This window comes from Pseudomonas gingeri (genome assembly GCF_013385635.1).
Lineage (GTDB): Bacteria > Pseudomonadota > Gammaproteobacteria > Pseudomonadales > Pseudomonadaceae > Aquipseudomonas > Aquipseudomonas gingeri_A.
On record NZ_JACAPR010000008.1, the window covers coordinates 56,009 to 171,351 of the forward strand.

Sequence of the window (115,343 nt, forward strand, 5' to 3'; positions counted from 1 at the left end):
GCCACGGCGCGCGGCTCCATCCACTTGAGGCTGTCCAGGCCGCTGGTGTTGCCACCGAGCAGGATGCGGTCGATCAGGCCGTTGGCCTTGTCCTCGCCGAGGGCCTGGGTGAGCATCTTGCGCACGTAGTCGTCGGAGCCGACGCCCAGGCTGGTCTGGTCGCCGACGATCTCGACGAACTCGCTCATGACCTGCTCGACCTGCTCGCGATGCACGTTGCGCATCTGCGCCATGGCCACGCCGACCCGCTGGACCTCCTTGGGACCCATATGGCGAAGAACCTGTGCGGCATCGGTGGAACCCAGCGACAGCAGCAAGATCGCGGCTTTATCGACCCGGGTCAGCTTCTGGGTGACGGCAGCGTTATTACTCATCGGCGTTAATCCACTCTTTGACGACCTGTGCCACACGGCCCGGATCTTCGGCTACCAGACTCTTGATGGCGTTCAGTTGAGCGTCATAACCTTCGCTCGGGCTTGGCAGGAGGATGCTTTGCGGACCGCCGAGGCTCACGCGGTCGTTGGCCAGCTCGCCGTCCAGACCGCCCATGCCACCGAGTTCGACATCGCTGCCCAGACCCGCCAGCTGCTTCTTGCCGCCGCCGGTGATGTTGTTGAGCACCGGACGCAGCACACCGAACACCAGCACCAGGATGAACAGCACACCCAGCACTTGCTTGACCACATCCCAGAACCAGGGTTGCGAGTAGAACGGAATGTCGGCGATCACTTCCCCGCGCTCGGCGGAGAACGGCACGTTGACCACACTGACGCTGTCGCCGCGGCTGGCGTCGAAACCGACGGCGTCCTGCACCAGACGGGTGAAGCGCGCCAATTCGTCGGCGCTCCACGGTGCACGGGTGGTTTCGCCGTTGGCGGCGTTGACCTTGACCTGATCGTCGACCACCACCGCCACCGACAGGCGGGTCAGCCGACCCTGCTGCTGCTTGGTGTGGCTGATGGAGCGATCCAGTTCGAAGTTCTTGGTGGATTGTTGACGCTTGTCCGCCGGGTACGGCGCCAGCATCGGCTGGCCGGTGGCCGGGTCCATGATCTGCTGGCCGTTGGCATCGAGCAGCGGTTGGCCGGGTTGCACGGGACCCGACGACGCGGTCGCGCCACCGGTGGTCTGCGGTGCCGAAGCCGGTGCCGGAGGCTGGTTGCTCAATGCCCCGGGCACCCCTTGCGGGCCGTTGCTGGCCGTACGCTGTTCGGTGGTCGACTGCTCGCTGCGCAACGCCGGCTGATCCGGGTTGAACTGTTCGGAGGTCGATTCGACCGCGCTGAAATCCACATCGGCGGACACTTCAGCCTTGTAGCGGTCGTTGCCCAGAATCGGCTGGAGGATATTGTGCACACGCTGGGTCAGCATGCTTTCCATGCGGCGGCTGTAGTCGAACTGCTTGCCGGCCATGGTCAATTCGGAGTTCTGCGCCTGGTCGGAGAGCAGGTTGCCCTTCTGGTCGACCACGGTGATCTGCGACTTGCTCAGTTCGGGAACGCTGGTCGCCACCAGGTTGATGATCGCCACCACCTGGCCCGGCTCCAGGGAGCGCCCGGAATACAGCTCGACCAGTACCGAAGCACTCGGTTTGCGTTCGTCACGGACGAACACCGAACTCTTCGGAATCGCCAGGTGCACGCGCGCGCCCTTGACATTGTTCAGGCTGGAGATGGTCCGTGCCAGTTCGCCTTCAAGACCGCGACGATAACGGGTCGCCTCCATGAACTGGCTGGTACCCAGGCCCTGATCCTTGTCGAGGATCTCGAAACCGATATTGCCATCGGTGGGCGTCACGCCGGCCGCCGCCAGTTTCAGGCGGGCACGGGAGACGTCATCGGCCTTGACCAGCAATGCACCGGAGTTCGGTTCGACGGTATAGGGGATATCCGCAGCCGCCAGGGTTTCCATGACCTGCTTGGCGTCCATACCGGCCAGGCTGCCGTACAGAGGCCGGTAATCAGGCTGCTGGGACCACAACACCACGGCAAAACCAATCGCCACGCTCGCGGCCAGGCCGACCATCAGGCCGACCTGACGCAGCATGGTCATTTCGGAAAGGTTTTCCAGGAAGGACAAACCAAACAGCGGCGGTTTGCCATCTGTCGGCGCGGCCTTGGCCGGTACGTTATCGGCGACTGCTTCAGCCATGACTCAATCTCGTCCTTAAACCGGCATCTGCATGATGTCTTGATACGCCTGGACCAACTTGTTGCGTACCTGGGTCAAGGCCTGGAACGAAACGCTGGCTTTCTGCGAGGAAACCATCACATCGGTCAGGTCCACGCCGCTTTTACCGATCTCGAAGGCGTTCGCCAACTGGCCAGCGGCTTGCTGGGTGTCGTTGACCTTGCCGACGGCCTTGCCGAGCAGATCGGCAAAACTGCTACCGCCCATTTCCGGCGCCGCCACAGCCGACTTCGGCTGGGCCATGGCGTCCATCTGCATGGCCCGCATGTCCAACATCAATCGATTAAATTCAATACCCTGGCTCATGGACTACTCTCTCCGGCGACCTGCAATTTTTTGACACTCGTGCAGCGGTTAATGAGGTGTTAGCAACAAGGGTGCCAGCTCCTACAGGTAAATCGACTCAACTGGCGAATAAATAAGCCTCGACGTCCATGCCGGCATCGCGCATCTGTGCCAGTTTGTAGCGCAGCGTACGCGGGCTGATACCCAGGCGCTCCGCAGCTTCCTTGCGACGCCCGCGCTCGGAGCGCAGGGTATCGATGATCATCTGGAATTCGCGTCGACGCAGGTCATCGCCCAGGGCACCGGCGGATTCGCCAGGCGCCACTTCGTTGGCAACCGCCTCGATCAGCGGAGCACGCATGGCCGGCAAGGGTGCACACCCCAACGGCCCGGCCAGACAGAAGTCCTCCGCCTGGATCAACCCGCTCTGCTGCAAAATCAACGCACGCTGGATCGCATTGTCGAGTTCGCGGACATTGCCCGGCCAGGCATAACCGATCAGGCAAGCCTGGGCCTGGGGCGACAATCTAACGGCGGCATGCTTCATTTTTGCGCTGTGCTTGGCCAGCAGGCGTTCGGCCAGCGGCAGGATATCGGCGGTGCGCTCGCGCAACGGACGCCAGGCCAGCGGAAATACCGACAGTCGATAATAGAGATCTTCGCGGAAGCGCCCCGCCGCCACCTCGCCGGCCAGATCACGGTTGGTGGTGGCAACCACGCGGATATCCAGGGTAATCGGCTTGCGCCCCCCCACCCGCTCGACCTCGCGCTCCTGCAATACCCGCAACAGCTTGGCTTGCAGACCGAGGGGCATTTCGGAAATCTCGTCAAGCAGGATGGTCCCGCCGTCGGCTTGCTCGAACTTGCCCGCCTGGGCGGCGATGGCACCGGTAAACGAACCCTTCTCATGCCCGAACAGGGTCGCCTCGAGCATATTGTCGGGGATCGCGGCACAGTTGATCGCCACGAACGGCTGATCGGCGCGATGGGATTGCTGGTGGATATAGCGCGCCAGCACCTCCTTGCCGGTCCCCGACTCGCCGGAAATCAGCACGGTCGAATCACTGCGGGCCACACGTGCCGCCAGCTCCAGCAATTGCGCACTGGCCGGCTCGGCCGCGATCGGACCCTCGCTCTCCACCGCCCCCAACCGCCCCAGCGCATGACGTGCCACCAGGTCGAGCAACGCCTTGGGTTCGAAGGGCTTGACCAGATAGTCGGCGGCGCCCTGGCGCATGGCCTCCACGGCCCGCTCGACCGCGCCGTGCGCCGTCATCAGCAGCACCGGCAACAGTGGCTGGCGTGCTCGCAGCAGGCCGAGCAACTGGTGCCCGTCCATGCCCGGCATATTCACATCGCTGATCACCAGGCTGAACGACTCCTGCGCCACCGCCTCCAGGGCATCCTCGGCACAGGCGACCGCACGGAACTCATAACCCGCCAGCAGCAAGGTATCCGCCAGCGCTTCACGCAGCGCCCGATCGTCCTCGACCAAAAGAACCTTGATCATCCCAACCATCATTGTGCCTCCATGGCGCCAGGAATCAGCGGCAGGCACAACATGGCGCAGGTGCCACGTCCCAGCCGTGAACGCAGTTGCATGTCGCCCTGGTGCGCCCGGGCAACAGCCTTGACCACGGTCAGGCCGAGGCCGGTCCCCGTGGTCTTGGTGGTAAAGAAGGGTTCACCAAGTCGCGCCAGCACTTCGGGCTCGATCCCGCTGCCGTTATCACTGACACTCAGGCGCAAGGTATTTCCCCGGCTGTACAGGTGCACCTTGAGGCGCACATCGCGACCGCTGGCCTGCATCGCATTTTCAATCAGGTTGAGCAGTGCTCCGACCAGGGTATCGCGATTGCACAGCAACTCACCGTCATGACTGTCGCACTGCCAACGGATCGCCACACCCTGCACATGGGTCTGGGCGGCACTCTGCAAGGCCTGCAACAACACCCTGGGCGCCAGGCGATCAGTCAGCGGCAGCTCGCCGCGGGCAAACACCAGCATGTCGCGGACCTGATGCTCCAGCTCATGCAGGCGCTCTTTCAGGCGCCCGGCGAAACGCTGCTGGGTTTCCACCGGCAAGGCCTGTTCGGTGAGATGACTGGCGTACAGCAGTGCGGCCGACAGCGGGGTGCGGATCTGATGGGCAAGGGAGGCGACCATCCGCCCCAGGGACGACAGCCGCTCATGGCGAGCCAACTGATCCTGGAGGCGACGGGTTTCGGTCAGGTCATTGAGCAGCACCAGTTGCCCCGGCTCGCCTTCCAGCGAACGCGTGGCAATCGACAGGCGCCGCCCGTCCTTGAGAGAGATTTCATGACCGTCATCTTCACGGGGAGCAAAACAGCGGGCAATCACCTGGCGCCACAACTCACCTTCCAGCGGCAAGCCCAACAGCTCGCGGGCAGCGGGATTGGCCTCGCTGACAAAGCCATGGGAGTCGATCACGATAACACCGCCAGGCAACAGATCCAGCAGGTTCTGCAGGCGATTGGCCAAGCGTTCCTTTTCCGCCAGTTCGGTCATGCGCTGGGCACTGACCACGGCCAACTCGCCCTTGAGCTCGGTGACCCGCGCCTCAAGCATGCTGTAGGAATCGGTGAGTTGCGTCGACATCTGGTTGAACAGGTCGAAGGCCTGCTCAAGACCCAGCCGGCTTGCCTGCTCTACGGACGACGGTTGTCCCGGGACTTCGGGGACAGGAGACATCTGGGCGGCTTGGGGCATCGTGCTCTCTCGCTTGACTGACCGTCATTTAAACGGAACGTTGCGAGAGACTTAGCAATACCCGTGCCTAAAAAAAACCGCCCAGTTTTCAGCGGGTTGAAAAACAGGCGTCAATCATCCGCCTGCTCATCGCCTTCACGACGGCTCATGCCGTACTTGCGCATTTTCTCCACCAGGGTGGTCCGGCGGATACGCAGGCGCTCGGCAGCCCGAGCCACGATACCGTTGGCGTCGTCCAGCGCCTGCTGGATCAGCCCCTGTTCCAGGCCGCCAAGGTAGTCCTTGAGGTCCAGGCCCTCGGGCGGCAGCATCGCCGAAGTGCTGAAGTCCGGTGTATGGCCATTGATCGCCACGCGCTCTTCCAGATCGCTGCGCAGGCTGTCGACCATCTGCTCGTCTTCATCGTCGACGTAACGGAATTTCTTCGGCAGCTCGACCACACCGATCACCCCATACGGGTGCATGATCGCCATGCGCTCCACCAGGTTGGCCAGCTCGCGAACGTTGCCCGGCCAGCCATGCCGGCAGAGGGACATGATCGCCGCCGAGTTGAAACGGATCGAACCACGCTTTTCGTGCTCCATGCGCGAGATCAGTTCGTTCATCAGCAACGGGATATCTTCGACCCGCTCGCGCAGCGGCGCCATTTCGATCGGGAAAACGTTCAGGCGGTAGTAGAGGTCTTCACGGAAGCTGCCGACCTCGATCATGCTTTCGAGGTTCTTGTGGGTCGCGGCAATGATGCGCACATCAACGCTCTGGGTCTTGTTGCTGCCCACACGCTCGAAGGTACGTTCCTGCAGCACGCGCAGCAGCTTGACCTGCATCGGCAGCGGCATGTCGCCGATTTCGTCGAGGAACAGGGTACCGCCGTTGGCCAGCTCGAAACGCCCGGCACGACTGGTGATGGCACCGGTGAAGGCGCCCTTCTCGTGGCCGAACAGCTCGCTTTCCAGCAGCTCCGCGGGAATCGCCCCGCAGTTGACCGGAACGAACGGCGCGTCGCGACGCTTGGAGTGATAGTGCAGGTTGCGCGCCACCACTTCCTTGCCGGTGCCCGACTCGCCGAGGATCAGCACGCTGGCGTCGGTATCGGCTACCTGCTGCATCATCTGGCGTACGTGCTGGATGGCACGGCTGGTGCCGACCAGGCTGCGGAACAGGTTCGGCTCGCGCTGACGACCACGCTCGCGGGCCTGGTCATACATCTCGCGATAGACCTGGGCACGGTGCAGGGAGTCGAGCAGCTTGCTGTAGCTGGGCGGCATTTCCAGGCTGGAAAGCACCCGGCGACGCAGGTCTTCGGGAAGGTCGGTGGAAGTATTTTCACCCAAAAGCAGAACCGGAAGGAACTCATCCCAGGTTCCGAGTGTCTTTAACAGGCCCGATAGCCCCGACGGCGCATTGACTGTCCCGATCAGGACACAAAGCACCTCGCGGCTGGAAGTCAAAGAGTCGACCGCCTGTTGCCAGTCAAGACTGCCACAGGACAGATTTTCTTCGCCGAGAAAATTTAAAATCACCGCCAGGTCACGGCGGCGAACGCTATCGTCATCGATCAGCAGAATTTTGGTTTCACGCCACATGCAATAGCAACTTCCCTAGTCAACTCGATGCCCGGGATGGGTGGGCAAGCTAGACGCCCGAGGTGGGATATCACCTTCAAAGACGACTTGAACCTGAAAAACAGCACTAGTTAAGTCAAAAATTCGTACGCAGTCAAATTTATGGCGCAATACGCTTCGATTAACCCTGCGTTAACCGAACAGATGGTAAACCTTTGCCGCGTTCTGTGCTTGCTGGATCTGTTGCATCTCGTCGACTATCGCCTGTCTTTCCGCCATCGCCGTTTCCAGCAACTCACGATAGACGTGCAGCAGCTCTTCCAGGCTGCTGCGCAAGGCGTCTTCATCCAGTGAAGCCTCGTTGAGCACGTCTTCCATGCAGGCACGACAGGCCAGGTCCAACTGGGCAATGCTTCCCCAGTCGCGCTCGGCCAAGGCCCTGACAAGGGCTTCGCGGGTATCCTGGATACGCTGCAGTACGAGGTTCATGAAGATGGACTCCTTAAAACTGTGGACCCGGGGTGCCGATGGCGTCCCAGCCCTCTTTGACCGTGCTGAGCAGGCCTGAGACTTCATCCAGGATCTTCGGATCGGACTTGATATTGGCCTCGGCCAGACGCTTCATCATGTAGGTGTAGAGGCTATCCAGGTCAGCGAGCGCATCCGCCTGTTTCTCCAGATCCAGGCCTTCGCGCAAGCCGCCGACAATGCCGATGGCCTTGCCGATCGCCACGCCTTTGGCGGGAATATCCTTGCGCTCTATGGCGCCCTTGGCCTGTGCGATGCGATCCAGGCCACCCTCCATCAGCATTTGTACCAGGCGGTGAGGACTGGCCTCGGAAGTCTGTGCTTGAGCACCCACCTTCTGATATTGCCGAAGGGCTAGCATCGGGTTCATGTTCTACCTCGTCACAACTCAAGAGTTCGTATACCCAGTGTATCGCCTTTGAGTCAAAAAACTTTAACCCAAAAGGCAAAAACCCGGCGCGCGATAAAGCGTAGCCGGGTTTTTGGCGTCAGCCCGAGAACTAGCTGGACTTCTGCGCGTTCAGGGAACTGAAGAACGAGGTGATACTGTTCGCCGTCGCCTTCATTTGCCCGACCAGCAGGTCCATGGCGTTGTATTTGGCGGTCAAGGTTGTCGTCAGGCTCTTGACCCGCGCGTCCAGTGCCGATTGTTGGCTCAACAGGCTCTTGGCCGTGCTCTGATAGCTGGTGTTGCGCTGATCGAGCATGCCGCCCAGGCGCAGACCGGTGGAAAGCGGTGTACCCAGATACGGGTTCAGCGCATTGCTCATGCGCGACAACAGGCCGTTGGTGGAGTTGGTACCGTTGAACAACTGCTGCACCTGACCGCTCATGCCATTGGTGGACATGGCCTTGTTGAAGGCGGCAGTGTCCAGGGCAAGGTTGCCGGAGTTGCTGGCGTCATTACCCGCCACGGTCAACACTCCAAGCTGCGACAGCACAGCCAGTGGGCCACCCGCGCCCGTAGCCGTGAGCTGACTACGGATATCGGAGATCAGCGAGCGCGGCATGGAGTCGCCGGTGAAGGCTGCCGCTACCGTCAGGTTGCCATCGGCATCCGCGGTCGCCTTGGACAGGCTGTTGATGGTATTCATCAGGGTGTTATAGGAGTCGATGAACGACTGGATCGAAGTCTGCAACCCCGACGTATTGGTCGTCACAGCCACGTTCGAGGTTCCGGGAGGCGTGCCGGCGTCAGCCGAAACCAGATTCATCGTAACGCCGCTGATCGCCCCGGTAACCGTATTGCTCTTGCTGGAAACAGCCAGGCCGTCGACCGTCAGATTGGCATTCTTGGCAATCCCGGTGACAGCCCCTGAACTCGAGGCAGAAGGGTTCGCCCCCATCTCTTGGGTACCATCGATTTCCAACCCGGCGATACCACTGACCGTCAGATCGGAACCCGCGCCCGTCTTGTTCGAGCTGATGACCAGACGCGCCGAACCCGAGCTGTCGGTCACGATGTTGGCCGATATACCGTTGGCGCCCTGGGCCGAGTTGATTGCATCCCGGGTGCTCTGCAACGTGGCATTGGCCGGAATCGGGACATTGTAATCAGTGCCATTTTGACTGATTTTCAGGGTACCACTCGGAATGGCACTGGACGCACCGCCGGCAAAAGAAGCACTGGCTACTTTCGAACTGGTGGCCAGGTTCTTGACGACAACCGTGTAGCTGCCCGCGACCGCCGTATTGTCGGAAGTGACCGTCATCACCGACGAAGCACTCGATGTCGCGGCATAACCCGCGAATGCCGGGGTCGTCGCGCTGCTCAGCGTGGTCAGCGTCGCCTGAAACGCAGCCAGCGCACTCTTCAGAGAAGCGATGCCGGAAATCTTCAGCGTGTTGGTTTTCGTCGCGCTATCGATCTGCGTCTGCTTGGCCGATTTGTCGGCGTTCACCAGCGCAGTCACGATGGAACCGATGTCCAGGCCGGAGCCTAAGCCCGTGCCCGGTAGAATTGGACTTGCCATTTGCCTCTCCCTTCAGATTGCTGCCGGTCTTTTGACCTTTACCAGCGCCCCAAGAACCCACAAACACTATTCATGCCAGCTATCAGACTTTGGCGTCGAACAACACGTGACTGGCATTGCTGAGGCTATCTGCCAGTTTGAGCGCTTCCGCGGAGGGGATCTGTCGCACCACTTCGCCCGTTTCGCTGGCGATCACCTTGACGATGACCTTTCCGGAATGCTCGTCTATGGAGAACTCCAGGTTGCGTTTGATCGACTGTACGAATTTCTCGATCTCCTGCACCGCCAACTTCAGCTTGTCGTCATCCGAGCCCTGGCTTTTATCCGCCGCCGGATCAGCAACACTGGCGACTTGAGGAGCGGCCTGAGGCGCCTCTGGCGGTTTATCGGTCACAGTGGTCGCTGGCTTGGGAGCCGGATAAGACAAGTTAAGCTTCACGCTCATGTCCATGTCCATCACCTCCTAACGTAAAAAAGCGAGAGAGCGCGACCAGCACACTCCCCCGCCGAAACTCATTCCGAAATTACTGAAGCAGCTTCAGTACAGCGGAAGGCAGTTGGTTAGCCTGGGCCAGAACAGAGGTGGAAGCCTGTTGCAGGGTCTGCTGCTTGGTCAGGTTAGCAGTTTCTGCGGCGAAGTCGGTGTCTTGTACGCGACCTTGTGCAGCAGTGGTGTTTTCGTTGATGTTCTGCAAGTTCTGGATGGTGCTGGTCAGACGGTTCTGCGAAGCACCGAGGCTGGCACGGGTAGCACCGATGGCAGCGATTGCAGCGTCGATCGCGGTGATCGCGTTGTCGATGTTCGAAGCGGCGGCGGCGGAGGTCGCACCGGTCAGAACTACAGTACCGCTACCTACCGACAGGCTGGCGGCGTCGAACTTGGAGCTCAGTACCAGGTCGATGTGGTTGGCCGAACCGGTGTTGGCGCCGACTTGCAGGGTCACAGTACCAGCCGAGCCGTCCAGCAGGTTCTTGCCGTTCAGGTTGGTGGCAGCCGAGATACGAGTCAATTCGTCAGACATCTGAGCGAATTCAGCGTTGGTAGCGGTCTGGTCAGCAGTACCGTTGGTACCGTTACGTGCTTTAACAGCCAGTTCACGCATACGCTGCAGGATGTCGGTCGAAGCTTGCAGAGCGCCTTCAGCGGTCTGGGCTACGGAGATACCGTCGTTGGCGTTCTGGATGGCCTGGGTGTTACCGCGGATCTGGGCACCCATACGGTTGGAGATCTGCAGGCCGGCGGCGTCGTCTTTGGCGCTGTTGATTTTCAGGCCGGAAGACAGGCGCTGCATGGAGGTAGACAGGGCATCGGAAGCGCGGTTCAGGTTCTTCTGAACGTTCAACGACGTGGTGTTGGTGTTTACTGTTAAAGCCATGACGAAATCCTCGTTGGTTGGGTACTGCGGCTTCCGGCCCTGGCAACCGCCGGGTGTGGCCTAGAGAACCTTCGTAATAGTTATCGTCGGGATAGCAGGTTGCTTGAGGGCTTTTTTCAAAAATTTTGCCATCAACCTGCCACCCCTCGAAAAACAAGGGCTTAGCGCACACCCACGAGGGAAAAATGGCGCCAGAGAATTGCCCGCAAACCGATTTTTTCCACCAGGACCTCAACGACTCGCCTGGACCGCCCCCAGCAGTTCCACCATTTCGTATTGCAGGGTATCCGCCAGCCCCAACCAGTCCTGACGTTCCTGGCAGCCGAGCATCAGCAACAATAATTGTGTCCATACCTGCTGGTGCTCGGACGATGCGTCGAGCAACAACGCCTGGACGCCATCGAACAACTCGACCATCAACAGTGCCGCTTCGACATCGCGCCCGAAGCGGAACAATGCCGAACAACGCCCGGCTTCATGGATGCTGTACTCGAAGGATTTCATTGGACGAACTCCTGGTCGAAGCCGGTACCGATGATCCGCGCGCCCGCACGACTGCTGTTGAGGAAGCTGACCTGCGGATGCCTGGCGATATAACGCTCCAGCTCACAGAGGTAACGGCGGAAATTCAACTGTGTCCTGACCCGCTGGCCATTGCCGTCCTGTACCCAGTAACGGGCCTCGTCGACGCCCGGGCCGAGTTCGCCATCCTTCCAGCCGGCATGGGTCCTGTTCATGGGAAAGGCGAAGTCGGCGCCAAACAGCGTCACGGTCGCGGCACCCATCTTCACCGCCAGGTCCACGGCCGGGTGCAGGACACTGCCACCGACATACAGCACGCCCCGCCCGACCTGCTGGCGAACCGTCTCATAGACAGGGCTGAGGGAATAAGCCCCATAACGCGGCCCCTTCCAGGCTTCCAGCACCTGAGGATCGCTCATCGGCATATAGACCAGCGGAATAGCCGCGGACGCCTCCGGCGGCAGATGCCGGAAGCCGATGCGCTTATCCACACTTACCACGAAGTCAGGCCGGATACCTTGCTCGCACAACGGCCGGTAGGCGGTATCGACGCTGATGAACAATGGTCGCTGCACCTGCTCACGTACAGCCCGCAACTTGTCGAACTGCTGCTCCAGGCTCGGCCCCGTACCGATCACATAGATGTGCTGCCCCGGCCGCGTCGCAAACAATTGTGCGACATCGCGATCAGCGGCAAAAATCTCATGAGTGTCCTGCAAGCGCTGGAGGATATCCGGGGATTGCGGGTCGAACTCACGATTGTTGAAACTCAGGTGCACCTCGCCGACCAGGCGATCGCGCATCCTGGCGTTGAAATCGTCGGCCAGCACCAGTTCCGCCGGCAGGGCAAAAAACGGAAAGAGGATTTCCGCGTGATCGGCGGCATAACTCAACTCGACCCGTGGATCGGCAAGCCACTGGCCCTGCTCCAACAACCCGAGCACCTGCTTGAACAGCGCGCCATTGAGAATATGCACAGCGAGACGCTGCAAACCCGGCGCCTCCAGCAAGACCTGCTGCAAGTCGCCCAGCCCGGTACCATAGACATGCAGCTGCGCGCTGCCAGGCGGCAGGCTGGAGGCCTGCAGGCGCGCCTCGGCCAACCGGTCATGGCGGCTGGTCAGTTGCACACCGCCGACACTCAGCGTCGAACCCTGCCCTTCGACCAGCTCCAGCGCCAGACTATCGCCATCCTCGGCCAGCAGACGGGGCAGCAACCCCGGCCAGCGCGCCTCGATGATCCGTGCATTCAGCTCAAAGCTATCGCTCATGTCGCCTCGCTCAATATCCGCGCAAAAAAAATAGCGCTCAAGGTTAACGTACCCGGAGCGCTACTTTGCAACCTTGTGGAATCAAGGTCGATGAATGATCGCCGAGCCCCACGACAGGCCAACGCCGAAACCACTGAGGGCGACGCGCTTCCAGGTGGAATCCAGGACATGCTTCTCCAGCAGCAACGGAATGCTCGAAGACACGGTATTACCGGTCTCGACCATGTCCTTGATGAACTTCTCCGGCTCGCCCTCGAAACGACGCGCCACGGCATCGACAATCGCCGCGCTACCCTGGTGGATGCAGAACGCATCGATATCCGCCGTCTGCAGACCGGACTCATCAAGCAGCTCATGCAGATGCGCCGGGACTTTCAGCAGGGCAAAGTTGAACACCTGGCGGCCGTTCATGAAGAACACCCCGTCGCTGACCTTCAGGTGCGGCGCGCCGGCACCGTCGGTACCGAACTTGGCCTTGCCCAACTGCCAGGGAGCGTCTTCGCCCATCCAGGTCGCGGTCGCGGCATCACCGAACAGCATGGTGGTATTGCGATCTTCGGGATCGACGATCTTCGAATACGGGTCGGCGGTCACCAGCAGGCCGTTCTTCAGGCCGGCGGCCTCCATGAAGCCTTTCATGGCATAGATGCCATAGACATAACCGGAACAGCCCAGGGAAATATCGAACGCCGCCACGGTGGTCGGCAGGCCGAGCTTGTCCTGGACAATGGCCGCGGTATGCGGCAGGCCTTCCTCGTCACCGTTCTGGGTGACGACGATCAGCGCATCGATGCTCTCGCGCTTGAGTTCGGGGTTGTTGGCGAACAAGGCGTTCACGGCTTCGACACACAGGTCCGAGGTTTCCTGCCCGGCGTCTTTGCGCGGCAGGAAGGCTGAACCGATCTTGCCCAGGATGAATTCTTCATCCTTGGCGAATTTGGCACCCTGGGCGTAGTTATCCACGCCGGCTGTCGGCACGTAACTGGCAATGCTTTTTATGCCAATCATTATGGCTTCCCAATAATAAACAGCTGAATATCACCGCTCGCAGGAATCGAGGGGCGCCGATCAACAGGGATTTGCCGCCCCTCCAAAATGGAGCGGAAACGGCGCAATCAAGGGGCAATCACCGACCGAAAAGGCTCAGGCGCCCGCATCCCCGGCAAATACAATACAGTGAAGATGCGCGTTATGACTCATAGGTCACGCTTATTTTGCCCGAATGCGTGCGCGAGGGGTTATTCGATCAACGACCAGTCCAGCGGCGTACCGCGTTTCAGGGACGTGCGGGCCTTGCGCCCGAGCACACCATCGACGTGTTTCGGCGCCAACCCCAGCCCGGGGCGGATGGCCCGTACGTTTTGCGAAGTAAAACACTCACCTTCGCGCATGTCCTGCACGACATAGAGCGAACGCCGGTAGACCAGTGATTTGCGCTCCGCCTCGGTCGCGCCATAACGCACCTGCCCCAGCGCCTGCCAGGCCCGTTCGGTTTCCACCACCAGGCTGGCCAGCTCCGCCGGCTCCAGGGAAAAACTGGCGTCCACGCCACCGGCGGCGCGATCCAGGGTGAAGTGTTTTTCCACCACGGTCGCGCCCAGGGCCACCGCCGCTACCGAGACGCCCACGCCCATGGAATGGTCGGACAGCCCGACCTGACAGCCGAACAGTTCCCGCAGGTGGGGAATCGTGCGGATATGACTGTTGAGCGGTGAAGCCGGATAGGTACTGGTGCACTTGAGCAGCACCAGGTCCCGGCAACCGGCCGCGCGAGCCGTGCGCACCGTTTCATCCAGCTCGGCGACACTGGCCATGCCGGTGGAAATGATCAGCGGCTTGCCCGTCGCCGCCACCCGACGGATCAACGGCAGGTCGGTGTTTTCGAAACTGGCGATCTTGTAGGCCGGCACATCGAGGCTTTCCAGGAAATCCACGGCGCTTTCATCGAACGGCGTCGAGAACGCCAGCATGCCCAGTGCCTTCGCCCGGGCAAAGATCGGCGCATGCCATTCCCAAGGCGTGTGGGCCTTTTCGTAGAGGGCATAGAGCGAGGATCCGGCCCACAGGCTGGCGGGGTCCTTGATAAAGAACTCGCCTTCCGCCAGGTCCAGAGTCATGGTATCGGCGGTGTAGGTCTGCAGCTTCAGGGCATGGGCACCGGCCCTGGCCGCCGCCTCGACGATCCGCAGGGCGACTTCCAGCGACTGGTTATGGTTGCCGCTCATCTCGGCAATGATGAATGGCGGCGCATCCGGGCCAATGGTTCGTTGGCCGATCTTGAAACTAGTCATGAACCTGATCCTTCACTACACGCTCGAAACGGCTGACCGACTGGATATAGCCGCCATGACGAAACAATTCGATCGAAGCCGGATTATCCGGCAGCACCTGCGCCTCAATCACCGTCACTTGCGGCCAGTGTGCACACATAAATTCGTCGCCACGGGCCAGCAGCGCCCTGCCCCAGCCAAGCCCCGCACGACCGTCGAACAGGTACAGCGATACCTCGGCACGGCTGGCCCCGAGGTCATAGCGCACCACCCCCACCGGACCATCCGCTGCCTCGGCGATCAACAGCAGTCGTCCCGGATCGCACAGGCTCGCCGTCAGCCATGCCTGATGCCCTTCCCAATCGATCGGGCGGGAATTCAAGGATGCCCGCCGCACCGCTTCGCGATTGCGACCGTCAAACAACAGGCGTGTATCCTCCAGCCTCACCGGCCGCAACTTCAGGCTTGATCCGGCCAGCGCCACGGCGAACCGCCGCGTGCCCAGGCCATCGACCAGGGATCGCGAGCGCTCGGCCAAGCTTTGTCGCAGGCCGATGTTGCCCAGCACAAAACCCACCGCCTGTTTCAGGTCGTCGACACTCACCGCCTGGCTGGTGCCGAGATAGATATGGCAGCCTGCCGCGGCCAGCCGCTCGGCGTTGGCCTGCTGGTTGTCCGCCACGGCAATGCACAGGGTCGGCAGCCCCAGGGCGGCGCGCTCCCAACTGGTACCGCCGCCGGCCCCGATAAACAGATCGGCCCGGGCCATCAGTGCGGCAAAATCCTCAACGAACGTCTGCACCCGCCAGAGCGGACGATCCGCCGCCATGGCCTGCAACTGCGCCAGCTTCGGATTGGCGGTACCGGCGACAAAGTCCACCTGCAGATCGTCGAAGTCGGCCAGCGCGCGCATGGCCTTCCAGGTTTCGCCGACGCCGTCGAGCCCACCGAAATTCACCAACACCCGCGTTGCCTGACTTCTGATGGGCACGGGAGCACGTCGGAAGTCGTCACGGATCAACGCATATCGCGGCCCCAGCAATTGACGGCAGGGGTGCAGAGCGCGCTGTGCAAACTCGGGATCGCCGGCCGTGAAGTTCTGGTCGAAGAGAATATCCACCGCATGCCGGCGGTTGTTCAGGTCATCGATGGCCGCGATCTGGCGAGTCCAGCGGCGCGCGGCTGCCTGCCAATGATGATCGAGTCCGTAATGGTCGACCACGATCCAGTCAAAACCGCGATCGCCCGCCAGGCAGGCCTCCAGGGCAGCAATATCGGCCTGCCAGGGCAACAGGGCCTCGATGCCGAGAGCCGGCTCCTCACCCGGATACCGGTCTGGCAGCACCAGCGCGGCAAAGCCCTCCTGCGCCAGACGGACGAACGCGTTGCCGGGCAGTTCCCGGCAGGCAAAAACCACTTCAGATCCCATATCACGCAGCACCCGGGCCAGGCTCAGGCAGCGCGCGACATGCCCGCTACCGATGACCGCCGAGGCGTCGGCACGTACCAGCACTCTCACGACTCCAGCTCTCCAGCCGCCTGCAGCGCCGTATACAGGTATTCCGCCCGACGCCAGTCCTCGGGGGTATCGATATCCTGGACCAGATGACGCGGCAACCGCACCGGCAGGCTCTGCTCGGAAAACAGCACATCGCCGCGCAACCAGGCAGCGCTGCGCCCCCAGTAGAACTGCCCGGCATCCTGAAAGGCCGGCGGCAGGTCCTGGGAGCGGGTCTGCCGATGCTCGGGGTAAAGCGCCGTCAGTGCTCCCTCCGCGGTCAGGGTCAGGGCCCGCTGGATCGGAAAGCCGAACTCACACACCGAAAACGCGAAGGACTTTTGCGCCTGCTGCTCCAGCAACGCCAGGCCCTGGCGCAGGAAGCGGCTTTGCAGGAGCGGCGCCGTGGCATAGAGGCAACAGGCGTAATCGAAGACCTCGCCCTGTTGCTCCAGCGCCTTGATGGCATGCACGATCACCGCCGCCGTGCCGGTGAAATCATCAGCTAGCGTCGCCGGTCGCACGAAGGGTACCGATGCCCCGTGCGCGCGGGCCAGGGCGGCGATTTCCGGATCGTCGGTACTGACCATGACCCGATCGAACAGGCCGCAGGCCAAGGCGAGCCGAATCGAACGCGCGATCATCGGCTCGCCATGGAACAGCTTGAGATTCTTGCGCGGGATGCGCTTGCTGCCACCGCGCGCGGGAATGATTGCAATCGCGCTCAAGGGCGTTTTTCCAGCAGAAACCAGTTCACATCGTCAATCGGGAACTGCGGGTCACGGTGATAACCGAAGCCGTAGTCCAGCAACTGCAAGTCACTGTAGCGGTCGAGCATTTCCCCGGCGAAATCGCGCTTGAACAGCTTGCCGCTGTTGCCGCGATAAGGCACCTCGACCGGTACCGGATTGTAGTACTCGGCAATCAGGATATAGCGCCCGCTCAGCGCATACAGTTGCTCATAGGCGGCGGCCAGCAACTCGGGGGCCAGGTGGATCAGCACGCCCTTGCTCAGGGTCAGGTCGAAGGTACGTTCACGCGGGTAGTCGAACAGCGACCCCTGCCAGATATCGGCGACACCCAGGCCACGCGCCTGCTCGCACGCCTTGGCATTGATCTCGACGCCTTGCAGGGCACAATCGGGCAAGAGCCGGTGCAAGGCCTGCAGGTTGTTCCCGGTGTTGGTACCCAGCTCCAGCAGCGTGCCGAGCCGCGAGGTTCGCGCCAGGGCCTTGGCGAACAATGCCAGATTGGCGGCAACCAGCGCCTGTCCCTGGTTACGGCCCACGTACTCATCGCCGAACTCGCCACGCCAGAAATGCTCTTGTTCGCTCAGTTCACGCATGGTGTTCTCTCAATGCCCAGAATCCGTCGTAATTGATCAACAACATAATCTTGCTGCTCGTCACTCAGGCCCGGATACATCGGCAGGCTGATCGCCTCGGCGTAGTATCGCTCCGCCTCGGGAAAATCCCCCTCGGCAAACCCCAGTTCACGGTAATACGGTTGCAGATGAACGGGAATATAGTGCAAGTTCACCCCGATACCCGCCGCCCGCAACGCCTCGAATACTTGCCGGTGGCCGGGTCCGACCAGCCCCGGCTGCAGCCGTATGACATAGAGGTGCCAGGCTGATTCCGCCTCGACCTGGATTCCCGGCAAGGTCACGGGCAAGTCCGCCAACAGACGCTCATAGCGGCTCGCCAGCAGCCGGCGCCGGGCGATGAACGGCTCCAGTTTGTCCAGTTGGGACAACCCGAGCGCCGCCTGTATATCGGTGATCCGGTAATTGAATCCCATTTCGATCTGCTGATAGTACCAAGGCCCATGAGCAGGTTCGGTCATCTGCTCCGGATCACGGGTCATACCATGGCTACGCAACCGTCGCAGGTGTTCCGCAAGATCCCCGCGATTGGTCAGCACCATGCCGCCCTCGGCAGTGGTAATGATCTTGACGGGATGAAAACTGAACACTGTCATGTCCGCAAAACGACCGCAGCCCACCGGACTCCCGGCATAAGATGCCCCGACTGCATGGGAGGCATCTTCGATCAGCGTGAAACCATACTCGCGGGCCAGTTGCGCGATAGCCCGCATATCGCAACTTTGTCCGGAGAAGGCAACCGCTACCACGACCTTGGGCAGGGTTCCCTTCTGCTCGGCCGTCACCAGCTTGCGCGCCAGCTTTCCAGCATCAAGGTTCCAGGTCAGCGGATCAATATCCACGAAGTCGACCTGCGCACCACAGTAACGCCCGCAGTTGGCCGATGCCAGGAAGGTATTGGGCGTGGTCCAGAGCCAATCCCCCGGCCCGAGCCCGGCTGCCAGGCAAGCGATATGCAGGGCAGCGGTTGCATTGCATACGGCAACGGCGTGCGTTGCCTGGCATCGGGAAGCCAGGGCCGACTCGAAACGCTCGATGGTCGGGCCCTGCGTCAGCCAGTCCGATTGCAGCACGGCAACGACCGCATCGATATCAGCCTGATCGAGACTCTGCCGCCCATAGGGAATCATGCAGACAATCCGTCGTGCAGCCTGGCGATCTCATCTACCGACAAGAATTGCGGATTGGTGTCGGAACGATATTCGAAATCTTCGTCCACCGGTCTACCACGCTCACCTACACCGTCCAGGGCGAAATCGACATCGACCTGAGTGAAGCGAATCGACGGCTGGATGGTGTAATGGTCTGCGAACTCCAGCGTCATCCGCGCATCATCCAGCGGTACCATCAACTCATGCAGCTTTTCGCCAGGACGAATACCAACGTTCTTGTGCGGCAAATGCCCGGCCATGCCCGATGCCAGATCGACAATACGGATAGACGGAATCTTCGGCACAAAAACTTCGCCGCCATGCATGCGCGCAAAACTGTCGAGAACGAACTGCACCCCATGATCGAGGGTGATCCAGAAGCGCGTCATGCGTTCGTCGGTAATCGGCAGCTCGCCGGCGCCCTCCCGGATCAGCTTGTCGAAGAACGGTACCACCGAGCCACGCGAACCTGCCACGTTACCGTAACGCACCACAGCAAAACGGGTTTGCTGATCACCGGCGATGTTGTTCGCGGCCACGAACAGCTTGTCCGACAGCAACTTGGTCGCACCGTAGAGATTGATCGGGCTGGCGGCCTTGTCCGTGGACAACGCCACCACCTTCTTCACACCGTTATCAATCGCCGCGGCAATGATGTTTTCAGCACCATTGACATTGGTACGGATACATTCCGTCGGGTTGTATTCGGCTGCCGGAACCTGCTTCAAGGCGGCGGCATGCACGACGAAATCGATGCCACGCATGGCCTGGCGCAACCGCTCGGCATCGCGCACATCCCCCAGGAAATAACGCATGCAGGGCGCATTGAAGGTCTGCTGCATCTCGTACTGCTTGAGCTCGTCCCGCGAGAACACCACCACCCGCTTGGGTTGATACCGCTCCAGCAGGCGACGGATGAAGTTGCGCCCGAACGAACCGGTGCCGCCGGAGATAAAAATCGATTTGCCGTTGAACATGTCGTGTCCTTTTAACCTAGTGCCTGGCTTAAACCAGCAACTGCAACCAATCCACGCGGGACGCATCGTCGAGGGCAAAGCCCTTGCCCGATAGCGACAGGTTCCGGTTGTACGCCGGGTCCTGCTCGAACGCGGCGGACCACTTCTCTCGCAATGCCGCCAGCGCCCGCGGTGCCTGTGGCAGAAGCCCGGGATGCAGGACCTGCACGTGTGGCGTCCAGACCACCAGGTAACCGGCCTGGCCCGCCTTCAGGCACAGATCGACATCGGCGAATGCGTCGGCAAACGCGTCTTCATCCAGGCCGTCGACACCCTCGTAGAGAGCCTTGCGGACCATCAGGCACACGCCGCTGACAGCCGAGTAGTCCTGTTCCACCAGCAGGCGGTTCATGTAGCCCTTGGCATCCTTCTTCTCGCCGACGAACGCCGAACCCACGCCGCCATTGAGCCCCAGGATCAACCCGGCCTGGGCGACCTTGCTGTCACGGCTGTAGAGCTTGGCCCCGACCACGCCGACTTCCGGGCGCAACGCCTGGTTGAGCAGCGATTCGATCCAGTTCGGGTTGACGATTTCAGCCGCGGCATCGAGCAACACCAGGTACTCGCCCCGGGCTTCCCCGGAGGCGGTGTTGTACAGTGCCGTCTGGCTCAGACGTTGATCGACGCGCAGGACACGTACCCTGGCATTGCTCTGCTGTTCGTCGAGCCAGCTGGAAAACGCCGCCGAATGACTCGCGTTATCGACGATCAGCACCTCGTACTGCAGGTAGCGGGTGCGCAACAGCACACTGCTCAGGCAGCGCTCCAGTTCTTCCTGATTGTCCTGGCCCTGAAGCAGGATCGACACCAGCGGTCGCTCGGTATGACGATAATCGACCATGTAGGTGCCCGGCTCCGGCGAGCTGACCTGTGCCTTGTAGCCACGGGTACCCAGATGGCGGATCAGCGCCGAACGCTCATCGGCATTCTCGACCGACTCCGGAGTACTGCAGATCAGCAACGGCTCATTCAGATGCGCCAGGCCACCCATGCCGTCCTGCTCGATCAGGCGCAGCAACAGGTCGAATTCCAGCGCCTTGCTGAAGTCGGCATTGAAACCACCGGCCTCGACCAGCACCTCACGGCGAATCAACCAGTGCCGGGCCATCTGGGCCGGGACGCTTTGCAACAGATCGAGGTTGAAACCAGGGCGGAAGACATCGGTCAGAGCGCCATTGACATCGCGCTGGATCTCGTCGGTGCAGACCGCACGACAACCCTCGGCATGGCGCAACTCCAGACCGGCTCGCAACAGCCCGCTGGCCGTGAACTCGTCCCCCGCTTCGGCCAGCAACAGCCAGTCGCAGGAAGATTGACGTGCGAACTGGTTCAGCTTGTCGACGTAGTTGGCCTCGGTCACACGCACGAAATGCAGGGTGTTCTGGATCGAGGTAGCGGCCTGCGGTTCGCCCGTGGTGAAGACAGCAATCCTGAAGGCCTTGCTGTGCCCTTCCAGCAAGCTGTCGAGGGTGACCTGCAACTTGACGATATCATCGCCCAGATCCAGCAGCATCAAGCCAAACGTCGGACCATTGCCCTGCTGCGCTTCATAGCTGGCAATCGCGTCCCGTGCGGCAACGTCGGGCTCGCGGGCGTCCAGCCACTTGACCAGGCGGCCCGACAGCATGGCGTCGTAGGTGGAGCTGTTGTCCTCGGTGGAGACAGCATCCAGGCGCTCGGCCCAGGCCGCAATGTTCCGGGACTCTTCATCTTCGCCCAACAGTTCGAGCTGTCGCGCCAGGGCCTTGACCACCCGACGGTTGAACAGGTTGCAGTCAAGCGCCTGCCACAAGCGGTCGACCACGCTTTCCGGGGTATCGTTGTTGTGCGCACGCATCAGCGCCTGCTGGCGGGTCCAGCTCGCCTCGAGGCGCTGCAGTTGCGCGCGGCCGGCCGGCATGGCGTGCAAGAGGAATTCATACTGGGTCAGTTGATCGAAGAATGCCTGGTTGTAGAACGGCATCTCCATGTACTGCTTGGGCCCGAAGCTACGCTGCGGAGGCTCCTGGATACTGTTCCAGGTCGAATCGAAGATCATCTCGGCGGTCAATGCCCGCCCGTGACGCAGGCTGTCGGCCATCGCCTCGAAGCTTTCCAGGGCGAAGACCCGGGTCTGCTCCCGGTCCAGCCCCTCGATAGCGGTGGGCAGGGTCGCCAGGAAATCGGCAAACGCCTCGCGTTCGAGCGTCGACTTGCGATCAGTGTAGGTCAGCGAATGGAAGACCTCGGTGCTGTGCTCCGAGTTGCCGTAGTTGATCTCGCGGACCACATAGGGAATCGGCAGGATGCGCGCCTTGGCCCGGGCCAGCATGTAGTAGACGTGGCCGATTTCCTGCCACTGGAAGCTGGTGCCCTTGGGCATCGCCAGGTGCCATTCGCGCAGCAGGTCCGTGCGATGCACCGCATAGAACGGCGGCAGGTACTGGTTCATGTAGCTCAGGACCCGATCCTCCGGCCGCTCGTCGTCGTAGTCCTCACGGACCTTCTTGTCGCGGCGGTAGTACAGGACGCTGTTGGCCAGCGTCAGGTACATCAGGCAGTAGCCGTGGCACATGCCGTAGTCGGGATTGGCCTCGAGGAACGCCACGGACTGGTTCAACGCGTCCGGCACGATGAAATCATCGTCGGCGGCAAAGACCATATACGGTGTCTTCACGCTCATCACGCCGTGGGCGAACTTGTCCTGCAGTTTCCAGTAGTCGTACTGCGGCACATGCACGTACTCGACCGAATCATAGCCATGCGCGACCTCGGCACAGGCCTGCGGCGACGAGTCCAGCACCAGCAGTTTGCAAGGCAGTGCGCTGTAGAACTTCACCGCCCGGCGCAGGAACGCCGGCCGGTTATGGGTGACCAGCACCACCGTCAACAAATCGCCCAGGACCAACGCCTGTTCAGTCACATACTTGCCTTGCATAACCTTTCCTCAAAACAGCCGAATCGACCCGTGAACCCAGGATGATGTTGTTACTCAGCGAACCCGACGCAGGTAGCCGTCCGGTGCAACGGTGACCAGCAGCTTGTTCTCCAGTTGCTTGTCGATCTCGAAATCACGATTTTCTTCCAGGTAGGCCCAGACCGCGGTCTTCGGGTTGTCACCCGGACCCCATGGACGATCCGGGAAGAACTCCGGAGGCATGTCTTCGACCACGGTGTCCATCACCACGCAGTAGCTGCCGACCGACACCAGCGGTGCGTAGAGACGCAGTTCCTCGAGCACATGGTCGTGGGTATGGTTGGAGTCCAGGACCAGGATCACCCGCTTGCCTTCGGCGGCCTTGCGCACCTGTTCGACGGTCGACAACTCGATACTCGAGCCTTCGATCATGCTGATGCGCTTGCTCATCGGATGGCTTTCGATGGCTTCGCGGTTGTGCGGGCGAATGTCGCGGTCGATACCCAGCACTTCGCCATGGCCTTGCAGTTCCAGCAGCGAGGCGTAGTAGATGATCGAGCCACCATGGGCAATACCGCACTCGATGACCAGGTCCGGCTTGACCTGCCAGATGATCTCCTGCATCGCCATCATGTCCTGGGGCAACTGGATGATCGGCCGACCCATCCAGGAAAAGTGGTAGCTGTACTTGTGCTTGGCCGATTCGTTGAAGAACTCGCGGGCCAGGCCCTGGAGTTTTTCATCCTGGCCCTGGGCGGCGATTTCGGCTTGGCATTCGGCTTCGAAAGCTTGCATAGCGGTATTGGTCATTGTTCGGTCTCGGCAAAAGTTCATTGAAAGGAGGCGCTGTCAACGGCGTGGTAGACGTAGCGTCCACCCGTCATGCGCTTGATTTCTTCGAGGTAATTGGAATTCATCACAAACAGGTTGGCACCTTCGGGCAAGGTCTCCAGGGCTTCTTGCGGCGACGACACGCGGACGCCGCTGAGTGGCAGGTAACGCCCCTGCTTGGCCGGGTTGATGTCCACCACCTGGTCGACAGCTACACCTGCCCGTTGCAGGAATAACGAATAGATCACGCCTTTGGACGATGCCCCCCAGATACAGGAACCCTGTTCGGGCGCCTCGCGGATAATGCGGATGGCCTTGTCCAGGCTGGCGGTGAAGTTGTCCGGCAACTGCTGGCGGACCACCGGCGCCGTCGGTGTCAGGCGCAGGCTGCCAAGATCGGCGACGATATACAGGTACTGCCCGCCAAACAGATGACCGGCCTCGTGCACGGTGCCGAACAGCCGACGCAGGTCGTCGAGACGGAAGTAGTTGACATGCTCGTAGAACAGGTCGAACCAGGCACTATGCTCGACGATCCAGTCGAAGCACGGCACCTCGATATAGATCTGCCCGCCCTGGTTGGCATCGGCCATTGCAGCAAGGAATACGACCGGGTCGGCGATATGTTCCAGCACATGACGCAGCACCAGGGCATCGGCCGCCAGGCCCAGGCCACGGGTGAACGGTGCCTTGATCACCTCCGGATTGCTACCCTCGTAGGCCGGGTCGATGCCGGTGATGGCATACCCCAGGCCGCGCAACAGTTCGAGAAAATAACCCTTGCCGCAGCCGACCTCGATCAGGCTCTGCCCCTTGAAGTGCCGGGCAATGATGCCCTCCACATCGTTCAGGTGCTGCTGGAACTGGCCGGAGTGGGCCTGTTCGTTCTGGTAATCGCTGTCGTAGCTCAGCTTGCCGGCGTCGAAGGCCTGGTTGAAGATCAGCCCGCTGACCTCATCCTGCACCAGCACGATATCGGCACAGGCCGAAGCCCTGGCGGATGCCACGTCGGCAAAGGTGCGGTTTTGCAGGACGGGCAGATCGCTTGCCCGATACAACTCATGCGCCATGTTCGCCTCCCAGTAACTGTTGCAGCCGCTCGGCCACGCCCCAGAACGCCATGGGCTCATGGCTGGCGTAACCGTAGTGACCCAGGTTCAGCGCAATCGACGCGCCGCGTTCACGCAGGCGCTGCTCCACCAGGGTCCTGACCGCTATCGGCCGGCCGCTGGCGCAATTGATCACACCGGAAAAATCCCGTAGCTCCAGCAGCCGTGCGAGGTAGTCGGCCGCCACTTCGATGGCCAGGTAATCGCGCAACTGCTCGCCCGCCGACATGTTGAAATGGCTGTCACCGGCCTCGATGGCACGGTCCAGGCTGGCCAGCAGGCTGTTGGGGTTCTGCCCCTCGCCATGGAGATAGAACAACCGTGCCCATTGCAGATTGAACGGTACCTGCTCGCGCAGCGTCTCCAGGAACAGGCGCAGGCTGTTCTTCGCCAGGCCATACGGATTGCTCGGTTGAGGTGCCACCGCTTCACTCAGGGGGCCGCTCTGCAGGCCGTATTCGAAGCAGGTGCCGGTCACCAGTACCTGGGGGACGCCGGCTTCGACCACCTGTTTGATAAAACGGTAATCGGCGAACAGATTGTGTTCGAAGTGGAATAACGCCTGATAGTTGGGCAAGCCCGGCCAGGCCAGATGAGCCAGGACATCGATACCGTCGGTCAGCGCGGCCACGTCCAGTCCGACGGCATGCACATCGGCGGTGATAAATTCCACGTCATCGATCCACGGCAGGCTTCGCGCCTTCTGCGCATCGCGAGCCACCGCACGGACCCTGTGTCCGCGCGCCAGCAAGGCCGAAACCAGGTGGCGACCGACAAAACCGGTCGCCCCCGTCACCAGCACCTTGAGGCCGCTCACAGGACCGTCAACTCGGGCACGGCGACCACGAAACGCCCGCCCCATTCACGCACAACCGCCTGCTGCTGACTGACTTCCTGCAGCAGGTTCCACGGCAACACCAGCACATAGTCGGGTTTCTCGGCTTCGATACGCTCGGGCGAGACCACGGGAATCCGACTGCCCGGCAGGAACTTGCCCTGCTTGTGCGGGTTGGCATCGGCCACCCAGGCCAGCAGGTCGGGCCTGACCCCGGCATAGTTGAGCAAGGTATTGCCCTTGGCCGCCGCGCCATAGCCGACCACGCGCTTGCCTTCGGCCTTGGCCTGCAAGAGGAAACGCAACAGGCCGTGCTTGATGCGTTCGGCGGCCGGCGCCAGGGTCGCGTAGAACTCCGGCTTTTTCACGCCGGTGACCAGTTCGGCTTCCAGCACCTGTCCAACCAACGGTTGTACCGCACGCCGCGAACCATCGGCACGCTGCACGAAGACCCGCAGCGAACCGCCATGGGTCGGCAAGCCGCTGACGTCGAAGATTTCCAGGCCGTTGCGCGCGCACAGTGCCTGCACCGCGGTCAGCGACAGGTAGGAGTAGTGCTCGTGATACAGGGTATCGAACTGATGCCCGGCCATCAGGGCAAGCAGGTGCGGAAACTCGAAGGTCGCCACGCCCGCCGGCTTGAGCAGGGTCGCGAAGCCCTGGAGGAAATCGTTGATGTCCGGCACATGAGCCAGCACATTGTTGGCCGCCATCAGGTCGGCCGCCCAGCCCTCTTCGCGCAACTGCAACGCGGTGTCCCGACCAAAGAACAGCTCACGGATCTCCAGGCCCTTGTCCCGCGCCGCCTGGGCGGTGCTGCGGGTCGGTTCGACCCCCAGGCAGGGAATGCCGCGCCCGGCCACATACTGCAGCAGGTAGCCATCGTTGGCGGCCACTTCCACCACGCGACTGTCGCGGTTCAACCCGAAGCGCTCGACCATCTCGGCCACATACCGCTCGGCATGGGCCAGCCAGGTGCTGGAAAACGAGCTGAAGTAGGCATAGTCGGCGTCGAACAGCATATCGGCGCGGGTGTAGTCCTCGGTCTGTACCAGCCAGCAACTCTGGCACACCGCGACTTTCAACGGCACCCAGGGTTCGGCCTGCTCCAACTGGTCGGCCCGCAGGTAGGCATTGGATGGCGGCGAGGTGCCGAGATCGATCAACGGCAAGACCAGGGGGGTGCCGCAACCTCGGCAGTTCATAGACGCACTCCAGGGAAAGACGCGTCGAGCAGTGGATGACCCGCATCCCTGGCCGACAGATTTTTGACAGCCTCGGGCCAGGCAATCGCCAGGCGCGGATCGAGTACCGACAGGCCGCCCTCACAGTCCGGCGCGTAGTCGGCACTGTGCAGGTACAACAGTTCGGCGTCGTCGCTCAGGGTCTGGAAGCCGTGGGCAAAGCCGGCGGGCAACAACAGGCTGCGACCGTCACCGGCGCGCAGATGCTCGGCGTGCCAGTGCAGGAAGGTTGCCGAGTCCGGACGCAGGTCCACCGCGACATCCCAGACCTCTCCCCGCAGGCAGGTGATCAGCTTGGCTTCAGGGGCCTGGGCATTCTGATAATGCAGGCCGCGCACGCTGCCGCGCTCGCGGGTGCAGGAATGATTGATCTGGCGAACGTGAAAGGCCTGGCCAAAGGCACTCAGGCTGCCTTCGCAAAACAGCCGGGAAAATTGTCCGCGCTGATCGGCATGACGTTTGTGCTGCACACTGAACAGGCCCTCGAGGGGCAAGGCACGAATCAGGAACTCGCTCACGGCGTCCCCCGATAGACACCCAATTGGCCCAGGGTCACGGCACGCATGTCTGCGCCGTTTTTCCACGCCAGGTGCCAGTCCAGGGTGTGTTCCAGGCATTGCTGCAACGACCAGCGCGGTTGCCAGCAGAGCAGTTGCCGCGCACGGCTGCTGTCCAGGCGCAACAGCCCGGCTTCATGCAGTTCGCTCGGCTCGACCCGCAGCCCCGGGGCCTGGGGCCAGCGCTCGGCGAGCCGCCCGACCACGTCACCGACACTGCACATATCGTCTTCGCCGGGCCCGAAGTTCCAGGCCCCGGCCAATTCCGGCCCGCGCTCATAAAGCGCGGCGGCCAGTTGCAGGTAGCCGGCCAGCGGCTCCAGCGCATGCTGCCAGGGGCGCACAGCCTGTGGATAACGCAAGGTCACCGGCTCATCCGCCGACCAGGCCCGGAGCACATCGGGAATCAAGCGCTCCGGTGAAAAGTCACCGCCGCCCAGGACATTGCCGGCCCGCGCGGTCGCCACCGCCAGGCCATGCACGTCGTAGCGCGCGGCGGGGAAAAAGGAGGCAACGTAGGACTGCGCCAGCAACTCGCAACAGGCCTTGCTGCTGCTATAGGGATCATGGCCGCCCAAGGCCTCGTTTTCCCGATAGGGCCAGGCCCACTCCTGGTTGGCGTAGACCTTGTCGGTGGTCACCAGCACACAGGCACGCACCCCCCCGACCTGGCGAATCGCCTCAAGCAGGTTGAGAGTGCCCATGACATTACTTGAGTAAGTACCGAGCGGGTCGCGATAGGCCTCGCGCACCAGTGGCTGCGCGGCCAGGTGCAGGACGATTTCCGGCTCGGTCTCGGCGATCAGTTCGAGCAATGCGCCGAGGTCACGCAGGTCGCCGCGCCGGTCATTGATGCCCTCGCCCACCCGGGCCAGTTCGAACAGGTTCGGCTCGGTCGCCGGTGCCAGGGCAAAGCCGCTGACCTCGGCGCCCAGGCTTTGCAGCCACAGCGCCAGCCAACTGCCCTTGAAGCCGGTATGACCGGTCAGCAGGACCCGCTTGCCGCGCCAGAAAGCCGGGCTCAGTCCCACTGCTTCCATGGGGCCTCCCCGCTCTGCCACAACTGCTCCAGGTGATTCTTGTCGCGCAGGGTGTCCATCGGATGCCAGAAACCATCATGCTGGAAGGCATTCAACTGCCCCTGGGCGGCCAGGCCCATCAGCGGTTCGGCTTCCCATACCGTGGTGTCGCTGCTGATCAATGGCAAGACCTTGGGTGACAGGACAAAAAATCCGCCGTTGATCCAGCCACCATCGCCACGGGGCTTTTCGATAAAGCCGCGAACCATGTCGCCATCGCGCTCCAACGCGCCGTAACGTCCCGGAGGTTGCACAGCGGTGACCGTGGCCAACTTGCCGCTGCTACGGTGGAAATCCACCAGCGCACCGATATTCAGGTCCGAGACGCCGTCGCCGTAGGTGAAACAGAAGGCTTCTTCGTTTTCCAGGTAACGACCGGCGCGACGCAGGCGGCCGCCGGTCATGGTTTCCTCACCGGTGTCGATCAGGGTGACGCGCCATGGCTCGCTGTAGTTCTGGTGAACGTCCATGCGGTTGTTGCACATGTCGAAGGTGACGTCTGAGGTGTGCAGAAAGTAGTTGGCGAAGAAGTCCTTGATGGCGTAACCCTTGTACCCCAGGCAGATCACGAAGTCGTGGATACCGTGGGCCGAGTACTGCTTCATGATGTGCCAGAGAATTGGCTTGCCGCCGATCTCGATCATCGGCTTGGGCTTGAGGTGCGATTCCTCGCTGATCCGCGTGCCCAGGCCACCCGCCAGAATAACTGCCTTCATCTTGTCCCCTCTTGTTCGTCACAGGGCGGGCTGAGGCCCTGTCGGACTTCCCAGACTGCCGGGTCAAATCGCTTGAAACAGCGCCGGACCAATTGGCCACGCCGTCGAATGCACGATTTATGGCGATATAAAGAGGGTCTTGCAGGAAACGCGCCAGCTCCAGGAGGCAGACTTCCGGCACAACATTAGGGGTCGATTACGGGCTATCCGCGAGAAAGGGAAACCGTGGAGCCGGCAGCCGACTCCACGGGTCTGGAGGATGCGTAAGAGCGGGAATCAGTCGGCCAACCAGCCGTTTTCCCAGTAACGCAGGTTATCGCCGCGCAGCATGTAGTCGCGCAACACCGTCTCGCGCAGCTCATCGCCCATGCGGTAGCTGGCGTCGGGATCGGACAGGTGCATACGGATAGCTTGCAGCCATTCATCCGTGGTGTTGGTCTTGATCCTGGTACAAGGCAGATAACCGTCGTAGGCCCGGGTATCGGTGCAAATGACCGGGTAACCACAGGCACCGTACTCCAGCAGACGCAGGTTGCTCTTGCAGTCGTTGAAGATGTGGAATTCCAGTGGCGCGAGCGCCAGGTCCAGGTTCAGGCTGGCGAGCTTGGCCGGATAGATGCCGAGGTCGATCACACCATGGAACTCATGCATGTAGGGACGCAACTCTTCCGGACACATGCCGAAGAACACCCAATCCACTTCGCTGGCCAGTTCCCGGACAACGTCGGCGATGATCGCCAGGTCGCCCGCATGACTGGTACCACCGCCCCAGCCGACCCGCGGCTTGGCCGAGGTTCGCCGGCGACTCACCAGCCCTTGCCACATATGCGTCGCCAGCATGTTCGGCACCACACGGATATCGTGATGCATCGACGACAAGGCATCGGCCAGCGAGGGCGTCGACACCACGACCCGGTCGCACAGCGAGATTCCGCGGCGCACCAGGTTCTCCATATCCGCGCTGCCCGGCAGATTGCGAATATGCCCGTTCTTGCGGGGCACATTGATCACATAGTCATCGAGTTCATAGATACGCCGGGCATTGCTGTAGGCTTTCAAGCCATGGATCTCGTTGATCGGCTGCTCGGCATAACGCCCCTGGAGGACGATCACGTCAGGCGACTGACGCTCCACCTCGATGATCGAAGGCAGATTGTAATAGGTCCGCCCTACCGCCCGACCCGCCGCCTCCAGCTCGATCAGCGGCTGGGTCACCCGATAATGCCCGATGGCCGAAGCGTTTACCGGCAGCCCCATGATCACCGGCAGGTGGCGACCGGCAAACGGCGTCCAGCCTGAGCGCAGTCCCGGCTCAAGACTGAAGCTGGAGCCGCCCAGGCCATCGAGGGTCAGGTTCGGGTTATAGGCCGGGTCGCGCGCAACGACAGGCAGCCAGCGCTGGTAGAACGTCTCCTGCTCCTGGACTCGCGAGGCCTGCTCGTCTTCCTCGAGCGTCACCGTCGGCAGCGCACCGAGGGCTACCTGGGCGTAAGGCGTCCAGACCACCAGGTAATGCTCCCGGGCAACACGCAGGCACAGATCCACGTCGTTGAGTGTCTGGGCAAAATGCGCCTCATCAAGCCCGCCGACGGCCTCGAAGACGTCCTTGCGTACCATCAGGCAATCGGAGCCGACGGCACTCAGGTCATGGACCACCTGCAAACGGTACATGTAGCCGCTTGCATGCATCAGCTCACCGTAGAAGGGCAGGCCGGCCGGACCGCGCAGGCCGAGAATCAGGCCGGCATGCAGCACCCGCCCGTCAGGACTGAACAGCTTGGCCCCGACCACACCGACTTCAGGACGCCGGGCCTGCTGCAGCATCTCATCCAGCCACTGGCCATTGGTGATCACCGCGAACGGATTGAGCATCAGCAGGTACTGACCCACTGCCTGTTGCGCGGCAAAGTTGCGCACGGCGGCCGCATTGCCCTGGCGGGGATACTCCAGCACCCGCACCCGGTCGCTGCCCAGTTGCACCATCGCGCCGAACCAGGCCTTCGCTTCGGCGCTTTCGCTGCCGTTATCCACCAGCAGCAACTCATATTCGCTGTAGGCGGTCTTTTCGAGCAGACTCTCGACACAGCGCTGAAGCGCCGCGCAATGATCCTTGCTGACAATGATGATCGACACCAGCGGCCGACCCTCATGCACATAGTTGACCCGATTGATCAGGCTCGCACCGCCAGACTGGATCTCGTGGGCAATCCCCATCCTGTCCAGGTGCGCTCGTACCACTTGCCGATTGAGACCGACCAACTCCGGCAACGACAGCCAGTTGGACAAGGCAAAGGCCGACTCCAGCAGGACCTCCGCGACATGCTCGACCGCACGGGTCCCCTCCTCCTCGACCAGGCGCCAGATCACATCATGAGGCGCCAGTTCTCCATGCAGCGCATCGAACCCGCCCAGCGCCAGGAAAGCCTCACGCTGGAAAGCCAGGGTGCGCCCGACATAGGGATAACCACGCAGCAGATCCAGGTTGAAGTCAGGCTTGAACACCGGCTCCACCGATTCACCTTCGCGCAGCCCGCCCTCATCGCTGTAGAAACACCGCGCATTGGGCAATATCGAAATGCGTTCAGCCATTATCAACAGCGCCGACTCGACCAGGCGATCGCCCGCGCGCAACAGATAAAACCACTCGACGCCATCGAGTTGCGGCAATAACTCGTTGACCTGTTGCTGCCAATCATCCTGCAAGGGCAGCCGGAACACCCGCCCATCCAATGCGGGTTCGGTACAGGCGCTGGACAACACCAGCGTCAGCTCGGGCGCATAGAGTTGAGCCTCAAGGCTCTGCAGCGTTATCCCCAGGGCAGCGCTGCTGCCCTGCTCGTCGAGTACGACGGGGACGATTTTCGGTCGGCTCGACCATCCGGCCAGATTGTCCGGCAGCAGCTTGCGCTGCGCCTCGCTCAGCACCCGGCACGCCAGCCATTCGCCGTAGAGCTGTGCAAAGCTTTCGCTGGCAATACCGACGCGCCAGTTTTGCGTGGTCTGCTTGGTACCCAGGGTCCGGCTCAAGGGCAGCTCTTCCCAGTCCCGCGGCAACGTATCGGCCTTCGCCAATTGCACATAACGGATCCAGCCCGGTGCAGGAGCGGGCTCGCCGCTACGCGCCTTGAGCATCTGCATCAGCCACTGCCTTTCGACCTCAGCGGCATCCAACTGGGTTTGCTGACGACTCCAGCGTTCTGGATACAGGCGCTCGACACTGAGAACGCCGTTGAGCACCGCCAGGTTGCCGCGACGCAGCAGGCAGACATAAAGGGCAAAATCCAGGCTGGCGACAAAGCAATGTCCGGGCTGGGTCAACGCCGGCAACAGTTCCAGCAGGTCCGAACGGCGAAACAGGGCACAACTCAAACCACCGAAAAAGTTGGCGGGAAAGCTCTCGCAGATGCCCAGCAGATCCTCACCCTTGAACACGCCGGAAACCGGCGACAGCGGGCTGTTCTCAAGACGGGACGGCAGTTGCAGGTCATCGGCGTCCCAGTACAGGCGCTGCACCAATACCAGATTGACGTCTGCGTGCTCGGTGAGCTGCTGCGCCTGCTGCTCGATGCAACCCGGGAACAACTGGTCGTCGTCGCAGAGAAACTTGATGTACTCGCCCTGCGCCAACCCCAGGCCAGCCTTGAGGTTTTCGACAACCCCCAGGGTCTGCGGGTTTGACACGTACCGAATGGTGATCCCTGCCTGCTCCTCCAGGGAACGCACCACTTTTTCGATCTCATCGCCGCGACTGTCGTCGCACACGATGATCTCGAGGTTGCCATACGCCTGGACCAGGGCACTGTTCAAGGCCTTGGCAAAAAACCGTGGATTGAAGGCGGGAATGACGATACTGACAAGCGGGATAGGGTTCACGGCGAGGTTCTCGAGCGACGGGAACCCTCCCGGTCGGGAGAGCCCCTGGGACCACTGAATGCAGCGATCGATAGACGACAGTTACAACCGGAGGGCGCTTGCGCGCCCACCGTCTTCAGATCTTGTTGAACAGACCGAGCTGGCTGATCTTGCTGAACGCCAACTGAGCCGCCTGCAGCATGGTCTGCTGCAGGGTCAGGCGGGTCATCACCTCGGCCGGATCGGAGTCCCTGATCGCCTGCTGGCTGCTGGTATTGGCCAGCGTGAGGCTCTCGTTGGTCGCTGCCTGTACATCCATCGCCGACCCACGCGTACCGACAGTGGTAGTCGCACTGCCCACCTGGTTCATCGCGCTGTCGATATTACTGATCCCCGCATTCATCGTTGCCAACTGCTTCTGCTGGGCCGTCGGAATGCCGTCGCTCGGGGTATTCAGGGCATTGATCATCGAACCCAGGGTGTCGAGGATATTCTGGGTCTGGTGATTGTTGGGCTGGACGATGAACTGGTCACCGGCCGATGCCGCACCGCTGAAGGTGAAAGTGACACCCGCGGCCGTTGCCGTCTGGGCCGCCGGCGGCGCGGGCATGGTACCCGAGGACACCGGCTTGCTGTCCGCTGATATCGGCGCGGCGTAAAGGTCATAGGCGCCGCCGGCACCAAACTTGATGATCGCCCCGCCACTCGGGAAGGTGCTGGTGTAGGCCGCCTGGTCGGTCGTGGTCGCGCCGGTGATCACCGATGTCGAGGTGTTGCCCGCGCTACGCGAGGTATTGAAGGTGTCCGGCTGCGCCGACAATGTGAAGGTATGGCCGGCGATCACCGTGTCCGGGACATCACCGGACTTCAGGTTGATGTTCAGACCCAGGTCGATGCCACGGAAATTCACCGTCTGGTTGGCACCGTTGCTGTTGTTGATGACACCGTTCTGGCTGGCCTCCGAGGTCACGTCATTGCCGCCGGCGTCGGTGATCTTCAGCTGCGTGCTGCTGAGGAACGTCACGGTGTAAGGCTGGCCCGCGGCGAACTTGGCATCATAGGTCGCACTGTTGCTGACCTGGCCGTTGGACAGGCTCACACGACCATCGTCAACTGCCGGGGCGGTCATGGTGACGTTCGTCCGAGCAGTGTTTATGGACTGCTGAAAGGCTTCCCAGCCAGTGATATTGCTACCCAGCGACAGATTGTCGCCGACTTGCAGGCTCAAGGTGGACTGGTCACCGTTGTAGCTGTAGGTACCGTCCGCATTGGCGGTATAGGGCGCAGTATTGGTCTTCGAGCCACCAAACAGGTAGTTGCCGTTGGAGTCCTGGCTGTTCATCAGGCCGAGAATCGTCTGCTGCAACTGCCCGAGTTCCTGGGCTGCGGCCTTGCGGTCGGCATCGGTCTTGCTGCCGGTGTTGGCAGCCACCGCCAGCTCACGAGCGCGCTGCATCGCAGTCTGGATCGAGTCCAGCGCCGTCTCGGTCTGACTGTATTGGGTCTTGAGTGCGGAAGCATTGGTCCCGTATTGAGTTAGCGCGGCGCTTTGCTGGCCCAGTTGCAGCAGCCGAGCGGCGCCGACCGGATCATCGGCAGCGGTGTTGACCTTGGTCAGGCTGCTGGCCTCGGCGGCGCTCTTGAGGGTGTCGTTGTAGCCACGCTGATAGTTGGCAGCGGTCGTTTCGTAATACTGGGCGGTGGAAATGCGCATGAATTACGACTCCTTAAAGACTGTTGATCAGCGTGCTGAAAGTTTCCTGCGCCGCCTTGATGATCTGCGACGAGGCGGTGTAGTACTGCTGGTACTTGACCAGGTTGCCGGTTTCTTCGTCGAGGTTGACCCCGGACAGAGAGTCTCGCGCGCCCTTGGCGTTGGTCAGTACCGTGGTGGTCGCATCACTGTCCGACTTGGCCGTGGCCGCCTTGGTACCGACATTGGAAACCAGCTTGCCGTAGGCGTCCGACAGACTGATGCCACCGCTCGCGGTGCCGGTGTCGACGGTTTTCTTGGTCTGCAGGCCGACCAGGGCGGTGCTGTTGCGGTTATCCGAGGAACCGGCGCCAGTCATGGACATGGTGAAGCTTTCGCCGGCTTTCGGATTGCCGCCCACCGTGGTCTGGACCGTGAAGGTCTTCTGCACGTTGGGCGTGACGGTAGTGTCCATCACCGGGTTACCCGAGGAGTCCACCATGTTGACCTTGAGGTTCAGGGTGTTGTTCTGGCCCGGTACGATGGTGCCGGTGCCCATGACATTGCCCTTGGCGTCGGTCAGGGTGTAGCTCTGGGTGCCCGCCGCGGCCCCGGTACCCGGGGCACCGAAGACGATCTTGGCCGGTGTCCCGTATTTGATCGCGTCCTGCAGTTGCGCATTGTTGGTCGCATTGGAGCCGCCCAACTGATCAACCAGGGTCGGCTGGGTGTAGGTCCCGCCGTTGTTGGCACTGGTCACGCCGGTCAGGGGCGCGGCCGCGGCGATATTCTTCGAGTCGGTCATCACCGTCTGGATATCGCTGGCGCCGCTGCGGGTCGGGGTGATCTTGAAGCTGTCGCCCGCGGTCATCGGCGTGGCGCTATTGGGATTCAGGGTGAAACCATCGATGACCGGCGGCGGCGTGGTGGCCGTGCTGAAGCTGCCCATGTCGGTGCCGTCGGAACGCTTGACCGAGTAGTTCGTACCACTGGTGAAGGTCACCTGGTAGTCGTAGGTGGTCAACGCGCCGGTGTCGTTGATATTCACGTTCAGGTTGCCGGACGCCGGATTGTTGGTCGACTTGGCGATACTGCGCTGGCTGACGAGAGCCGCGCTGTTGATATCGTTGAAGATCGCCGAACCGAAGTTGCCGTTCTTGTCGATACCCTGGGCGTTCTGCTTGTTCATCTGGTCGGCGACGACCAGGGCCACGCGCCCCAGTTCGTTCAGCGCCGGGTTCAGCACTTCGTTGCGATAACGGATCAGGCCGCCCATTTCGCCACCGGTCACCGAATCGGTGATATCGATGGTGCTCGACGCACGATTCAATTGCAGCGAGGAACGGCTCGGGTCGTCCTTGCTCGGCACCGCCGATATGGTGTTCGTACTGTTGCCCATGACCAGCGGCTGGCCGTTGGCGAGGTAGACATCGTAGTTGGAGCCACGCTCGGTCACCGAAGTGCCGACCAGCTCGGACAGTTGACGGACCGCCTCGTTGCGCTTGTCCATCAGGTCGTTGGGCGCGCCGGCGGAGGGGGAAATCCGCGAGATCTGGTCGTTGTAGCCGGCGATGCTGGACGCCAGCTTGTTCACCTGGTCGGCCATGTCCGCCAGGTTGGTGTTGATCCCGGTGTTCTGGTCGTTGAGTTGCTTGGCGATGGTGTTGAACTTGTCACTCAGGGCCTTGGCGCTGCTCAATGCGCTCTGACGGGACGGATCGTCGGTCGGCGAGGCCGAAACCGCTTGCAGGGAAGTGAAGAACTTCTGCAAGGAGGCGGTCATACCGGTGTTGGTATCGGACAGCATCGAGTCGGTCGGAGTGACCTGGGCCAGGTACGACGACGTATCGCTGTTGAGCGAGGTCGCGGTATGCAGCTGCGATTCCAGGTACGAGCTGTAGACCCGACGCACATCCGCCAGGGTGGTACCGGTGCCGATGAAGACATTGCCGTACTTCTGCGAGGCCCCCGAGCTCTGCACGGTTTGCTGACGCGAATAACCGGCGGTATCAACGTTGGCAATGTTGTTGCCGGTAGTCGATAGAGCCGAGCTGGCCGCGTTCAACCCCGTCATCCCGATATTGAGCAGACTCATGATTCATGACCTTATAAATTCGTGGAAGCGCCCGCCGCAGCGTAGTTCTGGTAGCTCTTCATCGTTTTTGCTATTTGCGAAATCTTGCTGGCGTAGTCCGGGTCGGTTGCATACCCGGCCTTTTGCAGCTCACGTACAAACTGTTCTGGGTTATCGGCCGACTTCAGCACATCTTGATAGCGATTATTGCTTTGCAGCATCGTCACCAGATCGTGGAAGCTGTCCTGGTAAGAGGCGTAGGAACGGAAGTCCGCCGTCTCCTTGACCATCTGCCCATTCCTGAATTCGCTGGTGATCGCCCGGGCCTGCGGCCCCTGCCAACTGCTGCCGGTCTTGATGCCGAACAGGTTATGACTGCTGCTGCCGTCCTGCTGGCGCATGACCGACTTGCCCCAGCCGGTTTCCAGGGCCGCCTGGGCCACCAGGTAACGCGGGTCGACACCGATTCGCTGGGCCGCCTGCTGCGCCATGGGCAGCATGGTCGCGACAAATTCATCCTGGGAACTGAACGCACGCCTGGCCGGCGCCAGCGGCGGCTGGGCCATGGCACGGCCATAGACCTGCATCCCCCCGGTCGGTACGGCAAGCCAGTCACCATTGACCACGGTGTCGCCGCCGGCAGGGCTCCGTTGCGGCAGCACGTTCCTGGCCTGTGCAGCCTGGGCGCCATCGACCGACGGGACCAGCCCGGCCAACAGGCGATCGGCCAGCTTGCTCGGCAACGCCAGGCGCCGCGAATTGAGTTTTGCCACATCGTTGCGCAGGGTGCCGTCAGTCGCGTTGTGGGTACCCACTCGCGACGCCCACAACGCGTGCTGGCCGTTGGAACGCAGGAACGGCGACCCCGGCGTCGCTGTCGTGGTGCCCGCGGCAATCGGCGTCTCGACCGGAGTCTCGACCGCGCCCGCAGGCGGTCCGACCTTGAGCCCGCTGTCCGATGGCCGGGTGGATTTCTCCTTGGACATCTGGCGCATCAACACGTCGGCCAGACCGATACCACCCCCCTGGCGGGACATGGTCACCGCCAGTTGCTGGTCATACATTTCCTGGTATTGCTTGGCCGCCGGGGTATTGAGCGGATTGTCCTGGCCCAGCACTTCGGTGGCCGAACGCATGGACTTGAGCATCTGGCTGAGAAACAGCGACTCGAATTCCTGCGCGACCTTGCGCAGGTTGCCGTCGCTGTTGCGATCGCCGACCTTCAGGTTGTTCAGGCGATTGAGGTCGGTATAGGCCCCCGAGTCGCTGGTACTGACGATCCCGCTCTTGCGAATATCCACCATGGAAACGGCCTCAGATCACGATCAGGTCGGCTTGCAGCGCGCCGGCCTGCTTCAAGGCTTCGAGGATCGCCATCAGGTCGCCTGGCGCCGCCCCCACCTGGTTCACCGCCCGGACGATCTCGTCCAGGGTCGTGCCCGGACCGAACTTGAACATCGGCTTGGCTTCCTGCTGGGCATTGACCCGCGAACGCGGGACCACTGCCGTGGTGCCATTGGACAGCGGGCCCGGCTGGCTGACGATCGGGTCTTCGGTGATGGTCACCGTCAGGCTGCCGTGGGTCACCGCCGCCGGCGAGACCTTGACGTTCTGGCCGATCACAATGGTGCCGGTACGCGAATTGATGATGACCTTCGCCACCGCCTGCCCCGGATCGACCTCAAGGTTTTCCAGGATCGACAGGTAGTCGACGCGCTGGCTCGGATCCAGTGGCGCGGTGACCCGGATCGAACCGCCATCGATGGCCTGTGCCACGCCAGGGCCGAGCATGTCGTTGATCTTGTCGACGATGCGCTTGGCCGTGGTGAAGTCGGAACGGTTGAGGTTCAGGGTCAGGCTGTTGCCCTGGTTGAAACCACTCGGCACCGCACGTTCGACGGAAGCGCCACCGGGAATACGACCGGCCGACGGAACGTTGACGGTGATCTTCGAACCGTCGGCGCCCGAGGCATCGAAGCCCCCCACCACCAGGTTGCCCTGGGCGATGGCGTAGACATTACCGTCGATCCCTTTCAGCGGCGTCATCAACAGGGTGCCACCACGCAGGCTCTTGGCGTTACCGATGGACGAGACGGTGATATCCACCACCTGCCCCGGCTTGGCGAACGCCGGCAGATCGGCGCTGATCGATACCGCCGCGACGTTTTTCAACTGCACGTTGCCGGAGCCCGGCGGCACCTTGATGCCGAACTGCGACAGCATGTTGTTGAAAGTCTGCAGGGTGAACGGGGTCTGGGTGGTCTGGTCACCCGAGCCGTTGAGGCCGACCACCAGGCCGTAACCGATCAACTGGTTGTTACGCACACCGGAAATACTGGCGATGTCCTTCAAGCGCTCGGCCTGCGCACCGAGAGCGGTAGACATGAGCAGCACAGCCGCCATCAGATGCTTGAAGTTGAACATGGTCATCGGCACCTAGAAAGGCCAGAGCGGGCTGAGGAAGAAACGGTCGAACCAACCCGGCTGGCTCGTATCGGCAAAGGAGCCGGTCCCCGAATAGGTGATGCGCGCATCGGCCACCCGGGTGGATGGAACAGTGTTATCGGTGGAGATGTCGTCGGCCCGGACCAGACCGGCAATCCGTACCAGTTCATCGCCGGTATTGAGGGTCATCCACTTCTCGCCACGTACCGCGATGATGCCGTTGGGCAACACATCGGCCACGGTGACGGTGATCGAACCGGTCAGGCTGTTGCTCTGACCGGCCTTGGCCGAGCCGTCGGTGGCACGGGTGCCACTGTAGCCGGCGCTCAGGCTCAGGTCGCCACTGCCCAACGGGTTGTTGGTGTTGGGCGTGCTGCCAAACAACGAAGTCAGGCCTATATTCGTGGCACTTTTCTTCGACAGGTTGGAGGTCGCGTTCTTGCTGGCCTGGGTCGCCTCGTTCAGGGTGATGGTGATGATGTCACCGACCCGGAATGCCTTGCGGTCGCCATACAGGTTCTGCTCGAAGCCGGCCTGGTAGATCGAACCGTTGTTCGCTGCCGACGGCAAAGGGGTACGCGGCAACACCGGCGCATAGTAGGGGTCATTGGGCTTGGGCGGCGGGCTCACACACCCCGCCAGCGCAGCAATCCCACTCAGCGCGAGAACAGAAAACAACCGATTCATGACCCTTACCTCATGGTGTTGCAGGCGACCCTCAGGCCGCCTCATAGACTTGATTACAGATTCTGCGCGACGAACGAGAGCATCTGGTCGGCGGTGGAAATCACCTTGGAGTTCATTTCGTAGGCACGCTGGGTAGTGATCATGTTGACCATCTCTTCCACGGTGCTGACGTTCGACGTTTCCAGGGTGCTCTGCTCGGTAGTACCGAAACCGTTGAGCCCCGGCGTACCGACCTGCGGCGCGCCACTGGCGGCGGTTTCCAGGAACAGGTTGCCGCCCACGGCCTGCAGGCCGGCCGGGTTGATGAAGTCGGCGGTCTGCAGGTTGCCGATCACTTGCGAAGCCGGGTTGCCGGCGACGGTGATCGAGACGGTGCCGTCCTTGCCCACGGTGAAGGTCTGGGCGTTGTTCGGGATGACGATCGCCGGCTCCAGGGCAAAGCCGCTGGCGGTGACGATCTGGCCAGTGTTGTCCAGGTGGAAAGTACCGTCACGGGTGTAGGCCGTGGTGCCGTCCGGTTGCAGGATCTGGAAGAAACCACGACCATTGACCGCCATGTCCAGCGGTTGATCAGTGGTCTGCAGGCTGCCGGCGGCAAAGTTCTTCTGCGTGCCGACGATCCGCACACCGGTACCCAGTTGCAGACCCGACGGCAGTTCGCTGTCCTGGGTCGATTGGGCGCCAGGCTGGCGTTTGATCTGGTACAGCAGGTCCTGGAATTCGGCGCGATCACGTTTGAAGCCGGTGGTCGAGACGTTGGCCAGGTTGTTGGAAATGGTGGTCAGGTTGGTGTCTTGCGCCGCCAAACCTGTTTTTGCAACCCATAGTGCCGGAAGCATTCTGTTCTCCTTCGCGCGCCTGTTTTACGGCGCTACGTTGTGGTGATTAGCTGATCTGCAAGACCCGAGCCATTGCCTGGTCATCGTCTTTGGCGGTGTTCATCATTTTGATATGCAGCTCGAACTGCTTGGACAAGGCCAGCACCGAGGTCATTTCCTCGACGGCGTTGACGTTGCTCGCCTCGAGGAAGCCGGAGACCAGCTTGACGTTGGCATCGGCCACCGCCGGCTGGCCGTCCTTGGTGTGGATCATCCCGTCCAGGCCCTTGGTCATGTTCTTCAGGTCCGGGTTGACCAGCTTGATGCGGTCGACCACGGCGATCACACGTGGGCCTTCACCCATGGCGCGGATACTGATGGTGCCATCCTCGCCCACTTCGACCTTCGACTCGGGCGGCACGGCGATCGGCCCGGCATTGCCCATTACCGGCATGCCGTTGCCGGCACGCAACACGCCCAACGCGTCAATATTCATGCTCGCGGTGCGCACGTAGCCTTCGCTGCCGTCGGGAGCCTGCACCGCCACCCAGCCGTCGCCGCCTACGGCCACGTCAAGATCACGCCCGGTTTGCTGCATCGCACCCGGAGAGAAATCGGTTGCCGGCCGCTCGGACATGGCAAACGCACGCGCCGGAAAGACGTCACCGAACACCGGCATCGAACGTGCCTGCTCCAGATCACGCTGAAAGCCGCTGGTAGAGATGTTCGCCAGATTGTTGGCATGAGCCTTTTGCGCCAGAGCATTCTGGCTGGCGCCGGTCATTGCCACGTAAAGGTACTTGTCCACAGTCTTTCCTCTTTCTGACGGACGTTTGCCGCCCACCGCTGTACTGCGAGAGCCCTAGCAATTTCCGAACCAACTTGCTTTCCTGGCGACAAGGCCCAGGCCGGCCGGGACTCCGGTGATCTTTCCAGGGTTTCAAGGTGTTGAGAAGAGACGAAAAAACGGCGGAGTTATGCCGCTGGCGGCAAGTATCGGTCAGCCTGCCCATCAATCATGCGTCAATGCGTCGATCAGGAACGGACCTTGCAAGCCCCTTGAGAAAGTGACTGATTTCAGTTTGCCAAGGTGCTGCCGACACCTAGATTAGCCACAGTATTCAGGAGGGCTACCGTGAACCTGTACATCAACCAGCTGCAGAAAAAGGCCGATTTCAAAGAAGCCATCTATTCAGGATCGGTATTCCTGGACACCCACTTGGCGACGGCCAAGGAACTCTGTGGCTTCGCCAAGGAAAGCATCACGGCAGCGTTCGACGGTGAAACCGATCACCAGTCCCTGCACAAGATGATGGCGGTCGAAGAATTCGTCAGCCGGGTGACCCGCCTCAAGGGCCAGTTCACCAACAGTCAGCGCGTCAAGGATCTGATCCTCGCTTTTATCCATGAGGTCGGCCTGGACCCACGCGAGTATATTTTCGACGTGCCACGCCTGCGCGTCGTGCCCAACTACAACTACCTGCACGCCGGTGTCAGCTACGCCTACAAACCGCACCGCGACACCTGGTATGGCAGTGTCGACTGCCAGATCAACACCTGGATGCCGGTCTACACCATCGCACCGGAACAGACGATGATGATCAACGCCGGCTACTTCGACAAGCCGGTGCTGAACACCTCGAAGGACTGGAGCCTGAACGACTGGATCAACAACCAGCGGCACAAGGCCAAGGACAACCTGACCGAAGAGGTACGCGTGCACCCGGTGCCGCTGGCCGACATCGACAGCTCGTCGGAAGTCCGCATTGCCGGCAACACCGGCGAGATCCTGACCTTCTCCGGTTCGCACCTGCACGGCACCGTGCCCAACTACACCGAACAGACCCGCTTCAGCGTGGACTTCCGCCTGATGCACCTCGACGACCTGCTACACAAGCGCGGCGCGCCGAACGTCGACAGCGCCTGTCCGGACGTCGGGGCCGGTTTCAAAGATTACTTCCACGCCCACGACTTCTCGAATTTCCAAGGAATCTACCAATGACCAAGCGCCGCCTTACGCCTGCCGAAGCCGAATACAACGAAACCCGCGCCGGCGTGCTCAAGCGGGTCGATGCCGAGTATGTGGCCGACGCACCGTTCGTCTTCGCCAACCGCATCAACGTGACCGCCGCGCTGTCGCGTATGGAGCTGTTCAAGAAGGTCATGGACATCCCCGGCGCGATCGTCGAGTGCGGCGTGTACAAGGGCAACTCGCTGATGCTCTACATGCACCTTTCGATGATCCTCGAACCCTACGCGATCAACCGCTCGATCGTCGGCTTCGACACCTTCGAAGGCTTCACCAGCATCAACAAGGATGAAGACCCCGCCGATATCAACGAGACCATGTTCTCCGATACTGACCAGTCGCTGATCCAGGACATGATCAATGCCAACGACCTGCTGCGCCCGGTCAACCGCATTCCACGCTGCGAGCTGGTAAAAGGCGATATCTGCAAGACCGTGCCGGAGTTCGTCAAGACCCGCCCGGACCTGGTGGTGGCCATGCTGATCCTCGACACCGACCTGTACGAGCCGACCAAGGTCGCGCTGGAAACCTTCCTGCCGTACATGCCCAAGGGTGCCATCGTGGTCCTCGACGAAGTTGCCTACCGTAACTTCCCGGGCGAAACCAAGGCCTTGCGCGAAGTATTCGACATGAACAAGATCGAGCTCAAGCGCCTGCCGTTTGACTCGTGCGTGGGTTACTTCCACATCTGATTAAGGTATGGGATCTGTGTGGGGACGGAGTCCATCAGGACGCCGCCCCTACTCATGCCTACTCCAGCCTGCCGACATCATGGGCCTTCAGCTTGTTGGCAATGGTGGTATGGGAAACGCCCAACCGCTTGCCCAGCAAACGACTGCTCGGATGCTCCGAATACAAGCGTTCCAGCACCGCCTTCTCGAATCGCCCGACAATCTCGTCCAACCCGCCCTCCAGGGAAAAATCCCCCAGGGGCTGGCGCACGCCGTAATCCGGCAGGCGAATATGCTCGACCTTGACCAATCCGCCTTCACATAACGAAACCGCCTGGAACAGCACGTTTTCCAATTGCCGGACATTTCCCGGCCAGTGGTAATGACTCAGGCGCTCCATTGCCGCCGGTGCCAGTTTCGGCAATGGACAACCGATCTGCCGGCTGGCCTGATCGAGGAAGTGCTCCACCAGCGGCGTCAGGCCGTCCAGGCATTCGCGCAGGGGCGGGATATGCAGCGACAGGACATTGAGCCGGTGATACAGATCCTGGCGAAACTCGCCCCGGGCACACAACTCCGACAGATCAACCTGGGTCGCGCAGATCACCCGCACATCGAGATAAACCTCCTCGTCACTGCCCACCCGACGGAAACCGCCATCCTGCAGAAAGCGCAGTAACTTGACCTGCAGGCGCGGGCTCATCTCGCCGACACCGTCAAGAAACAGCGTCCCGCCGGCCGTCAACTCCAACAGCCCGAGCTTGCCTTCCGCACGCGCGCCCTCAAAGGCACCAGGGCCATAACCGAACAACTCGGTTTCGGCCATCGACTCCGGCAACCCGGCACAATTAAGTGCCATCAATGGCGCCTGGCCACGCGGACTGGCCAGGTGACAGGCGCGCGCCAACAGTTCCTTGCCGGTGCCGGTCTCGCCCTCGATCAGCAGCGGTGCATCCAGCGGCGCCATGCGCCGGGCTTCACGCACCACCGCCGCCATCACCCGCGAGCTCTGGAAAATACTGTCGAAGCCGCGCAACTCCTGCTTGCGCACGTTATAGATCCGCTCGCCGAGCTGATCGGCGCGGTGCAGCGTCAACACCGCACCCGCCATCGCCTCGCTGTCGTCGTGTTCCGACTGCAGGGGGGCGATATCCGCCAGAAAGATGTCACCCTTGACCTTGACCCGCAGGCCATTGATCCGCGATTTGTTGGCCCGCACCAGTTCCGGCAGGTCGAAGTCCGGTGCGTAGCGGGACAAGGCAATCCCCGGCACCTCGTCGACCCGCACCCCGAGCAACTGCGCCGCCGCACGGTTGGCCGCGACAATCGAGCCACCCATGTCGATGGACAGCACCGGGAACTCCAGTGCCCCCAGCAACGCATTGAGTTCCATATGCCGACGTTCGCTGGGCATCAGCCCGACCCGCTTCACACCAAAGACGCCGGCAATGGTCTCGAACTTCGGTCGCAGGGCCTGGAACTGCAGGTTGATCAGGTTCGGGCAATGCAGGTAGATGGCATTGCCCTGGTCGCCGCCGACCTCGCCCCGGGCCACGTTGATGCCGTAGTCCACCAGCAGATTGAGAATGTCGCGAAGGATGCCGATGCGGTTCTGGCAATGCACTTTGATACGCATGGAAAGACCCAGGAAGGTGGTCGGGGCTGCGTCATCGAGAGTATTTCAGCCCGATTCCGGACAACTTTTTCCGTTGCCCCGCAGTTTTTCGTAAAGATTACGTGACAGATATCGACTTCGCTATCACGTACAAGCCCCGTCCTCTCGATAAAAACCGAAACTCGTAACGAATACTTTACGAATTGACCGCGCGACGCCGGTCACAGAGGCCGCCCACCCCGATGCATTTCCTCCTCCCGCGGGTCAACACTAGGGACAACGCTGGACATAACAAGAATGATCCCTCTAGCAGGAGAGTTGTATGAAGCAGACGCAATACGTGGCTCGCGAGCCCGATGCGCAAGGGTTTATCGACTACCCGCCCGCCGAACATGCGGTGTGGAATACCCTGATCACCCGTCAACTGAAAGTGATCGAGGGGCGCGCGTGCCAGGAATACCTGGACGGCATCGAAAAGCTCGGCCTGCCCCATGACCGGATTCCGCAACTGAGCGAAATCAACGCTGTCCTGGCAGCCACCACCGGCTGGCAGGTGGCCCGGGTACCGGCACTGATCCCCTTCCAGACCTTCTTTGAATTGCTGGCCAACAAGCAGTTTCCGGTGGCCACCTTCATTCGCACCGAAGAAGAACTGGACTACTTGCAGGAACCGGACATCTTCCACGAGATCTTCGGCCACTGCCCGCTGTTGACCAATCCCTGGTTCGCCGAATTCACCCACACCTACGGCAAGCTCGGCCTGCAGGCCAGCAAGGAACAACGGGTGTACCTGGCGCGCCTGTACTGGATGACCATCGAGTTCGGCCTGGTGGACACCCCACAAGGCCGGCGCATCTATGGCGGCGGTATTCTCTCCTCGCCCAAGGAGACGGTGTACAGCCTGTCCGACACGCCCGAGCACCAACCATTCGATCCGCTGGAAGCCATGCGCACCCCTTATCGCATCGACATCCTGCAGCCGGTTTACTTCACGCTGCCGAACCTCAAGCGGTTGTTCGACCTGGCCCACGAGGACATCATGGGCATGGTCGAGCAAGGGATGAAGCTGGGTCTGCACGCCCCGAAATTTCCGCCCAAACCCAAGGCCGCCTGATCCGCGGCTTTTGCCACTACCTGAGCCTTTCTCGTCCGCGCATTTTCCCCTAGCGTGGTCGAGTGGCGTCCACCGAACAAAAACGAGCACAGGAATACACCATGAACGCCTTGAACCAAGCCCACTGCGAAGCCTGCCGCGCCGATGCCCCACAGGTCAGCGACGAAGAACTGCCGGTATTGATCAAACAGATTCCGGACTGGAATATCGAAGTTCGCGACGGCATCATGCAGTTGGAGAAGGTCTACCTGTTCAAGAACTTCAAGTTCGCCCTGGCCTTCACCAATGCCGTCGGCGAAATCTCCGAAGCCGAAGGTCATCATCCGGGCCTGCTGACCGAGTGGGGCAAAGTCACCGTGACCTGGTGGAGCCACTCGATCAAGGGTCTGCACCGTAACGATTTCATCATGGCGGCACGCACTGACGAGGTCAGCAAATCCGCCGAGGGCCGTAAATAATGCATTTCACCGCCATCGCGCGCGTTCCTGGCGATCCGATTCTCGGTTTGCTGGAGGCTTATGCCCAGGACCCCAACCCGGCCAAGTTCGACCTCGGTGTGGGGGTCTACAAGGACGCCCAGGGCCTGACGCCGATCCTGCAGTCGGTCAAGCTGGCCGAGCAGAAGCTGGTGGACGGGCAGATGACCAAGTCCTATATCGGCGGCCATGGCGACCTGCGCTTCGGCAGCCTGTTGACCGAACTGGTCATGGGCGCCGACTCGCCGCTGATCGCCGGCCAGCGCGTCGGTGCCACCCAGACGCCGGGCGGCACCGGTGCCTTGCGCCTGAGCGCGGACTTTATCGCCCACTGCCTGCCGGGGCGCGGCATCTGGCTCAGCGATCCGACCTGGCCGATCCACGAAACCATCTTCGCCGCCGCCGGCCTGAAGATCAGCCACTACCCTTACGTCGACGCCGACAACCGCCTGGACATCGACGGCATGCTGGCCGCCCTGGAGCAGGTTCCCCAGGGTGACGTGGTGCTGTTGCACGCTTGCTGCCACAACCCGACCGGTTTCGATCTGTCCCACGACGACTGGTACAAGGTGCTGGATATCGTCCGCCGTCGTGAGCTGTTGCCGTTGATCGATTTCGCCTACCAGGGCTTTGGCGATGGCGTGGAGCAGGATGCCTGGGCCGTGCGTCTCTTCGCCCGGGAGCTGCCGGAAGTACTGATCACCAGCTCCTGCTCGAAGAACTTCGGCCTGTACCGCGAGCGCACCGGCGCACTGATCGTCTGCACCGCCGATGCCGACAAGCTGCTGGACGTACGCAGCCAGCTGGCCGCCGTCGCCCGCAACCTCTGGTCCAACCCGCCGGATCATGGCGCGGCGGTGGTCATGACCATCCTTGCCGATCCCCAGCTGAAAAGCCTGTGGGCCGACGAAGTGGAAGCCATGCGCCTGCGCATCGCGCAGTTGCGCAGCGGCCTGGTCGAAGCCCTGCAACCCCATGGCCTGGCGCAGCGCTTCGCGCATATCGGCGTGCAACGCGGGATGTTCTCCTACACCGGCCTCTCACCCGCCCAGGTCAAGCGCCTGCGCGATGAGTACAGCGTGTACATGGTCAGCTCCGGCCGGGCCAACGTCGCCGGCATCGATGCAACCCGCCTGGCCGCACTGGCCGAGGCGATTGCCGCGGTCTGCTAGTCGATGATGATCGCTCCCACGCTCCGCGTGGGAACGATCGAATCAATAACCCGCCACCGGGCAGATAAAAATCTTTCTGTCATTTGTACTGCTGTATCCTGCCCAGGCTTTTTAAAAGCGCGGATCTACCCAGCGATTTAAAAAACAGACCTTGCGAGGAGCGACGACGATGCACGAGATACCCAACTTCCCCTTCCCAAGCCTGCACGAGACTGAGCAGAAAGCCCCGCAACAAGCCAGTGCCCAACAGCCTGAAAAGACCGAGGCCGCAGAAAGCCTCAAGGCCGACAGCAAAGACTGAAACGCCTGAAACGCTGGCCGTGTGAAAAACCGCTCCTGGTGTTTTTCACACAGCCAGACACAGCCCTCGCGCCCCCGGACCCACGCCGTGACCGACACCTTCGACGAAACCCAAGCCAGCGTACTGATCGGCACCGCCGAAAAGATGATCGAGCTGTGGAATAATCTCAGCCCGGAAAAACAGGCCGTCCTGCTCGTCCGTTTCGGCAATCAGGAAAATGCCCTGGCCGCCCTGGTCACCACCCGACTGTTGGCTCCCGCCCAATCCTGAGCGCTCACCGCCCGGTATTTTTTTCGATTCAACACCCTGCAAGCCACCTCCCGCCGCTATCATAAGCAACCTACCTTTCTTATTCGCTGCCAGGGTGCCCGTTTTGCCTTCGCCAGAAACCCAGCGCCCGCTCGCGGTCACGCTGCAAGTCGTCTCCATCGTCCTGCTTACCTTTATCGGCTATCTGAACATCGGCATCCCACTGGCCGTGCTGCCGGGCTATGTCCATAACGAACTGGGCTTCGGTACGGTGATCGCCGGCCTGGTGATCAGCGTGCAGTACCTGGCCACGGTCCTCAGTCGCCCCTACGCCAGCCGGATCATCGACAACCTGGGCAGCAAGCGCGCGGTTCTGTACGGCATGGCCGGATGCGGCCTGAGTGGCATCTTCATGCTGCTGCCAAGCTTTCTCCACGCACTGCCGATCCTTAGCCTGGTCAGCCTGTTTGTCGGGCGCCTGGTACTGGGCGCCACGGAAAGCCTGGTGGGCTCCGGCGTCATCGGCTGGGGCATCGGTCGGGTCGGGGCACAGAACACCGCCAAGGTGATTTCCTGGAACGGCATCGCCAGTTACGGCGCCCTGGCCGTCGGCGCACCGCTGGGGGTATGGCTGGTCAACCAGTTGGGACTGTGGAGCATGGGCGCAAGCATCCTGCTGCTGTCTATACTCGGCTTCGTGCTGGCCTGGCCAAAACAGCCGGCACCGATCGTCGCCGGCGAGCGCCTGCCCTTCCTGCATGTGCTCGGCCGTGTCCTGCCCCATGGCACCGGATTGGCGCTGGGTTCTATTGGTTTTGGCACCATCGCGACCTTTATCACCCTGTACTACGCCACCCAGCACTGGAGCAACGCCGTGCTGTGCCTGAGCCTGTTCGGCGCCAGCTTTATCTGCGCACGACTGCTGTTCGGCAACCTGATCAACCGCCTCGGCGGTTTTCGCGTGGCGATTGCCTGCCTGTCGGTGGAAACCCTGGGCCTGTTGCTGCTATGGCTGGCACCGGACGCCCAATGGGCCCTGGCGGGCGCGGCGCTGAGCGGCTTCGGCTTCTCGCTGGTGTTCCCGGCACTGGGTGTCGAGGCGGTCAACCTGGTACCGGCTTCCAGCCGTGGCGCGGCGGTGGGGGCTTACTCGCTGTTTATCGACCTGTCGCTGGGGATCACCGGGCCACTGGTGGGCGCGATCGCGGCCGGCTTCGGCTTTGCCTCGATCTTCCTGTTCGCCGCGCTGGCCGCACTTTGCGGGTTGCTGCTGAGCGTTTATCTCTACCTCCAGACACCCAAACAGCGCGCGTTGCGGGACAAGACCTGAATCTGGCCGCCCCTCTCAAGAGCCCCCTGCCCCCTGTGGGAGCCGGCTTGCCGGCGATGGCGGTCGGATGATCACTACCTGCCTCAGGGACCTCTTCGCCGGCAAGCCGGCTCCCACACTGGCCGAATCTAGAAATCGACCTTGCCACGCCCGGCCTTGATCGCCCCGCGCTGGTTCTTGCTCTCCAGCCGGCGCTTCTTCGAACCCAGTGTCGGCTTGGTCGGACGGCGTTTCTTCTCGACTTTCGTCGCCGCCAGGATCAACTCCACCAGGCGCTCCAGGGCGTCCGCGCGGTTCTGCTCCTGCGTCCGGTATTGCTGAGCCTTGATCACGATCACCCCGTCACTGGTGATGCGACTGTCACGCAGGGCCAACAGGCGCTCCTTGTAGAACGGCGGCAGGGACGAGGCCGGAATATCGAAACGCAGGTGCACCGCGCTGGACACCTTGTTGACGTTCTGCCCGCCGGCGCCCTGGGCACGGATGGCCGTCAGCTCGATCTCGGCATCCGGCAGGTGCACGTTGTTGGAAATCACCAGCATGTGGAAAGCGTCCGACGTCAGGGTGTTCAGGATACCGAAATAACAAACCCGGCACAGGGCCGGGTTTGTCTGACAGCCGCGTTGCCTACTTCAGCGACGGTTCGGCCGCCAACATGGCCTGCTGGGCACTGCGCTTGTTCTTGATGCCGTAGCAGACCCACATGAACGCCAGCCACACCGGAATCGCGTACACCGAGATCTGGATGCCCGGGATCATCAGCATGATGCCAAGGATGAACACTACGAACGCCAGGCAGACATAGTTGCCGTAGGGGTACCAGAGCGCCTTGAACAGCGGCGTCTGTTGCGTACGGTTCATGTGCTGGCGGAACTTGAAGTGCGAGTAGCTGATCATCGCCCAGTTGATCACCAGGGTCGCGACCACCAGCGACATCAGCAGCTCCAGGGCATGCTGCGGGATCAGATAGTTCATCACCACGGCCACGAAGGTCACCAGCGCCGAAGCGAGGATCGAACGCACCGGCACACCGCGCTTGTCGATCCTGGCCAGCGCCTTCGGCGCATCGCCCTGCTCGGCCATGCCCAGCAGCATGCGGCTGTTGCAGTAGGTGCCGCTGTTGTATACCGAGAGCGCCGCGGTCAGGACCACGAAGTTGAGGATATGCGCGGCGGTATTGCTGCCCAGCATCGAGAACACCTGGACGAACGGGCTGCCGCTGTAGGCGTCGCCGGAGGCGTTCAGGGTGGTCAGCAGGCTGTCCCAGGGGGTCAGCGACAGCAGCACGACCAACGCGCCGATGTAGAAAATCAGGATCCGGTAGATCACCTGGTTGATCGCCTTGGGAATCACGGTTTTCGGCTTGTCGGCCTCCGCCGCGGTAAAGCCGAGCATTTCCAGGCCACCGAAGGAGAACATGATGATCGCCATGGCCATGACCAGGCCGCTGACGCCATTGGGGAAGAACCCGCCGTGCTCCCACAGGTTGCTCACCGAGGCTTGCGGGCCGCCGTGGCCGCTGACCAGCAGGTAGCTGCCAAGGGCGATCATGCCGACGATGGCCACCACCTTGATGATTGCGAACCAGAACTCCGCCTCACCGAAGACCTTGACGTTGGCCAGGTTGATCAGGTTGATCAGCACGAAGAACGCCGCCGCCGAGACCCAGGTCGGAACCTCCGGCCACCAGTAGTGGATGTACTTGCCGACCGCGGTCAGCTCCGACATACCCACCAGGATGTAAAGGATCCAGCAGTTCCAGCCCGACAGGAAACCGGCGAAACCGCCCCAGTACTTGTGGGCGAAGTGACTGAAGGAACCGGCTACTGGCTCCTCGACGATCATCTCGCCCAGTTGGCGCATGATCATGAAGGCAATGAAGCCACAGATCGCGTAGCCGAGGATCATCGACGGACCGGCGGATTTCAGCACCCCGGCGGAACCGAGGAACAGGCCCGTGCCGATGGCGCCGCCGAGAGCGATCAATTGGATATGACGATTTTTCAGGCCGCGTTTCAGCTCGCCCGAAGCAAGGGGTGTATCAGGGGTCATGCGTCACCTGTTTGTTTTTATCTGTGACGAAATCGAACCCATCACGCTTGTGGCGCGATGGAGTGAACAAGGCGGATAGCCTTGAGTGTCTTGGCCTTCGGGGCATCGCAAGGCAGCCGCCGGACAGCACAAAATGCGCGGGTACGCAGTTGGGTCACAGTTAAAACGCCGCGCATTGTACACCGCCAGGCCAGCACCGGCAGGCATGGGCGCATCACACCGTTACCGGTGCCGGGGGACAAGGGGACGGGCAGAAGGAAAAAGCCCGGTCGCCCGCGACCTCGGCAATTATTCCTTACAAGGCGTCAAAGCCAATGTTTTCAGGGGACTTGGCCGGTAAATACGTAAAATCTTCCTGACGGCATGTCACGAAAACTTGCCACACAAGCCCATCAAAAAAATGATCGCTGATCGTTCCCACGCACAGCGTAGGAACGATCAGCGTCCGGGCAAAAAAAAACGCCAATCACTGATTGGCGTTTTCCGTTCCAGCAGGGCGCTCAGCGCTTATTCCGGCTTGCGTCGGCCGAACCCTGGACGCTGACCGGAACCGGCCGGGGCACCACGACGCTTGCCCGACGGGGCATCCTTGTCCACCAGGCCGACGCCCGGACGCTTGGACTTCGGTGCCGGCTTGGCCGGACGTTTGCTGTCCACCGGACGATCCGCCACCGGCGTCCCGCGCGACTCGCCACGGCCAGCCGGACGTGGCGCACGGGGTGCGCGCTCACCGTCCTGGCGAGGGGCCGGCTTGCGGGCCGGACGCTCGCCCTCGATCTGCGGCTCGCGCGAGGTGCGTTCGGCGCCAGCCGCTGCACCGTTGGCCGGACGCAAGGTGCGCACGCGTTCGGTCTTGCCCATCGGACGCGAGGATTTGCGCTGCATCCGCTCCAGCTTGTCCTTGCTCTTGGCATTCAACTGCGGCATCGCCACCGGCGTCAGGCCGACCTCGGCACTGAGGACATCGACCTCGTACTGGGTCATTTCACGCCAGCGGCCCATCGGCAGGTCGGAGTTCAGGAACACCGGGCCGAAACGCACACGCTTGAGGCGGCTGACCACCAGGCCCTGGGACTCCCACAGGCGACGGACTTCGCGGTTGCGACCTTCCATCACCACGCAGTGGTACCAATGGTTGAAGCCTTCGCCACCCGGCGCCTGCTGGATGTCGGTGAACTTCGCCGGGCCGTCTTCGAGGACCACGCCGGCCTTGAGCCGCTCGATCATCTCGTCGTCGACTTCACCACGCACACGCACCGCGTATTCACGGTCCATCTCGTAGGACGGGTGCATCAGGCGGTTGGCCAGCTCACCGTCGGTGGTGAACATCAGCAAGCCGGTGGTGTTGATGTCCAGGCGGCCGATATTGATCCAGCGGCCTTCTTTCGGACGCGGCAGCTTGTCGAACACGGTCGGGCGCCCTTCCGGGTCGTCACGGGTGCAGATTTCGCCGTCGGGTTTGTTGTACATGATCACGCGGCGAACCGATTCGGCCGCTTCTTCGCGCTTGATGACCTTGCCATCAATGGTGATGGCATCGTGCAGGTCGACGCGCTGGCCAAGGGTGGCATCTTTACCATTGACCTTGATCCGGCCTTTGCTGATCCAGCCTTCCACGTCGCGGCGCGAGCCGACGCCGATGCGGGCGAGGACCTTCTGCAGCTTTTCGCCTGCCGGACCGATTTCCTGGTTGTCTTTCTGATCGTTGTCACTCATCTGGGCACCTCCCGGTGTGTCGATTCAGGCTTGGCCTGAAGAGATAAAAAACCTGTTCTGGACGATGGGATCGTCGAAGGGTCGCGAATCATACGCGGATCTGCGGCGTTGCGCATCAGAGAGTAGCAGTTTGTGGGAGCGCCGCCCCCACATGGAAAATCAATCTTCCCACTGGCGCCGTTCATTCTCGATGGCTTCGGCCAGGGCCTGGGCCTCCGCCTCTTCGTCGCTCAGTTCGGGCCGGGCGGCGGCGTCCAGCGCGGCAACCGCGGCCAGAAGGCGTTCGCGGGCTTCGGCGGCACCGACCAGATCCTCCTCCGGCTCATCAGGCACAACGTCGGCGCCCAGGTCAGGTTCCGGGTCCTCAAGCGTCTCGACTGCCTCAGGCTCCTCGACCTCCCCAGACAGCTCCAGTCCCGGTTCTTCCTGGAACTCCCCGCTCGGCAGCGGGCTTTCGCCATCCCTGAGCAAATCGTCGAAGTCGGTCTTGATACCTTCTTCCATCGAGTCCAGTTCCAGCAGCAGGGTATGGAAGCTGGTTTCTTCCTTTGGCTCTTCCACCGTTTCCGGATCGGCGCTGGCATCGGCCAGGGCTTGCAGGCTTTCGGGCACCGGCGCGTCCTCGAAGTCGAGCACCGGGTCCGGCTCCAGTTCGCGCAGTTCCGCCAGCGGCGGCAGATCGTCGAGGTTCTTCAGATTGAAGTGGTCGAGAAAGGCCTTGGTGGTGGCGAACATCGCCGGCTTGCCCGGCACCTCGCGATAACCGACCACCCGGATCCATTCACGCTCCAACAGGGTCTTGACGATCTGGCTGTTGACCGCCACCCCACGTACATCCTCGATCTCGCCCCGGGTAATCGGCTGGCGATAGGCGATCAGCGCCAGGGTTTCCAGCATCGCCCGGGAATAACGCTGCGGGCGCTCTTCCCAGAGCCGACCGACCCAGGGCGAGAACTTCTCGCGAATCTGCAAGCGATAGCCGGAAGCCACTTCCTTGAGTTCGAAGGCGCGGCCATCGCAGGACTTGGCGAGCAGCGCCAGGGCTTTCTTGAAGACCGGCGGCTCGGGGCGCTCGGCTTCCTCGAACAGCTCGTACAGGCGTTCCAGGGATTGCGGCTTTCCCGAGGCCAACAGAAAGGCTTCAAGCAGCGGAGCCAGCTCGCGGGGTTCAGTCAGGTTCATTGATTCGCTCGTTATTCGGCTCGGGCCCGCACATGGATCGCCCCGAAGGGCTCATTCTGCACCAGCTCGACCAGGGATTCCTTGACCAGTTCGAGGATCGCCATAAAGGTCACGACCACGCCGAGCTTGCCTTCCTCGGCGGTGAACAGTTCGACAAACGGCACAAAACCACCGCCCTTGAGGCGGTCGAGCACATCGCTCATGCGCTCGCGGGTCGACAGTTGCTCACGGCTGACCTGATGGCTTTCGAACATGTCGCCACGGCGCAGCACCTCGGCCATGGACAGCAACACCTCTTCCAGGCTGACGTCCGGCAACAATTTGCGCGCCCGTGCTTCCGGGGCGTCCAGCTTGGGCACGACGACATCGCGCCCCACCCGGCTCAACTCATCGATGCCTTCGGCCGCCGCCTTGAACCGCTCATATTCCTGCAGGCGGCGGATCAGTTCGGCACGCGGGTCGTCCTCTTCCTCCTCGACCTCGGCCGAACGCGGCAGCAGCATCCGCGACTTGATCTCGGCGAGCATGGCCGCCATCACCAGGTATTCGGCCGCCAGTTCCAGGCGCACCGACTGCATCAGCTCGACATAGCCCATGTACTGGCGAGTGATTTCCGCCACAGGAATGTCGAGGATATTGATGTTCTGCTTGCGGATCAGGTACAGCAGCAAATCCAGCGGGCCTTCGAAGGCTTCGAGGAAGACCTCCAGGGCATCCGGCGGGATATACAGGTCCAGCGGCATTTCCATGACCGCCTGGCCATAGACCATGGCGAATGGCAGTTCCTGCTGCGCTCCGGCCTGGCTGTCGACGGTTTCAACGGCGGACATTCAGGCCTCGACCATGAAGGGGGCCGGATCGCCGCAACCGACCCGCACCACTTCCGGCTCGCCATCGGCCAGGTTGATCACGGTGGACGCCTTGATCCCGCCGAAGCCACCATCGATGATCAGCTCGACCTGATGTTCGAGCAACTGACGGATTTCGTAGGGATCGATCATCGGATCGCTGTCGCCGGGCATGATCAGGCTCACGCTCATCAGCGGTTCGCCCAGCTCGGCCAGCAGCGCCAGGGCAATCGGATGGCTGGGGATACGCAGGCCGATGGTGCGCTTTTTCGGGTGCAGCAGCAGCCGCGGCACTTCCCGGGTCGCGTTCAGGATAAAGGTGTAGGGCCCCGGTGTATGAGCCTTGAGCAGGCGGAACAGGCCGGTGTCGACCTTGGCGAACAGGCCCAGTTGCGAGAGGTCGGCACAGATCAGCGCGAAGTTGTGCTTTTCGTCCAGTTGCCGCAACCGCCGTACACGCTCGACCGCATTCTTGTCGCCGATCTGGCAACCGATGGCATAGGACGAATCGGTCGGATAGATCACCACCCCACCCTTGCGAATGATCTCCACCGCCTGCTTGATCAGGCGCGCCTGCGGGTTTTCCGGATGAATCTGGAAAAATTGACTCACGTTTTCTACCTGTTCAGACGCGTGCGGTTGTTGGCTGGTCATATTTGAACCGACACCAGAGCGGCGGCAGATCTTCGGGAAGCGGGCGGTACTCACCGATCTCGGACCAGCCTCCGGGGCCATGGAAGTCGCTGCCGGCACTGACCAGCAGCCCGAACTCACGGGCCAGGATCGCCAGGCTGCCGACCTGCTCGGCCGGCTGGTGCCCGTTGACCACTTCAAGTGCCTGGCCTCCCGCTTGAATATAGTCGGCAATCAGCTTGCGGCGCTTGCTGCGGGTGAAATCGTAGTGCCAGGGATGGGCCAGGCTGACCCAGGCGCCGGCCGCGCGCAGGGTGCCGACGGTGTCTTCCAGGGTCGGCCAGTGCAGCTTCACGTCCCCCAGCTTGCCGGCCCCCAGCCACTTGCGAAACGCCTCGGCACGGTCCTTGACGAACCCTTCGCGGACCAGGAAGTCGGCGAAATGCGGGCGCGCCGGGGCATTGCCGCTGTCACCCAGCTCCTGCTGGATCGCCCGCGCGCCTTCCAGCGCACCGGGCATGCCCTTGAGGGCCAGCTTGCGGCTGATTTCCTCGGAACGCAGCCAGCGTCCCTCATGCAACCTGGCGATCGCCTCGACCAGCACCGGCGCATTGACATCAAACCCATACCCCAGCACATGGATGGTCGCACCGCCCCAGGTGCAGGACAACTCGACGCCATTGACCAGCCGCATGCCCAGCGCATCCGCCGCGGCACGGGCCTCGGCAAGGCCTTCGAGGGTGTCATGGTCGGTCAGGGCCAGGACTCGCACGCCTTTCTCGTGCGCACGGGCAACCAGGACCGCGGGCGCGAGGGCGCCGTCGGAAGCCGTGCTATGGCAGTGCAGGTCGATTTCCACGGGAACTGAATAACCTCTAGGTGGCGCTTTCGCTGGCAAGTATGTTTGTTATTATGCCGCTACATCCTGCTTCTGGCTGCCACTGTGAAACAATTCATCGATTTCATCCCGCTGTTCCTGTTTTTCATCGTCTATAAAATCGAACCCCGCATCGTCGACATCGCCGGCCAAAGTGTGACGGTCGGTGGTATCTACAGCGCCACGGCGATGCTGATCATCAGCTCGCTGGTGGTCTACGGCACCTTGTTCATCACCCAGCGCAAGCTGGAGAAAAGCCAGTGGCTGACGCTGATCGCCTGCCTGGTGTTCGGCAGCCTGACCCTGGCCTTCCACAGCGAAACCTTCCTCAAGTGGAAGGCTCCGGTGGTCAACTGGCTGTTCGCCCTGGCCTTCGCCGGCAGTCACTTCATCGGCGACCGCCTGCTGATCAAGCGCATCATGGGCCACGCCCTGAGCCTTCCGGAGCCGATCTGGACGCGCCTGAACCTGGCCTGGATCGTCTTCTTCCTGTTCTGTGGCGCGGCCAACCTGTTCGTCGCGTTCACCTTCCAGCAGTACTGGGTCGACTTCAAGGTGTTCGGCAGCCTGGGCATGACCCTGTTGTTCCTGGTCGGCCAGGGCATCTACCTGTCCCGCCACCTGCACGACGCCGACCCGACCACGCCAAAAACCGAGGACTGACATGCTCTACGCAATCATTGCCACCGACGTCGAGAACTCCCTGGAAAAACGCCTGGCCGCACGCCCGGCGCATATCGAACGGCTGCAGAAGCTGAATGACGAGGGGCGGGTGATCCTCGCCGGCCCACATCCGGCCATCGACAGCAATGACCCGGGCGCCGCGGGCTTTACCGGCAGCCTGATCGTCGCCGAGTTCGAGTCCCTGGAAGCCGCCAGGACCTGGGCCGAGGCCGATCCGTTTGTCGCTGCCGGCGTCTACGGCCACGTCCTGGTCAAGCCATTCCGCCAATCCATGCCCTGAGTCGGCGCATGCGCGATAACCCACCGGGGATCATCGCGCATGCAATCGCTCATTATTCTCGTTCGACAGCCGACAACGTTCTGAATACCGATTGGAATCAGGAGTTTCCGATGCGTAAAGGTCCGTTGTGTCTGCTGTGCGTCATGTTATCGATCGGGGCGACCGCCCAGGCGGAAGAAGGCGGCACGGGCAATTCCACGCCCCTGTCCTTGAGCGCCGGAAGCCAGATCACCGATTTGCAGCAACGCTTGAAAGAAAGCGAGCGACTGCGCGAAGAATTGGGCAAGCAACTGGCCGGTGCCGACGCCGAACGCGAAAGCGCCCAGCTGAGCCGGTTGCGCCAGGAGAACCAACGCCTCAAGCTGCAACTCAAGGAGGCGCAGGCCAGCCCCACTCCGCGCCTGCTGACCGACCAGCAGCAGTGGTTTGTCACGGGCGGAGGAGTTGCACTCCTGGCCCTGCTCTGCGGTATCTTCGCCAGTGGCGGACGCAGACAGCGTCGGCAATGGTTGAATTGAGAGCGCCATCGGGCGACCTGTTATCGAGAACTTCATGAGCGACTTGTTACTGATAGACGATGACCAGGAACTGTGCGAGCTCCTGACCAGTTGGCTGAGCCAGGAAGGCTTTCAGGTACATGCCTGCCACGACGGCCTCAGCGCCCGCAAGGCCCTGGCCGAAAGCGCTCCGGCGGCGGTGGTGCTGGACGTGATGCTGCCCGACGGCAGCGGCCTTGAGCTGCTCAAACAGTTGCGCAGCGATCACCCGGAACTACCGGTGGTGATGCTCTCGGCCCGTGGCGAACCCCTGGACCGTATCCTCGGCCTGGAGCTGGGCGCCGATGACTACCTGGCCAAGCCCTGCGATCCCCGGGAGCTGACCGCCCGCCTGCGCGCGGTGCTGCGCCGTAGCCACCCGACCGCGACGTCGAGCCAGCTGGAACTGGGCGACCTGTGTTTCAGCCCGGTGCGCGGCGTGGTCACCATCGATCAGCAGGACTTCACCCTGACCGTCTCCGAAAGCCGCCTGCTCGAAGCCCTGCTGCAGCAACCAGGCGAACCGCTGGACAAGCAGGAACTGGCGCAGATCGCCCTGGGCCGCAAGCTGACCCTTTACGATCGCAGCCTGGACATGCACGTCAGCAACCTGCGCAAGAAGATCGGCCCGCACCCCGACGGTCGGCCGCGGATCGTCGCCTTGCGCAGCCGCGGTTATTACTACGCCCCGTAAGCCACTGCATGATCGTTCCCACGCTAGGCCTGGGAATTGATCGTTCCCACGCTCCGCGTGGGAATGCAGCCCGTGACGCTCTGCGTCAAAAGAGCGAACGCGGAGCGTACAGCGAGGCATTCCCACGCTGGAGCTTGGGAACGATCATTATGTCAGCCTCCTCCCCGAACCTCTTTACCCAAGCTTTACCCTCCGCTGACCGCCGCTGACCTTGATCTCCTTAATCTGTACTCACCCGGACTGACCGGAACCGAGACAAGGAGAAACACCATGCGCAAGACCCTTATCGCCCTGATGTTCGCTGCAGCCCTGCCAACCGTTGCCATGGCCATGCCTGGAAGCGGTGGTCCGATGGACGGCCCGCACCATGGCGGCGGCGATCACTGGCGGGCACCTTACAGCCAACTGGACCTGACGCCTGATCAGCGCCATGCCATCGGCAAGCTGATGGGCGAGCAGATGCGCGATCGCAAGATGCTCGCCGAGAAGTACCTGGCCAAGCTCTCGCCGGCCGACCAGACCGCCTTCAAGAACGAGAAAGACGCCGCTCGCCAGAAAACCCAGGGCGAAATCCGTGCGCTGCTCAAGCCTGACCAACAGAAGACCTTCGACGAGATCCAGAAGAAACACGCCGAACGCCGTGCCGAATGGGCCGAATTCAAGGCCTGGAAAGCACAGCAGCCACAAAAAGCGCAATAATCCGCTCCACACCGAGCCCGACGGCCAACGCCGCCGGGCTTTCCCTGTTTGATTGGTCGAGGAATTGCTGTGCGATCACTGTTCTGGCGCATCCTCGCCAGCTTCTGGCTGGCCATCGCCCTTGTCGCGGGGTTGTCGATTCTGCTCGGGCACATGCTCAACCAGGACGCCTGGATCCTCAGCCGGCATCCCGGCCTGGCCACCCTGGCCGAAGACTGGACCCAAACCTATGAGAACCAGGGCGAAGACGCCGCCCAGGACATTCTGGAGCAGCGCAAGAAGCAGTATCACATCGACGTCCAGGTCCTCAACGAAAGCGGCGATCCGGTGGTGCGGGGCACCTTCCCCCGACGTGCGGCGGCCTTCGAGGCCCGGCAGAACAACGATGATCGGCGACTGCCGTGGCGGCGCCTGACCGTCGAGTACACCAGCCCGAAAAGCGGCGATACCTACCTGCTGATCTACCGTATTCCCCACCCGGAACTGGATGCCTGGCACCGCGAAAGCCTGCTCTGGCCCCTCAGCGCCCTGGGCATCGCCCTGGTGGTGCTGACCCTGTTCAGCCTGCTGGTGACCCTATCGATCACCCGCCCGCTGAGTCGCCTGCGTGGCGCCGTGCATGACCTCGGCCAGGCCACCTATCAACAGAACAGCCTGGCGAAACTGGCGGCGCGGCGCGATGAGTTCGGCGTGCTGGCCAAGGACTTCAACCTGATGGGGGCACGCCTGCAAAGCCTGATCGGCAGCCAGCGGCAGTTACTGCGTGATGTCTCCCACGAACTGCGCTCGCCGCTGGCGCGCCTGCGAATCGCCCTGGCCCTGGCCGAACGTTCGAGTCCCGAAGAGCGTGAGCGGCTCTGGCCGCGGCTGACCCGCGAATGCGATCGCCTGGAAGCGCTGATCAGCGAAATTCTCGCCCTGGCCCGGGTCGATGCCGACCAGGCCAGTGCCGAAGAGGTCGATCTCAACCAGTTGCTGACGCTCCTGCAAAGGGAGGCCGTGCTCGGTTCACCGGAGCAGCCGGTGCAACTGGACGCCGAACAGGCCCTGAGTCTCAGGGGCTGGCCGACCATGCTCGAACGGGCGCTGGACAACCTGCTGCGCAATGCCCAGCGCTTCAACCCCGAAGGCCAGGCCATTGAAGTCACGGCGCGGCGCCAGGGCGAGCGGATCGAAATCAGCGTCCGCGACCATGGCCCCGGCGTCGAAGCCGAACACCTGGCGCAGTTGGGCGAGCCGTTCTTCCGTGCACCGGGCCAGACCGCAGCCGGCCACGGCCTGGGCCTGGCGATTGCCCGCCGGGCAGCGGAACGCCATGGCGGCAGCCTGGTATTGGCGAATCATCCTCAGGGCGGCTTTATCGCCACCCTGGACTTGCCACTGGAGCCGGGAATAACAAACTGACCTCATCTCTTGCCGGAGCCGGCAAGAGTCCTGGGATTTCAGGCCGACCAGGCGCTGACAAACTCCGTCAGATCGACCTTGGGCGCCGGACGCAGCTCGTTCTGCGGCGTGCCCAGGTAGAGGAACGCAATCACTTCTTCGTCATTGTTCAAGCCCAGGCCCTTGGCCACATGACGCGAGTAGGACAGCTCGCCCGTGCGCCACACCGCGCCGATGCCCTGGGCGTGCGCCGCCAGCAGGATGGCGTGGGCGGCACAGCCGGCCGCCAGCAGTTGCTCGGACTTCGGCACCTTGAAGTGCTCCTGCAGACGCGCAACCACGACCACCACCAACGGTGCCCGCAACGGCATCGCCAGGGCCTTGTCGAGCGCCGCCTGGGTCACTTCGCCACCTTGCTGCCGCACCGCTTCGGCCAGCAATTGTCCCAACTGCTCACGGGCTGCGCCGTCCACCGTCAGGAAGCGCCAGGGCCGCAGTTGGCCGTGATCCGGCGCACGCATGGCCGCCGCGAACAGAATGTCGCGCTGGGCCGCCGTCGGCGCCGGATCCAGCAGGCGCGGTGCGGAAACACGGTTGAGCAAATTGTCGAGAGCCTCCATCGGCCACCTCCTCGGGAAAATGTGCGGCTATTCTAGTCATATCCGTGGCGGCCCTGGCGGTTTACATGAACAGGTCCGCAGGTAGAATGGCGCACCTCTCCTGCCCCGAGCTTATTTCATGGCGTTGCCGACCCTGCGCATCATCGGTTTCATCATCGGCATCTTCCTGATTACCCTGGCCATCAGCATGGTCGTGCCCATGCTGACCCTGGTGATTTTCGAACGCACCGGCGACCTGCCGTCGTTTCTCTGGGCCAGCACCATCACCTTTATCGCCGGCCTGGCCCTGGTCATCCCCGGCCGCCCGGAACAGGTGCACCTGCGCCCCCGGGATATGTACCTGCTGACCGTGTCCAGCTGGGTAGTGGTGTGCATCTTCGCCGCCCTGCCCTTTCTGTTGACCCTGCACACCAGCTACGCCGATGCCTTCTTTGAGAGCATGTCGGGCATCACCGCCACCGGCTCGACAGTGCTCAGCGGCCTGGACACGATGTCCCCCGGCATCCTGATCTGGCGCTCGCTGTTGCACTGGCTGGGGGGTATCGGCTTTATCGGCATGGCGGTGGCGATCCTGCCGCTGCTGCGGATCGGCGGCATGCGGCTGTTCCAGACCGAATCGTCGGACCGCTCGCAAAAAGTCATGCCGCGCTCGCACATGGTGGCGCGCCTGATCGTGACCGCCTATGTCGGCATCACCATCCTCGGCAGCCTGGCCTTCTGGTGGGCCGGCATGAACCTGTTCGATGCGATCAACCATTCAATGTCGGCGATTTCCACCGGCGGCTTCTCGACCTCCGACCAGTCCCTGGCCAAATGGCATCAGCCGGCGGTGCACTGGGTGGCGGTGGTGGTGATGATTCTCGGCAGCCTGCCGTTCACTCTCTACGTCGCGACCCTGCGCGGACACCGCAAGGCGCTGATCAAGGACCAGCAGGTCCAGGGCTTGCTGGGGCTACTGCTGGTCACCTGGCTGGTGCTCGGCACCTGGTACTGGTGGACCACCGACCTGCACTGGCTCGATGCCCTGCGCCACGTGGCGCTGAACGTGACCTCGGTGGTCACCACCACCGGCTTTGCCCTGGGCGACTACAGCCTGTGGGGCAATTTCTCGCTGATGCTGTTTTTCTACCTGGGATTCATCGGCGGGTGTTCAGGCTCGACGGCGGGCGGGATCAAGATCTTCCGTTTCCAGGTCGCCTATATCCTGCTCAAGGCCAACCTCAACCAGTTGATCCATCCACGGGCGGTAATCAAGCAGAAGTACAACGGTCACCGGCTCGACGAGGAAATCGTCCGCTCGATCCTGACCTTTTCGTTCTTTTTCGCCATCACCATCTGTGCGATTGCCCTGGCCCTGTCATTGCTCGGCCTGGACTGGATGACCGCCCTGACCGGCGCCGCCAGCACCGTGTCCGGCGTCGGACCGGGCCTGGGTGAAGTGATCGGTCCTTCGGGCAACTTCGCCAGCCTGCCGGATGGCGCCAAGTGGATCCTGTCCCTGGGCATGCTGCTGGGCCGACTGGAGATCATCACAGTGTTCGTGCTGTGTATTCCGGCATTCTGGCGTCACTGACCGTCGCCACCGTCCCCAGCAACCGCGCCCGGTATTCGCCGGGCGTCACCTCGAACCAGCGCCGAAACGCGCGGAAAAAGTTGCTCGGGTCGGCAAAGCCCAGCAGATAGGCGATTTCCAGCAGGGTCATGCGCGGCTGCGCCAGGTACTGCTCGGCCAACTCGCGACGGGTATCGTCGAGCAGGGTCTGGAAGCTCGTGCCCTCTTCCTGCAAGCGCCGCTGCAGGGTGCGCTGCGACAGGTGCAGGGTCTGCGCGACCATCTCGCGCTTGGGCTCACCCTGGGGCAGCAACCGGCACAAGACCTGGCGCGCCTTGTGGGTCACCCGGCTCTCGGAAAAGCGCGCCAGGTATTCGCCGGCGAAACGATCATGCAGCAGGGCCATCGCTTCGTTGGCTGTCGGTAACGGTGCTTCCATATCGGCTTTCTCGAAAATCAGCGCGTCGTAGGGCGCGTTGAACACCAGCGGCGCATGAAATACTTCTTTGTAGGGCCCGATGTCTTCCGGCTGGGAGCCCTGGACCAGGACCTTGCGCGGCTGCAGCGTACGCCCGGTCAGCCAGCCGCATAACGCCAGGGCACACGCCAGCGATGCCTCGGCGCTCTGCCGGGTCGGCGGCAAGTGATCGCCATGCACGGTCAGGATCAGCGCATAGCCCTCGGGCAGCAGGCGAAAGCTCAGGTCCGCGCTTTCGGCAATGATCCGCTGGTAACGCACCAGGCGCATGAAGCCCTCGGCCAGGGTCTGGCTGGACATCAGCGCATAACCGGCGACATGAAAGGACGCCGGGCGCACGACCTTGCCCATGTTCAGGCCAATCGCCGGGTTGCCGGAAAGCTCTACCGCGCGCTGCCAGAGGCGCGTCATGGAGTCCTGGGGGAAGCGTGCGTCGGGATCATCCAGCGCGGCATAATCGAGCCCGAGCTGCTTGAAAAGAGCACGGCAATCCAGACCGTCCATCTCCAGCGCTTTGACAATCCCCATCGCCCAGCTTGCAGAAGTCGTTCTTTCGCTCATGGCCTTTTCTTACATGGTAAGCCGCATATTACGACTGATGGCCTAAGGATACTAAAGTGGCGCCTATTGTCACTGGTCGTTACAGCTAATGACTCTAGACTCAAATAAGCTCCCCGTGGAACCGCCCTCAACCCGTCAGCCCAGTACGGAGAGTACGCAGTGGAAAACACCAGGAAATTCAACAGTTTTGCCGAATTCTACCCTTACTATCTGAGCGAGCATGGCGACAGCACCTGTCGTCGCCTGCATTTCGTCGGAACCAGCCTGGTCATCTTTATTCTCGCCATGGCCGTCGGCCGCTCGGCCTGGTGGTTGCTGTGGGTCCTGCCAGTGGCCGGCTACAGCTTTGCCTGGGTCGGACATTTCTTCTTCGAGAAGAATCGTCCGGCAACCTTTCAGCATCCTTTCTACAGCCTGCTGGGCGATTTCGTCATGTACCGCGACATGCTGCTGGGCAAGGTGCCATTTTAGGCGCCACGCTTCAGGCCTCGGCGGACAGCAATGCGTCCCATGCGGTCACTGTCAGGCCCGGCGCGCGGCCTAGACTGAAGGCAGGACCCACAGAACAAGAAAGGACCGTCGATGAATGTCCAGGCCCGCTTTACCCATATGCAGGACGGCACCGAGGAAGACTGGGCGATCATCGCCGCCGACTTCAGCGCCTACGCCCGGCAACTGCCGGCACGGATCCTGGCCCACCTGAAGCTGCTGGAAGGGGATTTCGGCGGTTTCCCGGTGGATCGCCTGACCCACTCGCTGCAAACCGCCAGCCGTGCCTGGCGCGACGGGCGGGACGAGGAGTACGTGGTCTGTGCCCTGCTCCACGATATCGGCGACACCCTCGGGTCCTACAATCACCCGGATATCGCCGCGGCGATCCTCAAGCCGTTTGTCAGCCCCGAGAACCTGTGGATGGTGGAAAAACACGGGATTTTCCAGGGCTACTACTTCTTCCATCACCTGGGCATGGATCGACACCTGCGCGAACAGTTCAGCGAGCATCCGCAGTATCAGCCGACCATCGAGTTCTGCGCCCGCTATGACGCCGCGGCTTTCGATCCGGCCTACGACACCCTGCCCCTGGACTTCTTCGAGCCGATGTTGCAGCGCCTGTTCGTCCAGCCGAAGCACTCGATCTACAAGGCGGCAATGGAACAGCAGTCGGCCTGAAGGCCATATGATCGTTCCCACGCTCCGTGTGGGAATGCCTCTCAGGACGCTCTGCGTCCGCTCCGGATCTGTGACGCGGAGCGTCACGGCCGGCATGCCCACGCAGAGCGTGGGAACGATCGTCAACCGGGCTGCGCGACCTTTTCCAACTCCAGCTTGAGCTGGGCCTCGCGAGCCTGGGCATCCGCCAGTCGATACAGCTCGATGGTGCCGTCCCAATGCTCGATCAGCGCCGTACAGGATTCGACCCAATCACCGCAGTTGAGGTACTCCACCTCACCGACCTGGCGGATCTCGGCATGGTGGATATGCCCGCAGACCACACCGTCCAGGCCACGCTTCACGCATTCGTGGGCAATCGCTTCCTCGAAGTCGCTGATAAAGCTGACCGCGGTCTTGACCTTGTGCTTGAGGTAGGCCGACAGCGACCAGTAGCCATAACCGTAGCGCGCCCGCCAGTGGTTCAGCCAGCGGTTGAGGGTCAGGGTGAACTCGTAGGCCGAGTCGCCGAGAAAGGCCAGCCAGCGGTGGTAGCGGGTGATGACGTCGAACTGGTCGCCGTGGATCACCAGCAGCTTGCGACCATCGGCGGTGACATGCACCGCTTCGTCCACCAGCTGGATATTGCCGAGGATCAGCTTCGAATAGCGGCGCAGGAATTCATCATGGTTACCGGTGACATAGATCACCTCGGTGCCGCGCTTGCTCATGGTCAGCAGACGACGGATCACGTTGGTGTGGGCCTGGGGCCAGTACATGCCGCTGCGCAGTTTCCAGCCGTCGATGATGTCTCCGACCAGATAGACCCGGTCGGCGTGGTAGCCCTTGAGGAACTGCGACAGATGCTCCGCCTGGCAATCACGGGTGCCGAGGTGCACATCGGAAATCCACAGGGTTCGCACACGTTGCTTACGGCTGGGTTTGGCGAGCTCCGCACGGGTCATGGGCATTCTCCGGATTTTTCCTGAGCTTGCACCGGGGCAGTTAATGCCCCATGACATTCCCACGACAGTCTGATGACAGCCGCCGAGCTGGTGTAACCGCTGTAAGTTCAACCGGTATAGACTGCGGACTTGCCGAGGAGACCGCCATGGGACCGTTCCTGACCCTGCGCCACTACAGCGACGAGTTGATCGTCCACAGCCACGCCCACGCCCAACTGGTGTTCGGGCTGTCCGGTCGGCTCGACTTCGAAATCGAGGGGCGCGGCAGCCGGGTGGTACGGCAGAGCGTCGCGGTGATTCCCTATGACGCCCATCACACCTGCGGCAGCCCGGACGGCAGTCGCTGCCTGGTGCTGGACGTACCGGACGAACACTGGCTGGTGCAATCCCTGGGCGACCATGCCGATGCCAGCCGGCGCCTGCTCGACAATCCCGGGCCCCGGCCGCTGAATGCCAGCCAGGACCAGTTGGTGCACTGGTTGGCCAGCAGTCCGGTGCATGACCCCCTGATCGCCCGGCAAGGTGCCGTGCTGCTGCTCGCCAGTCTGAACAGCGCCTCCGGTTTCAGCGACGGCAAGCGCCTGCCCATGGCGGCGCTGGACGCCCATATCGACCGCCATGCCGCACGTCCGCTGCAGGTCGCCGACCTGGCGCGGATCGCCGAGCTGTCCAATGCCCGTCTGCATGCGCGATTCATGGCCGAATGCGGACAGACGCCCATGGACTACATCCGCAGTCGCCGGCTGCGACTCGCCCTGGGCATGTTGCGCGAATCCACATTGCCCATCGGCGAGATCGCCGAGCGCGTCGGCTACAGTTCCCAGAGCGCCTTTTCCGCTGCCGTGCTGCGTGAGTTCGGTGCCTCGCCCGGCGCCCTGCGCCGCGAGCCTGGCGACAACTAGCGCGAGGCCCGCGACAGACGGCGGCGCGCCCGCCACTCTAGACTGCAGCCTTGTGAACCCGTGCTTCCAAGGACTGCAATGACTCCCCGTTCCGCCCTGGGCGCCCTGCATATCGGCGCATTGATGTTCGGCCTGACCGGTGTGTTCGGCAAACTCGCCGCCGCCTCTCCCGCCATCATCGTCTTTGGCCGTGCCGCCTTTGCCGTGCTCGCACTCGCGCTGTTCGCCGGTCTGGCCCGCAACGGCGGCTGGCAACGCCTGCAGGCCCGGGACTGGCGTCGATTGGCGCTCAGCGGCCTGTTGCTGGCGGGACACTGGGTGAGCTTCTTCATCTCGGTAAAAGTCGCCGGTGTCGCCATCGCCACCCTGGGTTTTGCCAGCTTCCCGGCCTTTACCGTGATCCTCGAAGGGCTGATTTTCCGCGAACGCATCCGCCTCAACGAAATCCTCCTGGTGCTGCTGGTGAGTATCGGCCTGGTGCTGGTCACGCCGGATTTCGACCTCGCCAGCGAGGCCACCAGCGGCCTGCTCTGGGCGGTACTGTCCGGGTTGCTGTTCGCCCTGCTGTCACTGGCCAACCGGGCCGGCTCGGCACGGATTGCGCCGGTGCAGGCGGCGCTGTGCCAGAACCTGGTGGTTGCCGCCTGCCTGCTGCCCTGGGCGGCACCCGGTCTGGGTGCAGTGCACGCGCTGGACTGGTTGTGGATCGGCCTGCTGGGGATCTTCTGCACCGGCGTCGCCCACAGCCTGTTCGTCGCCAGCCTGGCGGTGATCAAGGCCCGCACCGCCGCCGTGGTCTTCGCCATGGAGCCGGTATACGGCATCAGTGCCGCCTGGTTACTGTTCGGCGAGAACCCGAGCCTGCGCATGCTGCTGGGCGGCGCGCTGATCATTGTCGCCATCGTGTTGTCGAGCGTGCTGGGCCCGGCAGCCGCTCCGAAAACAGCGGAAATCGCCTCGACCCATTGATTTTCGGGGACTGTCCTATACTTCGAGCATCCGCAACAGCCAGCCGTCGTTATCCGGATACAAGGGCTGCTCGGCAACAGCGGCAGTATTCCAGGCAGTAGCTCGATGCCAGTTGCCCTCCTACTCAAACTGTGGAGGGTTTATCCATGGATTTCATCAGTCTCCTGATTCAACTGGTCAGCGGCGCGGTGGGCGGTAATGTCGCGGGCGCCGCCAGCGACAAGTACAGCCTGGGCCCCTGGTTCAATTCACTGGCCGGTGGTATCGGCGGGGTCCTGCTGACGCAGATACTCTCGGTCATCACCAACGGCAGCCTGGGGGGCAATGTCGGCGACATGGACCTGACCGCCATTGTCAGCAGCATCGCCGGTGGTGGTGTCGGCGGTGCGGTCCTGAGCCTGATCGCCGGGTTTATCAAGGCCAAGCTGAGTGCCCAGTAGACCGGCGCCGGGGGTCCCTGCGTGATGACGTCATTGCCGCCATTGCGCGGCAATGACGTCGACACTGCTCAACGCGACTCGTTGTGGCCCAGGTCACGCTCGGGGTCGATCTGGTCGCGTACGCGCTGCTTGAGCACCTTGGCCTCGGGAAAACCGCCGTCGACCTTGCGCTCCCAGATCTGCACCGCGTCGCAGGTGATACGGAACACCCCGCCGGTCCCCGGTTCCAGGGACACCTTGCCGAGATCGTCGGCGAAGGTGCTCAACAACTCCTGGGCCAGCCAGGCAGCACGCAGCAGCCATTGGCACTGGGTGCAGTAGGTGATGACGATTTCCGGTTTACCTGCGGACATGATTGGCTTGGGCTCCTGGCTGATCGGGCACCGCTATAATAGCGCCCTTTCATGCTTGCCCAGAGATCCGTGATGCGCCGCCTGCTGTCTTGCCTGTTGCTCTGCCTGCTCCCCCTCCTGTCGCATGCCGCCGAACCTCCGCGGCCGAAGGTCGGCCTGGTGCTGTCCGGTGGCGCGGCCCGTGGCCTGGCGCATATCGGCGTGCTCAAGGCCCTCGAGGAACAGGGCATCCACATCGACGCCATCGCCGGTACCAGCATGGGCGCGGTGATCGGCGGCCTGTATGCCTCCGGCTACAAGATCGACGAGCTGGAAAAGCTGGCCCTGGATATCGACTGGAAACGCGCCCTGTCCGATGACCCGCCACGCGAGGACATGCCCTTTCGCCGCAAACAGGATGACCGCGACTTCCTGGTGAAACAGAAACTCAGCTTCCGCGATGACGGCAGCCTCGGCCTGCCGCTGGGGGTGATCCAGGGCCAGAACCTGGCCCTGCTGCTCGAAAGCATGCTGGCCCACGCCAGCGACACCCGTGATTTCGACAAGCTGCCGATTCCGTTCCGTGCCGTCGCCACCGATATCGCCAGCGGTGAAAAAGTCGTCTTCCGCAAGGGTCACCTGCCCAAGGTGGTCCGTGCCAGCATGTCGATCCCGGCGGTATTCGCCCCGGTAGAGCTGGATGGCCGGCTGCTGGTGGATGGCGGCATGACCGATAACATCCCGGTGGATGTGGTGCGGGAAATGGGTGTCGATATCGCCATCGTGGTCGATATCGGCACTCCGCTGCGCTCGCGCAAACAATTGAACACAGTGGTCGACGTGCTGAACCAGTCGATCACCCTGATGACCCGGCGCAATTCGGAAGAACAACTGGCGACCCTGCACCGCGACGATATCCTGGTCCAGCCGGCCCTGGCGAGTTACAGCGGCACCGACTTCGGCCGCGCCAGGGAGATCATCGAGGCCGGCTACCGGGCGGCGCGTATTCTCGACGCGCGCCTGGCCGCGCTGCGCCCGCAGCAAAAAACCGATCCCGAATTGAATGCTGCCCGCACACCGGAACAACGCACGCCGATCATCACCGCCATCAAGATCGAGAACGACTCGAAAGTCGGTGACTCGGTGATCCGCTACTACATCCGCCAGCCCCTCGGCGAACCGCTGGACCTGGGCCGCCTGCAAACGGACATGGGCACGCTCTACGGCCTGGACTACTTCGAGCAGGTGCAATACCGGGTGGTGCACAAGGGCCAGGACCACACACTGGTGATCAGCGCACGAGGCAAACGCAGCGGCACCGACTACCTGCGCCTGGGGCTCAACCTCTCCGACGACCTGCGCGGCGACAGCGCCTTCAATATCGGCGCCAGTTATCGGGTCAACGGCATCAACCGCCTCGGCGGCGAATGGCTGACACGCTTCCAGATCGGCGACACACAGGATCTCTACAGCGAGTTCTACCAGCCGCTGGACGAGGGCTCGCGCTACTTTGTCGCGCCTTACATCAATGCCCAGTCACAGAACGTCGAGGCCACCCTCGACAGCGACCCGATCGCCGAGTACCGGCTGGAACGTTATGGTTTCGGCCTCAACCTGGGACGGCAGATCGCCAATAACGGGGAGATCCGTTTCGGCATCGGCGAAGCCTGGGGCAAGGCCGACGTCAAGATCGGCGATCGCGACCTGCCGCGGGTGAGCTTCAGCGAAGGCTTCTACCAGTTGAAGTATTCCTTCGACTCCCTCGACAACGTCTACTTCCCCCACACCGGCGAAGACATCGGCCTGACCCTGCGCCAGTTCGATCCCAGCCTCGGCTCCGACCAGCGCTACCGGCAGTGGGAGTTCAAACTGGACAAGGCCCTCAGCCAGGGACCGAACACCTGGATCCTCGGCGGTCGCTACGGGCGCACCCTGGACAAGGCCGAAGTGGTGACTTCGAGCTTTCTGCTCGGCGGTGCCCGGCAACTGTCGGGTTTCCGCCAGGATTCGGTCACCGGGCAGAACATCAGCCTGATGCGCGCCGTGTATTACCGACGCCTGACCCCACGCTCCTACCTGCCGCTGGATTTCCCTTTGTACATGGGCGCTTCGCTGGAGCGTGGCCGGGCCTGGAACAACGACAACCAGTTCGACAGCGGCTACATCAACGCCGCCAGTGTCTTCCTCGGCTTCGACACACCGCTGGGCCCGCTGAACTTCAGCTACGGGGTCAATGACGACAATCAGCAGGCCCTCTACCTCAACCTCGGGCAGACCTTCTGAAGCCGAAGACGACAACGCCGCACGGGTCAGGTGCGGCGTTGTCGGTGAAACGCTGATATCAGCGGATACTGGCGAGCAGCGTGCGAGCGGTCTGCTTCAAGGCCTCATCACCTTCTCGTAGCAACTCATGCAGCAGTTGGCTGGCATTGTCCAGGTCACCGATATTGATGCAGGTCTGTGCCTGTTCCAGCTTGCTCGCGGTGGCCTGTTCACGTTCCAGGCTGTCGAAATCCACTTCCAGCGGCTCGATATCCAGGGGCTGGTCATCGTCCATGAAGCTGTCGAGGAAATCGTCGTCCAGCGTATCGCCCACCAGCGGCAGGGTCAGTTCGGTTTCGGCAACCCGCTCGGGCTCCGGCTCGGCAAAATCGCTGAGGAACTGCTCGTCAGGCATCTCGAGCACTTCGGGGAGTTCGTTGAGGTTGCTGGCGAATACCGGATCGGCAGCGGCCAGTACCGGCGACTCGGGGGCCGTCTTGCTCCGCTGCTGCGGCGCATTGTCGAACGGACTGACCAGGTCCCAGTCGGCATCCATCGACAGGTCATCGAGATTGAGCTGGAATTCATCCTCCAGCGGCTTGGCCTCGGCCTTGGGCACCGTCTCCATCCATTCGGCGGCGAGCACCGGCGCGGCTACCGCGGCGACGGCCGCTGCAACCGGCACCACCGGAGCGCTCGCGGGCGTGGGCGCTGGTGCAGGGGACGCAACGGGGGTCGGTGCCGATACAGGTGCCGAAGCGGCTTGCAGTTTCGGGTGTTTGGAACGCAGGTCGCGCAAGGTCGACTCGCTGAAGCCGGACGCCAGCAGACTCTGCTCTTCGACCCCATAGCCGGCACTGTCGCCCTGCTGGGCCAGCACATCCAGCAGGCGCAGGCGCAGGTCCGTGCGCTGGGGCTCCTTGAGCATGGCTTCGCGCAGAATACCGGCGGCCTCGCTGAAACGGCCGTAGGCGATATAGATGCTCACGCCCTCAAGGGCGTCCGGAACTTCATTGGTCTCGCGCCGGGCTGCCGCCTGCGCTTCGACCACCGGCTCGATCCGCGCGGCGGCTGCGCTGGCGGCCACCGGCGCGACGGCGGGCACGACCCGACTGACCATCGGCGAATCCTGAAGCACCGGCGCAACCGGCACCGGCTCGATTGCAACTTCGGCCAACTGCCGCCGCCGCCGCACGATCAGGGCCGCGGCCAGTAACAGGACCAGCAAGGCCAGTGCGGCCAGGAGCAGCAGGCTGAAGCCGCCGGACTCTTCGGCGACGACGGGAGCCGGCACTACCGGCGGGGACACCGGAGCCGGTACGGCGACCGGCGCGGCAACCGCCCTGGTCTTGAGCTCCGCCAATTGGGCCTGCAATTCGCCCAGTTGCTTCTGGTCGCTGGCGATCTGCTCATCCTGGGTCTTCAGCCTGACCTGCAATTCATCGGCGTTTTTCTGCAACTGCTGGTTTTCCAGCGTCGCCACAGCCAACTGCTCGGCGGTTTGCGCAACTTCGGCCGCCGGGACCGCAGGAGCCGCCTGGGTCGCCGTCGTTGCAGGAGAACCCGGCACGACCGCCACATCCGGCAGCAACAGGCTCTGGCCTACCGTCAGCCGCTCGCTGCCGGGATTGAGGGCGCGGATACCCTGGGACAAATCATTGACGCTGGCCTGGCTGCCGGCCTCACGCAGGCGTCTGGCAATGATCCAGGCACTGTCGCCCTTGACCACCGTATAACGCTTGCCCTGGGTAGCTGGTGGTGGCGCGACGTCCACCAGCGGCGCCTGCGGCTCCAGCGCGGCACTGCGCGCCGGCAGGTTATAGGCGCTGGAACCACCACTGCCCGGCGGATCGAGCAGCACCGTGTACTCGCGCAGCAAACGACCGTTGGGGCGGTTGACCTGCACCAGGAAATTCAGGAAAGGCTCGCTGACCGGCTTGTTCGACTGCACCTGGATCACACTGCGGTTACCCCGCAGGATCGGCGTGAAGCGCAGGTCATTGAGGAAAAATACCCGCTCGACGCCAGCGCGGGTGAACTCTTCGGGCGTCGCCAGGCTGACCGAGAGCTCGCCCTCGGCCAGGTCGCCCGGATCGACCAGGGCTATTTCCGCATTGAGCGGCTGATTGAGCGCCGAATGCAGGGTGATATCCCCCAGCCCCATGGCCGAGGCCAGTGCCGAATGCAGCAGTGACACCGCTGCCACCGCCATCCAGCGCAAGCGGATTCTGGTCACCGGGGACTTTTCAGTGGAGCACCGCAACACGGACTGCAAACTCTCGAGCATGAGCTTCCCTTAAGAAGGCCGGAATACCAACACAATACACAGAACCAGTAACTCTTATAGTCTGCCGGCCGGAGATTCTCCAAATCCGGCAGAACGGGAACTACGTCAGGACTTTTCCAGGTTGGCCAGGATCCGGCTGTGAACCCGCATGCAGATCCGCAACTCTTCGTCGTCGACGCCCACGAACAGCTCATGGCGCAAGGCGGTGGCAATGGTTTCGATCTGTTCGATCAAGGGGCGGGCCGAGGGACAGAGTACGATCTTCTTGGCCCGACGGTCTTCGAGTACGGCCTGGCGCTGTACCAGTCCCTGGGTTTCCAGGCTGTCGAGCAGACGCGCCAGGGTCGGCCCTTCGACGCCGACGCTCTGTGCCAGCTCACGCTGGGTTGGCGCCTCGGAAAAACGTGCCAGGTGCAGCAATACCAGCCAGCGCGCCTGTGACAGGCCCAGGCCGGCGAGGCGGCGATCCAGCTCGGCGCGCCAGCCTCGGGACATGTGCGCCAACTGCATGCCAAAACGGTGTTCATCGGTTAACGACATAAAAGACTCATGGTTAGACTGAAAATAGACAAAACTAATTATTAGTCAGCTAAGCATGGAGCCCGGCTGGAGGCAAGGCCTGCGCTGTGTGCAAACATGACTTGTCGCAATTAAAACAGCGATGGTGTCGGGAATATTCCATTTCCCTCTCCTTATAGTTCGAATTCGGATTGCAAGGCTGCCCGCACACAGTACAGGACACCCTCGGGTACACGCCCGGCGAATTGCGCGGCGATCTCGGTCACGGCAGGCAATTCGCCTTCGCCGTCGAGGAACGCATCCTGCACCTCGCCGAGCAGATCCTCGGGCAGGTCCAGGGCTTGCTCCAGCGACAGTTGCTGGCGGCTGATGGCTTCGGCCAGCAGGGTATAGACGTTCTTTTCCGAGCATTGCAACTGGCCGGCAATCTGCAGCGGCGTCATACCGGCACGGGCCAGGCTGATCAGTTCGTGGCGGATATCGGCCACCACCTTGGGGGCCTCGACCTCGCCTCCCAGCACTTCGAGGAAGGCCTCGCCGTAACGCTCCAGCTTGCGCGCGCCGACGCCGCTGACCCGGGCCATCTCCGCCAGCGAGGTCGGCTGGCTGCGCAACATCTCCAACAGCGTGGAGTCGGGGAAGATGACATACGGCGGCACGCCATGCTCCTCGGCCAGCTTGCGCCGCAGGGCACGCAGGGCTTCCCACTGCTCGCGCTCCTCGCCGCGCACCAACTGGCTGGCCGGGCTGGCGGAGACGCTCTTGGCGCTGGTCTGCGGCTTGAGCTCGCGGCGCAATTCCAGGGTGACTTCACCGCGCAACAACGGTCGACAGCTGTCGGTCAGGCGCAGGCCGCCGTAGCCTTCCAGGTCGATATCCGCCAACCCGCGGGCCACCAGTTGCCGGAACAGCGAGCGCCACTCGCCCTCGCTGCGCGCCTTGCCCACGCCGAACACCGCCAGGTGCTGGTGGCCGAAACTGCGGACCTTGTCGTTCTCCTTGCCCAGCAGCACATCCACCAGGTGGCCGACGCCATAACGCTGCCCCGTGCGGTAGATCGCCGACAGTGCCTGGCGCGCCGGCTCGGTGGCGTCCCAGGTCTGCACGCCGTCGACGCAGTTGTCGCAATGCCCACAGGGTTGCGGCATGTCTTCGTCGAAATAGGCCAGCAGGGTCTGGCGCCGGCAACGGGTTTCTTCGCACAGCGCCAGCATGGCATCGAGCTTGTGATGCTCCAGGCGCTTGTGGCGCTCGTCGCCCTCGGAGTTCTGCAGCATCTGCTTGAGCATCACCACGTCCTGCAGGCCGTAGGCCATCCAGGCATCCGCCGGCAGGCCGTCGCGACCGGCACGACCGGTTTCCTGGTAGTAGGCTTCGAGGGACTTGGGCAGATCGAGGTGGGCGACAAAACGCACGTTGGACTTGTCGATGCCCATGCCGAAGGCAATGGTCGCGACCATGATCAGGCCTTCCTCGTTGAGGAAGCGCTTCTGGTTGGCCGCCCGGGTTTCGTTGGGCAGGCCGGCGTGATACGGCAACGCCGGAAAGCCCTGCTCGCAAAGGAGCGCGGCCACTTCATCGACCTTCTTGCGCGACAGGCAGTAAACGATCCCCGCGTCGCTACGGCGCTGCGAGAGGAACGCCAGCAACTGCTTGCGCGGCTGCTCCTTGGGCACGATCCGGTAGAAGATATTCGGCCGGTCGAAACTGGAGAGAAAACGTTCCGCGTCCTGCAGGTGCAAGCGGTTGACGATCTCTTCGCGGGTACGCTTGTCGGCGGTGGCGGTCAGGGCGATACGTGGCACATTCGGGAACATCTCGGCCAGTTGCCCGAGTTGCAGGTATTCCGGCCGGAAATCGTGGCCCCATTGCGATACACAGTGGGCTTCGTCGATGGCGAACAGGGCGATATCGAGGTTCTGCAGGAACGCCAGCATGCGCGGCTGCACCAGGCGCTCGGGAGCGAGATAAAGCATCTTCACCTCGCCACGACGGATCCGCGCGGCCAGGTCGCGTTGCTGTTCGGCACTCAGGGTGGAATTCAACGACGCGGCCGCCACACCGAGCTCTTCCAGTGTCGCGACCTGGTCGTCCATCAGCGCGATCAAGGGCGAGACCACCACCGCGAGCCCGTCGCGCAACAATGCCGGAACCTGGAAACACAGCGACTTGCCGCCGCCAGTGGGCATCAGGACCAGGGCGTCGCCGCCGTTGGCCACGCGCTCAATAATGGCACCCTGGCGACCACGAAAGCTGTCGTAACCGAAGATGTCCTTGAGGACGCGTTGAGCCTGTTCGAGCATAACCACTCCAAAAATCACCGAAACGCCCCTGCCTCAAGGCTGGTCGAAAACCCGTCATTTTCACGGAAAAAACCGTAAGCGGGGATTTCTCCAGCCATCGCCGCCATCGGCAGGGCATCACAAAACGCGGCAGTATACCCGAGCACTCCACGGCAAAGGGCAATGCCGCTCGGTCAAACCGGAGACTTATTCATCGCTAAAACCGCGCAAATCTACGTGCTTGCTGGCCTGCACGCTCAAGAACGCCTAGAATTCAGCATCGTTTATTCCCAAGGTAGCCCTCCATGTCCTTCGCTGAGCAACTCACCCGCCTGCAAGCCTTCCTCGACGCCGACGAGCTGCACGAAGAAGCGCTGGACTATGTGGCCGCCCATGGCTACCTGACCGCGCTGTCGATCTGTTCCGAGGTGGTGCCCGATCGCGAATGGATCGATGCCCTGTTCGCCGAAGAGCCGCACTACAGCGATGCCGCCCAGCGTGAAGAAATCGAAGCCACGCTGCTTCAGCTCAAGGCCCATATCGCCCGCCAGCTGGCTTCCGATGAAGAGTTCGAGCTGCCGTGCGACCTCGACCTGGGCGACGATCCGGACGATTCCGATCTGCGCGGCTGGTGCATCGGTTTCATGGAGGGCGTATTCCTGCGCGAAGCCGCCTGGTTCGAAACCGCCGAGGAAGAAGTCAGCGAAATGCTCCTGCCGATCATGGTCGGTTCGGGCCTGTTCGACGAACAACCGGAGTTCTCCGACATCGCCGCCGACGCCAACCTGATGGACGACATGATCGTACAGATTCCGGAAGCCCTGACCGCGCTGTACCTGCTGTGCAACGCGCCCGACGAGAAACCTGCACTCCTCAAGCCTCGCCACCACTGAGTCGCGACCCGTGGCGGCAAGCCCCACGGGCAAGCGCTCGCCGCTCGTGCGCTACGCACTGCTGGCCATCGGCTGGTTGAGCGTGGCGCTGGGGGTGGTCGGGATCTTCCTGCCGGTCTTGCCGACGACGCCCTTCCTGCTGCTGGCGGCCGGCTGTTTTGCCCGCAGCTCACCGCGATTCTACCGCTGGCTGGTGGAGCATCCGCGTCTGGGTCCGTGGATCCGCGACTACCTCGATGGCAACGGCATCCCGCTCAAGGGCAAGGTCTACGCCATCGGCCTGATGTGGCTGAGCATCGGTTTTTCCTGCTATCTGGTGCCGCTACCCTGGGCCCGCGGCTTCATGCTGACCAGCGCGGTCCTGGTAACGATCTATATCCTGCGCCAGAAGACCCTGGAACCGCGACGCTAGGCACCGTGATTGCGCTGGTAGGTGTCGCTGCCCATGGCCCGGATCTGTCCCTCGATCAGTGCTTCGAACGGTTTCAGCAAGGCACCGAACGAAGTCGGCCGTTCCAGGGTTTCCAGCGCCTGGACAATCGCCTCCACCGTCGACAGCGCCCCCGGTTCCGGAGCCTTGCGCAAGCGATAGCGGGACACCGCGCCCGGCCCCAGGGTGACTCTCGGCAAAGCCGCCAGCAACGGATTCAGGTACAGCAGCTTGCGCGCCTTGCGCCAGGTGCCGTCAGGAACCACCAGCAACAAGGGTTCAGCCTCCTCGGCCGGCCGGTAGGCTTGCAGCAACTGTGCATCGTCTGCCGGAAACAGCAGTCGCGCCTGATAGCCGGGCGGACTCAGCAACGCCGGCAGATCCTCGAACACTTCACCCACGCGCAACTCGGCATTGGTCAGCCCCAGGGTCGCCAACCGCGCCGTATTCAAGGCGTGGCCGACTTCGCTCGGATGTTGCAGCACCAGCACGCGGGTGCGGCTGTCGAGTCGCGGGATCAGTGCGCACAGGCAATGCGTTTCGGGGCGCAGGCAGCACTCGCAGCGAGCTCTGGACATGAAGAGGGCTCCGATCAGGACTGGTTGAGCTGCGCTTTGAGCAGGTCACGGAAGGTCTGGATCAACGGCTCGCGGCTGCGGCCACGGCGCAGGATCATCGAGAAAGGCGCCTGGTAACCGAAGGTCGCCGGCAGCAGCACCCGCAGGTCGCCCTTGTCCGCCCAGGGCTGGGCATAGTGTTCGGGCAGGTAGCCGATATAGGCACCGGACAGCACCAGGATCAACTGCGCCTCCATACTTTCGACGGTCGCCGCGCTGTGCTTGAAGCCATGGCGGGCCAGCTCGGCCTGGCTCCAGTAGCCACGGCCGACCATGCGCTGCTGGGTGATGACCTGCTCGGGGATCCTGCGCTCGTGGTACAGCGGGTGGCGATTGCTGCAATACAGCCAGTGCTGTTCGCGGTACAGCGGCTGGTAGACCAGCCCGCTCATGCGCGTGGAAAAGGCGCCGATGGCCAGGTCCAGGCGGTTGTCCTGCACCCCCAGTTGCAACTCATAAGGGCTCATCACCGACAAGTGCAGGTGCACCGCCGGGTGTTCCTGGCTGTAGGCGCCAATGGCTTCGGCCAGAGGCAACGCCGGCTCGCTGACAGTGGAGTCGATCACCCCGAGGTTGAGGGTGCCACGCAATTCGCCCTTGAGGGCGGCGGCATACTGCTCGAAGCCTTCGAGTTCGCCGAGCAGCCGCAGGGTTTCCTGATGGAACAGCTCGCCCTTGCTGGTCAGGCTGAAACCACCCCGGCCACGATGGCACAGCACCAGCCCCAATGCCGCTTCGAGCTGGCTCATATAGGTGCTGATGGCCGAGGTCGACAGATTGAGTTCCTGCTGGGCGTTGGCAAATCCCTGGTGCCGCACCACGCTGACGAAAATGCGCAATAGTTTCAGGTCGGGTAAAGCGTTGGCCATGTGGACTCCTATAGAAGACCTGAATGCCAAACACTGTGGCGAGGGGGCTTGCCCCCTCGTCACATGGGTATTCAGGTGAAACCAGTCTATCCCTCGGCCTGCAATTAGTTTAGAAAAATCTGAACTAAGTATTTGCCGACAGCGATTCTTCCCGCCCGCCACCTTTCGCAGAATCGCCACCAGATAACCAAAACAAATGATGAGGCTTACCCGTGGACAAGATTCTTCACCAACCACTGGGCGGTAACGAAATGCCGCGTTTCGGCGGCATCGCCACCATGATGCGCCTCCCCCACCTGCAATCGGCCGCCGGCCTCGATGCCGCCTTTATCGGCATCCCGCTGGACATCGGCACCTCGCTGCGCGCCGGGACCCGTTTCGGCCCGCGGGAAATCCGCGCCGAATCGGTGATGATCCGTCCCTACAACATGGCCACCGGCGCCGCCCCCTTCGATTCGCTGTCAGTCGCCGATATCGGTGACGTGGCGATCAACACCTTCAACCTGCTCGACGCGGTGCGCATCATCGAAGAAGCCTACGACGGCATTCTCGAACACGATGTGATCCCGCTGACCCTGGGTGGCGACCACACCATCACCCTGCCGATCCTGCGGGCGATCCACAAGAAACACGGCAAGGTCGGCCTGGTGCACATCGACGCGCACGCCGATGTCAACGATCACATGTTCGGCGAGAAGATCGCGCACGGCACCACTTTCCGTCGTGCCGTGGAAGAAGGCCTGCTGGACTGCGACCGCGTCGTCCAGATCGGCCTGCGCGCCCAGGGCTACACCGCCGAAGACTTCAACTGGAGCCGCAAACAGGGCTTCCGCGTGGTCCAGGCCGAAGAGTGCTGGCACAAATCCCTGGCACCGCTGATGGCCGAAGTCCGCGAAAAGGTCGGCAACGGTCCGGTGTACCTGAGCTTCGATATCGACGGTATCGACCCGGCCTGGGCACCCGGCACCGGCACCCCGGAAATCGGCGGCCTGACCACCATCCAGGCGATCGAGATCGTCCGTGGCTGCCAGGGCCTCGACCTGGTCGGCTGCGATCTGGTGGAAGTCTCGCCACCCTACGACACCACCGGCAACACCTCGCTACTGGGCGCCAACCTGCTCTACGAAATGCTCTGTGTACTTCCAGGCGTGGCCCACCGCTGAGGCGCTCCCATGAACGACCGTGACCAGGTGCTCAAGGCCGCCGCCGAGCTGGTAGCCGCCTTTGCCGCCAATGACCGCGAAGCTTACTTCGGTGCCTTCAGCGCCGACGCCAGCTTTGTCTTCTACACCCTCGAACAGCCGCTGCTGTCACGCGATGCCTACCAGGCCGTGTGGGACAGCTGGCGTTCGCAGGATGGCTTCGAGGTGCTGTCGTGCACGTCGAGCAACGCTTTTGTCAGCCTGCAGGGTGACGTGGCGATTTTCATCCATGACGTGGCCACCGAACTGCGCATGCAAGGGGAGCTTCTCTTCAGCCAGGAGCGCGAGACCATTGTGTTTCGCAAACAACAAGAACAGGGCCAATGGCTGGCCTGCCACGAACATTTGTCTGCGACACCCCAAGGACTGCCCTCCCCTTAGCCAACACCGGTAGCCCCCGCGGAAGATGGGGGCACCGCAATGATCGGAGCGATCATGAATAAAAATAACAATGAAAAGAGCCTTAGCAGCATTGAAACGAACGGGGTCGAGCAGATCCCCGACCACGAACGCGACGCCCGGCCCAGCGACCTGTTTCGCCTGATCTTCGGCGGCGCCAACACCTTTGCCACCGCCGTGCTCGGCAGTTTCCCGGTACTGTTCGGCCTGTCCTTCCAGGCCGGTGTCTGGGCGATTGTGCTGGGGGTGATTGTCGGTGCGCTGATCCTCGCGCCCATGGGCCTGTTCGGACCGATCAACGGCACCAACAATGCCGTGTCCTCCGGCGCGCACTTCGGTGTGCACGGACGGATCGTCGGTTCATTCCTGTCCCTGCTGACCGCCATCGCCTTCTTCTCGCTCTCGGTGTGGAGCTCGGGGGATGCGCTGATCGGCGGCGCCAAGCGACTGATCGACATGCCGGAAACCGACCTGACCCTGGGCCTGGCCTACGGCCTGTTCGCGATCCTGGTGCTGACGGTGTGCATCTACGGCTTCCGCTTCATGCTGTGGGTCAACCGCATCGCCGTGTGGGCCGCCAGCCTGCTGTTCCTGCTGGGCATCTTCGCCTTCGCGCCGGCCTTCGACAGCCACTTCGCCGGTACGGTCGCCATGGGCCAGGCAGGTTTCTGGGCAGCCTTTATCGGCTCCGCGCTGGTCGCCATGAGCAACCCGATTTCCTTCGGTGCGTTCCTCGGCGACTGGTCGCGCTACATCCCGCGTGAAACGTCGAAAGGCCGCATCATGCTGGCGGTGATCGCCGCGCAGATCGCCACTCTGATCCCGTTCCTGTTCGGCCTTGCCACCGCGACCATCGTGGCGATCAAGGCGCCAGACTACATCGCGGCGAACAACTATGTCGGCGGCCTGCTGGCCGTCTCGCCGAGCTGGTTCTTCTTGCCGGTGTGCCTGATCGCGGTGATCGGCGGCATGTCCACCGGCACCACCTCGCTGTATGGCACCGGGCTGGACATGTCCAGTGTGTTCCCACGGCTGCTGTCGCGGGTCAAGGCAACGCTGCTGATCGGCGTGCTGTCGATCGCCTTCATCTTCATCGGGCGCTTCGCGGCCAACCTGGTGCAGAGCGTGTCGACCTTCGCCGTGCTGATCATCACCTGCACCACCCCTTGGATGGTGATCATGCTGATCGGCCTGCTGGTGCGCCGCGGCTACTACTGCCCGGATGACCTGCAAGTCTTCACCCGCGGGGAAACCGGCGGTCGCTACTGGTTCAGCCACGGCTGGAACTGGCGCGGTCTCGGCGCCTGGATCCCCAGCGCGCTGGTCGGCCTGTGCTTCGTCAATCTGCCGGGGCAGTTCGTCGGTCCGCTGGGCAACCTGGCCAATGGTATCGACATCAGCCTGCCGATCACCCTCGGCCTGGCCTCGCTGATGTACCTGGCGCTGTTGAGCCTGTTCCCGGAAACCCCGGAAGTCTATGGACCGGACGATGCCCGCAGCAAGGGCCTGAATACAGCGGAGAAACCGGCCATGCGCCAGCCCGCCTGACCCTGTAGGAGCCGGCTTGCCGGCGATGAGGCCCCTGAGCCTTGCATCGCATGATCGGCCGCCATCGCTGGTAAGCCGGCTCTTACATAACCTACTGTTCCACCATAAAAAAGATAATCGGAGACACGCCGTCATGGCCCTGGATTTATTGGTTGTACTCATTTATGCCGCTGGCATGCTCGTGCTCGGTTACTACGGCATGCGCAAGGCCAAGACCCACGAAGACTACCTGGTCGCCGGACGCAACCTGGGCCCGACCCTGTACATGGGCACCATGGCCGCGACCGTGCTGGGCGGTGCCTCCACCGTCGGCACCGTACGCCTGGGCTATGTCCACGGGATTTCCGGTTTCTGGCTGTGTGCGGCCCTGGGCTTCGGCATCATCGCGCTGAACCTGTTCCTCGCCAAGCCGCTGCTCAAGTTGAAGATATTCACCGTCACCCAGGTGCTGGAAAAGCGCTACAACCCCATGGCCCGCCAGGCCAGTGCGGTGATCATGCTGGCCTACGCACTGATGATCGGCGTGACCTCGATCCTTGCCATCGGCACCGTGCTGCAAGTGTTGTTCGGCCTGCCGTTCTGGCTCTCGGTGCTGCTCGGCGGCGGCGTCGTGGTGGTCTACTCGACCATCGGCGGCATGTGGTCGCTGACCCTGACCGATATCGTCCAGTTCATCATCAAGACCGTCGGCCTGATGTTCATCCTGCTGCCGATCTGCCTGTACCGCGTCGGCGGTTGGGATGAGCTGGTGAGCAAACTGCCGGCGGCGAGCTTCAGCTTCACCACCATCGGTTGGGACACCATCATCACTTACTTCCTGATCTACTTCTTCGGTATCCTGATCGGTCAGGACATCTGGCAACGGGTGTTCACCGCCAAGGACGAGAAAGTCGCGAAGTATGCCGGCAGCGTGGCCGGGGTCTACTGCATCGCCTACGGCCTGGCCTGCGCCCTGATCGGCATGGCCGCCCACGTACTGATCCCGGACCTGGACAACGTCAACAACGCTTTTGCCGCCATCGTCAAACTGTCGCTGCCCGACGGCATTCGTGGCCTGGTGATCGCCGCGGCCCTGGCCGCCATGATGTCCACCGCCAGCGCCGGCCTGCTGGCCGCCTCCACCGTGCTGACCGAAGACCTGCTGCCGAAACTGCGCGGCGGCAAACAGTCGAGCCTGGGGATCAACCGCCTGTTCACCTGCCTGACCGGGATCGTGGTGCTGGGCATCGCCCTGGTGGTCAGCGACGTGATCAGTGCACTGACCCTGGCCTACAACCTGCTGGTCGGCGGCATGCTGATCCCGCTGATCGGTGCCATTTTCTGGAAACGCGCCACCACCGCCGGCGCGATCACCAGCATGGCCCTGGGCTTCATCACCGCGCTGGTGTTCATGATCATCGACGGGCTCGACGCGAATACACCGATCTACTACAGCCTGGCTGTCGGCCTGGTCAGCTTCGTGGTGGTCAGCCTGCTGTCCCCTCGTCCGGCGACAGTGGCCAGCGCCATCTGACAATGCAGTTACTTCAGCGGGTGCGACGTCGGTTGTCGCATCCGTTTTTTTTCCCATGGCCGCCGCTTCGGCGCCGACCAATGGTCACCGACACTGAACAAACCTGTGCTGTACTGGCAATCAGCGACTGCCTTGGGGAAGGTATTCTGGAATCAGGTTCCGGATGAGTCCCAAGGTACAAGGATCGCTGGTGTCGTCCTTCCGACAGCCATCGCAATGCCCTGGGAAAGGGTCGAACAAGAAGAAAGTACTTTCCTGCGAGGCATTCATGAACAGGCTCGAGATTCATCAACAGATCTGCCATTCCATAGAACAGCAATTGTCGTTGAAATGGCCCCGGGATCCCTCCCTGGCGGCGGATGACAGTTACTCCCTCGATATCGCCGCGCTGTTCCAGCACCTTGAATGTCAGTTCAATGTGCGGCTGGACCTCAACCGTGACTTGAGGGGTATCAGCACCATCGGCGACCTCAGCCGGTTCATCTACGAAAAGACCCAGCCCTCGCACTGAACCGCGATTGCAGGGTCATTGCCCGGCAGGGTGACGCGCGCGCTCAAGGAAACCACCACGGCTGGAGGGCTTGAGTCGGTATGAAAGCGTTACCGGCGCGGCTGCCGACGGCGGCGTTCGTCGTCCGTGCGAATCGGCACGGGTTGCAGCGGTGGCTCGATCAGGCCGAGGGCGACACCGAGGTCATGGAGCCAGGTTTGCAGTTTGTCTTTCATATAGCCCCCTTCAGGGTAATGCGAGCGACATAGTTCTGTAGCCGCTTCACACAGATCATAGCTCTAAGTCCTACGCAATGCTTCCTTTCCACGGGGTTGATTGCGCCAAATCATGGCAAAAAGCTTCAGGCCGACGCACGGACAGTCACGATCCCGGCACTCAGCTGCGCCTTGCGTTCCTCTTCCATCTCGATCCAGGCCGTCAGGTTCGCGCCCTTCATGCCTTTGCGCCACATCAGCCAGGTGGTGGCGGTGTCGAACGGTGCGGCCATCGGGTGCACCGAGACATTCTCGCGCCCCGGCAGGCTGGCCAGCATCGAGCGGGACATCATCGCCACGCCGGAACCGGCGGTCACGCAGGCCAGCATGCCCGGGTAGGACTCGATTTCGATGGCCCGCCCCATCGCCGCCTGATAATGCGCATACCAGGCCTCCAGGCGAACACGGTAGGAACAGCCGGGACGGAAGGTGAATACCGCCCGCCCCTCGATATCCCGTGCCGTGCGTATCGGCGGATGGTCGGCGGCGGCAATCATCACCAGCGATTCCTGGAACAATGCGATGCCCTCCAGCCCGGCCAGTTGCAGCGGGCCGTCGACCAGCGCGGCATCCAGGCGACCGCTGAGCACGCCCTCGAACAGCTCGGAACTGATGCTCGACTGCACCTGCAGGTTCACCGCGGGATAGGCGCGGTGATAACGCGACAGCAGCGGCGGCAGATGGATCGCCGCGGTGCTGTACATGGTTCCCAGGACAAAGTCGCCGCCCGGCTGGCCGCCCTGCACCGCCGCCTGGGCTTCGTCATGCAGCAGGAACAGCTTGGCGCAGTAGTCCAGCAGGACCTTGCCCGCCGGAGACAGCTGCAAACGCTGGCGCTCGCGCAGGAACAACTCGACCCCGAGTTGCTCTTCGAGCTGCTTGAGCCGGGTCGACAGGTTCGACGGCACCCGATGCAAACGCTCGGCCGCCCGGGTGATGGAACCCTCCTCGGCCACGGCCTGAAAGATCCGCAGTTGACTGAACTCCATGATCTTCTCCAAAAACGAACAAGTTACTTAATATTATTCATTTTTAAAGAAAGTCAATCAGTCCTAGCCTGACGGTCAATCGTCCCTTCTCCAGGAATTGCCGCCATGTCGCCGCTGATTCGTTTAGTCGCCTGTTTCGTCGCCCTGATGATGGTCATGGGCATCGGCCGTTTTTCCCTGACGCCGCAGTTGCCGCACCTGATCAGCGAAGGCCAGATCGATCTGACCGCCGGTGGCCTGATCGCCGCCGCGAACTACCTGGGCTATCTGCTGGGTGCCGCGGATGCGATGTTTGCCCGGCGGCCGGAGCAGATCCGCCAGCGCCTGCTCGGTGGCCTGTGGCTGTGCGTGCTGCTGACCCTGGCGTCGTTCTGGGCCCATGGTTTCTGGTCGCACCTGGCATTGCGCTTCGGCGCCGGGATCGCCAGTGCCTGGGTGGTGGTGATGATTACCAGCCTGAGCCAACCGCTGGCGGCCAGCAGCGGCCGGCATCGCCTGGGGGCGCTGGTGTTCGCCGGGCCCGGCCTGGGCATCGTGCTCACCGGCCTGCTGGCCATGGGCTCCAATCTGCTGGGGCAGACTTCATCCACCTTGTGGCTGGTGTATGCCGTCGCCGGCCTGTTGCTGCTGCTGATGATCCTGCCATTCCTCCCGCACTCGACGGCAACGCCCGCCACGGCGGTGCATATCGCCAATGCCTCGGCGGGCGGCAGCATCGGTCATCTGTGCCTGGTCTACTTCCTGTACGGGCTGGGCTACATCATCCCGGCGACCTTTCTTTCGCAGATGGCCAGCGCCCGTTTCCACGGCGAATGGCAGGCCGACCTGTTCTGGCCCTGCTTCGGCCTTGCCGCCGCCCTGGGGGTCCTGCTGGTCAGTCTGCGCCGGCACAATCCCCGGGTCACCCGTCACTGGCTGATGGCGACGCTGTGGCTGCAAGCCGCCGGTGTCTTCGCCTGCCTGTTGTCCAGCGGACTGGGACTGGTGCTGGGGGTGATTCTCTGCGGTGCGCCGTTCCTCGCCTGCATGCAACTGGTGATGCAGCGCTCGCGGGAACTGGCACCGCACACAACCCAGCGCAATGCCGGCCTGCTGACCGTCTGCTTCTCCGTCGGCCAGCTCAGTGGTCCACTGCTGGCCGCCTTGAGCAGCCATTGGAGCGGTGGCCTGCAGCCGGCGCTGATGGTCGCCGGCAGCGGCCTGGTGATCGCCGGACTGGTTTCGCTGCGGCCGGTTACTGTCCCAGTGCCTTACGCAAACGACGGCGTATCCACTGCTCGGCACTGACCAGGGTGATTCCCAGCAGCACCAGCACCGCGCCGATGACAAAGTTGAAGCTCAAGGGGTCGCCGAGCAGGACGACCCCGAAGGTCACGCCGAACATCGGCGTCATGAAGGAAAATACCGCCAGGTTCGACGCCAGGTAGCGTTGCAGCAGCCAGAACCACACCAGGTAGCTGAAGAACGACACCACCAGGCCCTGGAACAGCACGCTGCCGACGGCAACGGCGGTGAGGCTGACATGACCGATCTGGCCGGAGACGGCGGCAATCGCCAGCAGCCCGACGAAACCGACGATCAACTGGTAGAACAGCGTCAGTGTCACCGGTGCTTCCGACAACCGTGACGCGCGCACCACCACGGTGGTCGCGCCCCAGGCGGCACCGGCCAGCACCCCCAGGGCATCGCCCAGGAGCATGTTGCTGTCCATGTCGGAGAACGATACCCCGCCGGCAAACGCGAAGACGATACCGACAAAGGCCAGGCCGATCCCCAGCCATTGCAAGGGCTTCAGGCGTTCGCTGGGCAACAGCCAGTTCACCCCCAGGGCGGTAAAGATCGGCGCGGTGTAGAGAAACACCGACATATGCGCGGCCGAGGTCCGTTGCAGGCCTTCGGAGATAAACAGGAACTCCAGGCCGAACAGCGCTCCCGCCAGCAGGCCGCCGCGCCACGTCGCACCGATATGGCTCCAGCCGCCCTTCCAGCACATCAGCAGACCCACCAGCAGCGCCGAGATCCCGGAGCGCCCGGCCGCCTGCATGACCGGGGCGATATCCGCCGCGGCCCACTTGATCACCACTTGCTGGATGCCCCAGATCAGGCACAGCCCGAGCATCACCTGGATGGCAAAACGATCGGCGTTACGCCGCGAGGTGCTCATGGGCACCCCGGGCAAGAGAACAAAGACATGGCAGTTTCCGCAAAAGAGAAGACAAGGCCCCCTGGCATACGTGTGCAAGGGTTGATAATCAGGTGAGCGAATCCTACAGGCAGTTTTTACCCATTGGTCAGAAAAAAACCGTGGAAAAAGACTCGAAGATAGCCGAGAGCGTCCTCGAGTGCCGGGAAACGGATCAGGCCCCGGACCGCATCCGCCAGTACCCCACCAGGCTAACCAGGCCACTCACCAGAGTCCCCCAGGCCAGGTCCATGAGTGCCAACTGACCCGACCAGGCCTGCAATGTTGCCCAGTTGCTCAAATCGTAGGTCCCGTAGGCCACCAACCCCAGCAGGGCTCCGAGGCCGGCGGCGCGACGGCTGCTGCGCGAAGCCGCCGCCGGTAGCACGACCAACACCAGCATGCCCACGCCATACAGCAGGTAAAACAGGATCGCCGGCACCCAGCGCGGTTGCTCCAGCATCAGTGGACCGAGCAGGCTCCTGTAGGTGGAGCCCATCAGCACCCCGAGCCAGAGCCCGTCGAGCACGAGAAAGGCCAGCAGCATGGCCAGGTAGGCCAGCAAGGCTTTTCTCATGATCGAAGGCGCTCCCGGCATGGGATTCAGCTCAACTCGATGCGGTCGGCGTGAATAACGATCTGGCCCTGTTTGTACAAGGCACCGATGGCCTTCTTGAAGTTGCCCTTGCTGACGCCGAACAGGCCACTGATCACGGTCGGATCGCTCTTGTCGCTGACCGGCAGCACGCCATTGTTTTCACGCAACTTGGCGAGGATCTTCGAGTTCAGGCTGCCGGCGGCTTCTTCGCCCACCGGTTGCAAACTCAGGCTGATCTTGCCGTCGGCGCGGATCTCCTTGATAAAGCCTTTTTCCTGTTTGCCGGCACGCAGGAACTTGAACACTTCGTTCTTGTGAATCAGCCCCCAGTGCTTGTTGTCGATAATGGCCTTGAAGCCCATATCGGTGGCTTCGGCCACCAGCAGGTCGACTTCCTGGCCGACCTTGTAGTTGGCCGGGGTCTTGTCCAGGTAACGATCCAGGCGCGCGGTGGCAGTGATACGGCGGGTGTGCTTGTCGAGATAGACATGCACCACGCAGTACTCACCGGCGGTCAACTGGCGCTTTTCCTCGGAATACGGCAGCAGCAGGTCCTTGGGCAGCCCCCAGTCGAGGAACACACCGATGCTGTTGACTTCCTTGACTTTGAGACTGGCGAATTCACCGACCTGAACTTTCGGTGTTTCAGTGGTGGCAATTAACTTGTCAGCGCTGTCCAGATAAATGAAAACATTCAGCCAGTCTTCATCTTCACTGGGAATATCCTTGGGGATATAACGGTTGGGCAAAAGAATTTCGCCGTCCTGCGCACCGTCCAGGTACAAACCGAAGTTAGTGTGCTTAACCACTTGCAAGCTGTTGTAACGCCCGACTAAAGCCATTTCCAATACCCTCATTGCGTGGGCGCCATTCTACCCGAGTTTGGCGGTGCTGTTTCATGCCCCTTGCCCGGCACCGGAAAATCCCTGGCAATGCCGGTTTTCAAGGCTTGCCGGCCCCAATGACACCGCTCGTCAGGCTGTGGTCACCACCAGCAGGCGAAATCCGCCGCCCGGGAAAAACTTGACCGACCAGGGTTACGAATTAAAACAGCGGCTTAGCAGACAATAATGAGTTGAACTTGAAGACCGTGCGGATAATACCGCCGTGTATTTCAGGAGGATATTTACCAAGCTATTTTCAAGCTTTTCAGGTATGATGGTCGATCCAGTTAATATCTACAGGTTAATGGCCGCCATGCGCGTAAAAGCATCCAACAGCAAAGCAAAGCCAGCCCCAGCCGTTGAGACCAGCGACTCGATCAACGAGCAGATTGCTGCTTTCCTGAAATCCGGCGGCGAGATCCAGCAAATTGCCAAAGGCGTCAGCGGCCAGACTTTCGGCCCGTCGAAACAGATCACCCTCGGCAAGAAATAAGTCATCCCCCCCGAAGCCGTTCCCCCTCGCAACACCTTGGCCGCTATGCGCTTTGATCCTCAAGGCGCTAGGGCTGAAGCGACATACCTCGACGCTGATTCTGCCGCACAGACATCTTTCCATTGAACCGCCAGGCCACAAGGCGTTCTATGGGAAAACGCCTTCGCAAGGATTCGCTCATGTCGCGTCGATCCCTTTTTCTGTTCTGCTGCCTGATCCTGGGCCTGGCGCTTGCCGCCTGCACCCGGGTCGGCGTGGCCTATCGCAATCTTGATGTGATCATACCCTGGACCCTCGGCGACTACGTGGACATGAACCGCGAGCAGAAGGGCTGGTTCAACGAGCGCCTCAAGGAACACCTGCAATGGCATTGCACCACGCAATTGCCTGGTTATCTGGACTGGCTCGACCGCTTGCAGCACATGGTCGAGAACGGCCAGGTCAACGATGCCGAGTTGCAGGCACGCATCGTTGAGGCCAAGGCGGCGATTGGCCAGGTCGCCCGGGAAATCACGCCATCGGCCGTCGAGCTGCTCAAGGGCCTGGATGATCGCCAAGTGACGGAGATGAACGAGGCGTTCGCCAAGGAGCAGCGTGAGCGCCAGGCCGAATATGTCGCCCTGCCGCTGGATGAACAGATCCGCCAACGCGCCGAACGGATGAGCAAACGCCTGAAGGCCTGGCTCGGCCCGCTGAGCCTGGACCAGCAGCAACGGGTCATCGACTGGTCGACGGAGCTCGGCGAGCAGAACCGCTTGTGGATTGCCAACCGCGCGCACTGGCAGGCGCAACTGAGCGCCGCGGTCGCCACCCGCCAGAGCGCCGACTTCCCCCAGCGCATCGAGCAACTGTTGCAACATCGCGACAGCCTGTGGACCGCTGAATATCGCCGGGCCTACGACCACACCGAGCAGTCAGCCCGCCGCCTGCTGGTGGACCTGATGGCCGAGAGCACACCCGCCCAGCGTAGCCAACTGCTGAAAAGAATCGCCAACCTGCGCGGCGACTTCAGCGAGCTGAAGTGCCTGAAGGCAGCCTGAATCGCCAGAGAGGATGATCATTCCCACGCTCCGCGTGGGGTCCGCTTTTGTGACGCAGAGCGTCACGGGCTGTGTTACCACGCGGAGCGTGGGAACGATCATCAATGTAGGAGCCGGCTTGCCGGCGATGACGTCCGCGGGAGCGATGCAAACCCCCGGGACGATCATCACCGCATCACGTCATGCAATCTGTGCCCTGGACGCCACTTCGTCGAACACCTGCGGGTCCAGCGCATCGACCTGTTCATCCAGCACCTGGCGCGGATGGTCGTTGCCGGGAATGCAACTGTCGATCAGGCTCAACAGGCTGGAACCACGGGGCGTCAGGACAAAGTTCTCGCCATTGCCGCCCTCTTCTTCCGGCCGCGACTCGATAAAGCCGTTCTTCAACAACAGCCGCTCATACTCCGCCGCCAGGGCTTTCAGTGCGTCGAGGTTACCCGTGGGCTGGCCTTCGGCGGCCTGGGTGGTGGCATGCTGCTCGGCGTAGGCCCGTGGCGCGAAGCTATGGCCGGCGCCGTTCTGTACTTCATGGAGCAGACGCTCGATCAGCTCCCAGTTATAAGTCGTCATCCTGATGCAACCTCCAACCGTTGATAAGAAGAATCTCCCTTATCAGTAGGGACCGGCGGCGGCGGCCACCGTTCAGCCCGATTTCACGGTAGCGCCGACCGTTGGGCGGAACACTATCGGTTGCCACAACCGCCACGGGGCAGCCTGCGCTGCCCCGTGGTTCGTGGTCCTGACCCCGCTAGAGGCTGTCGCTGGTGGAGAAACCCTTCCCACTGGAGCGAGAGGAACTGAACGAGAAGCTGGAACTGGACTTGCTCGACGAACCATCGGTGCTGCTCGAACTGCTACTCCAACTGAACTTCGAATGCGTGCTGCTCGATGCACTGGAGACCACCTTGGCGGCCTGGCGGAAGCTGTCCACCTGATCCGCCACCTGCCCGATCGACAACCCTCCGCGCATGAAGCCGGCCAGCAAGGCTTCCAGGTCGATAGTGTCGGAATAGTTGTAGCGGGCACTGATATGCTCACCCGACTGCAGCTCGCGCTCCACCTGCTTGGCACGCTCATAGTCAGTGGTGGCGTCGCGGCACTTCATCTCCAGCAACGGTACCCGCAGTCGCAGCTCGTCCAGCTCGGTGCGCAAATCTCGTATCCGCAGCACCAGTTCATCATCCTCCAGGCTGGTGGTCTGCCCGGCCAGGCGCTCCAGGGTGACATGGCTCATCTCGGCCATTTGCCCCGCCAGCAGCTCGGAGGCCTTGGCGAAACAGGCGTCCTGACGAGTGACAAAAGGTTGTAGCTGCTCATGAAGCGCATTGGCCTGCGCCTTGCCCGCGTCCAGAGCCTGTTGCGCCTGCTGCCGACGCACCTGCACCACCGACATCTCGCTGCCGGAGACAACCGCATGGCGCAAGCGCTCGACCTCGGCCTCGTAGATACCGCGATTGGCGTCACGCTGCCAACTGGCGGCCTCATTGGCTTCCTGCACGGCCAACAGCGTCCGCTCGGAGGTGTGGTTCTCGATGAAATTGCACAGGCTCGCCAGCCAGCGGTCCAGGCTGCGCCAGGGCCCCCGGCCAGAGTAGCGGTCGGTGCCGAAGCCGCGCCCCTTGAGATAGAGGTAGAACGGATCGACCTGGAAGGCCGGCAGCTTGCTCCGACATTCGGCACGCAGTTCCTTGTAAGACCTGTCCGCCTCGGCACAGAGGGCGAGCGCCTCATTCAACAAGGCGACCTGCTGCTGGTACAGCGGATCCTGTTCAAGTCGCTGTTCGAGGCCCGCCGCCATGCCTTCGAGCTCATCGACTACGTTGGCTACCGCCTGTACTTGCAGGGCGATCGCCTCTTCCGTCCGCGCCAGGTCCTGGCGCAACTCGGCCTCGGCCTGCGTGCGCTGCTCCAGCAAGCGCTGGACCTCGGCGGACAAGGTCGCACCGCCGCTCAGTTGATGACTGGCCAGTTGTGGAAAGATGCTGCTCATCGTCTGTTGCAGGCGCAGTTCCTGCTCATGGGCATTGGACAGTTCAAGCTGGAGCTTACGCAGTTCGTACTCATATCGCCGGGAGTTCTCACTCAGCGATGCCATCATGCTGCTCGCGTTCATTACCACTCCAGGATGTAGTCAGGTTTGCCCTTGACGGGCCCCTTGAGGAACTTGAAGGACAGCGAGTTGGCTGCCTTCCTGCCTACCAGGCGATCATCGACATGGCCGTCCTGCTCCTTGTCTTTCCTGATCGCCTGATAGGTGGCCTGATTGACCCGCACGCCAAAAACCGCCGCATAACGCCGCTCGCCGCTCTCGACACTGGTGATCGGCACCGCAACCACATTGCCGTTCGCATCCGTCGCCTCGGTCAGCAGGTACCAGCTCTTGCTGCCATTGGGATCATAGTTGCGCTCGACCAGCGACTGTTCACCGGCACGGCTCACCACATCCAGGGTCAACGGCGTGGCCGCCACCTCACGCAGTTGCCCGGCATCCTTCAACGCCTGTTCGGCCGCTGTCGCATCCAGCACCTTGATGGCCTGCTCGGCCTTGGCGAACAACGGTTGGAACTGCTCGTTATCCGCGCCGCTCAAGCCCATCCCGCGCACGCTATCGCGGACGTCCAGCAATTGCTTGAGCAAGGGCCGGGTGGCGATCATCTGGGCGGTCAGCGTATCCAGCTGCCCCGTCAGCACCTGCAGGTCGGCGTCATCCTTGTCCAGAAGCTCGGTAACCGCGTTCTTGAGCTTGTACTCGGCATCGCGATTCTCGTTGCTGAAATGCTCGGGCAACGCGGCCAGCTTCAGAGAACGGGACTTGTCCAGCGCCAACCGGGCCTGTTCGAGCAGCCGCTGCGCAGTCGGGGTACTTGCCAACAAGGGGTCGGCTTTCAGCGTGGCGACACGTTTATCCAGTTGTTCAACCCGACCGGCATGGCTGATGACCTGCTCGCGAGCCTTCTCCAGGCCTACCTGAGAGCCCTCGCGTGTGATCCTGCCGAAGAAATTCGAAACCGGATTGCCGATGACCAGCACGACCACAAACGCCGCCAGGACAAAGATTGTCGGCCGCAGCCAGCGATCACGGACGATATAGGCCCGCGCGAGCCGCCTGGACAGCGAGCCGATCTTCGGCTCCTGGTAGGTCAGGCGACTGACGAAGAAGCTGCGCACACCCTCCTCGACCAGGGCATCGTCGACCTCGACCCCCTTCGAGCGGTAGAACTCGCGGATACGCTCGGCCACCTGCCGGCGATGGCCGGGAAGATCCAGGTGCTTCTGGACCTCGGCCTGGCTGTAGCGCAACTCATCGACAAGGGCCATGACCCCCATCTGGTCGCTGAGAGAAACGTTACTCACCTCAGACTCCTTTTTGCAGGAGTGCGGTGAAGCGACGCTTGCTGTCCTCGGTGATCGACTCGATCTCGGCCGCCGCCGCGGAGGACTCCTTGCGCAGCTCCTGGATCAGGTTCAGGCTGCTCGCCTGAAAGTCCACCACGGCGTCGGCCAGGGCCTTGACCGAACTGGCTTTCAAGGTGCCGCCGTAACCGGCCTTCAGCGCCGCATTCAACTGGTCGCCACCGACCTTGGCCTGAATTTCGAGGCTGGAGTTGATACCATCGTTCATCGCATTCAAGGTGTTGGTGACTTCCGCCAAACCGCCGGACGAGGTAAAGCCCGCCGCCAGACCGGTCAGCACGATCTCGTTGGTGGCAAAGAAACTGACGGCGCGCTGATACAGCCGCTCCTTCACCGAGTGGTACTGGCTCAGGCGCGCGAACACCAGTTCCGCGGCGTTGTAGGCAGTCTTGAGCTGGTCGGCGATGTCGGTGATGATCTGGTAGCGCTTGTCCTCGTCCTGCAGGTCACGCAGGGCAATGTCCCGGGCCAGCTCCAGCTTGACCCGCTCCGACGCCTCGATCTCGGCAGGTTCCAGGGCCGCACCGGCATCGGCAAGGGTCTTGCGCCCGCTATCCATCTTCGCCTGGGCAATCTTCTGCACCTCGCTGGCATCGACTTCGGCGGTCTTCATGGCCAGGCGATAGTCCTGATAAGCCTCCAGGATCAGGGTTTCCAGGCGGATCTGTTCGTTCGCCGACTTGGCGACGTCCAGGTAGTTCTTGCGAATATCCTCGAAGCGATCCGGGATCGAGCCCCGGCGCATGTTCATCCAGCCCAGGCGGATACGTTCAGAGAATTGCAGCTTGCCGTCGGCCATCCACTCCATCATCTGCTTGGCATCGGACTGGATCGAATCGAAGCTGGTGGCGATATCGGCGTAACGGGTGCTGATGTCCATGCCCTGCAACTTGTCGCGGACCGCGGCGTTGAACACCGTGGACTGTTGCAGGGTGGCGGCGATATTGGTGACACGGTTGGCGTCATACACCGACACCTTGTCCAGCAGCACCAGTACCGGAGCATTCTGGTCAGGGAAAGTGATGCCGATGGACCGCAGAGCGGACATGGAGCGTTCGAGGTAATTCATGAGCATATTCCCTATACGGAGCCTTCCAGGGCTCCATCATCCTGCCGACGTGAGGGCGAAATACTATCAGAGCATGTTGATAGTTCCCACGCGCAGCAAAGGAATGACTCACGGATCGTAACTGATCGTTCCCACGCTCCAGCGTGGGAATGCAGCCGTGACGCTCTGCGTCACAAAGCGGACGCAGAGCGTCCATAGAGGCGTTACCACGCGGAGCGTGGGAACGATCCCTACTACAGCGGGTTATTCCGCCGCTGGTGCTTCCGGCTTGCGACGCTTGAGCGGCGCCATGCCGTCCTTGCTGACCAGCGACAGGGCGTCGGTCTTCGGCCGGTTGGCGATCTTGCGCTTGGTCGGTGCCTTGGCGGCCGACTTCTTCTTGTCGCCCTTGGCGTCGGTCTTTTTCTTCTTCACGCCCACGGCCTTGCCCGAAGCCTTGACCTTCTTCGGTCCGCCGTAGGTGCCTTTGACTTCCTTGATGGTGCGGCGCTCGAAGCTCTGCTTGAGGTAGCGCTCGATGCTCGACATCAGGTTCCAGTCACCGTGGCAGATCAGCGAGATCGCCAGGCCATCGTTGCCGGCACGGCCGGTGCGGCCGATGCGGTGCACATACTCGTCGCCGCTGCGCGGCATATCGAAGTTGATCACTAGGTCCAGGCCTTCCACGTCCAGGCCGCGGGCGGCGACGTCGGTGGCCACGAGGATCTTCACCCCGCCCTGCTTCAGGCGGTCGATGGCCAGCTTGCGGTCCTTCTGGTCCTTCTCGCCGTGCAGGACGAACGCCTTGTATTCCTGGGCGACCAGGCGACCGTAGATACGGTCGGCCATGGCCCGGGTGTTGGTGAAGACAATGGCCTTCTGGTAGGTCTCGTTGGCCAGCAACCAGTTGACGATCTGTTCTTTGTGCTGGTTGTGGTCGGCGGTGATGATCTGCTGGCGCGTGGTGTCGTTCAGTTGGCTGACCGCGTTGAGCTGCAGGTGCTCGGGGTTGTTCAGGACCTTGGCGATCATCTCGCGCAGGCCGGAACCACCGGTGGTCGCGGAGAACAGCATGGTCTGCTGGCGGTTCGGGCATTCTTCCACCAGGCGCTGCACGTCTTCGGCAAAGCCCATGTCGAGCATGCGGTCGGCTTCATCGAGCACCAGCACTTCGACTTCCTTGAGGTCGAGGTTGCCGGCGTTCAGTTGCTCGATCATCCGCCCCGGGGTACCGATCAGGATATCCGGGACCTTGCGCAGCATGGCGGCCTGGACCTTGAAGTCCTCGCCGCCGGTGATCAGGCCGGACTTGATGAACGTGAACTGAGAGAAGCGCTCGACTTCCTTGAGGGTCTGCTGAGCCAGCTCGCGGGTTGGCAGCAGGATCAGGGTCTTGATGCTGACACGCACCTTGGCCGGGCCGATCAGGCGGTTGAGGATCGGCAGGACGAAGGCGGCGGTCTTGCCGCTGCCGGTTTGCGCCGTCACCCGCAGGTCACGCCCTTCGAGCGCGAGCGGGATGGCCGCTGCCTGCACGGGCGTTGGCTCGACAAATTTAAGCTCGGCCACGGCTTTGAGCAGGCGTTCGTGCAGGGCGAATTGGGAAAACACGGGTGCTACCTCGAAGAAATGCAAAATATTCAGCTGCATAGGGTAACGGTTTCGAGCGCCGAGGCCGAGTTTCTTTGCACTTTGAGCCGCAAACAGTGACGTTTTTGTGAGCAGGTTTGTCTTCAACCGTCACATCCGCGGGCTTAAATGCTCTAATCGATCCGTTATTTCCTTCAGAAGATTCTTCCTTTCCCATGGATATGAAACAGCTCTGGCTCAACGCCCAGGACCTCTGGGGCGCACTCGACCGACATCCCCTGCTGCACACCGGCCTGGGCCTGGTGTTCCTGCTGGTGATGGCGCTGCTGCTCGGACGAGTGGCGCGTTACCTGATCCTGCACGCGACCAAATTGCTCGGGCGCCAGCCGGCGATGCACTGGCTCAATGATCTGCACCAGAACAAGGTGTTCCACCGCCTGGCCCAGATGACGCCGTCACTGGTGATCCAGTTCGGCCTGTACCTGGTGCCGGAGCTGAGCAAGACCGCCCTGCTGTTCCTCGGCAACGCGGCGCTGGCCGTCACCCTGCTGTTCCTGGTCCTGGCCCTGAGCGCCCTGCTCAACGCCCTGCTGGATATCTATGCGCGGACCGAACACGCGCGGACCCGCTCGATCAAGGGCTATGTGCAACTGGCGAAAATGGGGCTGTTCGTGCTCGGCGCGATCGTCATCGTCGCCACGCTGATCGACCGCTCGCCGCTGTTGCTGCTGTCGGGTCTTGGCGCCATGTCGGCGGTGATCCTGTTGGTCTACAAGGACACCCTGCTGTCGTTCGTCGCCAGCGTGCAACTGACCAGCAACGACATGCTGCGGGTCGGCGACTGGATCGAGATGCCCCAGGTCGGTGCCGACGGCGATGTGGTGGATATCACCCTGCACACGGTCAAGGTGCAGAACTTCGACAAGACCATCGTCTCGATCCCGACCTGGCGCTTGATGTCCGAATCCTTCCGCAACTGGCGCGGCATGCAGCAGTCCGGCGGTCGGCGGATCAAGCGCAGCCTGTTTATCGATGCCAGCGGCGTGCGCTTTTTACATGACGAGGAAGAACAGCGCCTGAGCCAGGTCCGCCTGCTGACCGACTACATCGGCCGCAAGCAGGCCGAGCTGAAAAGCTGGAACGAGGCCCAGGGCAATGTCGCGGCGATGTCGGCCAACCGTCGGCGCATGACCAACCTCGGCACCTTCCGCGCCTATGCCCTGGCCTACCTGAAAAGCCATCCGGAGATCCAGGCCAACATGACCTGCATGGTCCGCCAGATGCAGACCACGGCCCAGGGCGTGCCCCTGGAAATCTACTGCTTCACCCGCACCACCGCCTGGGCCGACTACGAACGGATCCAGGGCGATATCTTCGATTACCTGCTGGCGGTGCTGCCGGAGTTTGGCTTGAGCCTGTACCAGCAGCCGAGCGGCGGCGACTTGCGCTCAGGGATGTTGCCGGCGTTGCTGGGCGCCAGCCATATTCCAGGCCCGGAACACCGTGCCCTGTAGGAGCCGGCTTGCTGGCGATAGCGTCCCTTGCGCCGGCATCGCGGCACGAAACGCTCAATACTTGTCGACGATGCCCAGCCTCAGCAGGCCCGGCGAACACCCAGCCGACTGATCCACACCGCCGCCAGAATCACCCCACCGCCCAGGAACAGCCGCCCCAGGTCTTCGTGCTGGTTCCAGATCAGCAGGTTGATCAGCAGTCCCACCGGGACGTGCAGGTTGTTCATCACCGCCAGGGTGCCGCCGTTGACCAGGCAGGCGCCCTTGTTCCACCAGTACAGGCCCAGCGCGGTGCTGACCAGTCCGAGGAATACCAGCACGCCCCACTGCAACGGTGCTTCCGGCAGATAGTGGGTCTTGCCGAACAGCAGGAAAGCCGGCAACGCCACGGCCAGTGCACCCAGGTAGAAATAGCCGAAGCGGCGGTAGTGCGGCAGGTCGCTGGGATGACGCGCCACCAGGTGTTTGTAGAGTACCTGGCCGGCGGCATAGGTGAAGTTGGCCAGTTGCAGCAGCAAGAAGCCCATGAAGAAGTCCGGGTTGATCCGGTCATAACGGATCACCGCCGCGCCGCCCACCGCCACCAGCGCCGCGACCAGGGCCCAGGGGTTGAAGCGCCGATTGAGGGCATCCTCGATCAGGGTCACGTGCAGCGGCGTGAGGATGGTGAACAGCAGCACTTCCGGCACCGTCAGCACACGGAAGCTCAGGTACAGGCAGACGTAGGTCACACCGAACTGCAGGGCGCCGATCAGCAGCATGCCGCGCATGAACGCCGGCTCCACCTGGCGCCAGCGAGTCAGCGGGATAAAGACCAGCCCGGCGAGCAGCACCCGCACCAGCACGGCGAAATAGCTGTCGACGTGACCGGCCAGGTATTCACCGATCAGGCTGAAGGAAAACGCCTGGATCAGCGTGACGAAAAGCAGATAACCCATGAATGCCTCACCCATGTTGTGCGGTATGCCGACATCCTGTGTGGGAGCGGGCCTGCCCGCGAAGAGGCCCTGGCGGTCGCCAACAGCTTCGCGGGCAAGCCCGCACACAAGGGAAACCGGCCTGGACAGATAGATGGCGGCGACCTTAACGGCTTTTCGGAGGGAGTGAAATCTCGGGCGAAAAAAAACCCGATCGGGCAGGGCTGCCGGATCGGGTAACGTGCACCAGGGAGCAACCAGTGCAAAGGGAGGTTCGATGCGCAAACAACTTGAAGGGGCTATTTCGCTGAGGACCAATAGAACATCCGGCGATTAGCTGAAGATTAAGGTCTCAGGCAATCTGCGCGATCCGGGCCTTGGCCTGGTTCAGGCCTTTTTCCTGGAAGTCGCCGCCCATGTTCAGGCCTTCGGCATGGATGAAGCTGACGTCGTGGATACCCACGAACGACAGCACCTGACGCAGATACGGTTCCTGATGATCGTTGGTGCCACCGGCATACAACCCGCCGCGGGCGGTCAGGACGTACGCTTGCTTGCCGGTCAACAACCCCTGCGGGCCGGTTTCGGTGTACTTGAAGGTCACGCCGGCCCGCAGCACATGGTCCAGCCAGGCCTTGAGGGTGCTCGGAATCGCAAAGTTGTACATCGGCGCGGCCAGTACCAGCACGTCCGCAGCCAGCAATTCGTCGGTCAGCAGGTTGGAACGTTCGAGGGAGGCCTGCTCGATCTCGTTGCGCTGTTCGACCGGTTTCATCCAGCCACCCAGCAGGTTGCTGTCCAGATGGGGCACCGGGCTTTTCGCCAGGTCGCGCACAGTGATCTGGTCGGCCGGGTGTGCCGCCTGCCATTGGCTGATGAACTGCTGGGTCAGCTGGCGGGAAACCGAGTCTTGCTGGCGGGCGCTGCTTTCGATGATCAGTACGCGGGACATGGGAGGTGCTCCATCGGTGAGTGCGGTAAGTCGATGGAGTGAAGATTAAACAGCAGGATATCGATTAAAAAGCGGAAAAATCTGCTACAACCTATCTATAAATTTGTTTATAGACGGAGCATGCTTGTCGGCAATGCCCCACTGCTTTCATTTCGCCGAGCAGGACAGGTCCATGCGCAGCCGGATGATCTTGCGGTTGAACTTGGCGGTGACGTTGGTGTTCCTGCCGGCCAGTACTTCCACCTGCCGGGCCCGCGGTGCTTCGGGACCGTTGCGGAACACCACCTTGCACACCGCGTCGGTCTTGCCGTAGTTGCTCAGGTTGATCGAGCCGATGTCTTCATCGGTGTCGTAGGTGGTGTAGTCGATACTCAGGCCATTGAGTTGCTTCTCGACATCGATGGGATAGGCAAACGCGCTCAGCGGCAACAGCGCCAGCAACACACAACAGATCTTTCTCATTCGGCGGTCTCCAATGTGGACCGCCAGCTTAGGACAAGAGGAGCCCAACTTGAAAGCGCCCCGCGTGACCCTCGATCAATGGCGAACGCTGCAGGCCGTGGTCGATCATGGTGGCTTCGCCCAGGCGGCCGAAGCCCTGCATCGCTCGCAGTCGTCTGTCAGCTATACCGTGGCCCGCATGCAGGACCAGCTCGGCGTGCCGCTGCTGCGCATCGATGGACGCAAGGCGGTGCTGACCGAAGCCGGCGGCGTGTTGCTGCGCCGCTCCAGGCAACTGGTGAAACAGGCCAGCCAGCTCGAAGACCTCGCCCATCACATGGAACAGGGCTGGGAAGCCGAGGTGCGCCTGGTGGTCGATGCCGCCTACCCCAATGCCCGCCTGGTGCGGGCCCTGACCGCCTTCATGCCGCAGAGCCGCGGCTGCCGTGTGCGCCTGCGCGAGGAAGTGTTGTCCGGCGTGGAGGAAGTGCTGCTCGAAGGGGTCGCCGACCTGGCCATCAGCGGTTTCAATATCCCCGGCTACCTGGGCACCGAAATGAGCGCTGTCGAGTTCGTCGCCGTCGCCCACCCGGAACACGCCCTGCATCGCCTGCAACGGGAACTGACCTTCCAGGACCTGGAAAGCCAGCTGCAAGTGGTGATCCGCGACTCCGGCCGCCAACAGCCTCGGGACGTCGGCTGGCTCGGCGCCGAGCAGCGCTGGACCGTCGGCAGCCTGGCCACCGCCGCCACCTTCGTCGGCAACGGCCTGGGCTTCGCCTGGCTGCCACGCCACCTGATCGAGCGGGAAATCCGCGAAGGCCTGCTCAAGCAACTACCCTTGGACCAGGGCGGCAGCCGCCACCCGACGTTCTACCTGTACTCGAACAAGGACAAACCCCTGGGACCGGCGACGCAGATTCTCGTCGAGCTGCTGCGCACCTTCGACACCGCGCCACTGGACGCCCCTTTTGCCGCGCCCCAGCAAGCCTGACAGGACGTTGACCGATGGCCTATTTCGAACATGACGGTTGCAAGCTGCACTACGAGGAACATGGCCGGGGCACGCCGGTACTGCTGGTACACGGCCTGGGCTCCAGCGGCCAGGACTGGGAAATGCAGGTCCCGGTGCTCGCCGAGCACTACCGGGTGATCGTCATGGATATCCGCGGCCATGGCCTTTCCGACAAGCCCCGTGAGCGCTACAGCATCGGTGGGTTCAGCGCCGATGTGGTGGCACTGATCGAACACCTGGAACTGGGCCGCGTGCATCTGGCGGGCCTGTCCATGGGCGGGATGATCGGCTTCCAGATCGCCGTGGACCAGCCACAGCTGCTTCATAGTCTGTGCGTGATCAACAGCGCCCCCGAGGTCAAGGTGCGCACGCCCGGTGATTACTGGCAGTGGGCCAAACGCTGGAGCCTGGCACGCCTGCTGAGCCTGAACAGTATCGGCAAGGCCCTCGGCTCGATGCTGTTTCCCAAGCCGGAACAGGAAGAATTGCGACGCAAGATGACCGAGCGCTGGGCAAAAAACGACAAACGTGCTTATCTCGCCAGCTTCGATGCCATCGTCGGCTGGGGGGTGCAGGAACGACTGTCACGTATCGCCTGTCCAACCCTGATCGTCAGCGCCGACCGCGACTACACGCCGGTCGCGCTGAAGGAAAGCTATGTCAAACTGATTCCCGATGCGCGGCTGGTGGTCATCGCCGACTCCCGTCACGCGACACCACTGGACCAACCCAAGGTCTTCAACCGTACCCTGCTCGAGTTTCTAACCGCAGTCGAAACCACCACCCAGGATCACTGAACCATGCTGAAAAAAATCGCCCTCTTCACCGGCTCCGTACTGTTCGCCGCCAACCTGATGGCCGCCGACGCCACCAAGGCACCGCATGTATTGCTGGACACCACCAACGGCCAGATCGAAATCGAACTGGACCCGGTCAAGGCACCGATCAGTACCAAGAACTTTCTCGCCTACGTGGACAGCGGCTTCTATACCAACACGATCTTCCACCGGGTGATTCCGGGCTTCATGGTCCAGGGCGGCGGCTTCACCCAACAGATGCAGCAGAAAGACACCAAGGCGCCGATCACGAACGAAGCCAGCAACGGCCTGCACAACGTACGTGGCACCCTGTCGATGGCCCGGACCTCGGATCCGAACTCGGCCACCAGCCAGTTCTTCATCAACGTCGCCGACAATGCCTTCCTCGATCCGGGCCGCGACGCCGGTTATGCCGTGTTCGCCAAGGTCGTCAAAGGCATGGACGTGGTCGATATCATCGTCAATTCGCAGACCACCACCAAACAGGGCATGCAGAACGTGCCGGTGGATCCGGTGTTCATCAAGTCGGCCAAGCGCATCGACTAAAGGCAGGCGCCAGCCGCGACGTGCGGCTGGCGCTGCTTCACTTTCAAGGAGAGCCCGCCTGACGGGCATCAGACCCCATGCTCTATCGTCGTTTTGAACAACTGATCGATATCTTCCGCGACGCCCCCACCGCCGCTCCGCCAAACACGGTCCTGCCCTTCTACCTGTATTACCTGCGCCAGGTCTGGCCCAGTTTCGCCGCCCTGTTGGTGGTCGGCCTGTTCGCCGCATTGATCGAAGTGGCGCTGTTCAGCTACCTGAGCCGGATCATCGACCTGGCCCAGGGTACGCCCAATACCGATTTCTTCACGATCCATGGCGGCGAGCTGCTGTGGATGACGGTGGTCGCCCTGGTCCTGCGACCGATCTTCTTCGGCCTGCACGACCTGCTGGTACACCAGACCATCAGCCCGGGCATGACCAGCATGATCCGCTGGCAGAACCACAGCTATGTGCTCAAGCAGAGCCTGAATTTCTTCCAGAACGATTTTGCCGGACGCATCGCCCAGCGCATCATGCAGACCGGCAACTCCCTGCGCGACTCCGCCGTCCAGGCCGTCGACGCGCTCTGGCACGTGCTGATCTACGTGATCAGTTCCCTGGTGCTGTTCGTCGAGGCCGACTGGCGCCTGATGATCCCGCTGCTGGTCTGGCTCGCCGCCTACTGCGGTGCCCTGTACTACTTCGTGCCACGGGTGAAGGAACGCTCGGTGGTCTCCTCCGACGCCCGCTCCAAGCTCATGGGACGAATCGTCGACGGCTACACCAACATCACCACCCTGAAGCTGTTCGCCCATACCCATTTCGAACAGCAGTACGCCCGCGAGGCGCTGGTGGAACAGACCGAGAAAACCCAGCTGGCCTCCCGCGTGGTGACCAGCATGGACGTCGCCATCACCAGCATGAACGGCCTGCTGATCGTCAGCACCACCGGCCTGGCCCTGTGGCTGTGGACCCAGTCGCTGATCTCGGTCGGCGCCATCGCCCTGGCCACCGGCCTGGTGATCCGTATCGTCAACATGTCCGGTTGGATCATGTGGGTGGTCAACGGCATCTTCGAAAATATCGGCATGGTCCAGGACGGCCTGCAGACCATCGCCCAGCCCGTCAGCGTGACCGACCGCGAGCAGGCCCCGCGCCTGGCGGTCAGCCAGGGCGAAGTACGCTTCGAGCATGTGGACTTCCACTACGGCAAGCGCAGCGGAGTGATCGACGACCTCAACCTGACGATTCGCCCTGGCGAGAAAATCGGCCTGATCGGCCCTTCCGGCGCCGGCAAGTCGACCCTGGTCAACCTGCTGCTGCGGCTCTATGACCTGCAGGGCGGACGCATCCTGGTGGATGGCCAGGACATCGCCGAAGTCGCCCAGGAAAGCCTGCGCGAGCGCATCGGCATGATCACCCAGGACACCTCGCTGCTGCACCGCTCGATCCGCGACAACCTGCTATACGGCAAGCCCGATGCCAGCGATGCCGAACTCTGGGAGGCCGCGCGCAAGGCCAGGGCCGACGAGTTCATTCCCCTGCTGTCGGACGCCGAGGGCCGCACCGGCTTCGACGCCCATGTCGGCGAGCGCGGGGTGAAACTCTCCGGCGGCCAGCGCCAGCGCATCGCCATTGCCCGGGTACTGCTCAAGGACGCGCCGATCCTGATCATGGACGAAGCGACTTCGGCGCTGGACTCGGAAGTCGAGGCGGCGATCCAGGAAAGCCTGGAAACCCTGATGGAGGGCAAGACCGTGATCGCCATCGCCCACCGCCTCTCGACCATCGCCCGCATGGATCGCCTGGTGGTCCTGGAAAACGGCCGTATCGCCGAAACCGGCAGCCATGCCGAGCTGCTGGCCCATGGCGGTCTGTATGCGCGGCTGTGGCAACACCAGACCGGCGGCTTCGTCGGTATCGACTGATTCACGCCAGCTCTTCCCCGATGATGCCACGGCCCTTTGAAAACAAGGGCCGTGGTCGTTTCCAGGCACTGGAATTGTCGGTAGATCCTGCTGTACTCATCCCAGGTTCCGGCATGGAGCCTGTTGTCAGACTGCACGGATGCATCATCGCGTTATCGAAGCGATAGGCTGACCTATCAAGGACGGGACGCATGTCTCTGTTCAAACGTTCTATCACCGAAGGAATAGGTACTTTCTGGCTGGTTCTGGGAGGTTGCGGCAGCGCGGTACTGGCTGCGGCATTTCCCGCCGTGGGCATCGGCCTGCTCGGCGTCTCCCTGGCGTTCGGGCTGACGGTGCTGACCATGGCCTTCGCCATCGGCCATATCAGTGGCTGTCATCTGAATCCGGCGGTTTCCGTCGGGCTGGTGGTCGGCGGGCGCTTTCCGTTGCGGGAACTGCCGGCCTATGTGTTCGCCCAGGTGATCGGTGGCATCGTCGCAGCGGCGTTGCTGTACTTCATCGCCAGCGGCAAGCCCGGCTTCGAACTGGCCGGGGGCCTGGCCGCCAACGGCTACGGCGCGCACTCTCCCGGGGGGTATTCGGTCGTCGCGGGGTTTGTCTGCGAGCTGGTCATGACGGCGATGTTCTTGTTGATCATTCTCGGCGCCACCGACCCACGCGCTCCCGCCGGACTGGCGCCCATCGCCATCGGCCTGGCACTGACGCTGATCCACCTGATCTCAATCCCGGTGACCAATACGTCGGTCAACCCGGCCCGCAGCACCGGACCGGCCTTGATCGTCGGCGGTTGGGCGCTCCAGCAGTTGTGGCTGTTCTGGCTCGCACCACTGCTCGGGGCGCTGTTCGGTGGCCTGGTCTATCGCTGGCTGGGCAAGGACGATGGCTGATACGGCAACGGCGAAGGTCAGGCCTGCCGGTAAGGCAGCGCCGTCCTCGCCTCTTCGGCATAGGCCAGGATGCCGACCCGCTCGCGTGCCAGGAAATCGCTCACCGCCGCCTTGAGGCCGGGATGGCGCAGGTAATGCCAGGAGTGGGTGACCACCGGTTCGAAACCGCGAATCAGCTTGTGCTCGCCCTGGGCCCCGGCGTCGAAACGTTGCAGGCCGTGGGCGATGGCGTAGTCCATGCCCTGGTAGAAACAGGTTTCGAAATGCAGGCGATCGAACTCGGCGAGGCAGCCCCAGTAACGGCCATAGAAACTGTCGTCACCGATCAGGCTGAAGGCCATGGCCACCGGGCGTGCATCCTGGCGGGCCAGGACCACGCGGATCGCCTCGGGCATGCGCTCGGCCAGCAGGCTGAAGAATTCCCGGGTCAGGTACGGCGTCTGGCGGCGCACCGCGTAGGTGTTGGCGTAGCAGGCGTAGACGAAGTCCCACTGCGCCTCGCTCAGCTCGCGACCTTCCATCCATTCGAACTCGAAGCCCTGGGCCGCGACCTGCTCGCGCTCCTTGCGCATCTGCTTGCGCTTGCGCGAACTCAGGGCATCGAGGAAGTCCTGGAAGTCGCGGTACTCGCGGTTCTGCCAGTGGTATTGGCAACCGAAACGCTGCAGCCAGCCCGGTTGTTCCGCCAGGACGGCATCGGCCAGGCTGTCGGTGAAGTTGATATGGGCGCTGGACAGTTCCTCGATCTCCAGGTACCCCGGCAGCGCCGCCAGCAGTTCGAAACCGTCCGCGGCACTGGCCGCCAGCAGGCGTGCGCCACTGACCGGACTGAACGGCACCGCCGTCAGCAGCTTGGGATAGTAGGCGATGCCGGCGCGCTCACAGGCGTCGGCCCAACCATGGTCGAACACATACTCACCGTAGGAGTGCCACTTGCGATAACTGGGCAGCGCCGCGATCAGCCGTCCCTGTTCGACATGCAGCAGGTGCTCCGGCTGCCAGCCGGAATGTTCACCCAGGCTGCCGCTGTCCTCCAGGGCGCTGAGGAAGGCGTGGCGCAGAAAGGGTTGTCCTGCGGGTACCAGCGCATCCCAATCCTCGGGAACGATCTCGGCAAGGCTGTGCAGACGTTGTAGCGGCATCGGTATCCCCAGGCAGGTGCATAACGCCGTGGGAGTATCGCGCAAGTGCCCGGTCATGAGAACCAGCAGTCCTGTGCCGGCCCGATGTTAAAAAGTTCTTCATTGGACTTGCGGGAGCGGCGGGGGCAATCTTGCTCTCATCTTGAAGGGCGGCGACAACGGCCCGGAACGCCTCGGCGAGCGTACGATTGTCAAGGCAAAAAAAGACCCCGCCGAAGCAGGGTCAAGGAGCCGTGGAAGCTTTAACGGATGAAGAAAAAGCTTGGAATCACGAAGTCGCCCGGCCTTGGAACCAGGCGACCCTTACGCTGAAGCTTCCCGGATTACAGGAAGTTGTAGGTGTAGTTGAAGATCAGACGAGTCTGGTCTTGCGCCGCAACGTTGGTGTCGCCGCGATAGGTACCGGTACGCAGGGTGGTACCGAAGCCCTTGAGCATGCCGCTCTGGATAACGTAGTCCAGACGCAGGTCACGTTCCCACTCGGTCTGGTCCTTGCCGACACCGGTGGTGGCCTTGATGTCGGTACCGCGCAGGTAGGCGACCGATGCCTTCAGGCCAGGCACGCCGAGCTTGGCGAAGTCGTACGAGTACTGACCGAAGTTGGTCTTCTCGCCAGCACGGATGAAGCTGCCAACCACGCTGTCGGTGAACAGGTAGAAGCTGGAACCGCCGTTGCCTTCGGCACGACCGTTGCCATCGACCACGTTGCCTTCGTTGTTGAACACGAAGCCGCCGTCGTCGCTGACGCTCTGGTGACCGAGCATGAATGCGTGGCCGCCCAGGGTATAAGTGAACATGGCGGTCCAGGTCTTGTTATCGACCTCGCCCTTGTTCTTGGCATAACCACCGTTGTTGTTGAACTGGTAGCCAGCGTCGCCATTCTTGCCATCGGACCGGCTGTCGAAGTAGCGCAGGTCAGTCTTGAACGACTGGTCGTCGCCGATCGGCAGTACGTGGACCAGGCCGAGGAAGTCCTGTTTGTAGAAGTCCTGCATCTCTGCATGGTAGTACTGCACGAGCAGGTCTTTGGTAATTTTCCAATCACCACCGGCGAAGCGGAACTGGTTGCTGTCTCGAGTAGCACCGGCCACCGAAAAACCGGTGTCGTTGCTCGAGGCACGGCCATAGACGTGCTCGAGTTGACCGGCGGTCAGGGTGACGTTGTCGATTTCCTTGGAGGTGACGATGCCACCGTCGAAGGTTTGCGGCAGCAGGCGGCTGTCGTTGGAAACCAGGATCGGCAGGTTTGGCGCCAGCGCGCTACCCACGTGGGCTTCGGTCTTGGAAATGAGGAACTTGGCGTTCGCGCCTACGCGACCCCAGGTGTCCGAGGCCGAACCATCGCTGTCGCTAGGGAAGAAGGAGTTGCTGTCCGGGTGATGGCCACGGCCACCGTCCAGGTGAATACCCATCAGAGCCTGGGCGTCGAGACCGAAGCCAACGGTACCCTGGGTGAAACCCGACTTGTAGTCGAGCTTGAAGCCTTGCGCGGTTTCATCCTGGTCGTTCGCAGTGCCTTCACGGGTGTCCGCGCGATAGTAGAAAGTACGCGAGCTGATGGAAGCCTTGCTGTCTTCAAGAAAACCGGCGGCGCCAGCATGCTGCGCCAAAACCCCTACGGCCACGGCCAGGGCCAAGGTGGACTTCTTCATTGATTCGCTCCTCTAGGTTCAAAAGCTTCTGTTCTGGGCGGCATCCATTGCCATGAAACGCCTGCGCGGTCGTTGCATAGGGCCCGACCAGCTTTGTTGGGAGGGAATCTTGGCTCGGGGTTATTTCAGCGGAGTTGCTGGTAGATTAAGGTTTTATGACAGCGGAACTTTTTGAAACACATTAGAAACCGCGCAAAGCCACGGTTCCAGAGGCTTTGCGCAAAAAATAGTGGCTTTTTGAGATTATCGAAGCTCAGGGTTTTTCTGCGTTTTGCTGCTCGGCGGACAACTGTCGGGCCATGGCGTCGAGGTTTTCGACCGGTGGTTCCGGCATTTTCTTCAGCACGCCCTGCATCAACCGCATCTGGCGAATGAAACGCCGGCAGTTGGGGCAGAACATCAGGTGGTGACGCACCATCAGGCGCTCACGAAAGCTCAGTTGGCCATCGAGGTAGTCGCTGGAGCGTGCCACTTGTTCCTTGCAGGTCAGCATTCGCCGGTTTCCTCAAAATGCTCCACGGTCGCGAAGACTTTCAGTCGGGCCCTGTGCAGCAGTACCCGGACATTAGAGAGCGAGATCTCGAGAAGATTACAGATCTCCTCCAATTCCAGCCCCTGGCGCTCGCGCAGCAGCAATACGCTGCTCTGCAACTCGGAAAGACTCAACAGCGTGTGTTCCAGGCATTCACGCAGTTCGTCTTCGCTGAGCAAGGCTTCGGGGGTATCTTCATGCCAGGAGAACGGCGCCAGCGCCCAATGCCCGTCACTGGCGAAACGTTCGTCGCCAATGGTGCCATGGGGTGACGGCAGGTCGTCGAGCAGGACTTCCCGGCGATTCTGCTTGTAACGGTTCTTCGCTGCGTTCGCGGTGATGGTCAACAGCCAGGTCTTGAGACTCGAACGTCCCTGGAATCCCGCGAGATTACGCACCACCGCCAGCCAGGCGTCCTGCACGGCTTCATCGGCCTGGCGACTGCCGACAATGGCGTAGGCCACCGCGCGCATCGCACTCTGGTAGGTACTGACCAACTCCTTGTACGCCCGCTGTTCGCCTGCGAGCAGGCGCTCAAGCAGTTGAGTATCGTCCATCGCCGCCATTCACAACCTCGCGTTCGGATTTCCGGGACATCATGGAGCATCAGTTTCTGCCGCTGCTCTATACCCATGTTCAACACGAGAATAGCGATCTATCCCTGAAACGCATCGGAATATGGACATCGTCCTTCCCGCCTGGCGCGCACACGATGCCAGACGGGAAGACACCGATCAACGTTTGCGCAGGATCACGCTACCGATCGAGTAACCGGCGCCGAACGAGCTGAGCACGGCCAGGGAACCGGCCGCCAGGTCGTCCTGGTTCTTGTGGAAGGCGATCACCGAACCGGCCGAGCTGGTGTTGGCGTAGCTGTCGAGAATCACCGGTGCTTCGGTTTCCGAGGCTTCGCGGCCCAGCAGCTTCTTGACGATCAGGTGGTTCATGCTGAGGTTGGCCTGGTGCAGCCAGAAGCGTTTCACGTCGCCGACATTCAGCTGATTCTCCTGCAGGTGGGTGCCGATCAACTCGGCGACCATCGGGCAGACATCCCGGAACACCTTGCGGCCTTCCTGGACGAACAGCTTGTCCGGCGCGTCGACGCCCTCTTCCGCCGCGCGGTTGAGGAAGCCGAAGTTGTTGCGGATATTGTTGGAAAACTTGGTCAGCAGCTTGGTGCTGACAATGTCGAACTGGTACGGCGAGGTCGCCAGGTCCGCCCGCTCGATGATTACCGCCGTCGCGGCATCACCGAAAATGAAGTGGCTGTCGCGGTCGCGGAAGTTCAGGTGACCGGTGCAGATTTCCGGGTTGACCATCAGGATCGCCCGGGCCTGGCCCAACTGCACGCTGTTGGTCGCGGCCTGGATGCCGAAGGTCGCCGAGGAGCAGGCCACGTTCATGTCGAAACCGAAACCCTGGATGCCCAGGGCTTCCTGGACCTCGATCGCCACTGCCGGGTAGGCCCGTTGCAGGTTGGAACAGGCGACGATCACCCCGTCGATATCCGCGGCGGTCTTGCCGGCACGCTGCAAAGCCTGTTCGGCGGCGCCGATGGCCATCTGGCACAGGATTGACCATTCGTCGTTGCTGCGCTCGGGCAGGCGCGGCTTCATGCGCCGGGGATCGAGAATGCCGTCCTTGTCCATGACGAAGCGGCTCTTGATGCCGGAGGCTTTTTCAATGAACGCCGCGCTGGACTCGGTCAAGGCCTGAACCTCGCCCCGCTCGATGGCTGCCGCATTTTCGTCATTGAACAGCTGTACATAGGTATTGAAAGACTGCACCAGCTCTTCGTTGGAAATGCTGTTGGCCGGGGTGTACAGGCCGGTGCCGCTGATGACGACGTTATGCACGGTCGTTCCTCTATATTCTGTTCAGGCAGAAAGCATTGGCACCGTCGTACCAATACATAAAAGGGCCAGCCCCTGACAGCGGAGATGACGCCTGGCGTGTTTTTTCCCGGTCCAACCGCTGAACCGGGCATTTATAACCGCCAATTGTGCCATAAATGCTGGGATTTCGCCGCAGCGCCGAGATTAACGGCTAGCCGTCGACCTGACTCCATTGCTTGCCCAGGCGCTTGTCCGAGATCGGTACCCTGGTCCCCAACTGCTGGGCGAACAACGACACCCGGTACTCTTCCAGCCACCAGCGGTACAGCTCCAGTTGCGGATCACGCTTGCCTTCCTGGGCATGCTTGGCCGCACGGGCCTGGTACTGGCTCCACAACCCCGTCAACTCGGTACTCCAGACCCGGTCCTTCTGCACCTGGCTGCCCAGCTTCTCCAGGCGCAACTCAATGGACTTGAGGTAGCGCGGCAGTTCCTTGAGCCAGACACCCGGGGTTTCCCGGACAAATCCCGGGTAGACCAGTTGGCTCAGTTGCTGCTTGATGTCATTGAGCGCAACGGCCTGGGCCAGGTCGATCTTGCCTTTGAAACGTTTCTGCAAACCGTGCCAGAGCTTGAGGATCTCCAGGGTCAGGCGTGCCAGGCGTTCGGCATGCTCGGTCCAGCCGCCACGCTTGCGCTCGGCCAGGGACGCCAGGCCGGCACCGTCACGGGGCAACGGGTCTTCACCTTCGAGGACGCAGCTGTCGAGGCTGGCCAGCAGGATGTCTTCCACCAGCGCCTCGATGCGCCCCAGTTCGCGATACAACAGGCCCAACTCGGTCAGCCCTGGCAGCTTGCCGCGCAGGAACTTCGCCGACTCCGCCAGTTGTTGCATCAACAACCGCTGCAAGGCCCGGCGATGCTGGTACTCGGCTTCCGCCGGAGTGGAGAAGCGCCCTTCCTTGACGGTGCCGCCCTCTTCCACCAGCGCCGGGTAGACCGTCATCGACAGCCCGGCGATCTTCTGCTGGGTGGTCTCGGCAACGGCGGCGAAGACCTTGGCCTCCACCGGTTGCTGGCTCTTCGCGGTCTGCGGCACGGCCAACGCGGCCTGGCTGGCCTGGGCAAAGCGCGCCGTCAGTTCCGCCAGGTCACGGCCTTCGCCAAGGAACTTGCCTTGGGCATCGACCACTTCCAGGTTCATCTTCAGATGGTTTTCCACCTGCTGCGCCGCTTCGGCCCAGGCTTCGTCGCTGACCCGCGCCCCGGTCATGCGCAGTAATTCGCGTCCCAGTGCCTGGGGCAACGACCCCTGGGCGAACTCGATACGTTGCAGCGCTGCCTTGACGAAGTCCGGCACCGGCACGAAGTTCTTGCGCAGGGCCTTGGGCAGGTTGCGTACCAGGGCAATGCACTTGGCCTCGATCACGCCGGGTACCAGCCACTCCAGGCGTTCGGCGGGCAGCACCGGCAACAGCGGCGCTGGCACGCGCAGGGTCACGCCATCACGAGGATGGTTGGGTTCGAAGTGATAACTCAAGGCCAGGGCCAGGTCGCCCAGGTGCAGGGTGTCCGGGTAATGCGCGGCGGTGACTTCACTGGCTTCGCGGGCCAGCACGTCTTCCTCGCGCATGATCAACAACTGCGGGTCTTTCTGGCTGTGGACCCGGTACCAGCTGTCGAAGGTCGCGGTCTGGTGGATCTCCGCCGGCAGGCGCGCATCGTAGAAGGCGAACAGGGTTTCCTCGTCGGCCAGAATGTCCCGACGCCGGGCCTTGGCCTCCAGTTCGTCAAGCTGTTCGAGCAGGCGGGTATTGGCACTCAGGCAGCGCGCCTTCGACTGGATTTCACCACGTACCAGCGCCTCGCGGATAAACAGCTCGCGGGAAGCGACCGGATCGACCGGGCCGAAATGCACCGGCCGTCGTCCGACCACGATCAGGCCGAACAGGGTGATCTGCTCGAAAGCAACCACCTGGCCGCGCTTCTTCTCCCAGTGGGGTTCGAAGTGATTCTTCTTGATCAGGTGCCCGGCCAGCGGTTCGATCCAGTCCGGCTCGATCTTGGCGACCATGCGCGCATAGAGCTTGGTGGTTTCCACCAGTTCGGCCGCCATCAGCCATTGCGGACGCTTGCGGCCCAGGCCCGAGGACGGGTGGACCCAGAACCGCCGCTGGCGCGCGCCCAGGTAATCGCCGTCCTCGGTCTTCTGGCCGATCTGGCTCAGCAACCCGGACAACACGGCCTTGTGCAGCTTGGGATAATCCGCCGGTTCCTTGTTGACGCTCAGTTGCAGGTCGCGACAGATCAACCCCAACTGCCGGTGCGAATCACGCCACTCGCGCATCCGCAGGTAATTGAGGAAGTTCTTCCTGCACCAGTTGCGCAAGGCGCTGGCACCGAGGGCCTGGCGCTGTTCCTCGAAGCCGCGCCAGACATTGATCAGACCGGCGAAATCCGAATCCACGTCCTTCCACTGTGCATGGGCCTGGTCCGCGGCCTGCTGGCGCTCGGGTGGCCGCTCGCGCGGATCCTGTACCGACATGGCACTGGCGACGATCAGCACTTCCTGCAGACTGCCGAGGGTGGCCGCTTCCAGCAACATGCGCCCCATGCGCGGGTCCACCGGCAGGCGCGCCAGTTGCCGACCCAGCGGGGTCAGCTGGTTCTCGCGAGTCACCGCCGACAACTCTTGCAGCAGGTTGAAACCGTCGCTGATGGCCTTGCCATCCGGCGGCTCGATAAACGGGAACGCAGTGATCTCGCCCAGGCGCAGATGGAGCATCTGCAGGATCACCGCCGCCAGGTTGGTGCGCAGGATTTCCGGGTCGGTGAATTGCGGCCGGCCGTTGAAATCCTCTTCGCTGTACAGGCGTACGCAGATCCCTGGCTCGACCCGTCCGCAGCGGCCCTTGCGCTGGTTGGCGCTGGCCTGGGACACCGCTTCGATGGGCAGGCGCTGGACCTTGGCCCGGTAGCTGTAACGGCTGATACGGGCGGTGCCGCTGTCGATCACATAACGGATGCCCGGCACGGTCAGCGAGGTTTCCGCGACGTTGGTCGCCAGCACCACACGACGCCCCGGATGGGACTGGAAAATCCGCTGCTGCTCGGCCGGTGACAGCCGTGCATATAAAGGAAGGATTTCGGTGTGCTTGAGCTGGGCCTTGCGCAGCATGTCCGCGGCGTCGCGAATCTCCCGCTCGCCGGGCAGGAACACCAGCACATCGCCGGGACTCTTGCGTTCGCTGCGCTCGAAGGCGGCGATCTCGTCGAGGGTGGCGAGAATCGCCTGGTCGACCGTCAAGTCGTCCTCGACGCTGTTGCCCTCTTCATCCTGTTCGCAGGTCAGCGGGCGATACCAGGTTTCCACCGGGAAGGTCCGACCGGAGACCTCGACGATCGGCGCATCGTTGAAGTGCTTGGAAAAGCGCTCCAGGTCGATGGTTGCCGAGGTGATGATGACTTTCAGGTCCGGACGCCGCGGCAGCAGGGTCTTCAGGTAGCCGAGCAGGAAATCGATGTTCAGGCTGCGTTCGTGGGCTTCGTCGACGATGATCGTGTCGTAGCGTTCGAGGTAGCGGTCATTCTGGGTTTCCGCCAGCAGGATGCCGTCAGTCATCAGCTTGATCAGGGTGTTGGAGTCGCTCTGGTCCTCGAAGCGCACCTGATACCCCACCAGCGCCCCCAGCGGGGTCGCCAGTTCGTCGGCCACCCGGCTCGCCACGCTGCGGGCAGCGATCCGGCGTGGCTGGGTGTGACCGATCAGGCCATGCTGGCCGCGACCGATTTCCAGGCAGATCTTCGGCAACTGGGTGGTTTTGCCCGAGCCGGTTTCACCGGCGATGATCAGCACCTGATGCTTGAGCAGCGCCGCCTTGATCTCGTCGCGCTTGGCGGCGATGGGCAGGCTGTCGTCATAACGAATCAGCGGCACGCTCTGGCGCCGCGCCGTGACCTGGGCACAGGACGCCTGGACCTTTTCCGCCCACTGCGCCAGCTTCGCCTCATCGGGCTTATTGCGCAGCTCATGCAATTGCCGCCGCAACCGGTGGCGGTCGGCAATCATGGCGAGGTCGAGGTTTTTCAGCAGTTGCTCGATAGCGGGCGATTCGTCAGTCATCAGGTGCGCAAGGTCGTCTATTTATGCAGGGGGCGGATTGTCGCAGATTTGCCTACCGGAACACGACCTTGAAAACCAGCGGGCTGAGTCGGTCTACCCCTGTGGCGAGCGGGCTTGCCCGCGCT

Annotated in this window: 109 protein-coding genes (1 of these 109 cut by a window edge); 37 read left to right on the forward strand and 72 right to left on the reverse strand. The window is 62.3% G+C overall.

What is annotated here, in order from left to right; genetic code table 11:
- The 36 genes from fliG to HX851_RS36725 all read right to left on the reverse strand — a co-directional run.
- Positions 1-374 carry the beginning of a flagellar motor switch protein FliG gene (gene fliG / locus HX851_RS36550; protein WP_017124426.1) on the reverse strand. It extends 646 nt beyond the left edge of the window, so 374 of the gene's 1,020 nt are visible here — the first part of the coding sequence; the start codon lies at positions 372-374; its stop codon lies off the left edge, out of view.
- A complete protein-coding gene (gene fliF / locus HX851_RS36555; RefSeq protein ID WP_177060393.1) occupies positions 367-2,151 on the reverse strand; it encodes a flagellar basal-body MS-ring/collar protein FliF in 1,785 nt (594 codons plus the stop codon). The genes fliG and fliF overlap by 8 nt, the downstream gene beginning before the upstream one ends.
- Positions 2,152-2,166: 15 nt before the next feature.
- A complete protein-coding gene (gene fliE / locus HX851_RS36560) occupies positions 2,167-2,496 on the reverse strand; it encodes a flagellar hook-basal body complex protein FliE (protein WP_177060391.1) in 330 nt (109 codons plus the stop codon).
- 97 nt (positions 2,497-2,593) lie between these two features.
- Positions 2,594-3,985, reverse strand: a complete 1,392-nt coding sequence (fleR, locus tag HX851_RS36565; protein WP_177064833.1) for a sigma-54-dependent response regulator transcription factor FleR — start codon at positions 3,983-3,985, stop codon at positions 2,594-2,596.
- 8 nt (positions 3,986-3,993) lie between these two features.
- Positions 3,994-5,187: a sensor histidine kinase gene (locus HX851_RS36570; RefSeq protein WP_177060507.1), complete on the reverse strand. Its 1,194-nt coding sequence runs from the start codon at positions 5,185-5,187 to the stop codon at positions 3,994-3,996.
- A gap of 128 nt (positions 5,188-5,315) precedes the next feature.
- Positions 5,316-6,791 (reverse strand): sigma-54 dependent transcriptional regulator, encoded by a 1,476-nt coding sequence (locus tag HX851_RS36575; RefSeq protein WP_177060387.1) that lies wholly within the window; start codon positions 6,789-6,791, stop codon positions 5,316-5,318.
- Positions 6,792-6,962: 171 nt separating this feature from the next.
- A complete protein-coding gene (fliT, locus tag HX851_RS36580) occupies positions 6,963-7,259 on the reverse strand; it encodes a flagellar protein FliT (protein ID WP_017124431.1) in 297 nt (98 codons plus the stop codon).
- A gap of 13 nt (positions 7,260-7,272) precedes the next feature.
- On the reverse strand, positions 7,273-7,668 hold the full coding sequence (gene fliS, locus HX851_RS36585; protein WP_177060385.1) for a flagellar export chaperone FliS: 396 nt from the start codon (positions 7,666-7,668) through the stop codon (positions 7,273-7,275).
- A 130-nt stretch (positions 7,669-7,798) separates the two neighbouring features.
- Complete coding sequence (fliD, locus tag HX851_RS36590) at positions 7,799-9,271, reverse strand: flagellar filament capping protein FliD (RefSeq protein ID WP_177060383.1); 1,473 nt, start codon at positions 9,269-9,271, stop codon at positions 7,799-7,801.
- Positions 9,272-9,353: 82 nt separating this feature from the next.
- On the reverse strand, positions 9,354-9,722 hold the full coding sequence (locus HX851_RS36595) for a flagellar protein FlaG (RefSeq protein ID WP_177060382.1): 369 nt from the start codon (positions 9,720-9,722) through the stop codon (positions 9,354-9,356).
- 73 nt (positions 9,723-9,795) lie between these two features.
- A complete protein-coding gene (locus tag HX851_RS36600) occupies positions 9,796-10,647 on the reverse strand; it encodes a flagellin domain-containing protein (RefSeq protein ID WP_042934627.1) in 852 nt (283 codons plus the stop codon).
- A gap of 231 nt (positions 10,648-10,878) precedes the next feature.
- Complete coding sequence (locus HX851_RS36605; RefSeq protein ID WP_177060379.1) at positions 10,879-11,151, reverse strand: hypothetical protein; 273 nt, start codon at positions 11,149-11,151, stop codon at positions 10,879-10,881.
- Positions 11,148-12,440, reverse strand: coding sequence for a motility associated factor glycosyltransferase family protein (locus HX851_RS36610; RefSeq protein WP_177064831.1), 1,293 nt, complete (start codon positions 12,438-12,440; stop codon positions 11,148-11,150). Before HX851_RS36610 ends, HX851_RS36605 begins: the two co-directional genes overlap by 4 nt.
- 81 nt (positions 12,441-12,521) lie before the next feature.
- Complete coding sequence (locus HX851_RS36615) at positions 12,522-13,448, reverse strand: ketoacyl-ACP synthase III (protein WP_177060375.1); 927 nt, start codon at positions 13,446-13,448, stop codon at positions 12,522-12,524.
- 230 nt (positions 13,449-13,678) lie between these two features.
- Positions 13,679-14,731, reverse strand: a complete 1,053-nt coding sequence (gene pseI, locus HX851_RS36620) for a pseudaminic acid synthase (protein WP_177060373.1) — start codon at positions 14,729-14,731, stop codon at positions 13,679-13,681.
- Positions 14,724-16,229 carry a UDP-2,4-diacetamido-2,4,6-trideoxy-beta-L-altropyranose hydrolase gene (pseG, locus tag HX851_RS36625; protein WP_177064828.1) on the reverse strand — a complete coding sequence of 502 codons (1,506 nt, stop codon included), beginning with the start codon at positions 16,227-16,229 and terminating at the stop codon, positions 14,724-14,726. The genes pseI and pseG overlap by 8 nt, the downstream gene beginning before the upstream one ends.
- Positions 16,226-16,936 carry a pseudaminic acid cytidylyltransferase gene (pseF, locus tag HX851_RS36630; RefSeq protein ID WP_177060369.1) on the reverse strand — a complete coding sequence of 237 codons (711 nt, stop codon included), beginning with the start codon at positions 16,934-16,936 and terminating at the stop codon, positions 16,226-16,228. The genes pseG and pseF overlap by 4 nt, the downstream gene beginning before the upstream one ends.
- The gene (locus tag HX851_RS36635) at positions 16,933-17,553 is read right to left on the reverse strand and encodes a pseudaminic acid biosynthesis-associated methylase (protein ID WP_177064820.1); all 621 of its coding nucleotides are present in this window, start codon (positions 17,551-17,553) and stop codon (positions 16,933-16,935) included. Before HX851_RS36635 ends, pseF begins: the two co-directional genes overlap by 4 nt.
- A complete protein-coding gene (gene pseC, locus HX851_RS36640; RefSeq protein WP_177064818.1) occupies positions 17,541-18,722 on the reverse strand; it encodes a UDP-4-amino-4,6-dideoxy-N-acetyl-beta-L-altrosamine transaminase in 1,182 nt (393 codons plus the stop codon). The genes HX851_RS36635 and pseC overlap by 13 nt, the downstream gene beginning before the upstream one ends.
- Positions 18,719-19,720, reverse strand: a complete 1,002-nt coding sequence (gene pseB / locus HX851_RS36645; RefSeq protein ID WP_177064808.1) for a UDP-N-acetylglucosamine 4,6-dehydratase (inverting) — start codon at positions 19,718-19,720, stop codon at positions 18,719-18,721. Before pseB ends, pseC begins: the two co-directional genes overlap by 4 nt.
- A 28-nt stretch (positions 19,721-19,748) precedes the next feature.
- Entirely contained in the window at positions 19,749-22,676 is a 2,928-nt protein-coding gene (locus HX851_RS36650) for a TIGR00180 family glycosyltransferase (RefSeq protein WP_177064800.1), read from the reverse strand.
- A gap of 54 nt (positions 22,677-22,730) precedes the next feature.
- Positions 22,731-23,465 (reverse strand): cephalosporin hydroxylase family protein, encoded by a 735-nt coding sequence (locus HX851_RS36655; protein WP_177060353.1) that lies wholly within the window; start codon positions 23,463-23,465, stop codon positions 22,731-22,733.
- 20 nt (positions 23,466-23,485) lie between these two features.
- Positions 23,486-24,556: a class I SAM-dependent methyltransferase gene (locus HX851_RS36660; RefSeq protein ID WP_177060351.1), complete on the reverse strand. Its 1,071-nt coding sequence runs from the start codon at positions 24,554-24,556 to the stop codon at positions 23,486-23,488.
- Positions 24,546-25,412, reverse strand: a complete 867-nt coding sequence (locus tag HX851_RS36665; protein WP_369680884.1) for an NAD-dependent epimerase/dehydratase family protein — start codon at positions 25,410-25,412, stop codon at positions 24,546-24,548. The genes HX851_RS36660 and HX851_RS36665 overlap by 11 nt, the downstream gene beginning before the upstream one ends.
- Positions 25,409-26,635 carry a class I SAM-dependent methyltransferase gene (locus HX851_RS36670; RefSeq protein WP_177064796.1) on the reverse strand — a complete coding sequence of 409 codons (1,227 nt, stop codon included), beginning with the start codon at positions 26,633-26,635 and terminating at the stop codon, positions 25,409-25,411. Before HX851_RS36670 ends, HX851_RS36665 begins: the two co-directional genes overlap by 4 nt.
- Positions 26,632-27,192: a dTDP-4-dehydrorhamnose 3,5-epimerase family protein gene (locus HX851_RS36675; RefSeq protein ID WP_177064794.1), complete on the reverse strand. Its 561-nt coding sequence runs from the start codon at positions 27,190-27,192 to the stop codon at positions 26,632-26,634. Before HX851_RS36675 ends, HX851_RS36670 begins: the two co-directional genes overlap by 4 nt.
- Positions 27,189-28,271 carry a CDP-glucose 4,6-dehydratase gene (rfbG, locus tag HX851_RS36680; protein WP_177064792.1) on the reverse strand — a complete coding sequence of 361 codons (1,083 nt, stop codon included), beginning with the start codon at positions 28,269-28,271 and terminating at the stop codon, positions 27,189-27,191. Before rfbG ends, HX851_RS36675 begins: the two co-directional genes overlap by 4 nt.
- Positions 28,253-29,026 carry a glucose-1-phosphate cytidylyltransferase gene (rfbF, locus tag HX851_RS36685; RefSeq protein ID WP_177064790.1) on the reverse strand — a complete coding sequence of 258 codons (774 nt, stop codon included), beginning with the start codon at positions 29,024-29,026 and terminating at the stop codon, positions 28,253-28,255. Before rfbF ends, rfbG begins: the two co-directional genes overlap by 19 nt.
- A 276-nt stretch (positions 29,027-29,302) precedes the next feature.
- Entirely contained in the window at positions 29,303-32,899 is a 3,597-nt protein-coding gene (locus HX851_RS36690; protein ID WP_177064788.1) for a glycosyltransferase, read from the reverse strand.
- 115 nt (positions 32,900-33,014) lie between these two features.
- Entirely contained in the window at positions 33,015-34,592 is a 1,578-nt protein-coding gene (locus HX851_RS36695) for a flagellar hook-associated protein 3 (protein WP_177060337.1), read from the reverse strand.
- 13 nt (positions 34,593-34,605) lie between these two features.
- The gene (gene flgK, locus HX851_RS36700) at positions 34,606-36,666 is read right to left on the reverse strand and encodes a flagellar hook-associated protein FlgK (protein ID WP_177060335.1); all 2,061 of its coding nucleotides are present in this window, start codon (positions 36,664-36,666) and stop codon (positions 34,606-34,608) included.
- An 11-nt stretch (positions 36,667-36,677) separates the two neighbouring features.
- A complete protein-coding gene (flgJ, locus tag HX851_RS36705) occupies positions 36,678-37,946 on the reverse strand; it encodes a flagellar assembly peptidoglycan hydrolase FlgJ (protein ID WP_177060505.1) in 1,269 nt (422 codons plus the stop codon).
- A gap of 13 nt (positions 37,947-37,959) precedes the next feature.
- Complete coding sequence (locus HX851_RS36710) at positions 37,960-39,069, reverse strand: flagellar basal body P-ring protein FlgI (protein WP_177060333.1); 1,110 nt, start codon at positions 39,067-39,069, stop codon at positions 37,960-37,962.
- A 12-nt stretch (positions 39,070-39,081) separates the two neighbouring features.
- On the reverse strand, positions 39,082-39,777 hold the full coding sequence (gene flgH / locus HX851_RS36715; protein ID WP_177060331.1) for a flagellar basal body L-ring protein FlgH: 696 nt from the start codon (positions 39,775-39,777) through the stop codon (positions 39,082-39,084).
- 53 nt (positions 39,778-39,830) lie between these two features.
- A complete protein-coding gene (flgG, locus tag HX851_RS36720) occupies positions 39,831-40,616 on the reverse strand; it encodes a flagellar basal-body rod protein FlgG (RefSeq protein ID WP_177060328.1) in 786 nt (261 codons plus the stop codon).
- Between the two features lie 46 nt (positions 40,617-40,662).
- Positions 40,663-41,403: a flagellar basal body rod protein FlgF gene (locus HX851_RS36725; protein ID WP_177060326.1), complete on the reverse strand. Its 741-nt coding sequence runs from the start codon at positions 41,401-41,403 to the stop codon at positions 40,663-40,665.
- 327 nt (positions 41,404-41,730) lie between these two features.
- On the opposite strand from HX851_RS36725, the gene HX851_RS36730 reads away from it, so the two are divergent.
- On the forward strand, positions 41,731-42,597 hold the full coding sequence (locus tag HX851_RS36730) for a 2OG-Fe(II) oxygenase family protein (protein ID WP_177060324.1): 867 nt from the start codon (positions 41,731-41,733) through the stop codon (positions 42,595-42,597).
- The gene (locus tag HX851_RS36735) at positions 42,594-43,316 is read left to right on the forward strand and encodes a TylF/MycF/NovP-related O-methyltransferase (protein WP_017124463.1); all 723 of its coding nucleotides are present in this window, start codon (positions 42,594-42,596) and stop codon (positions 43,314-43,316) included. Before HX851_RS36730 ends, HX851_RS36735 begins: the two co-directional genes overlap by 4 nt.
- Before the next feature lie 58 nt (positions 43,317-43,374).
- Here HX851_RS36735 and HX851_RS36740 read toward each other — a convergent pair whose 3' ends face one another.
- Positions 43,375-44,931, reverse strand: a complete 1,557-nt coding sequence (locus tag HX851_RS36740; RefSeq protein ID WP_177060322.1) for a sigma-54-dependent transcriptional regulator — start codon at positions 44,929-44,931, stop codon at positions 43,375-43,377.
- 301 nt (positions 44,932-45,232) lie between these two features.
- Between HX851_RS36740 and phhA the strand changes: the two genes are divergently transcribed.
- The 6 genes from phhA (at position 45,233) to HX851_RS36770 (ending at position 49,552) form a co-directional block, all read left to right on the forward strand.
- The gene (phhA, locus tag HX851_RS36745; RefSeq protein WP_177060320.1) at positions 45,233-46,024 is read left to right on the forward strand and encodes a phenylalanine 4-monooxygenase; all 792 of its coding nucleotides are present in this window, start codon (positions 45,233-45,235) and stop codon (positions 46,022-46,024) included.
- A 101-nt stretch (positions 46,025-46,125) separates the two neighbouring features.
- Positions 46,126-46,482 (forward strand): 4a-hydroxytetrahydrobiopterin dehydratase, encoded by a 357-nt coding sequence (locus tag HX851_RS36750; RefSeq protein ID WP_177060318.1) that lies wholly within the window; start codon positions 46,126-46,128, stop codon positions 46,480-46,482.
- A complete protein-coding gene (locus HX851_RS36755; protein WP_218170656.1) occupies positions 46,482-47,672 on the forward strand; it encodes an amino acid aminotransferase in 1,191 nt (396 codons plus the stop codon). Before HX851_RS36750 ends, HX851_RS36755 begins: the two co-directional genes overlap by 1 nt.
- A gap of 169 nt (positions 47,673-47,841) precedes the next feature.
- A complete protein-coding gene (locus HX851_RS36760) occupies positions 47,842-47,973 on the forward strand; it encodes a hypothetical protein (protein ID WP_256262490.1) in 132 nt (43 codons plus the stop codon).
- Positions 47,974-48,060: 87 nt separating this feature from the next.
- The gene (locus HX851_RS36765; protein ID WP_177064786.1) at positions 48,061-48,243 is read left to right on the forward strand and encodes a hypothetical protein; all 183 of its coding nucleotides are present in this window, start codon (positions 48,061-48,063) and stop codon (positions 48,241-48,243) included.
- A gap of 103 nt (positions 48,244-48,346) precedes the next feature.
- A complete protein-coding gene (locus HX851_RS36770; RefSeq protein WP_177064784.1) occupies positions 48,347-49,552 on the forward strand; it encodes an MFS transporter in 1,206 nt (401 codons plus the stop codon).
- Positions 49,553-49,680: 128 nt separating this feature from the next.
- Here HX851_RS36770 and arfB read toward each other — a convergent pair whose 3' ends face one another.
- From arfB to HX851_RS36805, 7 genes are all read right to left on the reverse strand, one after another.
- Positions 49,681-50,094 (reverse strand): alternative ribosome rescue aminoacyl-tRNA hydrolase ArfB, encoded by a 414-nt coding sequence (gene arfB / locus HX851_RS36775; RefSeq protein ID WP_177060314.1) that lies wholly within the window; start codon positions 50,092-50,094, stop codon positions 49,681-49,683.
- A gap of 85 nt (positions 50,095-50,179) precedes the next feature.
- On the reverse strand, positions 50,180-51,604 hold the full coding sequence (locus HX851_RS36780) for an amino acid permease (RefSeq protein ID WP_177064783.1): 1,425 nt from the start codon (positions 51,602-51,604) through the stop codon (positions 50,180-50,182).
- Positions 51,605-52,111: 507 nt separating this feature from the next.
- The gene (gene rluB, locus HX851_RS36785; RefSeq protein WP_177060310.1) at positions 52,112-53,320 is read right to left on the reverse strand and encodes a 23S rRNA pseudouridine(2605) synthase RluB; all 1,209 of its coding nucleotides are present in this window, start codon (positions 53,318-53,320) and stop codon (positions 52,112-52,114) included.
- Between the two features lie 159 nt (positions 53,321-53,479).
- Positions 53,480-54,502 (reverse strand): SMC-Scp complex subunit ScpB, encoded by a 1,023-nt coding sequence (scpB, locus tag HX851_RS36790; protein WP_177064781.1) that lies wholly within the window; start codon positions 54,500-54,502, stop codon positions 53,480-53,482.
- Between the two features lie 11 nt (positions 54,503-54,513).
- Positions 54,514-55,332: a segregation and condensation protein A gene (locus tag HX851_RS36795; protein ID WP_017124479.1), complete on the reverse strand. Its 819-nt coding sequence runs from the start codon at positions 55,330-55,332 to the stop codon at positions 54,514-54,516.
- Positions 55,333-55,962 carry an L-threonylcarbamoyladenylate synthase gene (locus HX851_RS36800; protein ID WP_177060306.1) on the reverse strand — a complete coding sequence of 210 codons (630 nt, stop codon included), beginning with the start codon at positions 55,960-55,962 and terminating at the stop codon, positions 55,333-55,335.
- A 13-nt stretch (positions 55,963-55,975) separates the two neighbouring features.
- On the reverse strand, positions 55,976-56,842 hold the full coding sequence (locus HX851_RS36805) for a PHP domain-containing protein (protein WP_177060304.1): 867 nt from the start codon (positions 56,840-56,842) through the stop codon (positions 55,976-55,978).
- 84 nt (positions 56,843-56,926) lie between these two features.
- On the opposite strand from HX851_RS36805, the gene HX851_RS36810 reads away from it, so the two are divergent.
- The 6 genes from HX851_RS36810 to HX851_RS36835 all read left to right on the forward strand — a co-directional run bounded on the left by HX851_RS36810 (position 56,927) and on the right by HX851_RS36835 (position 61,157).
- Positions 56,927-57,523 (forward strand): septation protein A, encoded by a 597-nt coding sequence (locus tag HX851_RS36810; protein ID WP_177060302.1) that lies wholly within the window; start codon positions 56,927-56,929, stop codon positions 57,521-57,523.
- A 1-nt stretch (position 57,524) separates the two neighbouring features.
- Positions 57,525-57,824: a YciI family protein gene (locus HX851_RS36815; RefSeq protein ID WP_177060300.1), complete on the forward strand. Its 300-nt coding sequence runs from the start codon at positions 57,525-57,527 to the stop codon at positions 57,822-57,824.
- A 110-nt stretch (positions 57,825-57,934) separates the two neighbouring features.
- On the forward strand, positions 57,935-58,342 hold the full coding sequence (locus tag HX851_RS36820; RefSeq protein ID WP_177060298.1) for an SH3 domain-containing protein: 408 nt from the start codon (positions 57,935-57,937) through the stop codon (positions 58,340-58,342).
- 34 nt (positions 58,343-58,376) lie between these two features.
- The gene (locus HX851_RS36825) at positions 58,377-59,054 is read left to right on the forward strand and encodes a response regulator transcription factor (RefSeq protein WP_177060296.1); all 678 of its coding nucleotides are present in this window, start codon (positions 58,377-58,379) and stop codon (positions 59,052-59,054) included.
- A gap of 270 nt (positions 59,055-59,324) precedes the next feature.
- Positions 59,325-59,753: a Spy/CpxP family protein refolding chaperone gene (locus HX851_RS36830; RefSeq protein ID WP_177060294.1), complete on the forward strand. Its 429-nt coding sequence runs from the start codon at positions 59,325-59,327 to the stop codon at positions 59,751-59,753.
- A 69-nt stretch (positions 59,754-59,822) separates the two neighbouring features.
- On the forward strand, positions 59,823-61,157 hold the full coding sequence (locus HX851_RS36835; RefSeq protein WP_177060292.1) for a sensor histidine kinase: 1,335 nt from the start codon (positions 59,823-59,825) through the stop codon (positions 61,155-61,157).
- Between the two features lie 38 nt (positions 61,158-61,195).
- Here the strand turns inward: HX851_RS36835 and HX851_RS36840 are convergent, their stop codons facing one another.
- Complete coding sequence (locus HX851_RS36840) at positions 61,196-61,756, reverse strand: nitroreductase family protein (protein WP_017124487.1); 561 nt, start codon at positions 61,754-61,756, stop codon at positions 61,196-61,198.
- 118 nt (positions 61,757-61,874) lie between these two features.
- Here HX851_RS36840 and HX851_RS36845 point away from each other — a divergent pair, with 118 nt between their 5' ends.
- Positions 61,875-63,329, forward strand: coding sequence for a TrkH family potassium uptake protein (locus HX851_RS36845; RefSeq protein WP_177060290.1), 1,455 nt, complete (start codon positions 61,875-61,877; stop codon positions 63,327-63,329).
- Here HX851_RS36845 and HX851_RS36850 read toward each other — a convergent pair.
- Positions 63,286-64,347: an AraC family transcriptional regulator gene (locus HX851_RS36850; RefSeq protein ID WP_083875275.1), complete on the reverse strand. Its 1,062-nt coding sequence runs from the start codon at positions 64,345-64,347 to the stop codon at positions 63,286-63,288. The two genes, HX851_RS36845 and HX851_RS36850, sit on opposite strands and share 44 nt — an antisense overlap.
- Before the next feature lie 159 nt (positions 64,348-64,506).
- Here HX851_RS36850 and HX851_RS36855 point away from each other — a divergent pair, with 159 nt between their 5' ends.
- Positions 64,507-64,818, forward strand: a complete 312-nt coding sequence (locus HX851_RS36855) for an Mpo1-like protein (RefSeq protein WP_177060286.1) — start codon at positions 64,507-64,509, stop codon at positions 64,816-64,818.
- Between the two features lie 111 nt (positions 64,819-64,929).
- A complete protein-coding gene (locus HX851_RS36860; protein ID WP_177060284.1) occupies positions 64,930-65,517 on the forward strand; it encodes an HD domain-containing protein in 588 nt (195 codons plus the stop codon).
- 122 nt (positions 65,518-65,639) lie between these two features.
- On the opposite strand, the gene HX851_RS36865 is transcribed toward HX851_RS36860, so the two are convergent.
- On the reverse strand, positions 65,640-66,461 hold the full coding sequence (locus HX851_RS36865) for a UDP-2,3-diacylglucosamine diphosphatase (RefSeq protein WP_177060283.1): 822 nt from the start codon (positions 66,459-66,461) through the stop codon (positions 65,640-65,642).
- Positions 66,462-66,607: 146 nt separating this feature from the next.
- Here HX851_RS36865 and HX851_RS36870 point away from each other — a divergent pair, with 146 nt between their 5' ends.
- The 3 genes from HX851_RS36870 to HX851_RS36880 all read left to right on the forward strand — a co-directional run bounded on the left by HX851_RS36870 (position 66,608) and on the right by HX851_RS36880 (position 68,772).
- Entirely contained in the window at positions 66,608-67,363 is a 756-nt protein-coding gene (locus HX851_RS36870; RefSeq protein ID WP_177064779.1) for a helix-turn-helix transcriptional regulator, read from the forward strand.
- Between the two features lie 78 nt (positions 67,364-67,441).
- Complete coding sequence (locus HX851_RS36875; RefSeq protein WP_177064777.1) at positions 67,442-68,332, forward strand: DMT family transporter; 891 nt, start codon at positions 67,442-67,444, stop codon at positions 68,330-68,332.
- 146 nt (positions 68,333-68,478) lie between these two features.
- Positions 68,479-68,772, forward strand: a complete 294-nt coding sequence (locus HX851_RS36880; RefSeq protein WP_177060277.1) for a hypothetical protein — start codon at positions 68,479-68,481, stop codon at positions 68,770-68,772.
- 68 nt (positions 68,773-68,840) lie between these two features.
- Here HX851_RS36880 and HX851_RS36885 read toward each other — a convergent pair whose 3' ends face one another.
- Positions 68,841-69,125 (reverse strand): Rdx family protein, encoded by a 285-nt coding sequence (locus HX851_RS36885; RefSeq protein ID WP_177060274.1) that lies wholly within the window; start codon positions 69,123-69,125, stop codon positions 68,841-68,843.
- 72 nt (positions 69,126-69,197) lie between these two features.
- On the opposite strand from HX851_RS36885, the gene HX851_RS36890 reads away from it, so the two are divergent.
- Entirely contained in the window at positions 69,198-71,387 is a 2,190-nt protein-coding gene (locus tag HX851_RS36890; RefSeq protein WP_177064876.1) for a patatin-like phospholipase family protein, read from the forward strand.
- A gap of 58 nt (positions 71,388-71,445) precedes the next feature.
- Here HX851_RS36890 and HX851_RS36895 read toward each other — a convergent pair whose 3' ends face one another.
- The 3 genes from HX851_RS36895 to recQ form a co-directional block, all read right to left on the reverse strand.
- Positions 71,446-73,602 (reverse strand): motility hub landmark protein FimV, encoded by a 2,157-nt coding sequence (locus HX851_RS36895; protein ID WP_501037611.1) that lies wholly within the window; start codon positions 73,600-73,602, stop codon positions 71,446-71,448.
- A 156-nt stretch (positions 73,603-73,758) separates the two neighbouring features.
- Positions 73,759-74,193, reverse strand: a complete 435-nt coding sequence (locus HX851_RS36900) for a MarR family transcriptional regulator (protein ID WP_017124498.1) — start codon at positions 74,191-74,193, stop codon at positions 73,759-73,761.
- Positions 74,194-74,345: 152 nt separating this feature from the next.
- Positions 74,346-76,475 (reverse strand): DNA helicase RecQ, encoded by a 2,130-nt coding sequence (gene recQ, locus HX851_RS36905; protein ID WP_177060271.1) that lies wholly within the window; start codon positions 76,473-76,475, stop codon positions 74,346-74,348.
- A gap of 284 nt (positions 76,476-76,759) precedes the next feature.
- Here recQ and HX851_RS36910 point away from each other — a divergent pair, with 284 nt between their 5' ends.
- Both HX851_RS36910 and HX851_RS36915 read left to right on the forward strand, forming a co-directional pair.
- Positions 76,760-77,347: a UPF0149 family protein gene (locus tag HX851_RS36910; RefSeq protein WP_177060270.1), complete on the forward strand. Its 588-nt coding sequence runs from the start codon at positions 76,760-76,762 to the stop codon at positions 77,345-77,347.
- Positions 77,319-77,759, forward strand: a complete 441-nt coding sequence (locus HX851_RS36915; RefSeq protein ID WP_370590396.1) for a YbaN family protein — start codon at positions 77,319-77,321, stop codon at positions 77,757-77,759. The genes HX851_RS36910 and HX851_RS36915 overlap by 29 nt, the downstream gene beginning before the upstream one ends.
- On the opposite strand, the gene HX851_RS36920 is transcribed toward HX851_RS36915, so the two are convergent.
- Both HX851_RS36920 and HX851_RS36925 read right to left on the reverse strand, forming a co-directional pair.
- A complete protein-coding gene (locus HX851_RS36920) occupies positions 77,756-78,355 on the reverse strand; it encodes a tRNA-uridine aminocarboxypropyltransferase (RefSeq protein ID WP_177060268.1) in 600 nt (199 codons plus the stop codon). The two genes, HX851_RS36915 and HX851_RS36920, sit on opposite strands and share 4 nt — an antisense overlap.
- Positions 78,356-78,369: 14 nt before the next feature.
- Positions 78,370-79,263, reverse strand: a complete 894-nt coding sequence (locus HX851_RS36925) for a LysR family transcriptional regulator (protein WP_177060267.1) — start codon at positions 79,261-79,263, stop codon at positions 78,370-78,372.
- A gap of 212 nt (positions 79,264-79,475) precedes the next feature.
- Between HX851_RS36925 and speB the strand changes: the two genes are divergently transcribed.
- The 5 genes from speB (at position 79,476) to HX851_RS36950 (ending at position 84,436) form a co-directional block, all read left to right on the forward strand.
- The gene (gene speB / locus HX851_RS36930; protein WP_177060266.1) at positions 79,476-80,426 is read left to right on the forward strand and encodes an agmatinase; all 951 of its coding nucleotides are present in this window, start codon (positions 79,476-79,478) and stop codon (positions 80,424-80,426) included.
- A gap of 9 nt (positions 80,427-80,435) precedes the next feature.
- On the forward strand, positions 80,436-80,846 hold the full coding sequence (locus HX851_RS36935) for a YybH family protein (RefSeq protein WP_177060265.1): 411 nt from the start codon (positions 80,436-80,438) through the stop codon (positions 80,844-80,846).
- 54 nt (positions 80,847-80,900) lie between these two features.
- Entirely contained in the window at positions 80,901-82,412 is a 1,512-nt protein-coding gene (locus tag HX851_RS36940; RefSeq protein ID WP_177064771.1) for a purine-cytosine permease family protein, read from the forward strand.
- Positions 82,413-82,545: 133 nt separating this feature from the next.
- Positions 82,546-83,925, forward strand: a complete 1,380-nt coding sequence (locus tag HX851_RS36945; protein WP_177064769.1) for a sodium:solute symporter family protein — start codon at positions 82,546-82,548, stop codon at positions 83,923-83,925.
- A 268-nt stretch (positions 83,926-84,193) separates the two neighbouring features.
- Entirely contained in the window at positions 84,194-84,436 is a 243-nt protein-coding gene (locus HX851_RS36950; RefSeq protein ID WP_017124507.1) for an acyl carrier protein, read from the forward strand.
- A gap of 89 nt (positions 84,437-84,525) precedes the next feature.
- Here the strand turns inward: HX851_RS36950 and HX851_RS36955 are convergent, their stop codons facing one another.
- Together HX851_RS36955 and ptrR are read right to left on the reverse strand one after the other, a co-directional pair.
- Positions 84,526-84,651 (reverse strand): PA1414 family protein, encoded by a 126-nt coding sequence (locus HX851_RS36955; protein ID WP_017124508.1) that lies wholly within the window; start codon positions 84,649-84,651, stop codon positions 84,526-84,528.
- Between the two features lie 125 nt (positions 84,652-84,776).
- Positions 84,777-85,679 carry a putrescine utilization regulator PtrR gene (gene ptrR, locus HX851_RS36960; protein ID WP_042934666.1) on the reverse strand — a complete coding sequence of 301 codons (903 nt, stop codon included), beginning with the start codon at positions 85,677-85,679 and terminating at the stop codon, positions 84,777-84,779.
- A gap of 105 nt (positions 85,680-85,784) precedes the next feature.
- Here ptrR and HX851_RS36965 point away from each other — a divergent pair, with 105 nt between their 5' ends.
- Positions 85,785-86,966, forward strand: a complete 1,182-nt coding sequence (locus HX851_RS36965; RefSeq protein WP_177064767.1) for an MFS transporter — start codon at positions 85,785-85,787, stop codon at positions 86,964-86,966.
- On the opposite strand, the gene HX851_RS36970 is transcribed toward HX851_RS36965, so the two are convergent.
- From HX851_RS36970 to HX851_RS36980, 3 genes are all read right to left on the reverse strand, one after another.
- The gene (locus HX851_RS36970; RefSeq protein WP_017124511.1) at positions 86,914-87,843 is read right to left on the reverse strand and encodes a DMT family transporter; all 930 of its coding nucleotides are present in this window, start codon (positions 87,841-87,843) and stop codon (positions 86,914-86,916) included. The genes HX851_RS36965 and HX851_RS36970 overlap by 53 nt on opposite strands.
- Before the next feature lie 193 nt (positions 87,844-88,036).
- A complete protein-coding gene (locus HX851_RS36975; RefSeq protein ID WP_370590964.1) occupies positions 88,037-88,441 on the reverse strand; it encodes a DUF2177 family protein in 405 nt (134 codons plus the stop codon).
- 23 nt (positions 88,442-88,464) lie between these two features.
- On the reverse strand, positions 88,465-89,301 hold the full coding sequence (locus tag HX851_RS36980) for a CvfB family protein (protein ID WP_177060251.1): 837 nt from the start codon (positions 89,299-89,301) through the stop codon (positions 88,465-88,467).
- 346 nt (positions 89,302-89,647) lie between these two features.
- Between HX851_RS36980 and HX851_RS36985 the strand changes: the two genes are divergently transcribed.
- Both HX851_RS36985 and HX851_RS36990 read left to right on the forward strand, forming a co-directional pair.
- Entirely contained in the window at positions 89,648-89,836 is a 189-nt protein-coding gene (locus tag HX851_RS36985) for a PFL_1563 family small protein (RefSeq protein WP_176987101.1), read from the forward strand.
- A gap of 179 nt (positions 89,837-90,015) precedes the next feature.
- Positions 90,016-90,876, forward strand: coding sequence for a DUF6279 family lipoprotein (locus tag HX851_RS36990; protein WP_177064763.1), 861 nt, complete (start codon positions 90,016-90,018; stop codon positions 90,874-90,876).
- Between the two features lie 180 nt (positions 90,877-91,056).
- Here the strand turns inward: HX851_RS36990 and HX851_RS36995 are convergent, their stop codons facing one another.
- The 5 genes from HX851_RS36995 to HX851_RS37020 all read right to left on the reverse strand — a co-directional run bounded on the left by HX851_RS36995 (position 91,057) and on the right by HX851_RS37020 (position 96,952).
- On the reverse strand, positions 91,057-91,449 hold the full coding sequence (locus HX851_RS36995) for a transcriptional regulator (protein WP_177060247.1): 393 nt from the start codon (positions 91,447-91,449) through the stop codon (positions 91,057-91,059).
- 178 nt (positions 91,450-91,627) lie between these two features.
- Complete coding sequence (locus tag HX851_RS37000; protein ID WP_177060245.1) at positions 91,628-92,992, reverse strand: hypothetical protein; 1,365 nt, start codon at positions 92,990-92,992, stop codon at positions 91,628-91,630.
- On the reverse strand, positions 92,992-94,233 hold the full coding sequence (locus HX851_RS45335; RefSeq protein WP_368670180.1) for a DUF6384 family protein: 1,242 nt from the start codon (positions 94,231-94,233) through the stop codon (positions 92,992-92,994). Before HX851_RS45335 ends, HX851_RS37000 begins: the two co-directional genes overlap by 1 nt.
- A 1-nt stretch (position 94,234) precedes the next feature.
- Complete coding sequence (locus HX851_RS37015) at positions 94,235-95,362, reverse strand: merozoite surface protein 3b (protein ID WP_177060243.1); 1,128 nt, start codon at positions 95,360-95,362, stop codon at positions 94,235-94,237.
- Positions 95,363-95,605: 243 nt separating this feature from the next.
- Positions 95,606-96,952 (reverse strand): DEAD/DEAH box helicase, encoded by a 1,347-nt coding sequence (locus HX851_RS37020; protein WP_177060241.1) that lies wholly within the window; start codon positions 96,950-96,952, stop codon positions 95,606-95,608.
- 194 nt (positions 96,953-97,146) lie between these two features.
- Between HX851_RS37020 and HX851_RS37025 the strand changes: the two genes are divergently transcribed.
- Positions 97,147-98,445: a mechanosensitive ion channel family protein gene (locus HX851_RS37025; protein WP_177060239.1), complete on the forward strand. Its 1,299-nt coding sequence runs from the start codon at positions 97,147-97,149 to the stop codon at positions 98,443-98,445.
- An 80-nt stretch (positions 98,446-98,525) separates the two neighbouring features.
- Here HX851_RS37025 and HX851_RS37030 read toward each other — a convergent pair whose 3' ends face one another.
- The 3 genes from HX851_RS37030 to HX851_RS37040 form a co-directional block, all read right to left on the reverse strand.
- Positions 98,526-99,383: a carboxylate/amino acid/amine transporter gene (locus tag HX851_RS37030; RefSeq protein WP_177060237.1), complete on the reverse strand. Its 858-nt coding sequence runs from the start codon at positions 99,381-99,383 to the stop codon at positions 98,526-98,528.
- A 331-nt stretch (positions 99,384-99,714) separates the two neighbouring features.
- Positions 99,715-100,314, reverse strand: coding sequence for an FMN-dependent NADH-azoreductase (locus HX851_RS37035; protein ID WP_177060235.1), 600 nt, complete (start codon positions 100,312-100,314; stop codon positions 99,715-99,717).
- A gap of 147 nt (positions 100,315-100,461) precedes the next feature.
- On the reverse strand, positions 100,462-100,776 hold the full coding sequence (locus HX851_RS37040; protein ID WP_177060233.1) for a 3-phosphoglycerate kinase: 315 nt from the start codon (positions 100,774-100,776) through the stop codon (positions 100,462-100,464).
- Positions 100,777-100,825: 49 nt separating this feature from the next.
- Between HX851_RS37040 and HX851_RS37045 the strand changes: the two genes are divergently transcribed.
- From HX851_RS37045 to aqpZ, 5 genes are all read left to right on the forward strand, one after another.
- Positions 100,826-101,749: a PA3225 family LysR-type transcriptional regulator gene (locus tag HX851_RS37045; protein ID WP_177060232.1), complete on the forward strand. Its 924-nt coding sequence runs from the start codon at positions 100,826-100,828 to the stop codon at positions 101,747-101,749.
- 14 nt (positions 101,750-101,763) lie between these two features.
- Positions 101,764-102,567: an alpha/beta fold hydrolase gene (locus HX851_RS37050; protein ID WP_177060230.1), complete on the forward strand. Its 804-nt coding sequence runs from the start codon at positions 101,764-101,766 to the stop codon at positions 102,565-102,567.
- Positions 102,568-102,570: 3 nt separating this feature from the next.
- Positions 102,571-103,134: a peptidylprolyl isomerase gene (locus tag HX851_RS37055; protein ID WP_177060228.1), complete on the forward strand. Its 564-nt coding sequence runs from the start codon at positions 102,571-102,573 to the stop codon at positions 103,132-103,134.
- Positions 103,135-103,211: 77 nt separating this feature from the next.
- A complete protein-coding gene (locus HX851_RS37060) occupies positions 103,212-105,044 on the forward strand; it encodes an ABC transporter ATP-binding protein (protein WP_177060226.1) in 1,833 nt (610 codons plus the stop codon).
- Between the two features lie 191 nt (positions 105,045-105,235).
- The gene (aqpZ, locus tag HX851_RS37065) at positions 105,236-105,934 is read left to right on the forward strand and encodes an aquaporin Z (protein ID WP_177064761.1); all 699 of its coding nucleotides are present in this window, start codon (positions 105,236-105,238) and stop codon (positions 105,932-105,934) included.
- Positions 105,935-105,951: 17 nt separating this feature from the next.
- Here the strand turns inward: aqpZ and HX851_RS37070 are convergent, their stop codons facing one another.
- From HX851_RS37070 to hrpA, 6 genes are all read right to left on the reverse strand, one after another.
- Positions 105,952-107,076 carry a GNAT family N-acetyltransferase gene (locus HX851_RS37070; RefSeq protein WP_177060497.1) on the reverse strand — a complete coding sequence of 375 codons (1,125 nt, stop codon included), beginning with the start codon at positions 107,074-107,076 and terminating at the stop codon, positions 105,952-105,954.
- Positions 107,077-107,399: 323 nt separating this feature from the next.
- Positions 107,400-108,728 (reverse strand): OprD family porin, encoded by a 1,329-nt coding sequence (locus HX851_RS37075; RefSeq protein ID WP_177060222.1) that lies wholly within the window; start codon positions 108,726-108,728, stop codon positions 107,400-107,402.
- A gap of 253 nt (positions 108,729-108,981) precedes the next feature.
- Positions 108,982-109,221, reverse strand: a complete 240-nt coding sequence (locus HX851_RS37080; protein WP_177060220.1) for a zf-HC2 domain-containing protein — start codon at positions 109,219-109,221, stop codon at positions 108,982-108,984.
- Positions 109,215-109,826: an RNA polymerase sigma factor gene (locus tag HX851_RS37085; protein WP_177060216.1), complete on the reverse strand. Its 612-nt coding sequence runs from the start codon at positions 109,824-109,826 to the stop codon at positions 109,215-109,217. The genes HX851_RS37080 and HX851_RS37085 overlap by 7 nt, the downstream gene beginning before the upstream one ends.
- 168 nt (positions 109,827-109,994) lie before the next feature.
- Complete coding sequence (locus HX851_RS37090; protein WP_177060214.1) at positions 109,995-111,116, reverse strand: beta-ketoacyl-ACP synthase III; 1,122 nt, start codon at positions 111,114-111,116, stop codon at positions 109,995-109,997.
- 190 nt (positions 111,117-111,306) lie between these two features.
- A complete protein-coding gene (gene hrpA / locus HX851_RS37095; RefSeq protein WP_177064759.1) occupies positions 111,307-115,218 on the reverse strand; it encodes an ATP-dependent RNA helicase HrpA in 3,912 nt (1,303 codons plus the stop codon).
- Between the last annotated feature and the right edge of the window lie 125 nt (positions 115,219-115,343).

Coding starts and splice junctions, on each gene's coding strand:
- fliF (WP_177060393.1), bottom strand. CDS start 2,151: ATGGCTGAAGCAGTCGCCGATAACGTACCGGCCAAGGCCGCGCCGACA.
- fliE (WP_177060391.1), bottom strand. CDS start 2,496: ATGAGCCAGGGTATTGAATTTAATCGATTGATGTTGGACATGCGGGCC.
- fleR (WP_177064833.1), bottom strand. CDS start 3,985: ATGATCAAGGTTCTTTTGGTCGAGGACGATCGGGCGCTGCGTGAAGCG.
- HX851_RS36570 (WP_177060507.1), bottom strand. CDS start 5,187: ATGTCTCCTGTCCCCGAAGTCCCGGGACAACCGTCGTCCGTAGAGCAG.
- HX851_RS36575 (WP_177060387.1), bottom strand. CDS start 6,791: ATGTGGCGTGAAACCAAAATTCTGCTGATCGATGACGATAGCGTTCGC.
- fliT (WP_017124431.1), bottom strand. CDS start 7,259: ATGAACCTCGTACTGCAGCGTATCCAGGATACCCGCGAAGCCCTTGTC.
- fliS (WP_177060385.1), bottom strand. CDS start 7,668: ATGAACCCGATGCTAGCCCTTCGGCAATATCAGAAGGTGGGTGCTCAA.
- fliD (WP_177060383.1), bottom strand. CDS start 9,271: ATGGCAAGTCCAATTCTACCGGGCACGGGCTTAGGCTCCGGCCTGGAC.
- HX851_RS36595 (WP_177060382.1), bottom strand. CDS start 9,722: ATGGACATGAGCGTGAAGCTTAACTTGTCTTATCCGGCTCCCAAGCCA.
- HX851_RS36600 (WP_042934627.1), bottom strand. CDS start 10,647: ATGGCTTTAACAGTAAACACCAACACCACGTCGTTGAACGTTCAGAAG.
- HX851_RS36605 (WP_177060379.1), bottom strand. CDS start 11,151: ATGAAATCCTTCGAGTACAGCATCCATGAAGCCGGGCGTTGTTCGGCA.
- HX851_RS36610 (WP_177064831.1), bottom strand. CDS start 12,440: ATGAGCGATAGCTTTGAGCTGAATGCACGGATCATCGAGGCGCGCTGG.
- HX851_RS36615 (WP_177060375.1), bottom strand. CDS start 13,448: ATGATTGGCATAAAAAGCATTGCCAGTTACGTGCCGACAGCCGGCGTG.
- pseI (WP_177060373.1), bottom strand. CDS start 14,731: ATGACTAGTTTCAAGATCGGCCAACGAACCATTGGCCCGGATGCGCCG.
- HX851_RS36635 (WP_177064820.1), bottom strand. CDS start 17,553: ATGCGTGAACTGAGCGAACAAGAGCATTTCTGGCGTGGCGAGTTCGGC.
- pseC (WP_177064818.1), bottom strand. CDS start 18,722: ATGATTCCCTATGGGCGGCAGAGTCTCGATCAGGCTGATATCGATGCG.
- pseB (WP_177064808.1), bottom strand. CDS start 19,720: ATGTTCAACGGCAAATCGATTTTTATCTCCGGCGGCACCGGTTCGTTC.
- HX851_RS36650 (WP_177064800.1), bottom strand. CDS start 22,676: ATGCAAGGCAAGTATGTGACTGAACAGGCGTTGGTCCTGGGCGATTTG.
- HX851_RS36655 (WP_177060353.1), bottom strand. CDS start 23,465: ATGACCAATACCGCTATGCAAGCTTTCGAAGCCGAATGCCAAGCCGAA.
- HX851_RS36660 (WP_177060351.1), bottom strand. CDS start 24,556: ATGGCGCATGAGTTGTATCGGGCAAGCGATCTGCCCGTCCTGCAAAAC.
- HX851_RS36670 (WP_177064796.1), bottom strand. CDS start 26,635: ATGAACTGCCGAGGTTGCGGCACCCCCCTGGTCTTGCCGTTGATCGAT.
- rfbG (WP_177064792.1), bottom strand. CDS start 28,271: ATGGAAGCAGTGGGACTGAGCCCGGCTTTCTGGCGCGGCAAGCGGGTC.
- rfbF (WP_177064790.1), bottom strand. CDS start 29,026: ATGAAGGCAGTTATTCTGGCGGGTGGCCTGGGCACGCGGATCAGCGAG.
- HX851_RS36695 (WP_177060337.1), bottom strand. CDS start 34,592: ATGCGCATTTCCACCGCCCAGTATTACGAAACGACCGCTGCCAACTAT.
- flgK (WP_177060335.1), bottom strand. CDS start 36,666: ATGAGTCTGCTCAATATCGGGATGACGGGGTTGAACGCGGCCAGCTCG.
- HX851_RS36710 (WP_177060333.1), bottom strand. CDS start 39,069: ATGTTCAACTTCAAGCATCTGATGGCGGCTGTGCTGCTCATGTCTACC.
- flgH (WP_177060331.1), bottom strand. CDS start 39,777: ATGAATCGGTTGTTTTCTGTTCTCGCGCTGAGTGGGATTGCTGCGCTG.
- flgG (WP_177060328.1), bottom strand. CDS start 40,616: ATGCTTCCGGCACTATGGGTTGCAAAAACAGGTTTGGCGGCGCAAGAC.
- HX851_RS36735 (WP_017124463.1), top strand. CDS start 42,594: ATGACCAAGCGCCGCCTTACGCCTGCCGAAGCCGAATACAACGAAACC.
- HX851_RS36740 (WP_177060322.1), bottom strand. CDS start 44,931: ATGCGTATCAAAGTGCATTGCCAGAACCGCATCGGCATCCTTCGCGAC.
- phhA (WP_177060320.1), top strand. CDS start 45,233: ATGAAGCAGACGCAATACGTGGCTCGCGAGCCCGATGCGCAAGGGTTT.
- HX851_RS36750 (WP_177060318.1), top strand. CDS start 46,126: ATGAACGCCTTGAACCAAGCCCACTGCGAAGCCTGCCGCGCCGATGCC.
- HX851_RS36755 (WP_218170656.1), top strand. CDS start 46,482: ATGCATTTCACCGCCATCGCGCGCGTTCCTGGCGATCCGATTCTCGGT.
- HX851_RS36760 (WP_256262490.1), top strand. CDS start 47,842: ATGCACGAGATACCCAACTTCCCCTTCCCAAGCCTGCACGAGACTGAG.
- arfB (WP_177060314.1), bottom strand. CDS start 50,094: ATGCTGGTGATTTCCAACAACGTGCACCTGCCGGATGCCGAGATCGAG.
- HX851_RS36780 (WP_177064783.1), bottom strand. CDS start 51,604: ATGACCCCTGATACACCCCTTGCTTCGGGCGAGCTGAAACGCGGCCTG.
- rluB (WP_177060310.1), bottom strand. CDS start 53,320: ATGAGTGACAACGATCAGAAAGACAACCAGGAAATCGGTCCGGCAGGC.
- scpB (WP_177064781.1), bottom strand. CDS start 54,502: ATGAACCTGACTGAACCCCGCGAGCTGGCTCCGCTGCTTGAAGCCTTT.
- HX851_RS36795 (WP_017124479.1), bottom strand. CDS start 55,332: ATGTCCGCCGTTGAAACCGTCGACAGCCAGGCCGGAGCGCAGCAGGAA.
- HX851_RS36815 (WP_177060300.1), top strand. CDS start 57,525: ATGCTCTACGCAATCATTGCCACCGACGTCGAGAACTCCCTGGAAAAA.
- HX851_RS36820 (WP_177060298.1), top strand. CDS start 57,935: ATGCGTAAAGGTCCGTTGTGTCTGCTGTGCGTCATGTTATCGATCGGG.
- HX851_RS36825 (WP_177060296.1), top strand. CDS start 58,377: ATGAGCGACTTGTTACTGATAGACGATGACCAGGAACTGTGCGAGCTC.
- HX851_RS36830 (WP_177060294.1), top strand. CDS start 59,325: ATGCGCAAGACCCTTATCGCCCTGATGTTCGCTGCAGCCCTGCCAACC.
- HX851_RS36840 (WP_017124487.1), bottom strand. CDS start 61,756: ATGGAGGCTCTCGACAATTTGCTCAACCGTGTTTCCGCACCGCGCCTG.
- HX851_RS36845 (WP_177060290.1), top strand. CDS start 61,875: ATGGCGTTGCCGACCCTGCGCATCATCGGTTTCATCATCGGCATCTTC.
- HX851_RS36850 (WP_083875275.1), bottom strand. CDS start 64,347: ATGAGCGAAAGAACGACTTCTGCAAGCTGGGCGATGGGGATTGTCAAA.
- HX851_RS36860 (WP_177060284.1), top strand. CDS start 64,930: ATGAATGTCCAGGCCCGCTTTACCCATATGCAGGACGGCACCGAGGAA.
- HX851_RS36865 (WP_177060283.1), bottom strand. CDS start 66,461: ATGACCCGTGCGGAGCTCGCCAAACCCAGCCGTAAGCAACGTGTGCGA.
- HX851_RS36870 (WP_177064779.1), top strand. CDS start 66,608: ATGGGACCGTTCCTGACCCTGCGCCACTACAGCGACGAGTTGATCGTC.
- HX851_RS36875 (WP_177064777.1), top strand. CDS start 67,442: ATGACTCCCCGTTCCGCCCTGGGCGCCCTGCATATCGGCGCATTGATG.
- HX851_RS36880 (WP_177060277.1), top strand. CDS start 68,479: ATGGATTTCATCAGTCTCCTGATTCAACTGGTCAGCGGCGCGGTGGGC.
- HX851_RS36885 (WP_177060274.1), bottom strand. CDS start 69,125: ATGTCCGCAGGTAAACCGGAAATCGTCATCACCTACTGCACCCAGTGC.
- HX851_RS36890 (WP_177064876.1), top strand. CDS start 69,198: ATGCGCCGCCTGCTGTCTTGCCTGTTGCTCTGCCTGCTCCCCCTCCTG.
- HX851_RS36900 (WP_017124498.1), bottom strand. CDS start 74,193: ATGTCGTTAACCGATGAACACCGTTTTGGCATGCAGTTGGCGCACATG.
- recQ (WP_177060271.1), bottom strand. CDS start 76,475: ATGCTCGAACAGGCTCAACGCGTCCTCAAGGACATCTTCGGTTACGAC.
- HX851_RS36910 (WP_177060270.1), top strand. CDS start 76,760: ATGTCCTTCGCTGAGCAACTCACCCGCCTGCAAGCCTTCCTCGACGCC.
- HX851_RS36920 (WP_177060268.1), bottom strand. CDS start 78,355: ATGTCCAGAGCTCGCTGCGAGTGCTGCCTGCGCCCCGAAACGCATTGC.
- HX851_RS36925 (WP_177060267.1), bottom strand. CDS start 79,263: ATGGCCAACGCTTTACCCGACCTGAAACTATTGCGCATTTTCGTCAGC.
- HX851_RS36935 (WP_177060265.1), top strand. CDS start 80,436: ATGAACGACCGTGACCAGGTGCTCAAGGCCGCCGCCGAGCTGGTAGCC.
- HX851_RS36940 (WP_177064771.1), top strand. CDS start 80,901: ATGAATAAAAATAACAATGAAAAGAGCCTTAGCAGCATTGAAACGAAC.
- HX851_RS36945 (WP_177064769.1), top strand. CDS start 82,546: ATGGCCCTGGATTTATTGGTTGTACTCATTTATGCCGCTGGCATGCTC.
- HX851_RS36950 (WP_017124507.1), top strand. CDS start 84,194: ATGAACAGGCTCGAGATTCATCAACAGATCTGCCATTCCATAGAACAG.
- HX851_RS36955 (WP_017124508.1), bottom strand. CDS start 84,651: ATGAAAGACAAACTGCAAACCTGGCTCCATGACCTCGGTGTCGCCCTC.
- ptrR (WP_042934666.1), bottom strand. CDS start 85,679: ATGGAGTTCAGTCAACTGCGGATCTTTCAGGCCGTGGCCGAGGAGGGT.
- HX851_RS36965 (WP_177064767.1), top strand. CDS start 85,785: ATGTCGCCGCTGATTCGTTTAGTCGCCTGTTTCGTCGCCCTGATGATG.
- HX851_RS36970 (WP_017124511.1), bottom strand. CDS start 87,843: ATGAGCACCTCGCGGCGTAACGCCGATCGTTTTGCCATCCAGGTGATG.
- HX851_RS36980 (WP_177060251.1), bottom strand. CDS start 89,301: ATGGCTTTAGTCGGGCGTTACAACAGCTTGCAAGTGGTTAAGCACACT.
- HX851_RS36985 (WP_176987101.1), top strand. CDS start 89,648: ATGGCCGCCATGCGCGTAAAAGCATCCAACAGCAAAGCAAAGCCAGCC.
- HX851_RS36990 (WP_177064763.1), top strand. CDS start 90,016: ATGTCGCGTCGATCCCTTTTTCTGTTCTGCTGCCTGATCCTGGGCCTG.
- HX851_RS36995 (WP_177060247.1), bottom strand. CDS start 91,449: ATGACGACTTATAACTGGGAGCTGATCGAGCGTCTGCTCCATGAAGTA.
- HX851_RS37000 (WP_177060245.1), bottom strand. CDS start 92,992: ATGAACGCGAGCAGCATGATGGCATCGCTGAGTGAGAACTCCCGGCGA.
- HX851_RS37015 (WP_177060243.1), bottom strand. CDS start 95,362: ATGAATTACCTCGAACGCTCCATGTCCGCTCTGCGGTCCATCGGCATC.
- HX851_RS37025 (WP_177060239.1), top strand. CDS start 97,147: ATGGATATGAAACAGCTCTGGCTCAACGCCCAGGACCTCTGGGGCGCA.
- HX851_RS37030 (WP_177060237.1), bottom strand. CDS start 99,383: ATGGGTTATCTGCTTTTCGTCACGCTGATCCAGGCGTTTTCCTTCAGC.
- HX851_RS37035 (WP_177060235.1), bottom strand. CDS start 100,314: ATGTCCCGCGTACTGATCATCGAAAGCAGCGCCCGCCAGCAAGACTCG.
- HX851_RS37040 (WP_177060233.1), bottom strand. CDS start 100,776: ATGAGAAAGATCTGTTGTGTGTTGCTGGCGCTGTTGCCGCTGAGCGCG.
- HX851_RS37050 (WP_177060230.1), top strand. CDS start 101,764: ATGGCCTATTTCGAACATGACGGTTGCAAGCTGCACTACGAGGAACAT.
- HX851_RS37055 (WP_177060228.1), top strand. CDS start 102,571: ATGCTGAAAAAAATCGCCCTCTTCACCGGCTCCGTACTGTTCGCCGCC.
- HX851_RS37060 (WP_177060226.1), top strand. CDS start 103,212: ATGCTCTATCGTCGTTTTGAACAACTGATCGATATCTTCCGCGACGCC.
- aqpZ (WP_177064761.1), top strand. CDS start 105,236: ATGTCTCTGTTCAAACGTTCTATCACCGAAGGAATAGGTACTTTCTGG.
- HX851_RS37070 (WP_177060497.1), bottom strand. CDS start 107,076: ATGCCGCTACAACGTCTGCACAGCCTTGCCGAGATCGTTCCCGAGGAT.
- HX851_RS37075 (WP_177060222.1), bottom strand. CDS start 108,728: ATGAAGAAGTCCACCTTGGCCCTGGCCGTGGCCGTAGGGGTTTTGGCG.
- HX851_RS37080 (WP_177060220.1), bottom strand. CDS start 109,221: ATGCTGACCTGCAAGGAACAAGTGGCACGCTCCAGCGACTACCTCGAT.
- HX851_RS37085 (WP_177060216.1), bottom strand. CDS start 109,826: ATGGCGGCGATGGACGATACTCAACTGCTTGAGCGCCTGCTCGCAGGC.
- hrpA (WP_177064759.1), bottom strand. CDS start 115,218: ATGACTGACGAATCGCCCGCTATCGAGCAACTGCTGAAAAACCTCGAC.